A 115343-nucleotide genomic window follows, 5' to 3' on the forward strand; every position below is an offset into this window, starting at 1 on the left:
CGCTGGCACGGGCACGGGCACGGACACGCGTGCGGACACAGACGCGGGGGCGGCCGGCTCCGACGGCGGACCGTCGAGGAGCAGGCGGACCGGCTCACCGTCGCGGGCGACCGCGAGCCAGAGCCGCGCCGTGACCGGGCACCGCACGGCCCGCACGACGAGGCCCGCCAGCGCCGCGGCGCCCTCCACGGCAGGGCCGAGCGCCACACGGGCGGGCCGCAGGTGCCGCGTGGCGTACACCTGCGCGGACACGCCGTCGAGGACCGAGCGCTCCCAGCACGCGCAGGCGATGGCGTCGTCGTCGCCCGTGACGAGCGCGACGGCGTCCGGCGCCGGGACGCGGACGGCCCGCACGCGGCGCCGCAGCCGGCCGAGGACGCGCTCGTCGGCGTCGCCGCGCGGGGCGAGGGGCCCCAGCACGACGGTCCAGGGCAGGGCGGGCACCCAGCGCGCGACCACCGCGGCCCACGCCGCGCGGTCAGGGACCCGGCGGGCGCAGGCCGCCACCAGCAGGGCCGCACCCGCGGCGTCGTCCCGGCCGCCGAGCCGGGCCGCCGCGTCGGCGACCATCCGCACGCGCTCGCCCGTCGTCAGGTCCGTCTCGGCGACGACCTCCGCGGCGACGCGCGCCGACTCCGCGACGCCCGGAACGTCAGCCGCCGGCCGGCCGGACAGGACGGCGACGAGCAGCCGCACCAGGACGGGCGTCGACCGCACGCCGTGCTCCCGCACGAGGGCGCGCCACGCCTGGTCAGCCAGCTCGTGCTCGCGGCGCTGCTCGGCCGCCGCACCGACGAGCCACACCCACTCCCGCGCCGCCTGCCCGTGCAGGGCCGACCCTGCGGCCAGCAGCCGCGGCAGGGCGGAGGCGTCCGTGCCGAGCGCCGCGACCGCGGCGAGGTCCACGAGGCCCGCCCAGTCGACCGGCGCCTGCGCAGGCCCGTGGCCGGCCTCGCGCAAGGCCGCCCGCGCCGCCCCCGGCCGCCCGCCGAGCAGCTCCGCCCGCGCGCGCAGCACGGCCGCGTCGGCCTCCGCCGCCCGCAGCACGGCGACGAGCTCGTGGTCACCCGCGGTCACCGCGCCCGCCGACCAGGCGTCGAGCTGAGGCGCGCCGGCGACGAGGGCCGCCGAGACCGGTCCGCCCACCGAGCCGTCCACGGGCACGCCGTCGTGCGCAGCGGGCGCGGCAGCGGGGCCGGGGAGCAGCACGTCGGTCACGTGCCTGCTCATCGGCCCCGAGGCCGTCCGAGTGAGGTGCCAGCACCCAGACCACCCGCTCTGTGCAGACCGGGGCGACCGACCAGCCGGGCCGGTCTGGACGGTGGGCAGGGTCACGAGCCGGTCACGATCGGTGGTGATCGTGTGCAGACGCGTCGCCTGCCGGGCGGACCGGTCCCGCGGGCGCGGGGCGTTCCCTACACTCGGCCCGTGATCTTCAAGGCGGTGGGCGACGGACGCCCGTACCCGGACCACGGCCTGGAGACGGTCAAGCAGTGGGCGGCGGTCCCGCCGCGGCAGGTGCGGCTCGACGAGCTCGTCACCACCAAGCGCACGCTCGACCTCGACGCGCTGCTGTCGGAGGACTCGACCTTCTACGGGGACCTGTTCGCGCACGTCGTGCAGTACGAGGGCGTGCTGTACCTCGAGGACGGGCTGCACCGGGCCGTCCGGGCCGCCCTGCAGCAGCGGCCCGTGCTGCACGCCCGCGTCCTGGTGGTCGGGTGAGCACGCCGGAACGCGCGCGCCAGCTGCGCCGCCGCCACATGCACGAGCGGCAGGCCGTCGTCTTCGGCGTGCTGCTCGCGGCGCTGGCCGTCGCGGGGCTGGGGTCGGCCGCCGTCTACACCGGCACGCTCTCGCTGGGCTGGCTCGACCGGCCCTTCAGCACGCCCTCCCCGACGGCCACCTCCGCGGCTGCGGTCTACTGCCCGCCCGCCGGCGCGCTGCCGGTGCCCTACGGCCAGGTGACCGTCAACGTCTACAACGGCGCGGGCCGCACCGGCCTGGCCGCCACGACGGCGCAGGAGCTCACCGCCCGCGGCTTCGTCATCGCGACCACCGGCAACTCCGACACGGTCAGCAACGCCGCGCGCATCACCTACGGCGCCGCCGGCTCCGCCGCCGCGTACACGCTGGCCGCCCAGCTCGAGGGCGAGGCGATGGTCCTCGACGCCCGCGCCGACGGGACCGTGGACCTGGCGCTCGGGCGGGAGTTCGAGACGCTCGCCGACCCGGCGACGATCACGCTCGACCCGGCCGCCCCGCTCGTCGGGCCCGAGGGGTGCGTGCCGCTCGAGCAGGCGCTGGTCGGCACGACGCCCGCCGCGACCCCCTCCGCGCCCCCCGCCCCGACCGCCTGACGGGTGGCCGCGCTCCTCGCCTCCCGACGCGCCCTCTGGGCGGCCTTCGGCCTCGTGCACGGCTGGCTGCTCGTGCTCGGTGTCGTCCTCGTGCCCGAGCGGGCGTTCTGGGACCTGTCGCTCTACCGGTACTGGGTCGGGGTCGGGCTCGCGGGCGGCCCGTGGCCCGTGCTCGACGACCCCTGGGTCTACCCCGCCGGCGCGCTGGCGCCGATGCTGGTCGCCGCGCTCGGGGGGACCAGCGAGGGGCCGGGCTACGGCCTGGCGTGGGCCCTGATGATCACGGCGGCGGACGCCGTCGCGCTGCTCGCCCTGCTGCGGGTCGGTCGCGGGCCGGCCGGAGCCCGGGGCGCGTGGTGGTGGGTCGCGTTCCTGGCGCTGCTCGGACCCGTGGCGATGGGGCGGCTCGACGCCGTCGTCGCCCCGCTGACCGTGGTCGCGCTCGTCGGCGCCGGGCGGGCGCCCGGCCTCGCGTCGGTCCTGCTGACGGTCGGGGCGTGGGTCAAGGTGACCCCGGGCGCCCTGCTGCTGCCGCTCGTGCTGACCGTGCGGCGGCCCGTGCGGCAGGTGGTCCTGCCGGCGCTGGCGGTGTGCGCGGTCGTCGTTGGTGCCGTCGCCGCCGGTGGTGGACTGCCGCGGGTGGCCACGTTCCTGTCGGCGCAGGACGGCCGCGGCCTGCAGCTCGAGGCCGTCGGCGCGACCCCGTGGGTCCTCGCCGGGCTCGTCACCGACGCGGTCCACCGGTACATGGACCAGGGCCTCGTGACGTGGCAGCTCGAGGGGGCCGGGGCGGAGACCGCCGCGGCGGCGCTCGGCCTCGTCATGCTCGTGGCGGTCGTGGCCGCGGCCGCCCTCCTGCTGTGGGCCCGCCGGCGGACGGGAGCGGCCTTCGCGCACGCCCGGGTGCGGCTGGCCTTCGTCGTCCGCGGGTCGATGCTGCTCACGCTGCTGCTCATCGTCACGAACAAGGTGGGCTCGCCGCAGTACGTGGGCTGGCTCGCGGCGCCCGTCGCGGTGGCGCTGACCGTCGGCCTGCCGCGGTGGGGGCGGACCGCGGCGGTGCTGCTGGGCACCGCCGCGGCCACGCAGGTCGTCTTCCCGTGGGTCTACACGTCCATCACGCAGGGCGCGGTGGCCGGCACCGTCGTGCTCGCCGCGCGCAACGTCGCCCTCGTGTGGCTGACGGCGGAGACCGTCGTCGAGCTCGTCGCGGACGTGCACCGGGCGCGCACCGGCCCGGTCACCGCAGGTGCGGCGCCACCTCCGCGGCGACGAGCTCCAGGTGCTCCCGGTCCGTCAGGTCCAGCACCTGCAGGTACGCCCGGCTGATCCCCTGCTCGCGCAGGCCGGCCAGCCGGTCGACGACCTCCGCCGGCGTGCCGGCCAGGCCGTGCTCGCGCAGCTCGTCGGGCTCCCGGCCGATCGCGGCGGCCCGGCGCGTGAACTCGGCCTCGTCGGACCCGACGCACAGGACGAGCGCGATGGACTCCACGAGCGTGCCGGGGTCGCGGCCGATCTCCTCGCACGCGGCCCGGACCGTGCGCAGCTTCTCCTCGACGACGCCCAGCTCCGGGAAGGACAGGTTGAACTCGGCCGCGAACCGCGCCGCGAGCGCGGCGTCCGCCGCGGGCCCAGGCCGCCGACGATGACCGGCACGCCGGCGCGGGACGGGTCGAGCGGGGAGGTCTGCACCGGCTTGGGCAGCGCCGGGGAGTCCTCGAGCGTGTAGTGCGCGCCGCTGAACGAGTAGCGCTCGCCGATCGGCGTGCCCCACAGGCCGGTGACGAGCTCGAGCTGCTCCGTGAGCAGGCCGAAGCGCTTCTCGGGGAACGGGATGCCGTACGCCGCGTGCTCGGCGGCGAACCAGCCCGCACCGAGCCCCAGCTCGACGCGCCCGCCCGACATCTGGTCCACCTGCGCCACCTGGATGGCCAGCACCCCGGGGTGCCGGAACGTGGCGGAGGAGACGAGCGTGCCGAGGCGGATGCGGGAGGTGTCGCGCGCCAGGCCGGCGAGCGTCGTCCACGCGTCCGTCGGGCCGGGCAGGCCGTCGCCGCCCATCGTCAGGTAGTGGTCGGAGCGGAAGAACGCGTCGAAGCCGAGGTCCTCGGTGGCCCGGGCCACCGCGAGGAGGTCGTCGTACGTCGCGCCCTGCTGGGGCTCGGTGAAGATGCGCAGCTGCATGCGACCAGCCTGCCAGGTGCGGCTCGGCCGGCCGGCCGCGCTCCCGCTCGAGCGGCCGGATCACCAGGGCACGAAGGAGAAGCCGCTCGGGTCCCACTCCTCCTCGGGCAGCTGCAGCAGCGTCGCGCGGAAGTGGATCGAGCCCACGGCCGCGGACGCGCCGTCGCACTCGTCGGAGAAGAAGGTCAGGGACTTCTCGGGCACGCCGTCGTTGCTGCGCCGCTTCAGCGTGAGGCTCGCCGTGCCGCCGCTGCCGACGAAGGGCGTGCTGTCGATCGTCACGTCGACCGGCGCCGCGTGCAGGTCCTCGAAGGGCAGCTCGTCCTCGAGGTCCGTCATGACGAACTCCACGACCGGCGACTCGATGACCGCCGCCCCGAGCAGGCCCTCGTTCGACGCGGTGGTGTAGCCGCGCCACGTGCCGCCCGTGGGGCGCAGGAACACCTTGAACAGGGTGAAGGACAGGCCCAGGTCCGTCCCCGGGATCTTCGCGCCCTCGCCGCCGAACACGAACTTGCCGTCCATGACGTGCTCCTCGCCGCCACCTGCGTGGCCGTCGTGCCGGCGGCCCTGCGCCACCGGCTCACGACCCCCAGGAGCCGGCGGCGGCGATCCTGATACGTCCGGCGTCCGGATGCGTCTCGAGACGCCTCAGCGCAGGTGGGGCACCCGCAGGTCGCCGTGGGCGTCCTCAGCGGCGCGCAGCACGTCCGTGATCTCGCGCCCGACGAGCTCGTGCCGGTCCAGCAGGGCGTCGCGCAGCGCCTCGACGAGGTGGCGGTGCTCGGCCAGCAGCCGGCGCACGGCGGTGCGGGCGTCCTGGAGGACCGTCTCGAGCTGCTCGCGCGCCTGCGGGTCGGCGAGCACGGCCGGCACGAGGTCCTGCCCGGTCGCGGCGAAGGAGACGAGCGTGCCCGCCATCCCGGCGGCGCCGACCATCTCCGCGGCGGTCCGCGTGGCCGCCGCGAGGTCGGAGGCCGGCCCCGTCGTCGTCTCGCCGAAGAACAGCTCCTCGGCCACCCAGCCGCCCATCGCGATCTGCACGAGCGCGCGCAGGTCCGTCCGCGAGCGCGTCCACACCTCCTCGCAGTCGTCGTGCGCGAGCAAGCCGAGGGCGCGGCCGCGCTTGACGATGGTGAGGACCTCGAGCGTGCGGTTGGGGGCGACGAGCCAGGCGACCGCGGCGTGCCCGGCCTCGTGGGTGGCGATGAGCCGCTGCTCCGCGAGCGTGTAGCCGACGGGCTGGCCGAGGCCGACGAGCTCCGTCAGGCGGGCGGACTCCACGTCGGCCGCCGACATCGCGCGGGCGCCGCGGCGCAGGGCGGCGACGAGCGCCTCGTCGAGCAGGTGCTCGACCATGACCGGCGTCCAGCCGTTGGTGGCCGCCGCCACGCGGTCGCGCGCGCGGGGGTCGTCGAGCGTCGCGTCGTGCGCGCGCCGGGCCAGGAAGTGGTCGACGAGCGCGCGCCGCCCGGCCGCGTCCGGCGGGTCGAAGGTGAGGCGCCGGTCGAAGCGGCCGGGGCGCAGCAGCGCCGGGTCGAGGTGGTCGGCGCGGTTGGTCGCCGCGATGAGCAGGACCGGCACGCGCGGCGGGCGGCGCAGCGGGACGCGCCGGTGCGTTGGCAGGAACCGGTTGAGCACGCCGAGCCCGGCGTTGGCGACGCGGTCCGCGCCGGTGGGCTCGTCGAACGACTGGAGCTGCACGAGCAGCTCGTTGACCACGCCGCCCGTGCCCTCGCTGATGGCGCGCGCGACGACCGCCCCGCGGGAGGTGCCCGTCGCGGACGCGAGCAGGCCGCCGCGCGCCATGGCGATCGCGTCGATCTCCTCGATGAACCCGATGGCGCCGCCCTCGGCGCGCGCGGTGCGGCGCAGGGCGCGGAAGTACGCCCGGATCTTCTTCGCGGTGGCGCCGTAGTACATGGACTGGAACGACGTGGCGGACACGAACAGGAACGGCACCCCGGCCTCGGCGGCCATCGCCTTGGCCGTCAGCGTCTTGCCCGTGCCGGGCGGCCCCTCGAAGAGCAGCCCCCGCCGCGGCGTCCCGCCCATCTCCGCGGCGAACTGCCGGTGTGCGTGGAACAGGTCGAGCGAGCGCCGCACGTCCTCGACGACCGGGTCGATGCCGATGACGTCGTCGAGCCGGACGTCCACCTGGTCGGGGCGGTACACCACGTGCGGCGAGCGCGAGGTGCCGACCTGCGTGAGGACGAGGACGCCCAGCAGCGCGACGAAGAACAGGACCGGCACGGCCACCAGCGGGTCGACGGTCGGCAGCGCGGGCAGCACCGGCCGACCCGTGAGCTGGCGGCTGACCACCCACGCCTCGGCCGCGACGACGGCCAGCAGCAGGCGCACCACGCGGCGCCGGCGCAGCCGCTCGCGCTCGAGCGCGACGTCCTGCCCCCCGAGCAGCCCGACGAGGGCCGGCACCACGGGTGCCGCGAGGCTTTGCGCACGGGCGCCCGCGCCGCGCAGGGCGGTCACGGCGGGCGGGTCGGCGGGGGGCGGGCCGAGGTGCGGGTCGGTGGGCACCCGTCGATGCTCGTCGGCACCGGACGACCCGGACAACGCGGGAGGACCCGGACCACCCGTTCGGCCCTGGTCCGTCGGCGGCCTGCTCGCCGCGCAGCAGCCCGCGGCCGTAGGTCATCGCGTCGTCCATCGACCAGGGACCGGGGGGCGTGCTCACGCAGCGATCCTCGTCGTGCCGCGTCCCGCCCGCGCGTCGGAGGGGATGGCGGGGGGCCCAGCGCCCCGACCTCTACCTCGTCGACCTGGGCATGCCGCGGCTCGGGCTCATCCGGTCCCTGCGGGGGTGGACGCAGGCGCCGGTCCTCGTCGTGTCCGGGCGCGCCGGGTCGGACGACAAGGTGGAGGCCCTCGACGCCGGGGCCGACGACTACGTCACCAAGCCCTTCGACCTCGACGAGCTCCTGGCCCGCCTGCGCGCGCTGGCCCGCCGCTCGGCACCGGCCGAGGGCGACGCCCCCGTGGTGACGTTCGGCGACGTCGCGGTCGACCTGGCGCTGCGGCTCGTGACGCGGGCGGGCGTCGGCGCGGTGCACCTGACGCCGACGGAGTGGCAGGTCCTGGAGATCCTCGTCCGCAACCCCGGCCGGCTCGTCACCCGGCAGACGATCCTCACCGAGATCTGGGGCACCCAGCACCAGACGAGCTCGGGGTACCTGCGGCTGTACCTGTCGCAGCTGCGCAAGAAGCTCGAGCCCGAGCCGTCCGCGCCGCGCTACCTGCTGACGGAGCAGGGCACGGGCTACCGGTTCCGGCCCGACCCGGCCTGACGGCCACGCGGACGGCCACGCGGTCGGCGCGCGTCAGGGCACCGGCGGGGGCGCCGTGCTGCTGCCCGGACGCAGGTGAACCTCGACGTAGGTCCCGGCGGTCGCGTCCGGCAGACCCTCCACCGCGCGCAGGCAGGCGTCCACCGCGGTGCGGGCCATGAGGTCGTGGTCGACGGTGAGCGTGGTGAGGGCCGGGTCGAGCATCCACAGGAGCGGGTCGAACCCCGTCACCGACAGGTCGGGGCCGACCACCAGGCCGGCGCGCGCGCAGGCCCGGTAGACCGGCACGGCCGCCGCGTCGCCCGGCGTCACGACCGCGGTCGGCCGGTCCGGCCGTGCCAGCAGGTGCGTCGCGACCGCCTGCAGCTCGTCGTCGTCCCCGGAGGCCACCCAGCCCGGCGGGACGGGCAGGCCGTGGCGCGCCATCGCCGCGCGGAAGCCGTCGACGCGCTCCGCCCACCAGTAGTGCGACCGACCCGGCCCGAGGTAGGCGATGCGGCGGTGCCCCAGGGCGACGAGGTGATCGACGGCGAGGCCGATGGCCGCGGCGTTGTCGATGTCGACCCACCGCTGTGGGAGCGCTCCCGACGTGCGGCCGATGGAGGAGAAGGGCATGCCCACCGAGTCGAGGTAGCGCGCGCGGGGGTCGTCGACGGCGGAGTCCGTGAGCACGAAGCCGTCGACGGCGTGCGCCGCGACGAGGTCGGCGTAGCGGCCCACGGGGTCGGTGCCGCCCGTGAACGTGACGACCTGGCACCCCCGTTCCTCCGCCGCGTGCAGCAGCGGCTGGAGGTAGGCCAGCCCCACGGGGAAGTGCGCGTCGAGGTTCTCGTCGGGGACGTACAGGCCCAAGGAGCCCGTGCGCTGCAGCCGCAGGTTCCGGGCGAGGCGGTTGGGACGGTACCCCAGGGAGGCGGCCGCCTCGAGCACCCGCGCGCGCGTGCCCTCCGGGATGCCCGAGTTGGGGCGGTCGTTGAGCACGAAGGAGACCGTGGTGCGCGAGACGCCGGTGCTGCGCGCGACGTCGTCGAGCGTCGTGCGGCCTCTCGTGGCGCCCGCCCGAGGTGGCAGACCTGCTCCCATGGGGCGAGGGTACCGCCGGGCCTGCTGGCGTTACCAAAACGATATAGCGCCGGCTTGACGCGCTTGACCAGGCGCGCGAGGGTGGGACTAAATCGGTGTAGTCGCAGGCCGGCGCGCAGGGACGCGCGCCGCGGCGGGCAGCCCACCGAGCCGGCACCACCACGAGCACGGACCCGTCCCGCGCGACGCAGCGCCCGACGGGATCTCCTCAGCGACGATCGGAGATGCACGATGCGGTTCCGCACACCCTTCCTGGCCACGACGACGGTCCTGGCCGTCGCCGCCCTGACGACCGGATGCCTCGCGTCCGAGGGGGACGGCGGCGGCGGTGGCGGGGGGAACGCCGGCGGTGACGGCGGTGACAACACCGTCGAGATCATGCTCGGCTTCACCGGCGCCCAGCTCGAGAACTTCCAGGCGTCCGTGGACCCGTGGGCCGAGGAGAACGGCATCACCATCGAGTGGTCGCCCTCGGACAACTTCAACCAGCTCATCAACACGCGCGTGCAGGGCAACGACCTGCCCGACATCGCGATGTTCCCGCAGCCCGGCGTGCTGATGGACCTCGTCGACCGCGGCTCGGTGCTGCCGCTCGACGACGTCGTCGACGTGCCGGCGCTCGAGGAGGTCTACACAGCCGGCACGCTCGACGTGGGCACCCGCGACGGCAGCCTCTACGGCCTGCTGGTCTCCATGAACGTCAAGAGCCTCGTGTTCTACCCCAAGGGCCCGTTCGAGGAGGCCGGCTACACCGCGCCGGAGTCCATCGACGACCTGCTGGCTCTCACCGACACCATCCGCGAGTCCGGCACCGCCCCCTGGTGCCTGGGCATCGAGTCCGGCACGGCCACGGGCTGGCCCGCCACGGACTGGATGGAGGAGCTCGTGCTCAAGTACGGCGGGGTCGAGCAGTACAACCAGTGGCTGACGAACGAGATCAAGTTCGACTCCGACCTCGTCCGGCAGGCCGCCGCGACCTTCGAGCAGATCGCCTTCACCGAGGGCAACGTGCTCGGCGGGCGCCAGTCCATCGCCTCGAACAACTTCGGCACCGCCGGCAACCCCATGTTCGAGACGCCCCCCGGCTGCATGATGTACAAGCAGGGCAACTTCATCGCCGCCTCGGGCTTCTTCCCCGACGACGTGCTGGCCGACATCGACAACCGTGTCGGCGTCTTCGGCTTCCCGCCGGCCGAGGCCGGCGGCGACAACCCCGTCGAGGGTGGTGGCGACCTCGCCGCGATGCTCGTCGAGTCCGACGCGGCGAAGCAGGTCATCGAGTACATGAGCTCCGAGGGCTTCGGCGCCGAGGCGGCGCAGGCCGGGTCGTTCATCTCCCCCCGCACCGACTTCGACCCGAGCAACTACCCCTCGCAGACGGTCGCGGACATCGCGCAGGTCGCCTACGACGCGACGGCGTTCGCCTTCGACGGCTCCGACTCCATGCCGGGCGCGGTCGGGTCCGGCTCGTTCTGGCGGGACATGACGTCCTGGATCAGCGGGCAGCAGGACCTCGACACCACGCTGACCAACATCGACCAGAGCTGGCCCACCAGCTGACGGCACCCGCCGGGGCCCGGCGCGGCGCGCACGCAGACGCCGCCGCGCCGGGTCCCGGCGTCCGTCCGTCCCCACGTCCGAAGGGAGGCGCCCTGTGACCATCAAGATCATCAACGCCCTGCTCACCGTGATCTACGGCATCGGTGGCGCGCTGGTCCTGTACTACGTCCTCAACAAGATCGCGGAGCTGCTCCCCGGGAAGTGGGAGCACCGCGTCAAGCCGTACCTGTACATCCTGCCCGCGTTCGCCGCGATCGGGCTGTACCTCATCTACCCGACGGTCCAGACCATCGTGTACAGCTTCGCCAACGCGAGCTCGACGCAGTTCGTCGGGCTCGACAACTACACGAACCTGCTGAGCAGCAACGCGTTCCGCAGCACCCTGCTCAACACGCTGCTGTGGATCGCCTTCGCACCCGTCATCACGATCATCGCCGGCCTGCTCATCGCGGTGCTCACCGACCGGTTCCGACCGCGGGCCGAGAAGAGCGCCAAGACGATCTTCTTCCTGCCGATGGCCATCAGCGCCGTCGGCGCCGGCACCATCTGGCGGCTCATGTACGCCGCCAACCCGCCCACCCAGGACCAGGTCGGCCTGCTCAACGGCGTGGTGACCGCCTTCGGCGGCACGCCGGTGGCCTGGCTGCAGCTGTCCCAGGGCCGGCTCAACAGCTTCCTGCTCATGGTGATCTTCCTCTGGGCGCAGGTCGGCTTCTCCATGGTCCTGCTGTCGGCGGCCATCAAGGGGGTCCCGGGCGACACCCTGGAGGCGGCGCGCATCGACGGTGCGAGCGAGGTGCAGGTGTTCTTCCGCGTCGTGGTGCCGCAGATCTGGGGCACCGTCATCACCGTCTACATCACGGTCCTCATCGGCGTCATGAAGATCTTCGACATCGTCTACGTGATGACGAACGGCAACTACAACACGAACATCATCGGCACACAGTTCTTCAACGAGCTGTTCACGAACTTCAACAACGGTCATGCGGCGGCGATCGTCGTCATGCTGCTCGTGGCGATCCTGCCCGTGCTCGTGTTCCAGATCCGCCACGCCCGCAGCGAAGGAGCGACCCGATGAGCACGACCGTGCAGGTCCCCCCGCGGCTGCCCGACCAGGTCCGGCGCGGCGGCACCGCCCGCCGGCAGCGCCGCTCGAAGGGCGGGGACGAGCAGGGCCGCGCCAACCCGCTCGCCAAGCTCGCGGTGCTGGTGCTGGCCCTCGCGTGGTTCGTCCCCGTCCTCGGGCTGCTCATCACCTCGTTCCGCACGCGGGACGCGGCCAACAGCAGCGGCTGGTGGACGGTCTTCCTCGACCCGTCGACGTGGGGCGCGTTCACGCTCGACAACTACGCCCAGGTGCTCGACCAGGCGAACCTGGCGCGGGCGTTCACGAACAGCTTCGCCATCGCGCTGCCCGCGACGATCATCCCCATCCTCATCGCCGCGTTCGCCGCCTACGCCTTCGCGTTCATGGAGTTCCCGGGCCGGGACGTGCTGTTCTTCGTCATCATCAGCCTGCTGGTGGTGCCGAACTTCGTCGCCTTCGTGCCGCTGCTGCGCCTGTACGGGGAGCTCGGCATCAACGGCACGTTCCCCGCCGCGTGGCTCGCGCACATCGGGTTCGGCATGTCGTTGGCGGTCTACATCCTGCGCAACTACATGGCCACGCTGCCGCGGGAGGTCATCGAGTCGGCGAAGATCGACGGGGCCAGCCACTTCTCCACGTTCTGGCGGCTCATCCTGCCGATGTCGGTGCCGGCGCTGGCGTCCTTCGCGATCTTCCAGTTCCTCTGGGTCTGGAACGACCTGCTCGTCGCCCTCGTGTTCCTCGGCTCCGGGGAGAACGCGCCGATCACGATCGCGGTGAACAGCCTCATCGGGCAGCAGGGCCAGGGGTGGCAGCTCGTCACCGCGGGCGGCTTCCTGTCGATGATCGTGCCGATCCTCATCTTCCTCACGATGCAGCGGTTCTTCGTCCGCGGCCTCACCGCCGGCGCGGTCAAGGGCTGACGCCCCGGTCGCCGCCGCACCCACGACGGCGCCGGTCCCCGCGGGGGCCGGCGCCGTCGGCGCGTCGGGGGGTCAGCCGCGCAGGAGCGCCCGCAGCGCGGCGACCTCGTCGTCGGACAGCCCGAGCCCCTCGGTGAGGTACCCGTCCGCCGTGCCGTACTGCTCGGCGCGCACGGCACGCGCCGTGTCCAGGTACTCCTCGCGCACCTCGACCATGGGGGCGACGAGCGCCGGGTCGAGCCCGGCCGCCGCCACGCGCTCCAGCAGCGGCGCGAACATCGTCGCGACGGCGGGCCGCACCGCGAGGTACTCCTCGAGCACGCCGGCCTCGTCGACGCCCGCGAGCTCGAGCACGAGCGTCACCGCCCACCCCGTGCGGTCCTTGCCGGCGGTGCAGTGCACCAGCACCGGCCGCCCGTCCGCGCCGAGCAGCGTCCGCAGGAACGCCGCGTAGCCCCGGCGCGCCGAGCCGGACAGGACGAGGTCGCGGTAGGTCTCGCGCATGTGCGCGGCGGCGTCGAGCACGACCGGCTCGGCGGGTGCGGCGCCCGGGGCGCCCAGGAGGTGCGCGATCTGCGCGGCCGCGTCGCCCGGCTGGTCCGCCAGCACGTCGAGGTGCGTGCGGGCGACGCCGGCGGGCACGTGGTCCGGGCGCTGCGCCACCTCGGCGGCCGTCCGCAGGTCGACGACGGCCGCCAGCCGCAGCGCCGCGACGGCCTCGTCGGCGGCCACGCCGGGGTCCGCGAGGTCGCCCGACCGGAACAGCAGACCGGTCGGGACCGCGCCGCCCTCCGCCGTCGCGCGGCCGCCGACGTCGCGGAGGTTCGGCACGGTGGCGCTGGTGCGGACGTGCGGGTCGATCGGGGCGTCGGTCGTCATGCCGACCACACTCGCACGGCCCGCGCGTCCGTCACCGACGTCGCCGCGTGCTCACGGGTCCGGCTCACGGTCCGGGTCACGGTGACAGGGACCAAGGACTCAGGTGCGGGCGACGGCGGGCGATGGGCAGGTGGCCGAGCACCGGTCCCCGAGGCCGTGCGCCGACCGAGAGGGGACCACCGTGGGTCGCAGCCGCTCCGCCCTGCCCGTGCGGGCGCTCCAGGACCTGCCGCTGGGCCGCAAGCTCGCGGTCGTCGTGCTCATCGGGCTCGTGGCGATGGCGGTGCTCGGCACCGTCGGGCTGACCACCCTCGCCTCCACGCGGGCGGACCAGCGCGCCCTGCTCGCCGCCGACGCCGGCGTGCGCGCGGCCACGACGGCCGACATGTTCCACGACGCCATCCGCGCCGACGTCCTGCAGTCGTTCCTCGACGACCCCGCCCAGCGGTCCTCGGCGGCCGACGAGCTCGAGGGCCACGCGGCAGAGCTGCGGGGCACCCTCGCCGACGTGCTCGACCAGCACCTGACGCCCGAGGTCGACGCCGCGGTCGAGGCGGTGCTCCCCGAGGTCGACGCCTACGTCGCGGCCGCGACGGCCGTGGTCGACGCCGCGGTCGCCGACCCGGCAGGCGCGCAGGAGGGTCTGCCCGTCTTCGCCGCCGCGTTCGACTCGTTGGAGGCGGGACTGCCGTCGATCGGCGACCGGCTGACCGAGCACGCCGAGGCCGTCAACGAGCGCGCCGACCGCGCCCGGGCCGTGGCGGTGGCGCTCATCGCGCTCGGCACGGTCGCCGGCGTCGCGGCCCAGGTCGTCGCCGGCGTCCTCATCACCCGCTCGGTCACGGGGCGGCTGCGCCGGACCGTGGAGGTGCTGGACGGGCTGGCGGAGGGACGGCTCGACGCGCGGCTGCGCACCGAGGGTGGTGACGAGGTCGGGCGCATGGGGACAGCGCTCGACCGGGCGATGGACCGGCTGTCGGAGGCGATCGGCGCGATGGGTCGCAGCGCCGACCGCCTGGGCGACTCCTCGGCGCAGCTGTCCACGGTCTCCGCACAGATGCGCACGGCGGCGGAGTCGTCGGCCTCGCGCGCCGAGCACGTCGCCGCCACGGCGACGCAGGTGTCCGCGCACGTCGCCACCGTCGCCGGGGGGACCGACGAGATGAGCAGCTCCATCGCCGACATCGCGCGGAGCACCTCCTCCGCCGCCGCCGTGGCCGGGGAGGCCGTGCGCGTCGCCGAGCAGGCGCGGACGGCGGTCGCCCAGCTCGGCGACTCCTCGGCCGAGGTCGGCGAGGTGCTGCGGACGATCTCGCAGATCGCGGAGCAGACGAACCTGCTGGCGCTCAACGCCACCATCGAGGCGGCCCGCGCCGGGGAGGCCGGCAAGGGCTTCGCGGTCGTCGCCGGCGAGGTCAAGGCGCTCGCGGGCCAGACCGCGGCGGCGACGGACGACATCGCCCGGCGGATCGACGCCATCCGCTCGGACACGCGGTCCGCCGTGGAGGCCATCACGACCATCGCCGCGATCATCGAGCAGGTCGACGAGTCGCAGGCGACCATCGCGGCGGCCGCCGAGCAGCAGACCGCGACGACGGCCGCGATCGGCCGGTCCGTCACCGAGGCCGCCGACGGTTCCCGCGACATCGCCACCACGATCGGCGAGGTGGCGACCACGGCCGCCCTGACGACCGAGGTCGCGCAGCAGACGACGACGGCCGCCCGCGAGCTGGAGGACCTGTCGGGCGAGCTCTCCCGCCTGGTGGACCGCTTCGTGCTCTGACCGGTGGTCCCGTCACGGGTGGGGGCGGGTCGAGGCCAGCACCGGTCCGACGAGGCGAACGAGGACGGCGGCGGACACCGCCTCGGCCGCGAGCATCCCGACGAGGACGAGCACCTGCAGCTCCGCCGCCTGCCACGGGCTCGCGCCGCCGAGCAGCAGCCCGACGAACGCGCCCGGCAGGGTGACGAGGCCGGCGCTGCGGGTCTGGTCGACGGCGGGCACGAGCGCGCGCGCCGCGGCCCGGCGGGCGAGCGGGGCCACCGCCTGCCCGGTCTGCGCCCCCAGCGCCAGCCAGCCCTCGACCTCGTCCCACCGGTCACGGACGTCGTCGCGCAGCCGCTGCCCCGCCAGCGCCGCGGCGACCATCGCACCGCCGATCACCTGCGCCGCGTAGGGCAGCAGCGTCGGGGCGTCCAGCGGCACCTCGCCGGTGCCCACGGCGACGACCACCACCACCGCGGCTCCCGACGCCACCGCCGCCGCGACGTGCGGCGCCAGGGCGGGACCGTGCCCGATGCGCCGCGTGGCCGTGGCCGTCGCGACGACCACCATGACGAGCAGGTACGGCGCCACCGCACCCGGGTGGCGGAACACCCAGCCGATGACCGCCGCGACGAGTGCGAGCTGCGCCGCCCCTCGCACCACCGCCACGACGAGGTCGCGGACACCGCCCGTACGGGCCCAGGTCGCCGCGGCCACCGCCACGAGCAGCAGCAGTGCCGTCGTCCCGGCCAGCCGCAGGACCTCCGGAGCGGGCACACGCCCATCCTGCCGCGCCCGGGGTGGCGCCGGCTCGGCGGCCTCCTGTGCGCCGATCCCCCGAGGGCCTGACGCCCTGCCCGGTCTCGCGTGTCGGATCGCGTGCGCGGATCGCCCGATCGGGCGATCCCGGCACGCGGTCGTGGTGGCGCCCGCCCCTCCCCTCAAGTCCCGACGGCCCGGCGGTCGATAGGTGGTCGCAGGGGGTGCGACGGGTGCGCGGTACGGGACGGCGGTGGCGCCGGGGACCTGTGACGGGGGTGGCGGCTGCGGCCGTGGCCCTCGTCTGCCTGTGCCTGCTGCGCTGGCGCGTCGGCGCCGGGCCGGCCGGGCTCGCCCTCGACGCCGGCGCCGCCGTCGTCGCGGTGCTCGCCGCGCTCGTGGCGTCCCGCCGCGCCGGTGGGCCGCGCAGCCGCAGCGCCTGGCGCGCCAACGCGGTCGCGAGCGCGGCGTGGCTGCTCGTCCCGGTCGTGGCGGCCGCCGGGTGGCCGGCCGCCCTGGCCGCCGTCGGCGCGGTCGCCTTCCCCGTCGGTCACGCGGCGGCGTGGTGGCTCGCCTCGCACGCCAGCAGCACGCTCACGCGGGTGCGCCTGGCGGTCGACGGCGTCGTCGGGGCGGCCAGCGTGTTCGTCGTCGCCTGGGCCGCCGTGCTCGGCGGGGTGTGGCCGACGCCGGACCACGGGATCCCTGGTCTGCCGGCGCTCCTGGGGGCCGCCTTCGGGACCGTCGCCGCGGCGTCGATGTGCGCCGGCGTGGCGCTGAGCGAGATGCCGCCGGACCGGCGCCTCATGCCCGCCCTGACGGCCGCGGGCATCCTCCTCGTCGGGGCGGCCGGCGTCGCAGGGCTCGTCGGGGCCCCCGCGCTCGGGGCGGCGCCCGGGTTCGCCCTGCTGGCGCTGGCGACCGTCGTGTACGACGGCACGAGCACGCGCCACACCGTCGGCACGACCCGGTCGACCGTCCTCTACACGCCCTACGTCCTCATCGGGCCCGCCGCGGTGACGCTCGCGCTCCAGGAATGGCGCGGCGCGGTGGCCCTCCCCGAGGCCGTGACCGCCGGCGTCGTCGTCGTCCTCGTCCTGCTGCGGCAGAGCCTGACCCTCGCCGAGAACCGGGCGCTCGTCCGCCGCCTGGCCGCGACGGAGGCCCGGCTCCGGGAGCAGGCGTGGCACGACGCCCTGACCGGGCTGGCCAACCGCGAGCGCCTGCGCGAGCGCCTGGCGGCCGCCCTGGAGGCGCACGGGACCGACGGACGCGCCCTGGCCGTGGTCTTCCTCGACCTCGACGACTTCAAGGACGTCAACGACTCGCTGGGCCACGCCGCAGGCGACGAGGTGCTCGTCGACATCGCCGGACGCCTCCGCGCGGTGCTCGCCCCGCACCGGGGCGACGCGACCCCCGTGCGGCTGGGCGGCGACGAGTTCGCCGTCCTGCTCCTCGGGTCCGCCGCCCGCGACGCCGTCCGCACGGCCCAGCGCGTGCGCGAGTCCCTCGCCGCGCCGTTCTGCGTCGGCGGCCGGCGCCTCGCCCTCGGCGCCAGCGTGGGCGTCGCCCTGCTCACCGGCGACGAGGCCACGCCCACGACGACGGAGCTGCTGCGCGCGGCGGACGTCGCGATGTACGCGGTGAAGCAGCACGGCAAGAACGGCGTCGAGGTCTTCAGCCCGGCGCTCCGGCAGTCGACGTCGGCGGACCTCGAGCTCCGCGCGGCCCTCGTCGTGGCGCTCGACGAGGGCCAGGTCGAGCTGGCGTACCAGCCCATCGTGCGCGTCGCGGACGGTGCGCTCATGGCCTTCGAGGCGCTGGCGCGGTGGGACCGGCCGGGCGTCGGGCCGGTGCCGCCGTCGGTCTTCGTGCCCGCGGCCGAGGCGGCGGGGCTGTCGAGGCGCCTGACGGACGCGGTGCTGGAGCGCGCGTGCGCCGACCTGGCGGGTTGGGTCGCCGCGGGACCCGTGCCCGAGCGCATCCGGGTCGGCGTCAACGTCGCGGCCTCCGAGCTCGCGGACGAGGGCCTGGCGGGCCGGGTCGGGGCCGCCCTGCGCCGGCACGGCCTGCGCGGCGACCGCCTGGCGGTCGAGGTCACGGAGACCGCGCTGGCGCAGGACGAGGGGCCGGCGGCGCGGGAGGTGGGACGGCTGGGCGCGCTCGGCTGCCGGATCGCCGTCGACGACTTCGGGACGGGGTACTCCTCCCTGTCCCGGCTCGGCGCGCTGCCCGTCGACACGGTCAAGATCGACATGCTCTTCGTGCGCGCCGCGGTCACGCCCCAGGGCCGGGAGGTGCTGGACGCGGTCGTCGCCCTCGCCCGTGCCTTCGGGCTCGTCACCATCGCCGAGGGGGTGGAGACCGAGGCGGAGCTCGCCGCCGTCCGCGCCGCAGGGTGCGACTTCGCGCAGGGCTACGGCCTCGGCCGCCCGACCGACGGGGCCGGAGCGGTCCGTCGCCTGCGGGCCGAGGTGCTCGCAGACCTCCCCACGACCTGACGGACCGCTATCCTGGTGTGTCTCACCCGTGATACGTCCGGCTGGTGACGACGACAGCCAGCGTCTCCGTGCGTGACCTGCGCAACCGAGGCGGCCAGGTCCTGGAGGACGTGCTCCGCGGGCACTCCGTGACCGTCACGCGGGATGGCGAGCCGGTCGCGCTCCTGACGCCGCTCCCACGCCGGCGCGACTCGACGGACGAGCTCATCGCCCGTCGGCGCCACCTGCCCACCATGGACGCAGAGGCCCTCCGCGCCGACCTGGACAACGCCCTGGACCAGTCCTGGTGACGCGGCTGCGCGAGGGCATCATCGACACGAACGTGGTCATCAACCTCGCTCTCGCGGATTCGGACTCCCTGCCCGGCGCCGCGATGATCAGCGCGGTCACTCTCGCGGAACTCGCGGCCGGTCCGCTCGTCGCCGCCGACGAGCGCTCCCGGGCCGTACGGCAGGCGCATCTGCAGCAGGCCGAGTCGGACTTCGAGCCGTTGCCCTTCGACGCCGCCTGCGCGCGCGCGTTCGCACGGGTCGCCGCCGACCTCCGACGCGCGGGGCGCAAGCCGCGGGCCCGTACCCTCGATGCGCTCATCGCCGCCACCGCGGTCGCCCACGACCTGCCCCTCTGCACCGAGAACGTCGCCGATTTCGACGGGGTCGCCGACCTCCGGCTGCAGGCGGTCACGGTCCGTCGTCCTGCTCGGCGCCGGGACGACGACGCCCCGTCCGGATGAGCCGGACGGGGCGTCGGTGGCGGTAGCGGTGGGATTTGAACCCACGGTGGACTTTCACCCACACACGCTTTCGAGGCGTGCTCCTTAGGCCGCTCGGACACGCTACCTCGGCGCGCGATGCTACCCGCTCGTCGACGCCGGGCCGAATCGGACCTGTGGGCCAGGTGCGCGACCTGCCCGTCGACGTCGCTCCGACATCGTGCCGGGGTCCGTGAGCGTTGCTACGGTCCGTCCTGCGACGTACAGTCGCGAGCAGCGTGGCAACGATGCCACACGTCGGCGTCGACCGGGCCACCATCCCGGGCCCGCTGGACGCGGCGACCCGTGCGAGGAGGCCCGATGACCGAGCTGAAGGCCGACGCCACCACGACGTCGGCGACGGACCGAGGGCGGGGGGCGGCCGGCGCGACCCGGGCGGCACCGCTGCCGGAGCGCGGACGGCGCAAGGGGCGCTGGGGGCGCCACGGGCAGTACGACCGCCGCGAGGCGATGGCGGGCTACCTGTTCATCTCGCCCTGGATCGTCGGGTTCCTCGTCTTCACGGCCGGGGCGATGATCTACAGCCTCGTCATCTCCTTCAGCCGCTACAACCTCGCGACGAACGTCGCCACGCCGATCGGCACGCAGAACTACGAGAACCTGTTCACCGACCCGCGCATCGCGACGTCGCTGGCCAACACGTTGTTCTACGCGGTGCTGGCCGTGCCGCTGGAGATCGCCTTCGCGCTGTTCCTCGCGTCCCTGCTGAACCGGGCGACGAAGGGCGCGGGCTTCTTCCGGACCCTGTACTACCTGCCGAAGATGACCCCGGCGGTGGCCACCGCGGCGGTGTTCTTCCTGCTGCTCAACGGCAACACCGGCGCCATCAACCAGGGGCTGGGGCTCATCGGCATCCGCGGGCCGCAGTGGCTCGTGGACCCCGACTGGGTCAAGCCGTCCATCGTCCTCATGACGCTGTGGGGCGTGTCCGGCACGATGGTCATCTTCCTGGCGGCGCTGAAGAACGTGCCGCGCGAGCTCTACGAGGTGGCCGAGCTCGACGGCGCCGGCACGTGGCGCAAGTTCCGGTCGATCACGCTGCCGATGATCTCCTCCGCGATGTTCTTCAACGTCATCATCCTCACCATCGCGGCGTTCCAGATCTTCGACCAGGCCTACCTGCTGTTCTGGCGCGACCAGTCCAACGCCTCCCCCGAGGCGTCGCTGTTCTACGCCATCTACCTGTTCCAGCAGGCGTTCCGGCAGTTCAACTTCGGCTTCGCGGCGGCGATGGCCTGGCTGCTGTTCGTCATCATCATGATCATCACGTTCATCCAGATGAAGTTCGGCAACCGCTTCGTCTACTACGAGGGGGACAGGGACTGATGGCCGTCATCGGCAGCACCACCCCGCTCCAGCCCGTCCCGGGCACCACGAAGGACACGCGTGGCCGCACCGCGCGGGACCGCACCCGCGGCTCGGCCTCGCGTCGCCGCGCGGGCCAGGTCGTCGTCTACGTCCTGCTCGGCCTGTTCTCCCTGCTCTTCCTCTACCCGTTCGTCTGGCTGCTGGCCGCGAGCCTCAAGGGCCGCGGGCAGGTGTTCGACAACAGGCTGTGGCCGGAGACGTTCAACTGGAGCAACTACGTCCAGGTCTTCGACGAGCTGCCCGTCACGAGCTGGATGGTCAACAGCGTCCTCATCGCGGTGCTCGCGGCGGTGACGGTGGCGGTGTCGAGCTCGCTGGTCGCCTTCGGCTTCGCGTACTTCCGCTTCCCGGGGCGCAACATCCTGTTCGGCCTGGTGCTGGCGACGATGATGCTGCCCGGCGCGGTCACGATGATCCCGATCTACCTCATCTGGAAGGAGCTCGGGTTCCTCGGCACGTGGGTGCCGCTGTTCGGCGCGAACCTCTTCGGGTCGGCCTTCTACATCTTCCTGCAGCGGCAGTTCTTCCTCGGCCTGCCGCGCGAGCTGTTCGAGGCGGCGCGGATCGACGGCGCCTCCTACTGGCGGCTCTTCTGGAAGATCGCGATGCCGCTGTCGGTCCCCTCGTTCATCATCGTCCTGCTCTTCGAGTTCCAGGCGTCGTGGAACAACCTGCAGGCCGCGCTCATCTACCTCAACGCCGGTCAGCCGAGCGACTTCACCGCGCCGCTGGGCATCGCGTACGCGATGACGCGGTACAGCCCGACGGCCGGCGGGCAGGGCGACTACCAGTTCGTCATGGTGGCCTCCCTGCTGGTGACCCTGCCGATGCTGGCGCTGTTCGCCTTCGGGCAGCGCTACTTCATCGAGGGCGTCGCGACGCAGGGCCGCAAGGGCTGATCGGGTCGTGACGGCGACGCCCGGTCGTCGCCGTCACGACGCCGGTGGCGGCGCGGTGGACCCGCGCTCGGCCACCCGTGCGGCGAGCATGACGGTGCGCGCCGGCGCGTCGGCCTGGTCGATGCGCTCGAACAGCGCGGAGACGGCCGCCTCGCCCAGCGCCACGACGTCCTGCGCGACGGCCGTCACGCCCGGGCGGACCATGCTCATCCAGGCCGCGTCGTCGAACGAGACGAGGCTGAGGTCCTCGGGGATGCGCCGGCCGAGGTCCTGCGCGGCGCGCCACGCCCCCTCCGCCAGGACGTTGTTCGCGGCGAACAGCGCGGTGGGCGCCGACGGGCCCTCCAGCAGCGCGCGCACCCGCTCGCGCGCCTCCTCCACGTGCCAGCCCGCGCGCACCACGGAGGCCTCGACGGGCCGGCCGGCGTCGTCGACCGCGCCCGCGAAGCCGGCGGCGCGGTCGCGGCCCGTCGTCCAGTCGGCCTCGTCGATGAGCAGCGCGATCCGCACGTGCCCCTGGGCCAGGAGCCCCTCGGTCAGGCGGCGGGCCGCGCCGTGGTTGTCGACGAAGACCGCGTCGCAGCGGCCGGGGCAGAACTGGCGGTCCACCTCCACGACGGGCACGCGGTGCCGGTGCAGGTACTCCGACACCTCGGCCGACAGCGGGGTGAGGATGACGCCGGCCACGCGCAGCGCGACGAAGGCCTCGGCCGCCTCGAGCTCCCGCTCCGGCGACCCGTTGTCGTCGCTGAGCATCATCGCGTAGCCCCGGCGGCGGGACTGCTGCCCGACGCCCGCGGCGAGGTCCGCGTAGAAGGAGTTGCGCAGGTCGGAGACCAGCACGCCGACGGACCGGCTCACCTGCTGGCGCAGGTTCCGGGCGCCCGCGTCGGGCACGTACCCCAGCGCCTGCGCCGTCCGGCGGACACGCTCGCGTACGCCCGGCGCGACGTAGCCGCGACCGGTCAGCGCGCGCGAGGCGGTGGAGCGGGAGACGGCGGCGCCCTCGGCGACGTCCTTGATGGTGGCCCGACGGCCGGGCGGCAGGGCCGGCAGGTCGGGCGCGACGGTGAGGGGTTCCATGTCCGCGCCTCTCAGTTCCCGTCCTCGCCGGCGACGACGTCGACGAGGGCCTCCGCGTGCTGGCCGAGCCGCAGCGGCCCGACGGTGACGTCGACCGCGAGCCGCTGCCGACGGGCGGGCGGCCCCGCCGGGACGACCTCGAGGACGACGTCGCACCGCCCCCGGGCCGGGACGTCCACGACGACCTCCCCCCCGGGCGCGCGCCAGCCTAGCGGCAGCACGGGGACCACCCGCGCGGGGCTCACCTGGTCGAACGGGTTGTGCACGGCCGCGGTGAACCGGACGGGCGCACCGGCGCTCGCCCGGGAGAGGTAGGGCGTCAGCCGCACGAGCTGGGTGTCGGCCGGCAGGTCCAGCGCGTCCAGCGGCAGGAGCTCGCGGTGCAGCCGGGCGACCTCCTCGCCCGCGTCGGCGACCATGTCCAGCCACGCCTCGTCGACCCAGCGGGGCTCCCAGTGCCCGGTCACCACGACGCCCGGCGCGACGCGGCGGATCAGCGCGGCGCTCGCGCGGTAGTCGTCGACCCGGAAGAGGTTGCGGTACTGGTAGTTGAGCACCTCGCGCCGGACGCCGGGGATGCCCTTGCCGTCCTCGAGGTCGCCCGTGACCAGCACCGTCACACCGTCCACGTGCAGCTCGTACCCCGCGTGGTAGAGCGTGTGCCCCGGCAGGTCGTGCACCGTGATCTCGTGCTCGCGCCACCGGAACGACTCCCCCAGGGGCAGCACGCGGTCCACCGGGACGGGGTCGTACCACTGGCAGGGCAGGTCCTGGTCCATCGGCGCCTCGAGCACCGGCGCGACGTTCGCCGGCGCCCACACCTGCGTCCCCTCCACCTCCCGCAGCAGGTTCAGGCCGGCCACGTGGTCGTCGTGGTAGTGCGTCGGCAGGGCCACCTCGACGTCCGTGACGCCGAACTGCTCCCGCAGCGCCGGCAGCGACGCCAGCCACGGCCGCCGCGCCGCGCGCCCGCCGCCCGGGGGGACGCCCGTGGTCATGTCGTAGCCGTAGTCGATGACGAGGGCCGGGCCGTCGTCGCTCAGCAGCACGTAGCTCGTCGCCAGGCTGGAGAGGTTGATCAGGAGGTGATCCGTGATGCGGGCGTAGGGCTCGGTGAGGCGGGTGCGCAGGTCCCAGGGCTGCGGTCGGCGGGAGTCGACGTAGGCGCGCATGCGCGTGGCCAGCAGGCCCAGCGCGTGCTGCGGGTCGTCCATGGGCTCGCCGTGCGAGGGCAGCAGGAGGTCGAGGTGCTCGGCCATGAGCAGGTAGCAGGACAGGACCGTCATGGCCGGCCCCTCGTTCTCCGTGTAGCTCCACTGCGTGGCGGCCAGCGACCACACCTTGCCCGGCGAGTGGACGAGGTCGCCCGTGAACGCCAGGCGCCGCCCCTCCCGCTCGACGAGGTACGTCACCGACCCGACGGTGTGCCCGGGCGTGGGCAGCGTCCGCACGTCCACGCCGCCGTACGTGCGCGTGCGGTACTCGGCGACGACGTCGTCGACCGGCACGGGCTCCAGCAGGGAGAACCGGTCCTGGCGCAGGTCGTAGTCGTTGACGACCGTGCGGGTGCGCCACATCTCCCCCACGTCCTCGACGAGCTCGCGCTCCACCGGCGGCACGTGGACGCGCACGCCGGCGGCCACCGCGCGCGGCAGGCCCTGCGCCTGGTCGCGGTGGTGGTGGGTGAGCAGCACGTCGGTGAGGACGTCGACGCCCATCGCCGGCAGCGCGTCCAGCACGTCGCCGGAGCCGAAGTCGATGGCGACGCCCGTCCGGCGGCCCTCGTCGTCCGGGGCCTGGGCGCGCACCACGTAGACCGCGCACGTGTCGTCGACGCGGAAGACCCCGGGCGCGACCTCGACGACGGCGCTCACGCGGCCCGTCCCCGCCCGGCCAGCGTCGCCTGCAGGGCGACGACGTCCACGGCCTGCACGTCCCGGCCGTCGGCGGCCGCGAGCGCGGCCGCCACCCCCGCCGCCTCGCCGAGCATCTGGTACTGCGGCTCCATGCGGACCGAGGAGAACGCGACGTGCGAGGCGGACAGGCACACGGGCACGACGAGGTTGGTCGCGTCCTCCGCCCGGGGCGCGAGCGCCCGGTAGGGGATGGGGTACGGCGGGACGGCGACGCTGTAGTAGCCCTCGGTGACCACCTCGGCGACGGGGCGCGGGTGCTCGGGCAGCCAGCGCCAGGTGCGCTGCACCTCCCGGACGTCCAGGTGGTAGGAGCCGTGCGCGACCGTGTCGTGCTGGTGCGTGGGCGCGCGCAGGTCGTGCTCGGTGAGCACGTGCGCGCCCACCATGCGGCGCCCCTCGCGCACGTAGAGCTGGTGGGGCAGGTGCCCGGTGTCGGCGAACTCGTCGCGCGGCAGGCCCCAGCGCCGCAGGTCGCGGCGGACGGACGCGGGCACGAGCGGGTCCGTGGCCAGCCAGCGCAGGAACCCGGCCGCGTGGTGGCGGTGGTGGGCGCGCAGGGCCTCGCGCTCGTCGAGCCCGGCGCCCGGGAAGGCCCACGCGGACCCGTCGAGGACGCTGAGGGAGAAGGGGCCGAGGGAGTTCGCGTCGCACTTGCCGCCGGGCAGGTTCGGCTCGAGGCCGAGCAGCTCGCCGGCCGTGGGCGTGGTGCCGGTCCGGGCCCAGTGGTGCAGCAGGCGCCGGCCGAGCTCCCACGCGGGGCCGTCGCTCGCGTACGACGCCGGCACCTCGAGGTCGGCCAGGTCGGGGCGGTCGGCGGCGGTGGTGAGGCACACGCGGTAGCCGTAGGACATGACGCCGCCGTCCCCGGTGCCGACCTCGGCGAGCGGCACGTCGCGCACGCCTGCGAGCACCGGCCCGGGGACGAGGCCGGCGGGGTCGTCGACGAACGGGGAGAGGCCCGCGGGCATCGCGTGCCGCCCGGGCAGGACCTCGCGACGCCCGGCGAGGGTCTCGCCGTGCAGCGCGCGGTCCTCGCGGCCGGTGCGGGACGGCACCCCGGCGGCGGCCAGGAGGTCGCCCTCGTAGGTGGCGTCGACGACGACGGCCGCCTCGAGGGCGGAGGGTCCCGCGCCCGCGGCCGGCCCGACGCCCGGGACGGGTTCGGCTCCCGTGCCCGTGCGGCCCGCGGACGGCTCGACGAGCAGCGCCGTCACCCGACCGTCCTGCCGCCGCACGCCGACGAGGCGCTCGCCGAGGCGCACCTCGATGCGGGGGTGATCCAGCCACGAGCGCAGGATCTCCTCGGCCACGTGCGGCTCGGGGCCGGCCCACCGCCTGACGGCCACGCCGTACCGGTCGGCGACGGCCCGGCGGAAGCGGGCGGCCGCCCCGCGGACGACGCGCTCGTCGCCCAGGTCGGTGTACCCCAGCCCGCCGGACGTCATCCCGCCGACCTGACCGCCCGGCTCGACGAGGACGACGCGCGCGCCCGCCTCCGCCGCCGCGACGGCCGCGCAGACGCCGGCGGCGGTGGCGCCGAGGACGGCGACGTCGGCCGCGCCGCTCACCAGGCACCACCGGCGGGAGCCGCTGCTCGTGGTGGTCGTGCTGCTCGTCGCGACGCCCGGTACTCCGCCCAGGTCCGGGCGACGAGCGCGAGGTCGTCCGCCGTGAGCGGCTCGCCCGAGCGGTCGATGCGCTCGGCGTAGTAGAGCGCGGGCACACCGAGGCCCGCCTGCGCGGCGACGTACGCCCGCCACTGCGCGCGGTCGAGCATCGGCCACTGGTCGGTGTCGACGAGGTGGTGCGGCAGCACCGCGGCGACGACCGCGGCGCGCGCGCGGAGCTGGTCGGCCAGCGGCGCGACCGCCCCCGCGGGGTCCCGCTCGAGCACGTCGTTGAGCCGGACCATGTCGGTGACGTCGGCGAACGCCGGGTGCGGGGTGTGCGTGACGAGCAGGGCGTCGGGCTTGGCGGCCTTCGCCGCGTCGTGCAGGAGCGCCAGCAGCGCGTGCAGCCCGGCGACGCCCCACGGCGCACCGGGGCCGACCCCGGGCGCGCGGCGCAGCCCGTGCCCGGCCGGCGACCGCTGCGTGAAGTCGACCTTGAAGCCGTCGGCGTCGACGCCGTCGGGGCCGAGCAGCGCGGCGACGGTGGCGCGGACGCGCGCGGCGTAGGCCGGCGACGAGGGATCGGCGGCGACGGCCCGGCCGCGGGCGTCGGTGACGCACTCGTCGACGGGCAGCCCCTCGGGGTCCCATGCCTTCCACCACAGCAGCACCCGGCGGCCGGCGGCGTGCTGCCCGGCGACCCAGCCCCGCAGGTCGGGCCACCGGTCGGGGTCCGGCTCGGCGGTGCCGTAGGCGGCCTGCCACCGGTCGTCGACGACGACCGTGCCGGGGTCGACGTCGTGCGCGGCCAGGTGCCCGAGGAGCTCGTCGTACACGTCCTGGCGGGCCAGGTCCGGCGCGACGACAGCCCCGGGCGGGACCACCTCCGGGCCGAGGGCGTCGAGCGTCGTCGGGTGGAGGGCGGGCGCGCCGGGCAGCGGGGCCCGGGCGCACTGGGCGCCCCATCCGCAGAACAGCGGCTCGGACCACCAGTCCACCGGGGGCGACGAGGGTCCGGCGGGCGCCCATCCGCGCACCACGTGGTCCTCGCGGTGCTGCCGCAGCGCCGCGACGGGGTCGGGCACCGGCCGCAGGTGCAGCTCGGGGCTCGTCCACGTCCCGTCGACGTGCGTGTGCCCGTCGTGGTCGAGGACGAGGTGGAAGCCGTCGTCGAGCGGCTCGTAGCGCAGCTCCGTGAGGCGCAGGTCGACGACGGGGGCGACGAGGCCGACCGACAGCCACTCCTGCCCAGACGTGGCGACCGGCACCTGCGTCGGTCCGGCCGGCACCGCGCGCCCGAGGACGAGGCACAGCGGCGGCGGGGAGAACACGGCGTGCAGGCGCCCGGCGGTGGCGTCCCCGACGACCCCGAGGCTCGCGGCCGCGGTGGCAGCGCGCACCACCTGCACCGGTTCCGTCGGGGTCGGGACGTAGACGCAGCGGTGCTCCCCCAGAGACCGGAAGGACCCGCACGCACCGGTGTCGAGGACCGCCCGCCCGCCGAGCAGGCGGACGTCGGCGAGCGTGCCGCGTCCCTCGACGGTCACCGTGAGGACGAGGTGGTCCTCGTGGCAGCGCAGCCGCACGCGCGTGCGCTCCCAGGCGGTCGTCGCGACGACGAGCTCGACGTCGACGACGTCCTCGTCGCCCGGCCCGCCCGCGGCCGCCGCGACGGCGTGCTGCCGCACGGTCGGGGCGCCGACGGCGAGCGACTCGTCGACGAGGTCCGTCCGGTCGACCGACGCGAGCAGGCTCAGGTGCGCCCAGATGCGCCCGTCCGTGCCGGCCAGGACCGCGCGCGGCGGGTGCGCGCGCACCTCGAGGAGGTACGCGGCGGCGGTGACACGGTGGACGTCACGGTGGACGTCACGGTGGACGTCACGGTGGACGTCACGGTGGACGTCACGGTGGATGACACCGTGGGTGCCGGAGCCGGGCTGCACGTGCACGGGGGCCTCGTTCAGATGTCGGGCGGAGCGTCTGGCATCGATGCCACACGCTCACGCTGTCATCTTCTCCGGGTGCGCGTCCACCGATCAGCGGGGCGTCGGCCACGGGGCTGCACGGGCCCTCTCGCCGTCCGGCGCCGACGGGTCAGTCCGCGCCGCGTCCCACGGCCGCGACGAGATCGGCGACCCCGCCCGCCGGCGACGTCAGGACGGGCACGTCGCCCTCCACGCGAGCGGCCGCCCGCGCCATGGACGCCTGCGCGAGGACGACGACGTCCGCCTCCCGCGCGGCCTCCCCCAGGGCGCCGGCGACGAGCGCGTCGGCGCGGTCCTCGTCGCCCGCGGCCCGGGCCTGCGCCGCACCGGCGACGACCCGCGCGTCGACGACGACGGCCGCGCCGGCGGCCTCGCGTTCGACGAGGCGGCCCGTCGGCCCCAGCGTCGAGGCCAGTGTGGCGAGCACCGCCACCCGCCCGCGCGCGCCCGGCGCCGCCGCGAGCGCGACCGCCTCGCGCGCCATCGCCGCGTCGACGCGGACCACCGGGACGTCGACCGCCCCGGCCGCCTCCTCCGCGGCCTCGCCGATCGACGAGCAGGTGACCAGCACCGCCGCCGCTCCCCGCGCGACGAGGTGCGCCACGTGCGCCCGCACCGCCGACCGGACCGCCGGGGTGACGCCGCTCGCGACGGCGGTCGCCAGGAGGTCCGCGTCGACGACGTGCACGCGCGGGGTGCCGGGCAGCGCCCGCTCGAGGTCCGCGTCGAAGCGGGCCGCGAGCGCGGGCACGGTGTGGAGCAGACCGACGGTCACCCGGTCGATGGGCACCCTCACCGTCGTGCCCACGGCGTCGCCTCCGCGTCCACGACCTCGACGAGCCGCTCCAGCCGGGGCACGGACACCGCACGCAGCGCGCCCGGCACGTCGGGCCGCCCGACGACGTCCGACCACAGCGCGCGCCCGGCGAGGAAGCCGCTCGCCCCTCCGCGGCACGCCGCCCGGACCGCACCGAGGAAGTCCTCGTGCCGCACGCCCTGGGACAGCACGACCCACGGCCCGGTCACCGCCTCCCCCAGCGCAGCGCACGCGCGCTCGAGGTCCGCGACCTCCCCCCGGCCCTGGCTCGGCACCTGCGCCTTGTACAGGCTCGGCCGCAGCGGGGACAGCTCCCGCGCGGCCTCGCGGATCGCCGCGTCGAGGTCCCACGTGCCGGCGGCCGTCTCCTCGGGCGTCGCCCGGACGACCGGCTCGAGGACCGACAGCACGCCGCGCCGCGCCGCCACCTCGACGAACCGTCGCGCGAGCTCCACGCGGGCCTCGCGCCGGTCGTCGCGTCGCCACACGACGAGCAGCTTGAGCGCGACCGCCCCGGCCAGGTCCGCGTCGGGGGCGACGACGAGCTCGTCGAGCCCCGTGTCCTCCACCGGGCCGCCCGGCTCCTGCTCGAGCGCGTCCGCCGCGAGCACCAGCCCGCACGTCGCGGGCAGCAGGTCCCGGAACCGCCCCGGCTCGTGCTCGCGGTCGACGAGGAAGCCGCTGGCGAGCGGGCCCAGCGCGCGGGCGACCTCCGTCTTGAACGCCACCATCCCGGCGTGGTCGACGTCGGTCCCGGCCTCCACGAACATCGTGCGCAGGCTCTCGCGCTGGTCCATCGCGACCATCGCGAGGGTGCCGCCGGGGCGGGCCAGGGCGTCGAGGGTGGGAGCGGGAGCGGGCGCGGTGCCGGGCGCGGGCGTGGTCATCGGACCTCCATCGGTCGGTCGAGCACGGTCGTCGGGTCGTCGTCGGGCACGGGCGCCTGCGCCACGGCCACGAAGCGATCGAACGCCGCGTCCTGCACGGCGCGGGGCAGGGGCGGGCCCACCGGGCGCGTGGGCACCGCGGGGACGGGCCCGCCGACGCCGGCCCGGTGCAGCGCGAGCAGGGCGGCGCCGACGGCCACGGGCTCGGCGACGTCGGCGACGCGCAGCGCGGCGGGCGTCAGCCGCGCCTTCGCGTCGAGCCAGGCCGCGTTCGACGCACCCGCGCCGCCGAGGACGACGACCTCGGCGGCCGGCGCACCCGCGAGCCGCCCCTGCTCGCGCAGCATCCACGCGGCGTGCAGCGCGAGCCCCTCGAGGACGGCCCGCGGCAGGTCGGGTCCGGGGTCGCCGACGACCCGCACGCGCGCGGCGGGGTCGCCCGCCGGGCCCTGCCGCCCGGCGGGGTAGGGCAGGACGACGGCGTCCACCGGACGGGCCGGACCGCCGTCGGACGTGGCGGCGACGCCAGGCGTCGTGAGGTCCACGCCGCGCTCCTGCGCCCACCACCGCACGACGGCCCCGCCGGCCGCGCCGGCGACGAGGCCCGGGAGCCCCTCGACCGTGCGGACGGCGCTCATGCCCGCGGCCGCCGCGGCCAGCGGGTCGACGGGTGCCGCAAGGACCGCGCACACCGCCTCGGCGGTGCCGAGGGAGTCGGCCGTCGTCCCCGGCGTGCGCACGCCGGCACCCCACGCCCCGACCGGGTGGTCGTGCCCGGCGACGACGACGGGCGTGCCGGCCCGCAGCCGGGGCACGGGTCCGCCGGCGCGCACGGTGCCGGCGACCTGCCCGGGCCCGGCCACGCGTGGCAGCGCCTCCGGCCGCAGCCCCACCTCCGCCAGCAGCGCGACGTCGAAGCCGGCGGGCAGGACCCCCCCGGCGCCGGGCAGGAGGTACGCGCCGGTGCGTCCCGCGAGCGTGTGGTCGGTGACGAGGGTGCCGGTGAGGAGCAGGGCGACGAGGTCCGCCACCCCTGACCAGCGGTGCAGGGCGGCCCACCGCGCGGGGTCCTGCGCCCGCAGCCGCTCGAGGGCGACGAGGGGCACCTTCGCCGCGAGCCGCACACCGGTGGCGGCCGCGAGCGCCGGCGCGCCGACGCGCAGGGCGAGGCTGCCCACGGGCGCCGCCGCCCCGGCCCGGTGCCCGTCCCACCGCACCCACCCGCCGACGGGCCGGTCGTCCGCGTCCAGCGGCACGCCGGTCTCCGCCATGGAGGCCATGCCCACCACGTCCGGGTCCGCACGGCGGCCGCTGAGCGGCCCCTCCGGCACCTCGGCCGCGTCGAGCACACGGTCTACGAGGTCGCGCAGCGTCGCCGCGAGCCCGGCCGGGTCGGGCGTCGGCGCACCGGCGCCGGCGAGCACGACGACGCGCCGCCCCGCGCCCGGGGCGCCGGACGCCGTCGCGTCGAGAGGGGCGGCGCGGGGGGCGTGGTCGGGCGCGTCGTCGACGACCGCGACGAGCACCGCCTTCGTGTTCGTCGTCCCCACGTCCAGGCCCAGCGCGAGCGGGGTCCCCGGCGGCAGGGGCGGCGTCGTCGATGGCGGCGTCGTCGGTGGCGGCGTCGGATGCACCCCCCAACTGTGTGCGACGTCGCGCACTTTTTCTACGGACTGCGGCCCCTGTGTGCGACCCGGCACAGCCCTGGTTGACTACGGCCCGTGCGCTACTCCGCCGCCCCGGCCCGCCGCGAGGCCCTCTTGCGTCAGCTCGCGGAGAGCGGCTACGTCTCCTCCAGCGGCGCGGCGGCGGCCATGGGCGTGTCCGAGATGACCATCCGGCGGGACCTGTCGCAGCTCGCGGCGGAGGGCCGCGTCCGGCGCGTGGTCGGCGGCGCGAGCCTGGCGACCGGCCCCGAGGGCGGGCCTGGCGACGAGGCCGGCAGGGGCACGGGCGATGACGTCCCCGGCGTGCCCTTCGACGAGCGCCGCACACGGGCGACCGAGGAGAAGAGGGCGGTGGCCGCGGCGGCGGTGCCCCTCGTCGCCGGCGACGCGGTCCTCGCGCTCGACGCGGGGACGACGGTGGCCGCCCTCGCGCGCGCCCTGCCCGCCGGCGTCACCGTCGTCACGCACTCCCTGCCCGTCCTCACCGCCTGCGCGGCGCGCGAGGACCTCGACGTCATCGCCCTCGGCGGCGCCTACCACCGCCAGACCCGCTCGCTGACCGGGCCGCTCACGCGCGCCGCGCTCGGTGACCTGGCGGTCGAGGTGGCCGTGCTGTCCGCGACCGCCGCCGGACGCGCCGGGGTCTTCTCCGCCGACCCGTGGGACGCGGACACCAAGCGCGCGATGGCGGCGATCGCCGCGCGCGTCGTGCTGCTCCTGGACCACTCGAAGCTCGAGGCCCGTGCGCCGATGCGGGTGCTCGGGCTCGACGAGGTGCACACCGTCGTCGTCGACGACCGGGCCAGCGCCGAGCAGCTCGCCCTGCTGCACGACCTGGTGGCGCACGTCGTCGTCGCCCCCACGCCCGGCACGGCGACGAAGGCCGGGTAGCGGGAGGTTCGGTAGCGGCGCCGGCAGGGGTCAGCCTGGGGTGATGTCCGGGTCAGCCCGCGGCGACGGCTCGCAGCGTCGGGACCTGACCGGCGGCGCCGGCCCCGCCCTCCACCCCGGTGCGCGGCAGCACGAGCGAGCCGCCGAACTCGCGGCAGTGCCGGGCGACGGCGTCGAGCGCCGCGCGCCCCGCCTCGTCCGCCACCTCGAGCTCCGTGGCGTCGACGACCACGCCGCCGCCCGCCGCCACGACGAGCGAGCGCAGGGTCTCGCGCAGCGTCGGGCAGGAGTGCACGTCGAGCACCCCGCGGACGGCCACCGCGGTGGGCCGGTCGCCCCGCCCGAGCCCGATGACCACGTCCACGCCCCGCAGGAGGGGGTCGACAGCGGTGTCGCTCACCCCTCGCACGCTAGACCGCTTCTCCGGGGGTGCCCACCCGTGCCGGCCGCCCGTCACCGACCGCCGCGCCCCCTGGTGTTCGGCGACGAGCAGAAGTTAGCGTTCCGCAGCCGAGGACGTGCGGAGTCGAACACCGGCGGTGCGCCACGGCCCATCCCGAGGAGCCCCCGTGCACCGCACCCTGTCCGACGCGTCGGCCCGTACCACCCGCGTCCTGACGCAACGGATCGTCCCCGCCACCTGGTCGCACCGCACCCCGGTCGAGGTGACGGTCGCGCACCTGCCCGGCGAGCCCGAGCCCTTCGCCGAGGCCGTCCGGCACCCGTTCGCGCCCACCGCGGTCGGCGAGCCGTGGGGCCGCCCGTGGGGGACGTCGTGGTTCCGCCTGCGCGGCCGGGTACCGCAGGAGATGGCGGGGCGGCGTGTAGAGCTGCTCGTCGACCTCGGGTTCACCCACGGCGGGCCGGGGTTCCAGTGCGAGGGCCTCGTCTGGACGGCCGGCGGCGTCCCGGTCAAGGGCGTCGAGCCGCGCAACGCCTGGGTGCTCGTCGCCCGCGAGGCGCAGGGCGGCGAGGAGGTCGACCTCTACGTCGAGGCGGCGGCCAACCCGCACATCCCCGGGCCGGCGCCCACCGACCTCGGCGACCCCGCGACCCTCCCGACGGAGCCGCTGTACCGCCTCGCCCGCGCGGAGCTCGCGGTGCTCGAGGAGGACGTCCAGGGCCTCGCGCTCGACGTGCAGGTGCTGCACGGGCTCGCCGCGACCCTGCCCGAGCACGACCCGCGGCGCGCGGCGCTCGAGCGCGGTCTCGGGCACGCGATCGACGAGCTCGACGTCGCCGACGTCGTCGGCACGGCCGGCAAGGCCCGCGCGCACCTGGCCGACCTGCTCGCGCAGCCGGCCACCGCCAGCGCCCACCGCGTCTCCGCCGTCGGCCACGCGCACATCGACTCGGCGTGGATGTGGCCGGTGCGCGAGACCGTGCGCAAGTGCGCCCGCACGTTCTCCAACGTCGTGTCCCTCGCGCAGGACTACCCCGAGCTCGTCTTCGCGTGCTCGTCGGCGCAGCAGTACGCGTGGATGGCCGAGCACCATCCGGCCGTGATGGACGGGATCCGCCGCACGGTCGCGACCGGGCAGTGGGTCCCGGTCGGCGGCATGTGGGTGGAGTCGGACACGAACCTGCCCGGCGGGGAGTCGATGGTCCGCCAGCTCGTGCAGGGCACCCGGTGGTTCGAGCGCGAGCTCGGCGTGCGGCCGCGCGAGGTATGGCTGCCGGACTCCTTCGGGTACTCCGGCGCCCTGCCGCAGCTGTTCCGGCTCGCGGGGGCCGAGGCCTTCCTGTCGCAGAAGATGTCGTGGAACGCGACGAACCGGTTCCCGCACCACACCTTCTGGTGGGAGGGCATCGACGGGACGCGCGTCTTCACGCACTTCCCGCCGGCCGAGACCTAGTGGCGTCCCGCAGAGTGGTGTGCGAGCCCGGCCCTGGTGAGGGCGTCGTCGTAGACGTGTAGGCGGTCACCGCGTGATTCTTCGAGAGACCTACCAAGTCGACTCGAGAGAAGGACCCGCGATGACCGCTGGACCCAGTCTGGACCCTGCCCGCTTCTTGCACGAGCACCTGGCCACCGCCAGCCCCGATCTGCTGCGTGAGCTGCTCGGCGTCTTCATCGACACTCTGATGGGTGCTGAGGCGGACGCGATCTGCGGCGCCGAGTACGGTGCCCGCAGCACCGAGCGGGTCAACACCCGCAACGGCTACCGGCATCGGGACTTCGACACCCGGGTCGGCACGATCGACGTGGCGATCCCCAAGCTGCGCGCCGGGACCTACTTCCCGGACTGGCTGCTGGAGCGCCGACGCCGGGCCGAGGCGGCCCTGACCTCGGTGGTCGCGACCTGCTACCTCCTGGGCGTCTCGACCCGGCGGATGGACAAGTTGGTCGAGTCCCTCGGGATCACCCGGCTGAGCAAGTCGCAGGTCTCACGCATGGCCGCCGACCTCGACGAGCAGGTCGCCGCGTTCCGCACCCGCCCACTGGACGCCGGCCCCTACACGTTCGTTGCCGCCGACGCCCTGAGCGTGAAGGTCCGTGAGGGCGGACGCGTCGTCAACATCGCGGTCATGGTCGCCACCGGTGTCAACAACGACGGGCACCGGGAGATCCTCGGCATCGACGTCTCGACCGCCGAGGACGGCGCCGGGTGGCTGGCGTTCTTCCGGGACCTGACCGCCCGGGGCCTGACCGGCGTGAAGCTGGTGACCTCCGACGCGCACTCCGGGCTGGTCGCCGCGATCGGTGCGACCCTGCCCGGGGCGACCTGGCAGCGGTGCCGCACCCACTACGCCGCGAACCTCATGAGCACCTGCCCTAAGAGCTCCTGGCCGTGGGTCAAGACCATGCTGCACTCCGTCTACGACCAGCCCGACACCGACGCGGTACACGCCCAGTTCGACCGGCTCCTGGACGCCGTCGCCGACAAGCTCCCGGCCGTCGCGGACCACCTCGAGGCCGCCCGGGCCGACGTCCTGGCGTTCACGTCCTTCCCCAAGGAGGTCTGGCGCCAGATCTGGTCCAACAACCCCAACGAGAGGCTGAACAGGGAGATCCGCCGGCGCACCGACGTCGTGGGAATCTTCCCCGACCGCACCTCGATCATCCGCCTGCTCGGCGCCGTCCTGGCCGAGCAGCACGACGAATGGGCCGAGGGACGCCGCTACCTCGCACTGGACGTCCTTGGCCGCGCCCGCCTGACCGCCGTCCCCGACCCGCAGGAGGTCACCCCGCCCCAACTCCCGGCGCTCAGCGCCTAACCAATGAAGGTCACGCGGCAGCCGTCACACACCACGACCGGGGACTTGACCCGAGACCTACGGCTCGACGCTGTCCGCCGCGGAGCTGGCGCACGGGGTCCGCACCTTCGCCGACCACGGCGGCGCGACCCGCAGCCTTCTGCCGTTCGGCTACGGCGACGGCGGCGGCGGGCCGACGCGCGAGATGCTCGAGGTGGCCCGCCGCGTCGCGGACCTTGAGGGCTCTCCGCGCGTGCGGATCGAGAGCCCGGCCGCCTTCTTCGCCGCGGCGCGCGAGGAGTACGCCGACGCCCCCGTGTGGTCCGGGGAGCTGTACCTCGAGTTCCACCGCGGGACGTACACGAGCCAGCACGCGATGAAGGAGGGCAACCGCCGCACGGAGCACCTGCTGCGGGAGGCGGAGCTGTGGTGCGCCACCGCGGCCGTCCGCACCGGCGCGCCGTACCCGCACGCGGCGCTCGACCGGGCGTGGCAGGACGCCCTCCTGCTGCAGTTCCACGACATCCTGCCCGGCTCGTCCATCGCCTGGGTGCACGCCGAGGCCCGCGCCACGTACGCGCGCCTGGCCGCGGAGCTCGAGGCCCTGGTCGACGCCGCCCAGACCGCGCTCGCGGGGACCGGGGACCTGCCGCTCGCCTTCAACGCCGCCCCGCACGCGCTCGACGAGGTGCCGGCGCTCGGAGCCGCCCCCGCGCACCCCGTCACCGCCCCCGTGGCGGTCCGGGCGCTCGACGACGGCGGGTTCGAGCTCGACGACGGCCTGCTGCGAGTGCGCGTCGACGGCGACGGCACGATCGGCGCAGTGCGCGACCTCGTCGCCGGCAGGGAGGTCCTGCCCCCGGGCACGGCCGCCAACGTCCTGCAGCTGCACCCCGACCAGCCCGTGCGGTTCGACGCGTGGGACGTCGACGAGCACTACCGGCACCGGGTGCGCGAGCTGCGCGCCCTCGAGTAGGTCCGCCTCGACGCCGCCGACCCTGCCTGTCCGCGCGTCGTCGTCGAGCGGCGCGACGGCGCCTCCCGGTACGTGCAGACCGTGGCGCTGCCGGCCGGGCGGCGCCGCGTCGACCTCACCCTCGAGGTGGACTGGCACGAGCGCGAGCACCTGCTGAAGGCGGCGTTCCCGCTGGCCGTCCACGCCGACCGCTCGACGGCCGAGACCCAGTTCGGCCATGTCCACCGCGACGCGCGCACGAACACCTCGTGGGACGCCGCCCGCTTCGAGGTCTGCGCCCACCGGTGGCTGCACGTCGGCGAGCCGGGATACGGGGTCGCGCTCGTGAACGCCGCCACCTACGGCCACGAGGTCGTCCGGCCCGGGCCCGGCGACGCCCGCGGCCCCGGCGCGACGACGGTCCGGCTGTCGCTGCTGCGCGCGCCCCTGTTCCCCGACCCGGGCACGGACCAGGGCCGGCACGTGCTGCGCTACGCGCTCGTGCCCGGCGCCGGCATCGACGACGCCGTCGTCGAGGGCTACCGCGCGAACCTGCCGGTGCGGACCCGGCGCGGTGCCGCGCCGGTGGCGCCGCTCGTCGTCGTCGAGGGCGGCGGCGCGGTGGTGGAGGCCGTGAAGCTGGCCGACGACGGTTCGGGCGACGTCGTCGTGCGGCTGTACGAGTCCCTGGGCGGCCGCGGCCGGGTCGTGGTGCGTCCCGGCTTCCCGACGAGCGGCGCCCGCGTGGTGGACCTGCACGAGCGCGACGAGCCTGCCGTGGCGGCGCTGTCCCCGCTGGAGCCGGTGGACCCCGCAGACCCGGCCCGCCGGGCGGACGAGGGGGCGGTCGCGCTGACGATGCGGCCGTTCCAGGTCGTCACGCTGCGGCTGGCGCGCGCCTGAGGGCTGGGCTGGACGGGCGCCGAGGCGTCAGGCGGGGTCGACCCGCTCGCGCCGCTCGAGCCGGGTGGCCCCGGTACCCGGTGCGGCGGGCGACCACGTGCTCGGCGTCCCGCGCGCCGAGCGCAGCGTGACGACGGTCGTCGTCGCCAGCACCAGACCCGTCACGACGAGGATCGTGCCCGTCACCGGGCTCCACACGGTGTCGAGCGGGCCCTCGAGCAGGGGCCACGCGACGTCCTCGACGAGCACCATGAGCGTGCCGACGACGACCATGCCGAGCGCGAACACGAGGCTCGCCCCGGTGCGCACCGGCGAGGCGACCGCGGCCCGCTGGGCCTCCTCCGCCTTGTCCTTCGCGCGCACGAGCAGCCGCCGCGCCCACACGTACTCCGAGGCGAGCACCGCCAGACCGGCGACGATGCCGAGGATGCCCGGGCCGGGCAGCACCATCATGGCCAGCCCGAGGAGGAGGAGGGCGGCACCCACCAGGGTCACCGCGAGGCGTCGCACCATCTGCACGCACGGAGCGTAGGAGGCGCCGCGACCGGGCGCGCGCGCTGGGCCCCGGGGGTGGCGGAGCCCACGCGGCGGGTCTACCGCCGACGCCCGCCGGGGAGGACAGTGGCGGCGTGGACGCCACCGGGCCGGACCGCCGCAACGCCGAGGCGGTCGCGCTCTTCGACCGGGTCGCCGGCACCTACGACGCCGTCGGCGTGCCGTGGTTCACGCCCATCGCGCGGGCGCTGGTCGCTCTCGCGGCGCCGCGCCCCGGGCAGCACGCGGTCGACCTCGGCACGGGGCGCGGGGCGGCGCTCGGACCGCTCGCGGAGGCCGTCGGGCCGACGGGGACCGTGCTCGGGATCGAGCTGGCGGCCGGGATGGTGGCGGCGACCGCGCGGGACGTCGAGCGCCGGGGGGTGCACCACGTCCGGGTGGTGCAGGCCGACGCGACGGACCCGCCGGTGGCCCCCGGCACGGCGGACGTCGTCGTCGCCTCGCTCGTCCTGTTCTTCCTGCCGGACCCCGCCGCCGCCGTCCGGCGCTGGGCGGCGCTGCTGGGCCCCGGCGGCACGCTGGCGGTCTCGACGTTCGGTCCTCGCGACGCCGCGTGGGAGCGGCTCGACGACGTCTTCACGCCGTGGCTGCCGCAGGGGCTCCTCGACGCGCGCACGGCCGGGACGCGCGGTCCCTTCGCGACCGACGACGGCGTCGCCGGGCTCCTGGCGGACGCGGGCCTCGTCGACGTCCGCACGGAGCACCACGCGCAGGCGCTCGACCTGCCCGACCTGGCGACCTGGGAGCGCTGGACCCGCTCGCACGGGCAGCGGCGCATGTGGGACCTCGTACCCGCGGACGAGCGCGACGGCGTCCGCGCGGCGGCCGCCGCGCGCCTCGAGGACGCGCGCACCCCCGACGGCGGCTACCGGCTGGTGCAGGACGTGCGGCTCACGCGGGGTCGTCGGGCCGCGCGTCGGTCGCGTCCGGCGTCAGGGGCGGCGTCACGCCCGGCAGCGTGAACAGCGCCCACACCGTCTTCGACGACCTCTCGCGGTACCAGCCGACGTCGGCGGCGAGGCGCTGCGCCAGCAGCAGCCCGTAGCCGCCCTGCCCGGGTGCGCGCGTGTCGGGGATCGCCGGCGCCTCGTCGAGGTCGTGGTCGAGCACCTCGAGAACGAAGGTGGACCCGTCGGTCCGCAGCCGCACGAGCGTCGGCGGCAGGGCGTGCGCGAGCGCGTTCGTCGCCAGCTCCGTCGCGACGAGCGCGAGGTGCTCCGGCACGTCGTCGAGCGGGACCTCCTCGTCGCGCCCCGCGGCCTCGTTGATGGCCGACCGCAGCCCGGCCCGCAGACCGCTCAGCCCGCCGAGGGAGTCAAGCCGCCACTGCGCCGCGGTCGGCAGCTCCGCCGCCGGGGTCGAGGGCGCCGCGCCCTGCTCCAGCCCCGTGCCCATCCGCCGCCCCCGCCTGCCGTGCCCGCGTACCGGCGCCCTACCGCACCCGCATCCCTCCTGCCCGAGGGTGGCACCACCGTAGGCGGCGGTGCCCCCGGGCCGCGACCGATGGACAGGTTGTCCCCGGTCGCACAACCGTCGTGCTCGATGTGCAGGGACGGACATTCGGTGCCCGGCGGACTTGCGCTCTCCCGCACAACCTGGGAACGATTGCACCTGAGCGGACCGGTCCCGCGCGAGGGCGCACAGGGCGACGCACGAGGAGCGACATGGGCAGCGCAGCGGTGGCGTCGGCATGACCGGCCCCGACGACCGACCGGTGGGCGGCACCCGTCGTCCGAGGGATGGGACCCGGCGCGGGCCGGTCGGCGGCGCACCGCGGAGCGCGCCGGTGGCCAACGCGCCGGCGGGCCGCCAGCCGGCCGACCTCGGCGACGCGCCGCGCCCCGTCGCGACGCCGGACCGGACCATCCACATGATCGGCAACTCCCACATCGACCCCGTGTGGCTCTGGCCGTGGCAGGAGGGCTACCAGGAGGCCCGCGCGACCTTCTGGTCCGCCATCCAGCGGATGGACGAGTACCCGGACTTCGTCTTCACGTGCGACCAGGTGGTGCTGCTCGCGTGGGTCGAGGAGTCCGACCCCGACCTCTTCGCGCGCATCCGGCAGCGGGTGGCCGAGGGGCGCTGGGTGAACGTCGGCGGCTGGTGGGTCGAGCCGGACTGCAACATGCCCATGGGCGAGTCCTTCGTCCGGCAGGGGCTCGTCGGGCAGCGGTGGCTGCAGTCCCGCTTCGGCCGGCCCGCCACCGTCGGCATGAACGTCGACCCCTTCGGCCACAGCGCGTCGCTGCCGACCGTGCTGCGCGGCCAGGGCATGGACTCCTACCTGTTCCTGCGCCCGGGGCCGCACGAGTCCGACCTCGACGGGACGCTCTTCTGGTGGCAGGCGCCCGACGGCTCGCGCGTCCTGGCCTACCGCATCCCCTTCGAGTACGGCAGCGCGCCCGGACCGGTCGACTTCCAGGTCGACAAGTCGCTCGGCCAGCTCGACCGCTCGCTGGGCGACGTCATGGTGCTCTACGGCGTCGGCAACCACGGCGGCGGCCCCACCATCGCGAACATCGAGTCCATCCACCGGTTCGACCGGATGGGCTCCTTCGGCCGCCTGCGGATGTCGGACCCCCGCACCTACCTCGACACGGTCCTCGCGCGCGGCCCGGAGGCGCTCGACGCCCTGCCCGTGCGCGCCGACGACCTGCAGCACCACGCGCCGGGCTGCTATTCGGCGCACTCGGGCATCAAGGCCTGGCAGCGCCGCGCCCAGCACGCCCTGCTCACCGCCGAGCGCTGGGCGGCCGTCGTCGCGGTGCACGACGAGGTGCCCTACCCGCGCGCCGAGCTCGAGGGCGCGTGGAAGCAGGTCCTGTTCAACCAGTTCCACGACGTGCTGCCCGGCTCGGCGATCGAGTCGGCGTACGACGACGCCCGGGACCAGCTGGGCGCGGCGGTGGCGGTGGCCAAGCGCGTCGTCGTCCGCGCCCACAACGTGCTCGCCCGGCAGGTCGACGTGCCGTTCGAGGAGGCGTCGCAGCCCGTCCTCGTGCTCAACCCGCACCCCTGGCCCGTGTCCGCGGACGTGGAGCTGCACCACGGCTCCGTCACCGGCGCGGTGCACGTCGTCGACGACGAGGGCGCCGCCGTCGTCTCCCAGCCCGTGCAGTCGCGGGCGACGACGAACCAGACGGGCCGTGGCGCGCTCGTCTTCCGCGCCGAGGTGCCCGCGCTGGGCTACCGGCTGCACCGGGTCCGGTTCGCGCCGGAGCCGGCCGCCGGCCCGTGGAGCGCCGGTCCGCCGCAGCCCCTGCACGTCGACGAGGGCGTGCTGGAGAACGACCTCGTGCGCGTCGAGCTCGACCCCGTCACGGGCTGGCTGCGCTCGTACCTCGTCAAGGCGACGGGCCTGGACGTCGTGGCCGGCACGGCCGGCGCCCCGCACACCCAGGTCTGCGCCGACCCCACCGACACCTGGGGGCACCGGGTCGTGTCGTACGCCTGGCCCGGGGAGGACATGGCGACGACGCGCGTCGTCGTCCGCGAGCGCGGCCCCCTGCGGGCCCGGCTCCGCGTGGAGCGCGCCTGGGGCGGGTCCACGCTCGTCGAGGAGCTCGTGCTCGACCACGACTCCGCGGTGCTGCGCGTGGACGCCACCCTGGACTGGCACGAGCCCGCGCACCTGCTCAAGCTCCGCTTCCCCACCGCGCTGGCGTCCCCGCGGGCCCGGTTCGGCATCCCGTTCGCGGAGGTCGAGCGTCCCGTCGACGGCGCGGAGGAGCCCGCGCAGGGCTGGGTGGACCTGACGGGGACGCTCGACGGCCGACCCGCGGGGCTCACCGTCGTGATGCGGGACAAGCACGGCTGGGACGTCTCCCCCGGGGAGCAGCCGAGCATCGGCGTCACGGCCGTCCGCAGCCCCGTCTACGCCTGGCACGACCCCCGCCTCCTGCAGGGGGAGGACGTGTACACCTACCAGGACCAGGGCGTGCAGCGGTTCGCCTACGAGCTCGTCCCGCACGACGGGGACCGGCACGCGGGCGACCCCGCCCGCCGGGCCGAGGAGCTCGGCCAGTCCGTGCGCGCGCAGCTCGAGTCCTTCCACCCCGGTCCGCTGCCGCGGCGGCGCTCGTTCGCCTCCGACGGCGGCGGCGCCGTCATGGTGACGGCGCTCAAGGGCACCGAGGACGCCACGGACGGCCCCGGCGGCACGGACCTCGTCGTGCGCGCGCTGGAGACCCGCGGCACGACCGCGCACGCGCGGCTGGAGCTGCCCCTCGTCGGGCGGACGATCGAGGCGGACCTGACGCCGTACGCGGTGCGGACGTGGCTCGTGCCCGCCGACCGGTCGCGGGACGTCGTCGAGGTGGACCTCGTCGAGCGGCCGCTGGGCACGGCGCCGGGACCGGACGGCGACGACCCCGCCGGTGACCGCGCCGCCGCCCGGCGGGACGCGGCGCCGCCCGGGGAGGTCCCCGACGACGCGGGCGCGCTGAGCCTGTCCGAGCGGGTGCTCTCGGGCGGCGTCACGGACCCGGCGGACCGCCGCGACGGCGAGCCGGCCCCCGTGCCCGACGCGCCCCTCGCCTGAGGCGGGCGCGTCGGGCACGGCCGCCAGCCTCAGGGCGTGTACTGGCCGACGACCTGGACGACGACCCCGGCGCGCACGTCGACCCAGAACCACGACGACCCGAGGCGGCTGCTGCCGCCCTCGCCGCACCCGTCCGCGGCGTCGAGTCCGTCGGCCAGGGCGGGCAGGGAGGTCGCGACGAGCTCCATGCCGCCGCCCCCGGGCTCGCACACGCCGGTGACCACCACGTCGGGCGCGAGCGGCAGCGTCCGGACGCGCTCGACGTCGTTCACGATCTCGAGCCCGTTCGGCGCGTACACCTCGGCCGGGTCCGCGCCGGGCGACGCGGCGCGGGCCCGGTCGTCGGCGTCCTGCCCGGCGTACAGGATCGCGATGTCGACGTCGATCGTCCCGGCGGCCTCGTCGAAGGACCTCACCATGGCGAAGAAGTCGCCGTCCTCGAGCACGTCGCCGGACGCGGACGCGTCGGAGGTCAGCGCGGTCCTCCCGTCGGTGCGCATGACGAACGGGTCCTGCAGCGGCCGCGCGGCGATCGCCTCCTCGACGGTGGGCGGCGGCGGGGCCGCAGCCGTGGTGGCCGGCGCCGCGGGAGCCGCCGCCGTGAGCTCGACCGGCACCGGCGCGCTCACGAGCGTCCCGGCCGGGTCCGCCACCACGAGCACGAGGTCGTACCGACCGGCCGGCAGCGGGTCGGCCCCGGCCGGCGCCCCTGACGAGGCGCAGGCACCGAGCCGGACCTCCGACCCGGACCTCGCCGCCGTCCCCGAGCCGGCTGCCCCGAGCGCGCCCCGCGCGTCGCCGGTCCCGACCACGGCGCCCCCCTGCAGCGCCACGAGCGTGACCGACGACGGCGCGGGCACCCCGGTCCCGGACGCGGGCGTGCCCGCCACCCGGACGGGCTCCCCGGCGACCGCGGTGCCGGGTGCGTCGAGGACGAGCGCACCCCCGGGCGTGGCCGTCGGCGCGGCGTCACCGCACACCGGCGCCCCCGTGGCCGCGCTCGCCGTCGGGGTCGGGTCCGCCGGCGCGACGGTGCTGGGCCGCCCCGCGAACGCCAGACCCGTGACGACCATCGCGCCCACGGCGACGCCCGTCACGGCCGTCACGGCGGCGGCCCGCCCGGCCCGTCGCCGCCGGCGCCGCGCGAGGACCCGGTCGACCGGCAGGGGTGCTGCGGCCGCGGACGCGTCGTCGGCCAGCTCGCGCAGCGCCCGGCCCAGGTCGCGGCTCATGCGCGGCTCCTCTCGTCGTCGTCGTCCTGGGCCGTGGGCGCCAGGGCGCCGAGCTGCTCCTCCAGCCGCCGGGTCCCCGTGTGCAGGTACCGCTTCACCGCACCCTCGCTGACGCCCAGCTCCCCGGCGATCTCCGGCACGGACAGGTCCTCGTAGAACCGCAGGACGACGCACGCGCGCTCACGCCGCGGCAGCGTGGCCAGCGCGGCGCGGACCGCCACCTGGGCGGTGACGCGGTCCGCCGCGTCCGGGGCGGGCCGGTCGCTTTCGGCGCCGAGCCGCGGCAGGAGGTCCTGCCACCGCCGCCGGCGCCGGTGCCCGTCGACGAAGGTCGTGAGGATCGCGCGCCGGACGTACGCCTCGGCGAGGTCGAGGTCCACGCCGTCGCGCGCGCGGACCACCGTCTTGACGAGCGCGTCCTGCACCACGTCCTCCGCCTCGCCCATGCGGCCCGTGAGCAGGTAGGCGTACGCCACCAGCCCGCGGCCGCGCTCGCGCACGAGCGCGGCCACCACCTCGTCCCCCGCGTGCACCCGTCCCCCTGCTCCCGACCGCTCGCCCGTAAAACCACCCACGTGCGCGCCGCTCCGCGCGCGGACCCTACGACGCCGACGTGCTCAGCAGCCGCAGTAGCGGCCCTCCACCACGACGGAGGAGAAGTTCGCCGTGTCGTCGAACAGCACGAGCCAGCCGCCCCCCTCGAGCACGAGGAGCATCTCGTGACCCGAGGGCACCGAGGTCGCCGACTGCCACAGGGGCGTGCGCCCCGCGGCGTCGTAGACGACGACGTTGCCGTCGCGCTGCAGCACGGCGTAGGCGCCGGGGTGCCCGGCGGTACCGGACTGCCAGTACGGGCGTCCGTCGAGCGTGAGGACGAGGTTGCCGTCGCCCTGCATCGTCAGGGACGAGTCGTGCGCCTGGGGATCCGTCGCGTCCGCCACGTCGACGAGCGCCTGCCCCGGCAGGAGCGCCGGGTCGGTCGTCGTGAGCACCGTGCGGCCGAAGGACGTCCCCGACTGCCACCGCGCCGTCCCGCTCGTGTCGTAGACCACCACGTTGCCGTCCGTCTGCAGGACGAGGGCGGCACCGGGCCCCCCGGCGGTCCCCGACTGCCACAGGGCGTGCGTTCCCGCGGCGTCGTAGACCACGGCGTTGCCGTCACGCTGCACCGCGAGGTAGGCCCCCGGGCTGCCTGCCGTGCCCGACTGCCACACGGGCCACTCGTCGAAGGGCTCACCGGCCTTCGAGCCCGCGAAGGTCGCGTACGCGACGAGGTTCCCGTCCCTCTGCATCTCCAGGCGCAGGCCGGTGACCCCGAACCCGACGGTGCTCGTCACCGCCTGCGACAACCCCTGCCCGGCCGTCAGGGTCTCGCCGGCGACCAGGCCGGCGGTGCCCGCGGCGCCGGCCGCGGCGGGGGCGACGGCGGCGGCCAGGCCGGCGGCGAGGGCGAGGATGGTCAGGGCGGACAGGGTGCGGCGCAGGGCCATGGTGTCTCCGGGTCGGGCGGTGGGCCGGACCGTCCGACCTCGACGCCAGGACGACCACCGGACGCGGATCGTTGTACGGCCCGGCCCGCCGGCGCCGCGGTTCACCCGGTCGGCTCAGCGGGGTGGGGTCAGCACCACGTCCGCGAGGCCGTGACCCGGCACCTCCACCGCGTGGGCCGGGCCGTCGGCCCACCGCACCGTCGCCGCGACGGGCGCGTCGCCCGGCGCCCGCAGCCGCACGCGCACGGACCCGTCGGGCAGCGGGCGCAGCTCCGTGTGCACCTCGTCGGCGGGCGCCACGACGAGCCCCGTCGGCCCGACGAGGGCCGGCGCGGCGTCGACCGCCCGGGCCTGCAGCGGCAGCGCCAGGTCCCGTCCGTGGTCGGCCACGTCCACTGCCGTGAGCCCGTCCTCCGCGACGGTGAACCGGTAGCGGTAGGCGCGCGTGGCGTCCTGCGTCGCCTGGAAGTTCGTGAAGTGGAGGTTGTTCAGCAGCCAGGAGTACAGGTGGCCCGGGCCCCGGTCGAGGTCCGCCACCCATTCCCCCGTGCGGATCCGCCCCAGCTGCACGAGCGGCGCGTCGACCGTGCCCCACAGCACCGCCGGCCCGGCGCCCGCGCGGGGCACCACGCCCACCGCGTGCTGCACGGAGTACCAGTCGCGGCTCGTCGCCGGCAGCTGCTCGTCGCCCGCGGTGAACACGGCCCCGGCCGTCTCGCAGCGGAACGCGGCGTCGGGCACCGCGAACGGGAACGCGACGTGCAGGCTCTCCGGCCCGGTCACGGGCGGCTTGGTCAGGGCGACCTCGAGGTCGACGAGGTCCGTGCCCTCGTGCAGCACGAGGCGCACGCGGGTCGGCGGCAGCCCCGCCGGCAGCCCGGGCGCCACCGCCGCGAGGTCGAGCGCCCAGGCGATCGCGGCCCAGCCGTCGCCGCGCGTCACCTCGGGCTCGCCGGTGCAGGGGACGACCACGCGGTCGAAGGCCGGTCCGGGGTCCTCCGGGCGGAACCGCTTCGGCTCGCGTGGGAACGGGTGCGCGGACCCCACCGGCAGCCGCTCGACGACGAGCGCGCCGAGCGGGGCGGGCGCGGTGTCGTCGACGAGCTCCGTGCCCGTCGGCCCGTGCCGCAGCGACACGACCCCGCCGCGGCCGGGGTCGACCTGCGCGTGCCAGGAGCCCAGCGCGACCGCCCGCGCCGGCCCGACGACGACGGGGTCGGCGGGCACGGGCAGCGCCGCGACGCCGAACGCCGGGACCGTGACGACGGCCCGCACGCGCCGCGCGCCCGCCACCTCGACCTCCACGGGCGCGGTCCGCTCCCGCTCCACGGGGTTGACGACGACGAGCCGTGCGGCGTCGCCGGCGGCCTCGGGCGCGGCCGGGGTTCCGTCGACGTCCCCGGGCTCCGCGGGCGCGGCGGCCAGCAGCCGGCCCAGGCCCTCGACCGCCAGGTCGCGCGCCAGGTCCCACGCCTCGTAGACGAACGCCTGCTTCGCGGTCCACGCGGAGTGGCTCAGCGTCGAGGCGGGCTTCGAGAAGGACTCCCACGAGCCCCACGTGTGCTCGTCGAACAGGAGCAGGTCCTCCTCCACCAGCGCGAGGTCCCGCTCCACGTGCGCGGCGTCGCGCAGCCGCCACGGCAGCCGCCGGTAGCCGACGACCTCCGCCGGCACGGGCGCCGGGCCGCCCCGCAGCCTCGCCAGCCCGTGGCTCGCCCCCGCCGCGAGCGCGAAGGTGCGCGCCTCCCGGTGGACGCTCAGCTCCCGCGCGGTCGACCCGTGGCCGTGCGCCCACCAGTCCGACCACTCCCCGTGCAGCACGGGGACCGCGTCGCCCGCCGCCCGCGCCTGGGCCTCGAGCACGTCGAGCGCCTCGTCGACGGTCGCGGTGCGCATGGGCACGTCCGGGTGCCGCGCGTTCCAGTGCCGCACGACGTCCGTGAAGCGCGCGGTGGGCCACCGGTTGTCGTTGCCCGCGTGCACGAGCGCGGTGGTGAAGGGGTGGTCCCCGCGGGCCTCGAGCCCGGCGACGAAGGCCGTCACCGCCGCCTCCGCCTGCTCCACGCGCCCGTCGACGATCCCCCACTCCTCCCCGACGCCGTAGTGCGTCGACAGCCAGACGAGCACACGCGCGCCGGAGACGCCCTCCCACCAGAACGCGGACGGCTGCGGCAGCGGCGGCCGTCCGTGGTCGGGGTTGAGGGCCATGAGCAGACGGGTCAGCCCCGCCCGGCGCATGCCCTCGACCACGCCCCACGCGATGCCGTTGACGTCGCCGTGCTGCTCGGTGCGCACGTCGATCCCCGCGGCGCGCAGGGTGCCGAGGGCCTCGTAGCCGGCGTCGAGCTCGGCCGCCGACGGCAGCGTCGTGGCGTTGAGGTAGCCGCCGGTCACGCCGACGCGACCCGCCCGGACCAGGCGCCGCAGCCGCGCCACGTCGCGCTCGTCGGCACCGGCGACGAACCGCAGCACGGGCCGCGCCACCTCGAACGTCCAGCGGAACGCGTCGGGCGCGCCGGGTCGGGCGGGGAGGTCGTGCCCGGCAGGGAGGTCCGTCTCGGCGAGGTCGAGCACGACGCCGACCTGCTCGAGGTGCGCGGCGTCGACGAGACGAGGACTGTGGGTGTAGCCGACGTCGTGATGGGTGTGCGGGAGCAGCAGGACCTCGCGGACGCGCATGCGGTCGACCTCCGTCGGGACCGTCGTCGGGCATCCCAGCAGTGCGGGTGCAGCATCGGCGAGGAGCGCGGATGCGGCCGGGGTGTGGCATCGATGCCACACCCACGCTAGCCCCTGCTCGCCGCCCGCCGCAGGGGCGAAAGGCGACATGGCAGGCGTGACCGAGCCGTGACCGCTAGCGTCTTGTCGGGCCCGGGACCGGGCACTAGCGTCGAGCGATGTGGGATGGTTACCACCCTCCCGGCCTCGACGACGACCGCGGGGCCGGCCGGTGACGGCGACGACGCCGGCCGCCTGACCGTTCGAAGGAGAACGCTGATGAGGAAGAGCGCACGCGCCGCGATCGTGCTCCTGCCCGTGACCGCCCTCGTGCTGACCGCCTGCGGCGGCGGCGACGCGGGTGAGGGCGGCGGAGGCGGGGGCGGCGGCTCGGCCGAGTTCACCGACGCCGCGCCCAGCGGAGCGCTGAACGCCTGGGGCTTCGAGAACGCGGACGACGTGGGCCAGTCCCGCCTCGACCACGCCGAGGAGCAGCTCTCCGACGTGGACATCCAGCTCGACGCCACCGCCTTCGACGCGCAGAAGTTCACCACCCGCATCGCCAGCGGCGACGTGCCGGACGTGGTCCAGATGGACCGCCGCTACGTCACCACGTACGCCGCGCAGGACCTCATCGTCCCGCTGGACCAGTGCTACGAGGCGCGCGGCGTCGACCCGCGGGAGCAGTACTACCCCTCCGTCGTCGACGACGTGACCTTCGAGGACCAGGTCTGGGCGGTGCCGCAGTTCTACCAGCCGCCGGCGATCATCTTGAACAAGCGCGTCATGGACGCCGCGGGGGTCACCAACGAGGAGATCGACACCTCGCAGCCGGAGGTCCTGCTGGGCGCGATCGAGAAGATGTACGAGGAGTCGGGCGGGGTCCCCACGACGCTGGGCTTCGACCCCGTCGCCACCGGCCAGGGCGGCCTGTGGGTGCTGGGGCAGGGCGGGCGGCTGAACGACGAGGCGGGCGTGCCCACGCTGGACGACCCGGCGAACGTCGCGGCGCTGGAGTACCTCAAGCAGATCACCGACGCCCAGGGCGGGTTCGCCCAGGTGAAGAGCTTCACGGACTCCTTCGACACCTTCGGCGACAACAACCAGTTCGTCACCGACCAGGTGGGCGCCCAGGTGAACGCGCAGTGGTACCCGAACGTCCTCGGCCCGTACGCCGACCAGATCCAGATCGAGGCCGTGCCCTTCCGGGACAAGGACGGCAACCCGTTCTCCGTCGCCTCCGGCACCGCCTTCGTCATCCCCGCCGGCGCGCAGAACCCCGACGCCGCGTGCGCGTGGATGATCAACCTGACGTCCCAGGACGCCTGGCTGGCCGCCGGCGAGGCGCGCGCCGCGACGCTGGAGGAGAACGGCGGCATCAACACCGGCCTCTTCACCGGCTCCCCCGCCGCCGACCAGGCGATCCGCGAGCAGTACGTCGGCGAGAGCGGCAACGCGAACTTCGACCAGGTCATTGGCACCTACTACGAGGTCGTCGGCGACGGCAAGACGTTCGGGTCCTCCCCCGCCGGGCAGGACATCCAGAACGAGCTGAACAACGCCATCACCGCGACGCTGCTCGGTGACAAGACCGCCGAGGAGGCGCTGGCCGACGCGCAGGAGGCCGCGCAGCGCGCCTTCGACAACGTGGGCGGCGGGTCCTGACCGGAGCCTGACCCGTCGGGGCACCGGCCGCCCGGTGTTCCGCGCGACGACGAGGGGCGGAACCGTGCGCACGGCGCGCGGGTCCGCCCCTCGTCGCGTCCGGTCCCTCGTCGCGTCCGGTCCCTCGTCGCGTCCCGGCCCTCGTCGCGTCCGGGTCCGGCGGCCGACGTACGGTGGTCGGGTGCGACAGGTGCGGACGAGCGCGGGGCGGCCGGTGCCGGACGTGCCGTCGCCCGCCGCGGGTACGTTCGACGACGTCGTGGAGGTGCTGACGGGGCGGCGGATCGCGGTGCTCACGGGCGCCGGCGTCTCCACCGACTCGGGCATCCCCGACTACCGCGGCCCCGGGTCGCCGCCGCGCAACCCGATGACCTTCCAGGACTTCGTCGGGGACCCGGCCTACCGGCGGCACTACTGGGCGCGCAACCACGTGGGCTGGCAGCACGTGGGCCGCACCGCGCCGAACGCCGGGCACCGCGCCCTGGCCCGCCTCGAGGCGCGCGGCGTGGTCACGGGCATCGTCACGCAGAACGTCGACACGCTGCACGAGGTGGCCGGGTCGCGGCGGGTGATCGACCTGCACGGCCGCTACGACCAGGTGCTGTGCCTGCGCTGCGGCACCCGGTACGCGCGCAGCGAGGTCGCCGAGCGGCTCGAGGCGCTCAACCCCGGCTTCGCCGCCCGCGTCGCGCCGTCCGACCCGGAGATCGCCCCCGACGCCGACGCCGTCATCGAGCAGACGGAGGGCTTCCGCGTCCAGGACTGCTGGGCGGCGGACCCGGACGGCGGCCCGGGACCCTGCGGCGGCATGCTCAAGCCGGACATCGTCTACTTCGGCGAGACGGTCCCCCGCCCACGGGTGGACGCCGCCTACGCGCTCGTCGACGCCTCGGACGCGCTGCTCGTCGCCGGGTCGTCCCTCGCGGTGCAGTCGGGGCTGCGGTTCGTCCGGCACGCGGTGGCCGGAGGGCTGCCCGTCGTCGTCGTCAACCGCGGGGCGACGCGCGGCGACGCCCTGGCGACCGTGACGCTGCACGCCGGGACGAGCGAGACGCTGGCCGGGCTCGACGCGGTGCTGCCGACGCCGACCTGACGCCCGACGACCACCGGGGCCGCCGCTCCCGCCCGGGCCGGGAACACGTGCGGGCCCGGCCGGTGTTCGCCCGGGCATGAGCCTGCTGTTCGAGCCCCTGACCCTGCGCGGCACCACCCTGCGCAACCGCGTGCTGCTGCCCCCCATGTGCCAGTACTGCGCCACGGACGGCGTGCCCGGCGACTGGCACCTCGTGCATCTCGGCGCGCGCGCCGCGGGCGGCTTCGGCCTCGTCATCGCCGAGGCCACGGCCGTGGTCCCCGAGGGCCGCATCAGCCCGCAGGACACGGGCCTGTGGGACGAGCGGCAGGTCGAGGCGTGGGCGCGGATCACGCGGTTCGTCGCCGACCGCGGCGCTCGGTCCGGCGTCCAGCTCGCGCACGCCGGCCGCAAGGCCTCGACCTACCGCCCGTTCGGCGAGGGCGACGGCAGCGTTCCGGCGTCCGCCGGCGGCTGGCCGACGGTGGGCCCGTCGGAGGACCCGTTCCCCGGCTACGCGGCACCGGCCGCCATGACCGCCGACGAGGTGCGGGCCGTCCCCGCCGCGTTCGCCGCCGCGGCCCGGCGCGCCGACGCGGCCGGCTTCGACGTCGTCGAGCTGCACGCCGCGCACGGGTACCTGCTGCACGAGTTCCTCTCGCCCCTGTCCAACCACCGCACGGACGCGTGGGGCGGCAGCCTCGAGAACCGCGCCCGCCTCGTCGTCGAGACGGTGGACGCCGTGCGCGACGCGTGGCCCGACGCCAAGCCGCTGCTGCTGCGCGTGTCCGCGACGGACTGGGTGGAGGGCGGGCTGACGCTCGACGAGGTCGCCGAGACCGTGCGCGTGCTGGCCGACCACGGCGTCGACCTGGTCGACGTCTCGACCGGCGGCAACGCGCCGGCGAGCATCCCGGTCGGCCCGGGCTACCAGGTCGAGCACGCGCGGGTGATCCGCGAGCGGTCCGGCCTGTCCACCGCCGCCGTCGGCCTCATCACGACGGCGGAGCAGGCCGAGAAGGTGCTGGCGGAGGGCGCGGCGGACGCGGTCCTCGTCGGGCGGGCGGCGCTGCAGGATCCGTCGTGGGCGCTGCGGGCCGCGCACACGCTCGGCGTCCGCCTGGGCACACTGCCCCACACGGGCGACGCGGCCGTCGTGACCGACGGCAGCCGGACCGGGTGGCCCGTGCAGTACGAGCGCGCCGCCTGGCGCTGACGGGCGCCGCGGCCCCCGCGTGACCGGGCCGGGTGGCGCTACCCCGCGCTACCCGGTCTCCGGTCGCCCGGCCCCTCGTCGACCGGCACCTCGTCGACCGGCACCTCGTCGACCGGCACCTCGTCGACCGGCACCTCGTCGACCAGCACCTCGTCGACCGGCCGGTCCGGCTCCTCGGGCCCCGCACCGCGGTGCGCGTCGAAGAACGCGCGCAGCAGCTCCGCGGACGCCGCCTCGCGCACCCCGCCGACGACCTCCGGCCGGTGGTTGAGCCGCCGGTCCCGCACGACGTCCCACTGCGACCCGCACGCCCCGGCCTTCGGGTCCCACGCCCCCAGGACGACCCGGCCCACGCGCGCCAGGACCGCCGCGCCCGCGCACATGAGGCACGGCTCGAGCGTCACCACGAGCGAGCACCCCGCCAGCCGCCACTCACCGACCGCGGCGGCCGCCGCGCGCAGCGCCAGCACCTCGGCGTGGGCGGTCGGGTCGGCGTCGGCCTCCCGCCGGTTGCGCCCGCGGCCGAGGACCGTGCCGTCCGCCGCGACGACGACCGCGCCGACCGGCACGTCCCCGGTCTCCAGGGCGGCCCGGGCCTCGTCGAGGGCCAGCGCCATCGCGGCCTCGTCGGCAGCCGTGGCGAACGGCGGGCGCGCGACGGCTCCGGCGCCGGCGGGCACGGGCCCGGGGTCCGGCGCGGGCACGGGCACGGGCACTGTCACGGCGACGAGCATGCCACCGGGACCGCTCAGCACCGTCCCGCACAGCCGCCCCGCACCGGCCCGCCCCGCCTCGCCCCGACGGAGCCCTAGGGTGGGCGCATGCGCCTGCACGTCGCGGACCACCCGCTCGTCGCCCACAAGCTCACGGTCCTGCGGGACGCGTCGACGTCCTCGCCGACCTTCCGCCAGCTCGTCGACGAGCTGGTGACGCTCCTGGCCTACGAGGCCACGCGGGACGTCCGCGTCGAGCCGGTCGACATCGTGACGCCCGTGGCCCCGACCACCGGGGTCCGCATCGCCGACCCGAGCCCCATCGTCGTGCCGATCCTGCGCGCCGGGCTCGGGATGCTCGACGGGATGACGCGCCTGCTGCCCACGGCGGAGGTCGGGTTCCTCGGGCTGCGGCGCGACGAGGAGACGCTCGAGGCGATCACCTACGCCAACCGCCTGCCCGACGACCTCTCGGGCCGCCAGGTCTTCCTCCTCGACCCGATGCTGGCCACCGGCGGGACGCTCGTCGCCAGCATCGACTACATGCTCGACCGCGGCGCCCGCGAGGTGACGGTGGTCTGCCTGCTGGCCGCGCCGGAGGGGCTGGCGACGCTGGAGGCGGCCGTCGGCGACCGGGCCGAGGTGTCGGTCGTCGTGGCCGCCGTGGACGAGCGGCTGAACGAGAAGGCCTACATCGTGCCGGGCCTCGGCGACGCCGGCGACCGGCTGTACGGCATCGTCTGACGGCGGGGCTGCCGGGGTCCGCCGAGGGACGTCCGGCGGACCCGGGGCGCCCCGACCTGCCGCGTCCCTGCCGGGATCAGCCCCAGGTGGTGACGGTGACGACGCCGAGCAGCACGCCGTCGTCCCCGCCCTGCGCGACGAGCGTCGCGGTCGCGTCCCGGAGCGGGACGTCGGCGAAGGTCCGCACGTCGACGCCGAGGCTGTCGCGCTCCGGCCGCCCGAGCACCGTGCCGTCGAACACGTCCTGCGCGGAGCCCGGCCCGGCGGGGCCGAGCGGCACCAGCGGCGTCCCGGCCAGCGACAGCCCGTCGCCGCGCCCGCGGTCGCCCTCCCAGGCGACGACGCCGACCCGCGCCGCTCCGCCGCGGGTCCCCGCGAGGGCGAGCACCGGCTCGCTCGCGCCGCGCCCGACCCACGCGCCGCCGTCCTCGACCGTGACGGTGCCGCGCGCGTCGGGGTCCGCGTGCACGACGACGAGCGCCCAGCCGCCGTAGTAGGACGGCGAGGGGTCGGTGCGCATGCCGGACAGCGCCGCGTCGGCCAGCGACCACGTGCCGCCACCGCCCGCCCGGACGAGCTCCGTCACGTCGACGAAGCTCTGGTACAGCCGGCGGCCGTCCTCGTCCCGCACCGTCCGCAGGTCGGCCTCGTCGGCGGTCACGCGCGTCCAGTCGCCGGAGGGACCGCGCAGGGAGGCCGTCCGCAGGCTCCCGGAGAACTTGTCCTCCGGGCCGGCACCCGCCGACCAGTACAGGCCGGCGAAGGCGATCTCGCGGCCGGCGGGCACGTCGATCGTCGTGCTCGACGAGGGCGTCCGGCCCGCCTCGGCCAGCGGGACCAGGCCCAGGCCGTCGTTGGTGCGTCGGTCCCCGGAGGCGCCGGTCGCGCTGATCTCGCGGCACACGGCGTCGTCCGCAGCGCAGCCGAGCAGCGGCGCGCCCGCCTGCAGCACGGACCAGCCCGGCCCGGCGCTGAACCGCGGCGCCAGCCGGGAGGCGGAGACGGTGCCCGTCCCGCTCGCCACGGCCGGTGCGGCGCCCGCCGCCCGCAGCTGTGCGCGCACGGGGCCCGCGTCACCCGTGCGCACGACGTGCACGAGGGCCTCGACCCGGCCGCCGGCGGCCACGGTGCCCACCGCGCACGTCACGTCCTGCGTGCCGTCGGCGGGCGGCGTGCCCGCCGTGCAGCCCGGCGTGTCGGGACCGGCCCCCGGGGCGGCGCGCAGCCCGGCCGGGAGCGTCAGGACGGCGGTCGTGCCGGCGGCCGCGGACCCGCTGCCGACGCGGCCGGACACCGTCACGGTGCCGCGCCCGCGGTCGTCGAGCAGGACCGCCGGCGCCGAGGCGTCGAGGCCGAGGACGGGCGGGAGCACGGTCAGCGGCGCGGAGCGGGCGGCGCCGGCGGCACCGTCCGCACCGGCCCGGACGTCGAGGGCGGGCAGGTCGCCCACGACGCCGACCTCCGGCGTCAGGGAGGCCACCAGCACGGCCGCCTCCCCGGGCGCCAACGTGCCGCCGGTGGAGCAGGTCACGACCGTCCCGGCGGGACCGCCGGCCGAGCACGCCCACCCGTCGGGCACCCGCGCCCACGCGAGCGCGACGGGAGCGGTCAGCCGGACGGACGCCCCGGTGGCCGGCACGCTGCCGCTGTTGCGGACGGTGATCGCCACGTCGGTGGCGGCACCCGCGCGCAGCGCGTCCGCGGCGACGGCGACCGACACCTGCGGGGCGGGCTGCACCACGACGGGCACGGTCGTCGTCGTGCTGCGGGCGCCGGCCGAGGCGGTCACGGACAGCTGCGGCGGCACCCCGGTCGCGGCGTCGCGGGTGGCCGTGAGGCCCAGCACGAGCGGCGACGAGAAGCCCCCGGCGAGGACGTCCTGCGTGCACAGCAGCTCGCTCGCGCCCGAGCCGTCCCCCGCGGCCGCGGGCGGGCCGCAGGTCCACGCACCGGCGTCCGCCACGTCCACGACGAGCCCGTCGGGCACCCGGACGAGCACCGCCGCCGGCTCCGCCGCGGAGGTCGTCGACCGCCCCCGGTTGGCGGGCACGATCGTGACCGTCCCGCGCTGCCCGCTGACGAGCTGGACGGGACCGACGTCGGCGACGACGAGCCGCGGCGGCGAGAAGATGCCGAAGGCGACGCTCGGCCGCTGCGACGCCAGCCCGTCCCCGCGCACGTCGAAGTCGACGACGCCGGCGTCGACCTGCACCTCGTCGGAGACGGTCAGGCTCAGCACGAGGACCGCGGAGCCGCCCGCGACGAGCTCGTCGAGGGAGCAGCGCAGCCCGTCGGTCGCGCCCTCGCAGGTCCACGCCTGCCCGCCGGAGGGGGCGAACGTCCCGCTCACGACGGAGCCGGCGAACGCCGTGAAGTCGCCCAGCGTCACGCCGTCCGGCAGCGCCATCGTCACCACGACGTCCGTGGCGGACCGCGTCCCGACGTTGCGCACGACGAAGGTCGCGCTCTGCTCCGGCTCGCCCGCGGTGAGGACCCAGCCCTGCGACGGCCCCTCGACGACGATCTGGGGCGCCCCCGCGAGCGGTGAGGTAGCCGCTCCGGCGGGCGGCAGCGTCGGGTCCTCGACCGGCAGCGCCGCCGGGTCCGCGCCGAGCGGAGGCAGCGCGGAAGCGGGGTCGAACGAGCCGATGCCGCCGCCCCCGGTCTGGGACGGCACCTCCGGCTGCGTGATCTCCGTCGGGGGCGGCGCGGTCGCCGCCTCGGTCGGGGCCGTCGCCGCCAGGACGCCGGCGACCGTCACCGCGCCGACCACCACGGTCAGCGCCCCGGTCGCCACGGCGGCCACCGGCACGGCCGCCACGGCAGCCAGCGCCCCGGCGGCGGCCGTGCCCGCCGCCGCGGTCGCCCCGACGGCACCCGCCGTCGCCGCCGCCGTGCCCGCCGCGGCCGCCGCGCCGGCGGCGGTGGTCCCGGCCGCCGCGGCACCCACGGTGGTCGCCGCGGCGGTGGTGGCCGCGGTGGTGGCCGCGGTGGTCGCCGCCGTCGTTGCTGCCGTCGTCGCACCCGCCGTCATGCCGGCGGTCACGCCCGCCGCGGCCGCGCCCGTGCCACCCGCGGCTGCGGTGCCGGCTGCTGTCCCGGCTGCCGTGCCAGCCGCCGTGCCGGTCGCCGACCCGAGCAGACCCGTCCCGGCTCCGGCCTGCGCCGTCGCGCCGAGCGCCCCGGCAGCGCCCACGGCCTTCGCCGCACCCGCCGCGCCGGCCGCACCGGCGCCCACGGTCCCCATGCCGGCGCTCGACGCCCCGGCACCCGTCCCGACGAGGGCGCCGGCGCCCCCGGCACCGCCCGCACCTGCTCCGAGCCCGGCGCCCGTGGCCCCGGCCGCGCCCGCCGTCCCCGCGGCACCGGCGGTCGACGCACCCGCCACCCCCGCACCCGCGGTCCCTGCACCGGCCGCGCCCGCACCCGCCGTGCCGGCACCAGCGGCACCCGCGCCCGCCGTCCCGGCACCAGCCGCGCCCGCGCCCGCCGTCCCGGCACCAGCCGCGCCCGCCGTCCCGGCACCAGCCGCACCCGCCGTCCCCGCACCGGCACCAGCCGCACCTGCCGTGCCCGCACCGGCCGTCCCGGCACCGGCGCCAGCCGTCCCGGCACCAGCCGCGCCGGCGCCGCCAGCAGCCCCGGCCCCGCCCGCACCCGCCCCGGCGCCCGCACCTCCGGCGGCCCCGGCACCACTCGCGCCCGCCGAGCCGGCACCGGCAGCAACCGCGCCGCCTGCGCCGGCAGCACCTGCGGCGGACCCGGACAGGGCCGCGACGCCGGCTGCCAGACCACCGCCGAGCGGGAGCACGTGCGCGAGGGCCCCGACGCCGAGGGCACCCAGGACCAGCGGCGCCACGACGGCGCGCATGCCGTGGCTGACGTCCCCGAGCTCGAGGGCGAGCGCGCGGCAGCGGTCGCACGTCTCGAGGTGCGCCTCGATCGTCGCGTTCTCGCGCTTGCCCAGCCCGCCGCGCACGAAGGCGCCGAGCTTGCCCGCGATCCCCCGGCACGCCGCGTCCGTCTCCCCCTGCAGGTGCTCCTGCAGGTAGGCCTGCCGCAGCCCCTCCCGGGCCCGGTAGGCGAGGGCGGCCACACCGTTCGCGGACAGCCCGAGCACCGGCGCGACCTGCGCGGGGCTCATGCGCTCGACCTCGGTGTGCCACAGGACGGCCTGCCACCGCTCGGGCAGCGACCGGAAGGCGCGGGCGACCATGCCGCGCTCGGCGCCGGCCATCGCCCCCTCGTCGACGCCGGGCACGGACGGCGCCGCCGCCTCGAGCACCGCGGCGTCGTCGGTCGGCTGGGTGCGCAGCTGCGCCTTGCGCCGGGTGTTCGCCGTGTTCCGGACCGCCGTGAAGAGGTAGGCGCGGAAGGCGGCCTCGGGCCCGGCCCCGTTGGTCAGTGCGTTCCAGACCGCCGCGAAGGCGTCCGACACCAGGTCGTCGGCGTCGGCCTCGGACCGGCTGTACTGCCGCGCCACGACCCAGGCGGCGCCCGCGTGCCGCTCGTAGAGCGCGCCGAAGGCCGCCGCGTCCCCTGTTCGGGTCGCAGCGATGAGCTCGGCGTCACTCAGGACACCGTCGAGCTCCACCCCGTCCACGCACGTACCCCCCGTTCCGCTACAGCGTCCCATAGTGGGACGACACGGAGGATCGAACCGAAGCGGAACGGGTGAATTGTGTCAGGTGGCGTCACGATGCCGCGACGGAGCACTCTCTTCCCCGTGACGACCACCCGTGCCCGCGATGCAGCCGCCGTGCTGCTGCGCGAGCGGTGGCGTCAGGCGAGCCTCGGCACGGTGTGGCGCCGGGTCGCCGACTGGTCCGGTCCGGAGGTCGAGGAGCTGGCGGCGGCGGTCTCGTCGGGGGCGTGCCCGGTGGGGGCGGCGGAGGACCTGGGCCGCGCGCGGGGGTACGACGGCGTCGGCATCGGGGAGGCTCTCGACGATCTGACCTGCCTCTTCGTCGCCGCCGGGCAGGTCGCCACGCCCCCTGCGGTCGTCCGCGCGTTCTGCGTCGCCTGGTCCGACGCCCAGGCCGACGCCCTGGCGGTTGGCGCGAGCACCGACCCCGAGACGGGCCTGCCCCGCCAGGAGTACCTCGCGGTCCGCCTGGAGGAGACGTACCTGACGGCGGCACGTCGGGGCCGGTCGGTGACCGAGGAGCACTGCCTCGTGCTCGTCGACGTCGCGGCCGGGGACCTGCCGCCACTGGCCCGCGCGGCCCGGTCCGCGGTGGCCGGTGACGCCCTCGCCCGTGTCTACGGTCACGGTCATCCGATGGCCACCCTCGGCGGAGGGCTGTTCGCCGTCCTCGACGACCGCGACGGCGTCGAGGACCGCGTGCACCGCACCCACGACGCGGTCTCGGCGCTCTGCGCCGGGCTGGAGGCGGCCGTCGGCGTCCGCGTCCCGCCGCACGTGTGGTCGGTGCCGTTGCCCGCGACGCACGACGAGGCCGTCCGCCTGCTCGGCCGGCACGCCCGCCAGCCCTGACATGCCGACGGCCCCGCAGCGAGGGCTGCAGGGCCGTCCGAGGCGCGCTCACGCGTCGTGCGCGTGCGCGCTCAGCGCGGGGCGTACGTGAGGCAGTCCGCGGTGCTCATGCCGGCGCCGACGCGCACGGAGTCAGCGGTGCACTCAAGGCTCGCGTTGTGCGTGCACTCGGCACGCTGGCAGGCGCCGACGTGCGAGACGACCTTGTCGAGGCCGCCCTTGACCCCGAGGGGGATGAACGTGCCGCACGCCGACCCGGTGATGGTCACCGCGGCGGCATGGCAGTGGTCGTGGGTGTTGTACGAGCAGCCGGCCACGGAACAGGTGGCGACCTCGGGCAGATCCATCAGGGTGCTCATGACGCGTCCTTCCGCAGGCGGTCCCCGGCCGGCGGGACGACCCACCGGCTGGGCTCGACCGTTCCGACGGTAGCCCTGCCGCCGGTGCCGCGCCAGACCTGGCTCGGACGAAACCGCAGGTCAGCGGGGTGTTGAGGTAAGGCTGCCCTCACCAGGGCCCCGTCGCTCCCCGCCCTTGGACGGCACGAGGGCCCGGCCGTGGCGCACCACGACCGGGCCCTCGTCGAGCGGCACCGGGGTCAGAACTCCCAGTCCTCGTCCTCGGTCACGACGGCCTTGCCGATGACGTAGGACGAGCCCGAGCCGGAGAAGAAGTCGTGGTTCTCGTCGGCGTTCGGGGACAGCGCGGCGAGGATCGACGGGTTGACGTCGGTCTCGTCGCGCGGGAACAGCGCCTCGTACCCGAGGTTCATCAGCGCCTTGTTGGCGTTGTAGCGCAGGAACTTCTTGACGTCCTCGGTGAGACCGAGGTCGTCGTAGAGGTCCTGGGTGTACTCCACCTCGTTGTCGTACAGCTCGAAGAGCAGGTCGAAGGTGTAGTCCTTCAGCTCCTGCCGCTCGGCCGTCGTCAGCTGCTCGAGGCCCTTCTGGTACTTGTAGCCGATGTAGTACCCGTGCACGGCCTCGTCGCGGATGATGAGGCGGATGAGGTCGGCCGTGTTCGTGAGCTTGGCCCGGCTGGCCCAGTACATGGGCGCGTAGAAGCCCGAGTAGAAGAGGAACGACTCGAGCATGGTCGAGGCGACCTTGCGCTTGAGCGGCTCGTCGCCCCGGTAGTAGTCGAGGACGATCGCGGCCTTGCGCTGCAGGTTCGGGTTCTCCTCCGACCAGCGGAACGCGTCGTCGATCTCCCGCGTGCTGATGAGCGTGGAGAAGATCGAGGAGTACGACTTGGCGTGCACCGACTCCATGAACGCGATGTTCGTGTAGACGGCCTCCTCGTGCGGCGTGAGCGCGTCGGGGATGAGGCTGACCGCGCCGACCGTGCCCTGGATGGTGTCCAGCAGCGTCAGGCCCGTGAAGACCCGCGTCGTCATCGTCTTCTCGACGTCGGTCAACGTGGCCCACGACTGGATGTCGTTCGAGACCGGGACCTTCTCGGGCAGCCAGAAGTTGCCGGTCAGGCGGTCCCAGACCTCGGAGTCCTTCTCGTCCTCGACGCGGTTCCAGTTGATCGCCGAGACCCGGTCGATCAGCTTCAGCTTGGGCGACGGGCTCATGTCGTCTCCGTACCTCTCACGAATGGTGCAGCAGGTGGTGCAGCAGGGCGGTGCACGACTAGTTCACAGGCTCCTCACAGCATGCAGCTGACGCAGCCGTCCACCTCGGTGCCCTCGAGGGCCATCTGGCGCAGGCGGATGTAGTAGATCGTCTTGATGCCCTTGCGCCAGGCGTAGATCTGCGCCTTGTTGAGGTCGCGCGTGGTGGCGGTGTCCTTGAAGAACAGCGTCAGCGACAGGCCCTGGTCGACGTGCTGCGTCGCCTCGGCGTACGTGTCGATGATCTTCTCGTAGCCGATCTCGTACGCGTCCTGGTAGTACTCCAGGTTGTCGTTCGTCATGAAGGGCGCCGGGTAGTAGACCCGGCCGATCTTGCCCTCCTTGCGGATCTCGATCTTGCTCGCGATCGGGTGGATCGAGCTCGTCGAGTGGTTGATGTACGAGATGGAGCCCGTCGGCGGGACGGCCTGCAGGTTCTGGTTGTAGATGCCGTGCAGGCGCACGGACTCGGCCAGCGCGGCCCAGTCCTGCTGCGTCGGGACGACCACGCCCGCCTCGTCGAACAGCCGACGGACGCGCTCGGTGCGGGGCTCCCACGCCTTCTCGACGTACTTGCGGAAGTACTCCCCCGACGCGTACGTCGAGTCCTCGAAGCCGTCGAACGCCCGCCCGCGCTCCTGCGCCAGCAGGTTCGAGGCGCGGATCGCGTGGTACGCGACCGTCATGAAGTAGATGTTGGTGAAGTCCAGGCCCTCGTCGGACCCGTAGAAGATCCGCTCGCGCGCCAGGTAGCCGTGCAGGTTCATCTGGCCGAGGCCGATGGCGTGGCCGCCGGCGTTGGCCTTCTTCACCGAGGGCACCGACTCGATGCTTGTCTGGTCCGACACCGCCGTCAGGGCGCGGATGGCCGTCTCGACCGTGCGGCCGAGGTCCGGGGAGTCCATGGACAGCGCGATGTTCATCGAGCCGAGGTTGCAGGAGATGTCCCGGCCCACCGTGTCGTAGGACAGGTCCTCGTTGAAGGTCGACGGCGTGGAGACCTGGAGGATCTCCGAGCAGAGGTTCGAGTGCGTGATCTTGCCCTTGATGGGGTTGGCACGGTTGACCGTGTCCTCGAACATCACGTACGGGTACCCGGACTCGAACTGCAACTCCGCGAGCGTCTGGAAGAACTCGCGCGCGTTGATCTTGGTCTTGCGGATCCGCGGGTCGTCGACCATCTCGTGGTAGGTCTCCGACACGTTCACGTCCGCGAACGGCTTGCCGTACACGCGCTTCACGTCGTACGGGGAGAACAGGTACATCGGCTCGTTCTTGCGGGCCAGCTCGAACGTGATGTCCGGGATGACGACGCCGAGCGAGAGCGTCTTGATGCGGATCTTCTCGTCCGCGTTCTCGCGCTTCGTGTCGAGGAAGCGGTAGATGTCCGGGTGGTGCGCGTGCAGGTACACCGCACCGGCACCTTGGCGGGCGCCGAGCTGGTTGGCGTAGGAGAAGGAGTCCTCGAGCAGCTTCATCACGGGGATGACGCCGCTGGACTGGTTCTCGATGTGCTTGATGGGCGCGCCGTGCTCGCGGATGTTCGACAGCAGCAGGGCGACGCCTCCGCCGCGCTTGGACAGCTGCAGGGCGGAGTTGATGCCGCGCGCGATGGACTCCATGTTGTCCTCGATGCGCAGCAGGAAGCAGGACACGGGCTCGCCGCGCTGCGCCTTGCCGAGGTTGAGGAACGTCGGCGTGGCGGGCTGGAAGCGACCCGAGACGATCTCGTCGACGAGGCGGCGCGCGAACTCCTGGTCGCCCTCGGCCAGCGCGAGCGCCACCATCGTCACGCGGTCCTCGAACCGCTCGAGGTACCGCTTGCCGTCGAACGTCTTGAGCGTGTACGAGGTGTAGTACTTGAACGCGCCGAGGAACGTCTGGAACCGGAACTTCTTGGAGTACGCGTACTGGAACAGCTCGCGCAGGAACGCCCGGTCGTACTGCTCCAGCACCGCCGGGTCGTAGTACTTGTTCTCGACGAGGTAGTCGAGCTTCTCGTCGAGGTCGTGGAAGAAGACCGTGTTCTGGTTGACGTGCTGCAGGAAGTACTGGCGTGCCGCCTCGCGGTCCTTGTCGAACTGGATCTCGCCGGACGGCCCGTACAGGTTCAGCATCGCGTTGAGGGCGTGGTAGTCCAGGCCCGCCGTCGGCGTCTCGATCACGCCGGGGTCAGTGATGACCGTTGCCACAATCGTCCCAATCCGTCACGGACGCGGGTGACGTCCTCGCTGGTTCCCATGAGCTCGAACGCGTACAGGTAGGGCACGCCGCACTTGGCGGCCACGATGTCCCCGGCGATCCCGTACGCCGCTCCGAAGTTGGTGTTGCCAGCCGCGATCACCCCGCGGATGAGCGACCGGTTGTGCGGGTCGTTGAGGAACGCCACGACCTGGCGCGGCACCGCCCCGCCCTCGTTGCCCCCGCCGTACGTGGGCACGACGAGGACGTAGGGCTCCTCCACCTGCAGGGGCGGGTCGGTCCGGCGCAGCGGGATCCGGTGCGCCGGCAGGCCCAGCTTCTCGACGAAGCGGTGCGTGTTCTCGGACGCGGAGGAGAAGTACACGAGGGCGGCCACGACGCACCCCTCCCCGCGGTCCGGTCCGGTCGGAGCCGCCGTCAGGCGACGGCGGTGGCCAGGCGCTCGGCCAGCGCCTTGATGCGGTCGGGGCGGTAGCCCGACCAGTGGTCGCCGTCGACGACGACGACGGGCGCCTGGAGGTGCCCGAGCGACATGACGTAGTCACGCGCGTCGGCGTCCTCGCTGATGTCCACCACGGTGTACTCCGCGTCCAGCTTGTCCAGCGCGCGGTACGTCGCCGTGCACTGCACGCAGGACGGCTTGCTGTAGACCGTGATCGTCATCGTCGCTCCCATGACTGGTGTGCCGCTGCCGCGTGCGTGGTGGTGTCCCGAGGGGGCCGGACGGGGTCCGACCGGGGCTGGACGGGACCGGCGGGCGTCCGCCGAACTCGTCGAGTCGACACTACACCTAGTGGTGCTATCCGCAAGCAGCCACTAGGTCTGGTGTTACACGGATGTGCTTCGCGGTCACGAGGCCCGCCGCCGGCAGCGTAGACCTGTGCACCGACACGGCCCCTCACCTGGGCTCCCACGAGGCGGCCCACCGCCCGTCCACAGACGCCGGGGACGCCGTCGACAGCGCCGTGCGCGGCGTCAACATCGGCCGCGCGAGCCGTCCCCGGACCCGCACCCGACGTCCACAGCCGGAGGGCCGTCGGCCCCGTACGACGAACAGGGCTGTCCACACCTCTGTGGACAGCCCTGTTGACGACCGGCGACGACGTCGGCGCGAGAGGGTCTCAGCGGTCGCGCGCACCCGGGCGCCACAGCACGAGGGCGCCCTCCTCGGACCGGCCGACCGACAGGTCCGTCGCGGACCTCGTCCGCCGTGACCCCCGCCGCACCGCGACGACGTCACCCGTCGGGTGCGCGGTGAACACGCGCCGCCCGGGCTCGGTCAGGCCCCGCAGGAAGTCGACCTGCGCCTGCAGCCGCTCGACCTCACCCTGCAGCGCCAGGATGCGCTTGATGCCCGCGAGGTTGATGCCCTCCTCCTGGGAGAGCCGCTGCACCTCGCGCAGCGTGGCGATGTCCCGCAGCGAGTACCGCCGGCCGCGCCCGCGCGTGCGGCCGGGCTGCACGAGGCCGAGCCGGTCGTACTGACGCAGCGTCTGCGGGTGCATGCCGGCCAGCTCGGCCGCGACCGAGATGACGAAGACCCGCGCGTTCTCGTCCACGTGCCGTCCTCCCTCCGTCGCCCTCACCGCTCACGTCGTGCGGCGCGTCGGCTCAGGTGCGCGCCTGCGCCCGCAGGTCGGCTCGCGGGTCCTCCCCCGCCGTCGCCTCCGCGAACGCCTCCACGGCGTCGCGCGCCGCGCCCGACAGCCGCTGCGGCACGACGACCTGCACCTGCACGAGCAGGTCGCCCGTGCCCTGCGCGGTCGTGATGCCCCTGCCCTTGACCCGCAGCGTCCGGCCCGAGGGCGTGCCCTCGGGGACCTTCACCCGGACGGTCCCGCCGTCCAGCGTCGGCACCTCGACCTGGGCGCCGAGGGCGGCCTCGTCGAAGGACACCGGCACGGTCACGCGCACGTTCGTCCCGTCGAGGGCGAAGACCGGGTGCGCGCCGACCTTCACCGTGATGACGAGGTCGCCGGGCGGGCCGCCGTTCTCGCCCGGGCGGCCCTTGCCGCGCAGGCGGATCTTCTGGCCGTCGCGGACACCGGCCGGCACGCGGGCCGTGATCGTCCGCCCCTCGACGGTCAGCGTGACCGGCGCACCTTCGGCCGCCGCACGGAAGGGCAGCGTCGTCGTGGCCGCCAGGTCCTGGCCCTGCTGGGGCCCGCGCGCGCCGAAGCCCGCACCGCCCCCGCCGAACAGCCCGCCCAGCAGGTCCTCGAACCCGCCGGCGCCGCCCGCGTTCGTCGAGTAGCGCACCCGCCCGCCGCCGGGGCCGGGACCGCCCGCGCCGAACATGCCGCCGAAGACGTCCTCGAAGCCGGCGCTCCCGCCGGCACCCGGACGCCCGCCGGCGGTGAACCGCGGGCCGCCCGCCATGGCGCGCAGGCCGTCGTACTGCCGGCGCTGCTCGGGGTCGGACAGGACCGCGTAGGCCTCGCCGATGTCCTTGAACCGCGCCTCCGCCTGCGCGTCCCCGGGGTTCTGGTCGGGGTGCAGCTGGCGGGCCATCTTGCGGTACGCCTTCTTGATGGCGGCCGCGTCGGCGTCCTTGGGGACGCCGAGCGCGGCGTAGAAGTCCTTCTCGAGCCAGTCCTGGCCGGTCACGACGCCTCCTCCCGGTGCGCGTGGCGCCCCCGCGGCGCCGGGACGCCGCGGGGGCTGCCGCCCGGGGTGCGGGCGGCGGTGGATCGGTGGTCGGGCACCCGGGGCGTCAGGCCTCGGGGTCGGCCACGGCCACCCTGGCCGCGCGCAGGATGCGCTCGGCCGTGCGGTAGCCGGGCTGGAGCACCATCTGGACGGTGGGCTCGGTGACCTCCGTCGAGTGCTGGTGCATGAGCGCCTCGTGCACGGCGGGGTCGAAGACCTCCCCGACGGCGCCGTAGCGCTCGACGCCGAACCGTCCGAGCGTGGACTCGAGCTTCTCCGCGATGGAGGCGAACGGCCCCGACAGGTCGCCGTGCTGGCGGGCCAGCTCGACGTCGTCGAGCACGGGGACCAGGGCCTCGGCGACCGCCGCGACGCCACGGCCGTGGGCCGCCGACGCCTCGGTCCGCGAGCGCTTCACGAACGAGGAGTACTGCTGCTCGAGGTTGTACAGGTCGGCCTTGGCCCGGGCCAGCTCCTCGGTCAGGCGCTGGACCTGCTCGCTCTCGCGCCCCAGCTCCTCCTCGGCGCCGGAGGCGATGGCCTCGGCGTCGGCGAGGACCTGCTCCTCGGGCGTGCGGACCTCGTACGTCTCGGGGTCGATGCGTCGCTTGTCGGTGAAGCGCGGCGTCTCGTCCTCGCCGCGGCCCTCGGGCCGGCCGCCCTGGGGGCGGCCGGCGTCCTCGGACGTCACTTCTTCTCGCTCTCGTCGTCGACGATCTCGGCGTCGACGACGTCGTCGTCGGCCGCCTGGCCGCCGGCGGAGGCCGTCGGCTGCTCGCCCGTCGTCGGCGCCTCGGACTGGCCCGAGGCGTAGAGCGCCTCGCCGATGCGCTGGCTCACCGTGAGGAGCGCGGAGTGCTTGGCCTTGACGGCCTCGGCGTCCGTGCCCTCGAGGGCGGTGCGGAGCTCGGCGACCGCGGCGCGCACCTCGGTCGTGACGTCCTCCGGGAGCTTCTCCGCGTTGTCCGTGAGCAGCTTCTCCGTGGAGTAGACGAGCTGCTCAGCCGAGTTGCGCGTCTCGGCCTCCTCGCGGCGCTTCTTGTCCTCGGCGGCGTGCTCCTCGGCCTCGCGGACCATGCGCTCGATGTCGTCCTTCGGCAGCGACGAGCCGCCGGTGATCGTCATCGACTGCTCCTTGCCCGTGCCGCGGTCCTTGGCGGACACGTGCACGATGCCGTTCGCGTCGATGTCGAAGGTGACCTCGATCTGCGGCACGCCACGCGGCGCCGGCGCGATGCCGGTCAGCTCGAACGTGCCCAGCGGCTTGTTGTCCCGCGCGAACTCGCGCTCGCCCTGGAACACCTGGATGAGGACGGACGGCTGGTTGTCCTCGGCCGTGGAGAAGATCTCGCTGCGCTTCGTCGGGATGGCCGTGTTGCGCTCGATGAGCTTGGTCATCACGCCGCCCTTGGTCTCGATGCCGAGGGACAGCGGGGTCACGTCGATGAGCAGGACGTCCTTACGGTCGCCCTTCATGACGCCGGCCTGCAGCGCGGCACCGACGGCCACGACCTCGTCCGGGTTGACGCCCTTGTTGGGCTCCTTGCCGCCCGTGAGCTCCTTGACGACCTCGGTCACCGCGGGCATCCGGGTGGAGCCGCCGACGAGCACGATGTGGTCGATGTCGCCGACAGAGATGCCGGCGTCACGGATGACGGACTGGAACGGCGCCTTCGTCCGGTCGAGCAGGTCCTGCGTCATCTGCTGGAACTGCGCGCGCGTGAGCTTGGAGTCCAGGTGGACCGGGCCGTTCTCGCCCATGCTCAGGTACTGCATGGAGATGTTGGTGCTCGTCGCGGACGAGAGCTCCTTCTTGGCCTGCTCCGCCGCCTCGCGCAGGCGCTGCAGGGCGATCTTGTCCTTGCTCAGGTCGACACCCGTGGTGTTCTTCACCTCGGTCACCAGGTGCTCGACGATCCGGTTGTCCCAGTCGTCGCCCCCGAGGTGGTTGTCGCCGGAGGTCGCGCGGACCTCGATCGTCGAGAACCCGTCGTCGTCCTTGCCCACCTCGAGCAGGGAGACGTCGAACGTGCCGCCACCGAGGTCGAAGACGAGGATGAGCTCGTCCTCCTTGCCGCGCTCGAGCCCGTAGGCGAGGGCGGCCGCGGTGGGCTCGTTGATGATGCGCAGGACGTTGAGGCCGGCGATGGTGCCGGCGTCCTTCGTCGCCTGGCGCTGGGCGTCGTTGAAGTACGCGGGGACCGTGATGACGGCCTCGGTCACCGGCTCGCCCAGGTACGCCTCGGCGTCGCGCTTGAGCTTGCCGAGGATGCGGGCGCTGATCTCCTGCGCGGTGTACTTCTTGTCGTCGACGGACTGCGACCAGTTCGTGCCGATGTGCCGCTTGACCGACGAGATCGTCCGGTCGACGTTGGTGACGGCCTGGCGCTTGGCGATCTCGCCGACGAGCACCTCGCCCGTCTTGGAGAACGCGACGACCGACGGGGTCGTGCGGGCGCCCTCGGCGTTGGCGATGACGGTCGGCTCGCCGCCCTCGAGGGTGGCGACGACCGAGTTGGTGGTGCCGAGGTCGATGCCGACTGCTCGTGCCATGTCTGTTCCTCTTCTTCCCTGTGGTGCCTGAGCCTGCCCGGGCCGAGGTCTTGAGCCCGCTGCGCTCAAGTCTGCTGACCGGTTGCGGATCGCGCAACCCGGCGTCACCGTTCTTGAGCCTGCCACGCTCAACCTCTGCCTCGTACGGCTCATTCCCGGAAGCGGGAACGGCGGACGGCGGCCGCAGCGCTCACCCCACGGGCTGTGCCCCCACGACGGCGAGCAGCTGCAGCCGTTCGTGGCTCTCGCTGCCCGGGACGGCGGTGTAGACGAGCAGGCGGTGCGACTGCTCGGGGTCCAGGAGCGTCTGGTACCGCAGCTCGAGCGGGCCGACCTGCGGGTGCACGAAGTGCTTGACGTCGTCGGGCCGGACCCCGACCTCGTGCCGCTCCCACAGGGTGCGCAGCTCCTCGCTGCGGGCCAGGGCCAGGTCCGCCAGCTGCGCCGCCCGTGAGCCGGGGCCGCGCAGCGTGACCAGCTGGCGCAGGTGGGAGGCGTAGAGCCGCGACAGCGACGCGTGGTCCTGGGGGCGGTACAACGACCGGGCGGCGGGGTCGGTGAACCACCGGTAGCCCAGGCTGCGGTCGGGTCCCGTGAACCGGGACTGGTCGCCGGTGAGGGCGACGCCGAGCGGCGTCTGGCGCAGCGTCTCGCCCAGCTCGGTGACGACCTCGGGGGGCGTGTCGACGAGCCGGTCGAGGATCCGCAGCAGCCCCGGGCCGACGTGCTCGCCGAGCGACCCCCGGACGGGCGGCCGGTGCCCCGCGAGGCGGAAGAGGTGGTCGCGCTCGTCGAGCGTCAGGTGCAGACCCTGCGCGATCGAGGCCACCATCTGCTCCGACGGCTGCGGGCCGCGCTCGCGCTCGAGGCGCGCGTAGTAGTCGGTCGACAGGTGGCACAGCGCCGCCACCTCCTCGCGGCGCAGCCCCTCCGTCCGGCGTCGGGCGCCGCGCGGCAGCCCGACGTCCTGCGGCTGCAGCGCGTGCCTGCGGCTGCGCAGGAACCCCGCCAGCCCTGGTCGGTCGATCATCGCCTCGCGCCTCTGCCTCGTCGGGGCCGGTCCTCGTGCGGGGACGGGCCGTCGCGCCCTTTCGTACCGCGCCGCCGACGAGCGAGCCACGGCCTGACGATCCCCCGCTGCGGTGCGCCCGCCGCCAGGACCCGGGCGGGCGTCCGCGGCCCAGGGGCGGATCGGCAGGCCCTGGTTGCCCCTCCCGGGCCGCCGGAGGGTGGTGGCACCGCAGGCACCCCGACCGAGGAGGACGCATGAGCCACCCACCTGCCACCGCACACCGGCCCGCGAGCGCGCCGGGGGCGACCGCCGCTCCCGGGATTACCCCTGGCACCGGCGACGGCACCGGCGACGGCACCGGCAACAGCACCGGCAACAGCACCGGCACCACGCACGGCGCCGGCACCAGCGCGCTGGTCCGCCAGCTCCTCGGGCTGCCCGAGCCCGTCGTGCTGTCGACCGTCGGGCTCGCCCGCCGGCGGGCCCTCGAGCGCCTCGGCGGACCCGTCGGCCTCGTCGCCGGGACCGCCCCCACCGTCGCCTTCGTCGCGGCCGACGCCGCGGCCGGCCTCGGGCCGGCCCTCGCCGCCCTGGGGGTGACGGCCGTGCTCGCCGCCGGCCTGCGCCTGGCCCGCCGCGAGTCGCCGGGCGCGGCCGTGGCGGGGCTCCTCGTCGCCGGCGCGTGCGCGGGCGTCGCGGCGCTGGCGGGCGAGGCGCGGGCCTTCTTCCTGCCGACGATGGCGCTGCCCGTCGTGTTCGTCCTGGCGTACCTCGTCGCGTTCGCCGCCGGTCGGCCGCTGACCGGGCTCATGGTCGGGAGGCTGTCCGGCAGCCCGCGCGACTGGTACCGGCACCGCGCCTTGCGCCGGGTCCACACGGTCGCCTCGCTCGTCGGGCTGACGATGGCGGTCGGCAACCTCGTCGCCCGGGTCGCCCTGTACCTGGCCGACGAGCCCGCGGCCCTCGCGGCGCTGCAGGTCGTCGCGACCAGCGCGTTCGCCGTCCACTTCGCCGTGACCCTCGTCGCCGCCCGCCGCGTCGTCGGGACGCTGCCGGGCGCGCCCGTCGCCGTCCCCGTCCCCGCCCCCGTCCCCGTCCGTGCCTGACGCCGTCCCGACGAGGACGACACCCGCCACGCACGGCACCACCACCCGCCCCAGCACACCGAGAGGTACCGCCATGACCCGCACGTCCCGCCACACCCCGTTCACCGTCCCCGACCTGTCCGGCCGCCGCGCCGTCCTCACCGGCGGGAGCGACGGGATCGGCCTCGTCATCGCCCGACGCCTCGCCGCCGCGGGGGCCGAGCTGGTCCTGCCCGTCCGCAACCGCGCGAAGGGGGAGGCCGCAGCGGCCGCCATCCGCCGCGAGCACCCCGGCGCGCGGGTGACGCTGCACGACCTCGAGCTGTCGTCGCTGCGGTCGGTGGCCGCTCTTGGCGCGGCGCTGCGGGCGGACGGCCGCCCGGTCCACCTGCTCGTCAACAACGCCGGCGTCATGACCCCGCCGGAGCGCTCGACGACCGCCGACGGCTTCGAGCTGCAGCTCGGCACGAACCACCTGGGGCACGTCGCGCTCGTCGCGCACCTGCTGCCGCTGCTCGTCGCGGGGCGCGCCCGCGTGACCTCCCAGATCAGCGTCGCCGCGCACAGCGGGGCGATGGGCGGGGACGACCTCAACGAGGAGGGCACCTACGACGGCCGGCGCGCGTACGGGCGCTCCAAGGTCGCGATGGGCCTGTTCGGGCTGGAGCTCGACCGCCGCAGCCGGGCGGGGGGCTGGGGGATCACGAGCAACCTGTCGCACCCGGGCGTCGCGCCGACGAGCCTGCTCACCGCGCGGCCGGAGATCGGACGGGACCGGGACACGCCGCAGATCGCGGTCATCCGCCGGCTGTCCCGCGCCGGCATCCTGCTCGGCACCCCCGAGACCGCGGCGGAGCCCGCGCTGCTCGCCGCGACCTCGCCGCAGGCGCAGGGTGGCCGCCTCTACGGCCCGTCGGGTCCCGGTCACCTGGGTGGCCCCGCCGCCGAGCAGGCGCTGTACCGACCCCTGCGGGACCCGCAGGACGCCGAGCGTGTGTGGCGGGTGTCGGAGCGGCTCGTCGGGGTGCCGCTGTCGCCCGACGGGGCCGTCCTCGCGGCCTGACCTCCGGCGCCCCTCCGGCCGCGGCGGTCGCGCGGCGGGAGGGGCGTCGGCGTGCGTCCGGTCAGGCGTCCCGTGCACCGGCCGGCGCGGGGGCGGGCTCGTCGTCGGGCGTGGGCGCGCCCTCCTGCAGGAGGCGGCGCCCGGATGGCGCGGCCGTCGCCAGCCCGACGACGACGAGCAGCGCCAGACCCGCCGCGACGAGGAGCACCTCGACGCTCACGCGGTCGGCCAGGGGGCCGAACACGGCCATGCCGACCGGCATCGCGACCGCCATGACGATCCCGACGAAGCCGAAGACCCGTCCCTGCTTCTCGGGCGGGACCGTCTCCTGCAGCACGGTCATCGTCGGCGTGGAGAAGAACGGCACGCCGAGCCCGATGAGGAACATGAAGGCGAAGAACAGCCACAGGGTGGGCGACAGGCCCAGGCCGACGTTGAGGACGCCGAACACCGCCGTCGTGCCCATGACGAGGGCGACGCGGTCCCGCGGCCCCCGGTTCGCGAACCGGCCTCCACCGCCCTCGCTGCCGCCCCACCACGAGATGACGATCCCGCCGAGCAGCATGCCGATGCTGAAGGCGAGCTCGTTGACGGTCAGCTTCCACACCTCGTCGCCGAAGGTGCGGACGATCATCAGCGGCGTGAGGAACGACGGGGCCACGATGAGCAGGAAGACCACGCCCCAGAGCCCGAGCACCCAGCGCACGAACGGTGTCCGCGCGACGTAGCGCACGCCGCCGACGAGGTCGTCGACGTAGCCGCGCACGCCCGCGACCTGGTCGGTGCGCACGATCCGCGGCACGGGGACGAGCAGCAGCAGGCCGATCCCGACGAGGGCGGTGACGACGTCGACGAAGAAGATCGCCTCGATGGACGCGCTCGCGTAGATCCCGGCCGCCGCGGCGGGGGCGACGAGCATCATCGCGGACTGGATCGTGCCGTTGATGCCGTTGACGCGCAGCAGGTGGCGCGCCGGCGTGATCTGCGGCAGGAGGGCGCCGACCGCCGGCGTCTGGATCCCGGCGCCCGCCGAGCGGACCGCCGAGACGAGGTAGAGCAGCCACAGCTCGCGGTAGCCGGACAGCATGAGCAGCGCGAGGGCCAGCGTCGTCGCCGCGATGGTGGCGTCCGCGGCGACGATCAGCAGCTTGCGGTCCAGCCGGTCCGCCCAGACGCCGCCGAACACGGACACCACGGCCTGCGGCAGGAAGCCGACGACGGCGTACACCGCCATGACCGTGCCCGAGCGCGTCTCCAGCGTCAGGTGCCACATGATCGCGTACTGCACGAGCATCGAGCCGAGCAGCGACGCGGTCTGCCCGGACAGGAAGAGCGTGACGTCGCGCCTCCAGCCGGGCCGGTCGGCGGGGCCGGCAGGATCGGCGGGGTCGGCGGGGCCGGCGGGATCGGCCGGGCCGGCGAGGTCGGCAGGGCCGACGGCGGGGTCGCGCCCGTCGGCGGGCGGGTGGGCGTCGGTCATGCGGGGCCTCCTGGGTCGAGCGGCCGCGGCGGCCCCCTGCCGCCGCGCCCACACCTGCCGACCGGCGCAGGGGCCGGGACTCATCGGGCGAGCCCGGACGAGCCGGGCGCCCGTCGCTGAACACGTCGTGCCGTGTCGGCGGCGGCTGCCACCATGGCAGGACCGCTCCCCCGCTCGACGACAGAGGTCCCATGCGCCCCGCCCCCCACCCGTCCCCCTGGCGCCGGCTCGCCGGCCCGACGACGACGCTGGCCGTGCTGGCCGCGGCCGTCGCCGCGGCGGCCGAGACCGTCGGCACGGTGGTGGCCGGGCGGCTGGCGGAGAGACCGACCGCCGGGGCGTTGACCGTGCTGGCCGTGCTCGTCGGGAGCGCGGTCCTGCTGGACACGGCGGGGCGGACGGTCTTCGCGGGCGTCATCGCGCGGGCGGAGGGCGGGCTGCGCCGGGACCTGCTGGCCGCGGCGCTCCGGCAGCCGCTTCCCGTGCTCGACGAGCAGGCGGTCGGCGAGGTGCTCGACCGCGTCGACGACGACCCCCGCCAGCTCGGCGCCCTGGCCCGGCGGACGGGGTGGGAGGTCGGGCGGGCCTGCCTGCGGGCCGTGCTCGCCTGGGTCGTCGCGGGGCTGACGTGGGCACCGGCGTGGGTGGCCTTCCCGCTGGTCGCCGCGGCGGCGCTGGCGGTGGCCCGGCCGCTGACGCGGGTGGTCGCCGCGCGCAAGGTGGCCGAGGAGGTGGCGTGGTCCGCGCACTCGGCGCAGCTCGAGGAGGCCGTGGCCGCGCGGGACGACGTGCGGTCCTCGCTGGGGCAGCCGCACGTCGTGCGGCAGTACGCCCAGCGCGCGTCCGAGGTGCTGGCCCGGGTGCGGTCGGTGTCGTCGGCGTCGGCGCTCGTCGCCGGGCTGACGGGGACCGTGCTGCACGCGCTGGTCGCGGCGCTCGCGATCGGCGGCGTGGCGCTGGTGGCGCAGGGTCGCCTCGGCGTGGCCGAGCTCGTGACGCTGTGGTTGCTCGTGACCTCGTTCGTCGGGCAGCTCGGGCGCGTGGCGGACCAGCTCCCCGAGGTGCAGGCGGGGCTCGGCGCCCTGCAGCGCATCGACACGCTGCTGACCGCGGAGCCCGAGCCCACGGGCGGCGCGCCGGTCCCGGCCGGGCCCGTGGACCTCGAGCTGCGGGACCTCACGTTCACGTACCCCGGCGGTTTCGCGCTGCGCGGGGTGGACCTGCACGTGCCGGCGGGGACGAGCTGCGCGCTCGTCGGGCGGACGGGTGCGGGCAAGTCGACGCTCGTGCGCCTGCTCTCGCGCGCGGTGGAGCCGCCCGTCGGCACCGTCTTCGTCGGCGGGCAGGACGTCGCAGCCACCGACGTGGAGGACCTGCGGCGCGCCGTCGGCGTCGTCACCCAGCGCACGGAGATCCTGGCCGCCTCGCTGGCCAAGAACATCACGCTCCTGGCCGACGTGGCTCCCGGCGTGGTCGAGGGGGCGGTCGAGGCCCTCGGGCTGTCCGACTGGGTCACGTCGCTACCGGACGGGCTCGCGACGCCGCTGGGACCGGGTGGCACCACCCTCTCCGCCGGCGAGGAGCAGCTGGTCGCGTTCGCCCGGCTGCTGGTCCGCGACGTGCAGGTCGTCGTGCTCGACGAGGCGACGGCGCGCATGGACCCGCAGACCGAGGAGCTCGTCACCCGCGCGGCCGACCGGCTCCTGCACGGACGGACGGGTGTGGTCGTCGCGCACCGGCTGTCGACGACGCGGCGCTGCGACGCCGTCGCGGTGATGGACGCCGGCCGGGTGGTGCAGCACGGGCCGCGCGCAGACCTGGCCACCACGCCCGGGCCCTTCCGCGACCTCCTCGTCGCGGCCGGGGCGACGGGCCAGGCCCAGCCGCCGGCCCCGCTGACGGCCCGCGTGGAGCGTCGCGAGCCGCGTCCCGCGCCGGCCGTGCCGCGGCCGTCGCTGGCGCGGACCGTCCTGCGGATGATCGGCGCCTACAAGCGGTGGGGCGTGCTGGGGGACGTCGGGTTCCTCGGGATCATGCTGCTCGGCGTCTCGGGCGCGGTGACGGGCTGGCTCTGGGGGCGGCTCGCGGCGTCGCTGCAGGACGGCGGCGAGCCGTGGGGGGTCGCCTGGGCGCTGGCGGTCGGTGTCCTGCTGGCGCCGCTGGCGCTGGCCTTCGCCGTCAAGCGGTACTTCGTGTGGTGGCAGGCCGTCACGCTGCAGTCGCGGCTGTCGGTGCTGCTCGGCCAGACCCGCCAGCACCGCCTGCCGCGCGTGCCGCCGGGCGAGGCGGTGGCGCGCGTGCTCGACAGCGAGCGGATGGTCCTCTACGTCGACCGTTGGGTGGACGTCGTCAACGGCCTGCTCGTCGTGCTGGTCACGGGCCTGCTCAGCGGCAGCGTGCTCGCGGCGGCCGTCGTCGGCGGGGTGCTCGTGCTCTCCGCCGCGATCTCCGCGGCCGGTGCACCGGTGGCGGGGCGCACGGCGCGGCTGGCGGGCGACGAGCGCGCGCGCTTCGGGCACGCCCTGGCCTCCGTCCTGGACTGCGCGCGCACGCTCAAGCTCGCCGCCGCCGTCGGGCCGGCCGAGGCGCACCTGCACCGGGTCGACGCCCGCCGCGTCGCCGCGTCGGTGCGCGAGCTGCGGGTGCGCGCCGCGCTCGAGGGGATCCCGCCGCTCCTGGTGCAGACCGGGATCGTCGTGGGCTGGGGGCTGCACCTCGTCGGCACCTGGGACCTCGCCACGGCGCTGCTGGTCACCACTGCGGTGAGCGGCTCGGGCTGGTTCGGGACCGTCGCGGCCGCCGCGATCACGGAGGCCCCGGTCGCGCGTCGCTGGCTGGGCGCGACCGCCGAGCTCGCGGGTTCCGCAGACCTCATGCGCCTCCCGACGGGTGTCGACCTGGTGACCGGCACGGCGCCGGGGCCCGACGCGCCACCGCGCGTCCCGCTGCGGCGGCTCGAGCTCGAGGGCCTGACCGCCGTGCACGACGACGGCACCGTTGGGGTCACGGACGTCGACCTCACCGTCGACGCCGGGGAGCTCGTGCTGCTCGTCGGCCGGGTCGGCTCCGGCAAGTCGAGCCTGCTGGCGGCCCTGGCCGGGCTCGTCGACCACGAGGGGTCGATCCGGTGGAACGACCGGCCGGTCGAGGACCCGCAGACGTTCCTGCGTCCCGGTCAGGTCGCCTACGTCGGCCAGGTGCCGCGGGTCCTCTCGGGGTCCTTCGCCGCCAACGTCCACCTCGACCACGACCGGCCGTGGCGGGAGGCGCTCGACGACGCGCGGCTGGGCGGCGACGTCGCGGCGGCCGGCGGGCACGAGGCCCTCGTCGGGCACCGCGGCGTGCGGCTGTCGGGCGGGCAGGTGCAGCGCCTCGCGCTGGCCCGGGCGCGCGCGACGGGCGCCGAGCTGCTCGTCGCCGACGACGTGTCCTCGGCGCTGGACGCGCGCACGGAGCTCGAGCTGTGGGACGGGCTGCGGGCCCGTGGCCTGACGGTCGTGGGCGCCTCGACCAAGGGGGCGGCGCTGGCCCGCGCCGACCGGGTGGTCGTGCTCGACGAGGGCCGCGTGGCGGCCAGCGGCCCGTGGGACGAGCTGCGGGAGAGCTGGGGCCACCTGGCCGGCTGAGTCAGGCCGGCGCGGGCACCGTCGCCGGCTCGAGCCGGACCAGCACCGACTTCGACGTGGGCGTGCGCGAGACGGCGGCGTAGGACGACAGCGGCACCAGGACGTTCGTCTCCGGGTAGTAGGCCGCCGCGTTGCCGCGCGGCGTGTCGTAGGCGACCGCGCGGAAGCCGGCGGCCCGGCGCTCGCGGCCGTCGTCGTGCACGCCGACGAGGTCCACGAGGTCACCCGCCGCGAGGCCGAGGTCGGCCAGGTCCGCGGGGTGCACGAAGACCACCCGGCGCCCGCCCCGGATGCCCCGGTAGCGGTCGTCGGGGCCGTAGACCGTGGTGTTGAACTGGTCGTGCGAGCGGATCGTCTGCAGCAGCAGCGTCCCCGGCGGGATGCGCGGGTACGTCAGCGCGTTGACGGTGAACCGCGCGCGGCCGCTCGGGGTCGCGAAGGTCCGGGTGTCACGTGGCGGGTGCGGCAGGACGAAACCGCCGGGCTCGTCGAGGCGCGCCTCGTAGTCCTCGAACCCGGGCACGACGCGGCTGATCGCCGCCCGGATGCGCCGGTAGTCCTCCCGCCACCCGCGCCAGTCCACGCGCGGCGCGCCCGGGCGCCCGGCCAGCAGCCGCTCGGCCAGCTCGGTGATGATCGCGACCTCGCTGCGCAGCAGCGGCCCGGCGGGTTCGAGGCGCCCGGTCGAGGCGTGCACCGCGCTCATGGAGTCCTCGACGGACACCCGCTGACGGCCCGACGCCTGCACGTCGCGGTCTGTGCGGCCCAGCGTCGGCAGGATCAGGGCCCGCCGACCCGTGACCACGTGCGAGCGGTTGAGCTTCGTGGACACCTGCACCGTCAGCCGCGCCCGCTGCAGCGCCTCCTCGGTCACCGCCGTGTCCGGCGTGGCCCGGGCGAAGTTGCCGCCCATCCCGACGAACACCTGCGCACGTCCGTCGCGCAGCGCCTCGATGGCCGCCACGGTGTCCAGCCCGTGCGCGCGCGGCGAGGTGAAGCCGAACTCCCGGTCGATGGCGTCGTGGTACGCCGCGGGCATCCGCTCGAAGATGCCCATGGTCCGGTCGCCCTGCACGTTCGAGTGCCCGCGCACCGGGCACAGCCCGGCCCCGGGCCGGCCGATGTCCCCGCGCAGGAGCAGCAGGCTCACCACGTCCTTGAGCGTGGCCACCGCGTGCGGGTGCTGGGTGAGGCCCATCGCCCAGCAGACGATCGTCGCCCGGGAGGCGGCGAAGCGGTCGCCCAGCGCCCGGACGTCCGCCTCGGTCAGCCCCGTCGCCTCCTCGACCTGCGCCCAGGGCAGCGCCCGCAGAGCCGCGGCGTACTCCTCGACCCCCTCGGTGCTCGCGGCGAGGAACGCCGGGTCGAGGACCGTCCCCGGGCGGGCCGCCTCGAGCTCGAGCAGGTGCTTGGCCACGCCCTGGAACAGCCCCTGGTCCCCGCCGAGCCGCACCTGCAGGTAGTCGTCGGCCAGGTCGGTGCCGCGCCCGAGGACGCCGGACGGCCGCTGCGGGTCGTCGAAGTGCAGCAGCCCGACCTCGCGCAGCGGGTTGACGGCGACGATCGTCGCCCCCGCCGCCTTCGCGCGCTGCAGCGCGGTGAGCATCCGCGGGTGGTTGGTGCCGGGGTTCTGCCCGGCGACGACGACGAGGTCGGCGCGCTCGAGGTCGGCCAGGTGCACGCTGCCCTTGCCGATGCCGATCGTCTCCGTCAGCGCGGACCCGCTCGACTCGTGGCACATGTTCGAGCAGTCGGGCAGGTTGTTCGTGCCGAACCCCCGGACCATGAGCGCGTAGGCGAAGGCGGCCTCGTTGGACGTGCGGCCCGAGGTGTAGAAGACCGCCTCGTCGGGCGAGGCCAGGGACCGCAGCTCCCCGACGAGGACGTCGTAGGCCTCGTCCCACGTGACGGGCCGGTAGTGCGTCGCGCCCTCGTCGAGCAGGACGGGGTGCGTGAGGCGGCCCTGCTGGCCGAGGGAGTGGTCGTCCCAACCCGCCAGCTCGGCCACGGGGTGGTGGGCGAAGAAGGCCGGGCCCACCGTGCGGGTCGTCGCCTCCTCCGCCACGGCCTTGGCGCCGTTCTCGCAGAACTCCGCCGGCGAGCGGTGGGCGGCCTCCGGCCACGCGCAGCCGGGGCAGTCGAAGCCGTGGGTCTGGTTGACGCGGGTCAGGGTGCGGGCCGTGCGCACGGGTCCCATCTGCCGCAGCGCGACGTCGAGCGCGTGCGCCACACCGGGCAGGCCCGCGGCGTGCGTGGCGGGCGGGCCGACGCGCAGGCCGCTGAGCGTCGCGTCGTCGACGTCCTGGGCCCGGCGGAGCGCGCCGGCCGGCACCCGCTCCTCGTCGTGCTGCGCACCGGCGCGACCGCCCGTGGGGTCGCCCGTGATCCGTCCGGTCATCGTCGCTCCGTCCGCCAGGTCCGACGATCGTAGGCCCGACCCTCTCCCCGACCCCGCGCCCGGGCCCGCGACCTACGATGGCCGCGGTCGACGACGACGCCGGGAGGCCCGATGAGCGCACACGTGCCCGAGCACGCGAGCACCCCATGAGCCGGGTGGTCGCGCGGCGGAGGGCCGTCGTCGTGCGCCTGGCCGGTGACGGCACCGGTGCCGCCACCGCGCACGAGCGCGAGCAGGCCCTGGCGGGCGAGGAGCCGCTGGAGATCCGGGCGGCCGGGCGCCCGCACAGCGTCACCATGCGCACGCCCGGCGACGACTTCGACCTCGTCGCGGGGTTCCTGCTGTCCGAGGGCGTGCTGCGGGAGCGCGACGACCTCGTCGCCCTGCGGTACTGCACCGGCACGGACGCCGAGGGCCGGCAGACCTACAACGTCGTCGAGGCGTCCCTGGCCACCGACGCGGCGCTGCGCGCCCTGGGTCGCGAGCGCCGCACCTACACGACGAGCGCGTGCGGGGTGTGCGGGCTGACGGCGATCGACGACGTCGAGGTCACCTCCGCGTTCGACGTTCTGGCCGACGAGGTCGTCGTCGAGGCGGAGGTGCTGGCCGGGCTGCCCGAGGCGCTGCGCGCGGCGCAGCCGCTGTTCGCGCGCACGGGCGGCGTGCACGCGGCCGGGCTGTTCACGGCCGGCGGCGACGCGCTCGTCGTGCGGGAGGACGTGGGCCGCCACAACGCGGTGGACAAGGTGCTGGGCCGGGCGCTGCGCGACGGGCTGCTGCCGCTGCGCGAGACGGTGCTGCAGGTGTCGGGCCGGGCGTCCTTCGAGCTCGTGCAGAAGGCGGTGATGGCCGGGGTGCCGGTGCTGGCCGCGGTCGGGGCGCCGTCCGACCTGGCGGTCGCGCTGGCGGAGCGCGCGGGGCTGACCCTCGTCGGGTTCTCGCGCGGGGACCGGCTCACGCTCTACACCCGGCCGGGGCGGGTGCGCGTGGGTAGCGTGCCCGTGTGACCGTCACCCGGATCGCCGTCCTGTCCGACGTGCACGGCAACCTGACGGCGTACGACGCGGTGCTCGCGGACATCGACCGGCGCGGTATCACGACTGTGCTCAACCTCGGGGACGTGGCGGGCAAGGGCCCGCGGGGGTCGGCGGCGATCGCGCGGACGCGCGAGCGCTGCGCCGTGACCGTCCGCGGGAACTGGGACGACTTCCTGCCGACGGGCGCGCCGTTCGCGGACCCGGCGGTGCAGTGGTGGCACGACGAGCTGTCGGCCGACGACCGCGCCTGGCTGACGTCGCTGCCGCTCGTGCACCACCTGGACCTCAGCGGCCGGCGCATCCGGCTGGTGCACGCCTCCGCGACGAGCGTCTACACACGCGTGCACTTCCACCACACCGACGCGGAGTTCGACGCGATGTTCGCCACGACGGAGCTGACCAGGCCGGGACCGGAGCCTGCCGTCGTCGGCTACGGCGACGTGCACGACGCCTACGTCCGCACCGTCGACGGGCGCACCCTGTTCAACTGCGGCAGCGCCGGGAACCCGCTCGACGGGCCGGTGCCGTCGTACGCGGTCCTCGAGGGCGTGCCCGGCGGGACGCTCGACGACCCGTTCGTCCTCACGCTCGTGCGGGTGCCCTACGACGTCGAGGCGGAGCTCGACGTCGCGCGGGCGGTGGGCATGCCGGCCCTGCGCGAGTGGGAGATCGAGCTGCGCACGGGCATCTTCCGCGGGCGGCACGCGGGGCTCGGCCTGGTCTGACGCGCGCCGGGCGGCCGTGGGACGTCGTTGCCCGTGTCGGTGCTCGCCCCTACGGTCGTGCCAGGACGACCGTCCTCCCCACCGCACCCCTCCCACCCAGGAGCGCGCATGACCGCCGCAGCAGGACCCTCCGGACCGTCGGGTGCGACGGCCGCGAACCCCTCGGGCGGTGCGCTGCAGGTCGAGAGCCACGGCATCGACGTCATCGCCGACGCGGACCGCAAGGGCCGCCCGCGGGACCTGTTCTGGCCGTGGTTCGCCGCGAACGTCTCGGTCCTGGGGCTGTCGTACGGCGCGTGGGTGCTCGACTTCGGCATCTCCTTCGGCCAGGCCACCGCGGCGGCCGTCGTCGGGATCCTCTTCTCGTTCGTGCTGTGCGGGCTGGTCTCGCTGGCCGGCAAGCGCGGTTCCGCGCCGACGATGGTGCTCAGCCGGGCGGCGCTCGGCGTGCGCGGCAACCGCGTCGCCTCGGGGCTGTCGTGGTTGCTCACCGTCGGGTGGGAGACCGTGCTGGTCTCGTTGGCCACGTTGGCGACGGGCACCGTGCTCGGGCGGCTGGGCTGGGGCGGCGGGACGACGACGCAGGTCGTGGCGCTGCTGGTGGTGGCCGGGCTCGTCGTCGCCGGAGGCGTGTTCGGCTTCGACCTCATCATGCGGCTGCAGACGGTCATCACCGTGGTGACCGCGGTGCTCACGGTCGGCTACGTGCTGCTGGTGCTCGACGAGGTGGACCTCGACGCCGTGGCGGCGGTGCCGGCGGGCAGCGGGCAGGCCTTCGTCGGCGCGCTGGTGTTCATGATGACCGGCTTCGGGCTGGGCTGGGTGAACATGGCCGCCGACTACTCGCGCTACCTGCCGCGGACGAGCTCGTCGCGCGGGGTCGTGGGCTGGACGACGGTCGGCGCCTCGCTCGCGCCGCTGCTCCTGGTGGGCTTCGGCCTGCTGCTGGCGGCGTCCGACGACGAGCTGCGCGCCGCCATCTCGGCCGACCCGGTCGGGGCGCTCACCACGCTGCTGCCCCCCTGGTACCTCCTGCCGTTCGCGGTCGTCGCGGTGCTGGGCCTCGTCGGCGGGGCGGTGCTGGACCTGTACTCCTCCGGCCTCGCGCTCGTGGCGACCGGGCTGCCCGTGAAGCGACCCGTCGCGGCGGGCATCGACGGGGTCGTCATGGTCCTGGGCACGATCTACGTGGTGTTCGGCTCCGACGAGTTCTTCGGGGTGTTCCAGGGCTTCCTCATCACCCTCGGCGTGCCGATCGCCGCGTGGTGCGGGATCTTCCTGGCCGACATCGCGCTGCGCCGCCGCCCCTACGCCGAGCGCGACCTGTTCACCCCGGCCGGGCGCTACGGCGACGTCGTGGGCCCGACGCTGGCGGTCCTGGCCGTCGCCTCCTTCCTCGGATGGGGCCTCGTGGTCAACACCTACGCCGGCTGGCTGGCGTGGCAGGGCTACCTGCTCGGGCCGCTGGGTGGTCGCGAGGGCGCCTGGGCCTTCGCCAACCTCGGCGTGCTCGTCGCCCTGGCCGTCGGGTTCGTCGCCACGCTCGTGCTGCGCGCGGGTGCCGTGCGACGCCAGGAGAGCCTGCCGGCCGAGGCCGCCGTACCGACCCGCGAGGTGGAGGCGTCGCTGCAGCCGGACGGCCGGCTGTGACGCCCGTCGGGTCGCGGACCGCGCTCGTCGTCGTCGACGCGCAGCGCGTCTTCACCGAGCCCGGTCAGCCCTGGGCGGCCCCGGCCTTCGCCGCGACGGTGGAGCCCGTGCGCTCCCTCGCCGCCGCCCACCCCGGCCGGACGCTGTTCACCCGGTTCCTGGCCCCGGCCGAGCCGCGCGGCGCCTGGCAGGCGTACTACGACGAGTGGCCCTTCGCGCTGCAGCCGGCCGACGCCCCGCTGTGGGAGGTCGTGCCGGCGCTCGCGGACCTCGTCGAGCGGCCGACGGTCGACGCGACGACGTTCGGCAAGTGGGACGCCCTCGTCCCCCGGCTGGCCACGATGGCGGACGAGGGGGGTGAGGTGCCGGTCCCGGTGGAGCGCGTCGTGCTGTGCGGGGTGAGCACGGACTGCTGCGTGCTGTCGACGGCCCTGGCCGCCGCCGAGTCCGGCGTGGAGGTCGTGGTGGCCGCGGACGCGTGCGCCGGCGCGAGCGACGCCGACCACGAGCGCGCGCTGGACGCCATGCGCCTGTACGCGCCGCTGATCCGCGTGACCACGACGGCGGCGGTGCTCGACGGGGTGACCGCCGAGGCCGCGGCGGCCCGGGGCTGATCGTGGCCGCCCGCACGCCGCGCCCGGAGCAGCCCGAGCTCCTCGTCCCGGACGTGGCGGCCTGGCGCGCGTGGCTCGACGAGCACGAGGACACCTCCGACGGCGTGTGGCTGGTCCTGGCGAAGAAGGGCGCGGCCGCCCCGACGACCCTCGTCTACGCGACGGCGCTCGACGAGGCGCTGTGCAGCGGCTGGATCGACGGCCAGGCCCGCAGCGTCGACGACCGGATCTACCGGCAGCGCTTCACCCCGCGCCGGCAGCGCAGCCTGTGGTCGGCCCGGAACGTCACGTACGTCGCGCGGCTGACCACCGAGGGCCGCATGCGCCCGCGCGGGATCGCCGAGGTCGAGCGCGCCCAGGCCGACGGCCGGTGGGACGCCGCCTACGCCGGCCCCGCCACCGCGGTCGTCCCGCCGGACCTGGAGGCGGCCCTCGACGCGACCCCCGCCGCGCGCGCGGCCTTCGACGCCCTCGACGCGACGAACCGCTACGCGATCCTCCACCGCGTCGGCGTCCCCCGGACGGAGAAGGGCCGAGCAGCAGCCGTCGAGCGCCTCGTCGGCCGCCTGGCGGAGGGCTGGCTGCCCCACCCCAAGCCCTGACCCCGACGGCGTTACTCTCCCCCGATGGGAGACGACCTCGCGCATCGGACGCGGGATGGCGACAGCTCGCCCCTCGCCGCGACCGGTGACAGCGACGGCGGGAGCACGACCGTCACGGGAGAGACCGGCACGCCGCGCGACTCCGTCGGTAGGCAGCGGCGGTTCGTCGACGCGAACGCCCTCAGGGCGCTCTACGAGAGCTCGCCGCTCACGGAAGACCAGGCCGAGGCCTGGAAGCGGGACATCCGTGCCGCCTTTGACGACGAGCTCGAGGACCCCTACGAGCGGGAGCGACGGCGCCGGGGCTGATCACCGCAACGACTCCACGGGGGAAGCACACCCTGACCCGTGACGAGCGCACGACGTCGGCTTCTGGCCATCAGCCTGGATAGCAGGGCGCTACCCGCCCGCGAGGAGCACCAGCAGGGCGACGTTCAGCGCGCCGACGAGGGCCGTGACGACCACGAGCAGGGCGTGCACGACGCCGCGGGTCCGGTCCTCCCCCATGACCGACCGGCTGCGGGCCAGCAGCACGAGCGGGACCAGCACGAACGGCAGCCCGAAGCTCAGCACGACCTGGCTGAGCACGAGCGTCCACGTCGGATCCGCCCCGAGCGCGAGCAGCACGAGCGCCGGGAGGAGCGTCACCAGCCGGCGGACCAGCAGCGGGATCCGCCGGTGCAGCAGCCCGGCCATGATCGTCGCGCCGGCGTAGGCGCCCACCGACGTCGACGCGAGCCCGGAGGCCAGCAGTCCGATGCCGAAGGCGATCGCCACCACCGGTCCGAGGGCGGACTCGATCGCCGCGTGCGCACCCTCGATGGTGTCCGTGCCCTCGACACCCTGCAGGCCGGACGCCGCGAGGAGCAGCAGCGCGATGTTGACGATCCCGGCCACCGCGAGCGCGACGCCGACGTCCCACCGCGTCGCCCGCAGCAGCAGCCGACGCCCCTCCCCCGGCGCCGCCCGCCCGTGCCGGTCCCGCACGAGCGCGGAGTGCGCGTAGATCGCGTGCGGCATGACGGTGGCGCCCAGCATGCTCGCGGCCAGCAGCACCGCGTCCCCGTCGGGGAACCGCGGCACGATCCCGCCCAGCATCCCGCCGGCCGACGGCGGCGCCACCAGCAGCCCCAGGCAGAACCCCACGGTGATGACCACGAGCAGCGCGACGACGACCTGCTCGAACCGCCGCGCGCCGTACCGGTCCTGCGTCAGGAGCAGCACCAGCGACACGACCCCGACGAGCGCGCCGCCGAGCGGCAGGGGCAGCCCGAACAGCAGCTGCAGCGCGAGCGCTCCCCCGACGACCTCGGCGACGTCGGTGGCCGCCGCGACGAGCTCCGCCTGCAGCCAGTACGCCCGCCGGGGCCACGGCCGCAGCCGCGTCCCCAGCAGGTCCGGCAGGGACTGCCCGGTGACGAGGCCGACCTTCGCCGAGTGGTACTGCACGAGCACGGCCATGAGGTTCGCGGCCACGAGCACCCAGAGCAGCGCGTAGCCGTACCGGGCGCCGGCGGTGAGGTTGGCGGCGACGTTGCCGGGGTCGACGTAGGCCACGGCGGCGACGAAGGCCGGCCCGAGCAGCACCGGCACGCCCCCACCGACCGCCCGCCGGCCGGCTCCCGCGCGCTCCTGCACCGCTGTCACGACCCCTCCTCGTCCTCCGGGTTTCGGACGACCGAAACCTGCGCTCGGCAGCGTACGACCGCAGCAGCCGACCCGCGAGGGAGGACGGGGGCCGAAATGCCGGTGACAGCGGCACGCCCTCGGCGGCACGCTCACCGGGTGACCGACACCGACGTCCCGTTCCCGCTCACCGCCGTCGCGGCGGACGCCCCGGACGGCGTCCGCGTGGTGCCGGTGCCGACGCCGGCCTCCCTCGACGCGCCGGACGCCTGGCTGCTGCACGGCCTGACCGCGGCGATGAACGAGGTCGTCGAGCACGAGACGGGGCTGCGCGACCACGCCGTGTCCGCGCTCGAGGTCCTCGCCCGCCTGCAGCAGGTGGTGCACCACCGGCGGGTCCGGCTCGTCGCTCTCGCCGACGACCCGGCCGACCGCCCCGACCCGGCCCGCGTCCTCGGCTACGCCACCGCCGAGCTCCCGCTGACGGACAACACGACGGCCGCGGCGCTGGACCTCGGTGTCCGACCCGGTCACCGCGGGCGCGGCATCGGTGAGGCGCTGCACGTCGCGCTCCTCGAGGCGGTCGTCGCCGAGGGCCGGACGGTGCTCATGGTCTCCACCGACCACCGCGACGATCCCGGCGACGGCCCCGACGCCCTCGCCCCGCCGACCGGCAGCGGCCACGTCCGGCGCAGCAGCCCCGGCGTCCGGTTCGCGCTGGCGCACGGCTACGTGCTGGAGCAGGTCGCCCGCTACTCCGCGCTGGACCTGCCCGTGCCTGACGAGCTGCTCGCCCGCCTCCACGACGAGGCCCGCGCGGCGGCCGGTCCCGGCTACCGGGTGGTCGCCTGGGACGGGCCCTGTCCCGACCCGTGGCTGGACGACCTGGCGGTGCTCTACAGCCGGATGAGCACCGACGACCCCTCCGCCGGGCTGCAGATCGAGGAGGAGCGCTGGGACCGGGCTCGCATCCGCGTCGCGGAGGCGCAGTGGGAGCGGGCCGGGCGGCTCGCCCGCACGGTGGCGGCCGAGCACGTGCCGACCGGGCGGCTCGTCGCCTTCACGACCGTCATCACGCGCGGCGAGGAGCCGGTCGCCGAGCAGGAGGACACGCTGGTCCTGGCGGAGCACCGCGGGCGTCGGCTCGGGATGCTCGTCAAGACCGAGCAGCTCCTGGGGCTGGCCCGGGAGCGGCCGTCCGTCCGGCGGATCGGCACGTGGAACGCCGAGGAGAACCGGTTCATGCTCGGGATCAACGTCGCGCTCGGCTTCCGCCCGGCCGGCGGCAGCGGCGAGTGGCAGCGGATCCTGCCGTCCTGAACGAGCTGCCGAGTTGCGCCGTCGCGCGGTGCCGTCAGGCGCCGAGCGCGGCAGCGAGCCCGACGAGGGACGGCACGGTCGAGGTCGGCCGCCGGAACACATCCGGGTACGGGGTCCCGGTGCGGTCGATCCACGCCGTCCGCAGACCGGCGCGCGACGCCCCGTCGACGTCCCACGGGTGCACGGCCGCGAGCATCATCTGCTCCGGCTCGGTGCCGCACCGCCGCGCCGCGTACGCGTAGGCGTTGCGCGCGGGCTTCCAGGCGCCGGCGTCGTCGACCGAGAGCACGTCGTCGACGAGGTGCGCGACCCCGCCCCGGTCGAGCAGCCCCCGCGTGGAGGCCACCGAGCCGTTGCTCAGGGTCACGCACCGGACGCCGAGGCCGGCCAGCCCCTCGAGCCCCTCCCGGACGTCCGGGTGCAGGCCCAGGTCGGACAGCCCCGCCAGCACGTGGTCGACCGACTCGTCGAGCGGGCGCGTGAGCGGCTGCGCCGCGAGCTGGACCCGCAGCGCTGCCCCGGCCACGTCGGTGAAGGCCGCCGGAGCACCCGCGGCCGTCAGCGCGAAGCCGTCCCGCAGGACGGTCGCGAACCAGGTCGTCACCAGGTGCTCGGGTGCGCCGACCTCCACGAGCCGGCCGCCCAGCGGCGCCATGTCCGAGAGCGTCTCGTTGACGTCGAGGACGACGACGTCGGGCCGGTCGTGCGTGTCGCTGCCGGCGGTGCTCTCGTCCACGGTGCTCCTCAGCCTGTCGCGCTCCTGGCGCCGACGGGGACGACCCGGTCGGGGTCCACCACCAGCGGCACGCTCGAGCCGACGGAGCCCGTCCAGCCGACGGGCGCCGCGGCGGTCACCACCCCGAGGCCCTGCACCGAGACGAGGACCTCCGTCCGGCCCCGGCGGGCACGGACCCGCACGACGCGGCCGTCGGTGGTCCCCGCGCCGGACGACGCGACGACGAGGGCGCCGGGGGCCAGCGCCACGGTCGCGGCGTCGCCCGCCCCCAGCACGGCCCGGGGCACGACCGCCTCGAACCCCAGGAACGCCGCCACCTCCGGGCCCGCCGGGGACCGCCACAGCTCCGTCGGCGTCCCCACCTGCAGCAGCCGCCCGGCGGACATCACGGCGACCCGGTCCGCCACCGCCGCGGCCTCGTCCTGGTCGTGCGTGACGAGGACCGCCGCGGTGCCCGTCGCCGCCAGGGCCGCGCGCAGGTCCTCGGCGAGCCGCTCCCGCAGGCCCTGGTCCAGCGCGGACAGGGGCTCGTCGAGCAGCAGGAGCCGGGGACGCGGCGCCAGCGCCCGGGCCAGCGCGACCCGCTGACGCTCCCCGCCCGACAGGGTGGCCACGGACCGGTCCGCGAAGCCCGCGAGCCCGACCAGCTCCAGCAGCTCGGCCACCCGAGCGCGACGGGTCGCGCGGGACGGGCGCGCGTCGCCCGGCCCCTCCAGCCCGTACGCGACGTTGCCCCCGACGTCGCGGTGCGGGAAGAGCTGCCCGTCCTGGAACAGCAGGCCGAACCCCCGCCGGTGCACGGGGACCTCGACCACCGACGCGCCGTCCCAGCGCACGTCCCCGCCCGCCACGGGCTCGAGCCCCGCGACGGCCCGCAGCAGCGAGGACTTGCCGCAGCCCGACGGCCCGAGCAGCGCCAGCACGCCGTCGGCCACCGCGAGGCTCACGCCGTCGACCGCAGCCGGTCCCGTGGCCGCGTACCGCACGACGAGGTCCCGCACCTCGAGCCCGCGCGCGGCACCCGGCCCCGCCGACGCCGTCTCGCTCACCAGTCGCTCACCGTCCCCGGCGCCCGCAGCCGCTCGCACGCGGCGATGACCACCGCCGTCAGCACCGCCAGCAGCACCGACGCCGCCAGCGCCTGCCCGTAGCTCTCCGCCCCCGGCCGCCCGATCAGCCGGTAGACCATGACGGGCAGCGTCGGCGCGTCGGCCCGGGCGACGAACGACGTCGCCCCGAACTCCCCGAGGGAGGCCGCGAGCGCGAACCCGACCGCCAGCCCGCCGGCCCGCGCGGCCAGCGCGCCGTCCACGGTCCGCAGCACCCGTCCGGGACCGGCCCCCAGCGTCGCCGCGACCTGCGGCAGCCGCGGGTCCACCGACCGCAGCACCGGCAGCACCGTCCGCACGACGAGCGGCACCGCCACCACGGCCTGCGCGACCGGCACGAGCAGCGGGCTCGTCCGCAGGTCGAGGTCCAGCCCGAACGGCCGGTGGAGCGCCAGCAGGAACCCCAGCCCGACGGTCACCGCCGACACCCCCAGCGGCAGCATGACCACCGCGTCGAGCACGGACACCGCCCGCCGCCCCACCGCCGCGCGCGGCCGCCGCGACAGCACGAGCGCGACGAGCACCCCCACCACCAGCGCCAGCACGGTCGCGTCGAGCGCCGCCCGCACGGAGGTCACGGTCGCGTCGAGCACGCTCACCGGCATCCCGTCGGCGCGTCGTGCCAGCGCCCGGTAATGGGCGAGCCCCCAGCCCTCGCCCACCCGCAGGGACCGCACGACGAGGTTGACCAGCGGGACGGCCAGCGCCACGACGGTCAGCGCCGTCACGACGAAGGCCGCCAGGTCCCCCCCGCGTCCCTCGCCGCGCGGCGTCCCCGGCACCCGCCGCAGCCGCAGCACCCGCTCCGACGCCCGCCGCGTCCCCAGCGGCAGCGCCCGCTCCCGCCGCGCCCGCAGCCGCCCGGCGACGAGCAGCACCGACGCCACGAGCACGAGCTGCACCACCGACAGGACCGCCGCGGCCCGCAGGTCCAGCAGCTGCACGGTCTGGATCCAGATCTCGGTCTCCACCGTCCCGTGCCGCAGCCCCCCGAGCACCAGCACGGTCCCGAAGGACGTGGCGCAGAACAGGAACACGAGCGACGCCGCGGACGCGATCGCGGGCGCCAGCGCCGGCAGCGTCACCGTCCGCAGCACCCGCCCGGGCGAGGCGCCCAGCGAGCGCGCCGCCTGCGCGGGCCGCTCGTCGAGCTGCGCCCACGTCCCGCCCACGGTCCGCACGACCACCGCGTAGTTGAAGAACACGAGCGCCGCGACGATCCCCGCCAGCGACCCGTCCCACCCGAGGAACCCCAGCGGCCCGCCCTCGACGAGCAGCGACCGGAACGCCACGCCGACCACGACCGTGGGCAGCACGAACGGCACGGTCACCAGCGCCCGGACCAGGTCCCGCCCGGGGAACCGGCACCGGTGCAGCACGTACGCGCCCGGCACGCCGAGCCCCACGGCGACCACGGTGGCCAGCGACGCCTGCAGCAGCGTCTGCCCGACGACCCGCCAGGTGCGGGGCCGGGCGAAGACGTCGCCGAAGCCCGACAGGTCCAGGGCGCCGTCGGCGACGAACCCGCGGGTCACCGTCGCGACCACGGGCCACGCGAAGAACAGCCCGAGCACGACGAGCGGCACGAGCACCGCCACCGTCCAGCCGAGCACCTGCGCGGGGGACGGCCGCGGCCCGCGCCCCTGCGCCGACCTCCCGCGCGCGGCGCCCGCCGGCACGGGACGGAGCCCGGCCGGCGGGGTCGCCGAGGGGACGCCGGCCGGCAGCGGCGGGGCGGCGGTCTCCTCGCGCAGGGTCACCGGACGCGTCCGCTCAGCCGGTCACGACGTCGGTCCAGCGCTGCAGCCACTCCTCGCGGTGCGCCTCGACGTCCGCGGCGGGCACCTCGAACGGCTGCTCGGCCAGGGGCGCCCAGCGCGCCCACTCCTCCGGCAGCTCCACGGCGGTGCTCACCGGGTACACGTACATCGACGTGGGCACGTCGGCCTGCACCTCGTCGGAGAGCAGGAAGTCGAGGAGCTGCGCGGCGCCCTCGGGGTTCTCGGCCCCGGCCAGCACGCCGGCGTACTCGACCTGGCGGAAGCAGGTGTCCAGCAGGGCGGCGGTCGTCGGCTCGTCGCCGCCCTCGGGCACCGTGAAGGGGATGGACGAGGCGTACGAGAGCACGATCGGCCGCTCGCCCCCGCCGCCGCCCCCGCTGAAGTCGGTGTAGTACGCGTCGGACCAGCCGTCGACGACCCGCAGGCCGTTGTCGGTCAGGGCCTGCCAGTAGTCCGCCCAGCCGTCCTCTCCGAACGCCGCGACCGTCGTCAGCAGGAACGCCAGCCCGGGCGACGAGGAGACCGCGCTCGGGACCACGGTGAGGTCCCGGTACTCGGGCTTCGTGAGGTCCTCCAGGGTCGTCGGCTCAGCCAGGCTCTTCTCCGTGAACCAGGCGCGGTCGACGTTGAGGCACACGTCGCTGTAGTCGACCGCCGTCAGGGCGCCCTCGTCGTCGCCCTCCACCGCGTACTCCTGCGCGTCCGCGAGCGCCGCCGCGGACAGCTCCGCGGGCTCGACGACCCCCTCGTCCAGCGCGCGGGAGGCGAACGTGTTGTCGATGCCGAAGACGAGGTCGCCCAGCGGCGCGTCCTTGGTCAGCACCAGCTGGTTCGTCAGCGCACCGGCGTCGCCCTGCTGCAGGACCTCGACCTCCAGCCCGGTCTGCGCGGTGAAGTCCTCGAGCAACCCCTCGGACAGGGCGAAGGACTCGTGGGTGACGAGGGTGACGGTGCCGGTGGCCCCGCCGGACGCGTCAGCGGTGGCGGAACCCTCGTCGGACGACGAGGATCCGGCACCCACGGCCGAGCACGCGGCCAGGGCGGAGACGGACAGGGCGGCCGCCGACAGGCCGGCGACGACGCGCCGGCTGCCGCGCCTGCTGGTCCATGCGGTCAGGGTGGTGCTCACGTGGTGCTCCTCCTCGAGGGTGCAGGAGGGGGTCGCCGCGGCGCGCCGGCCGCGCACGTCCCGTGGACCACGGGCCGGACGACGCCGACGACCACGAGGACTGAGAAGCCCGACTCCCTACGCCGGTGCGAACCGGATCAGGTGCGAGGGTCTGCGGAGATCCGCACTCTCAGCGTCCCGCACACCGGCCGGAGGGCCGGGGGGCGGACGCTCCCCTGTCGTTCGGGGCGAGCATAGACCGCGCCCGACCCGGCCCGCGCACGCCGTCCTCGCACGGGCGGGCGGGCGCGCGCCCCGCTAGGTTGACCGGCGAGATCTCTCGACGAGCACCCGACGAGCACGAGGAGACGTGATGGCGGACGACGAGTCCGAGTCGACGACCGCGAAGGTCATCGGGATGGTGACGGCCCTCGGCACCGCCTGGGTCGCGCGCAAGGTGCTGGCCGCCGTCTGGACGAAGGCGACCGGCCACGCGCCGCCCGACCCGGCCACGAAGGACCCGGACATCAAGCTGTCGGAGGCGTTGCTCGCCGCCGCCGTCACGGGTGCGGTCGCCTACCTCTCGCGCGCTGTCGCGACGCGCGGCACCGCCCGCATCTCGGGCCGTGTGCGCGCCGCCCGCCCGCCACTGCCCAAGCGCTGAGGACCGGCCCGACGGCCCGGACCCCGACCGGGTGCGGGCCGTCGCCGTGCCCGCTCGGGCGCCACCACCCGGTCAGCGATCCGGTCGGCCGTCCGCCCAGAGCTCCGGCCGCGCCCGCAGGCGCAGGGACGAGCGCAGGAACAGCACGCCGAGGACGCCGTTCGTCGTGGCGGTCAGCAGGCGCACCGCGGCGCCGGTCCCGTCGGGTCCTGGCGCCGTGACGGCGAGCTGGACGGCCTGGGCGAGCAGCAGCGCCCCCCACACGAGGCCGGACAGCGGTCGGCCCGTCAGCCACCACGGTCGCGGCGGCGCGACCGCCTCCGCCGCCGGGTCCCGGAAGGTACGCACGGCCACCCCGACGACGAGGAGCTGCAGCGCGACGACGGCCGGAGCCGACGCACCCTGGCCGGACGTCGTCAGCAGCACCGCCAGGAGCAGCGCCGCCGCGAGGCCGGCCAGCAGGAAGTAGAAGAACTTCCCGGAGGGCGTGGTGATGCGCACGCGGGCACGCTAGCGGGCCGCCCCGCCTGCGACCCCGGACCTCGTGCCCGTGACGGCGTGCGGCGGTCAGAAGCAGTCGCGCACGAGGCCCGGCTACCCGCGCCGGGCAGCCGGGCGCGGGTCGTCGTGGGGGTCGTCGTCCTGGCGGTCGCGGGTGCGGCGGGCGTCGCCGCGCTCGTCCTGGTCGTCGAGGGCCTGCGCCTCGCGCTCGGCCTCGTCGAGGTCGGCCGTGAGCTCGTCGACGACGAGGGTGTCGTGGGGGACCTTGCCCGTGCGGTAGCCGGCGCGGCCGAGCAGGTGCGCGGCCACGGGGGCCGTGAGCATCTGGAAGACCGCGACCAGGACGAGGGCCCAGACGACGAGACCCGTCCGCAGCCGCAGGGCCAGGCCGAGCAGCACGAGGACCATGCCGAGCGTCTGCGGCTTGGTCGCGGCGTGCATGCGGGACAGCAGGTCGGGGAAGCGCACGGCGCCGACGCCCGCGACGAGCGCGAGCAGCGCGCCCGCGAGGAGCAGCACCGCCGAGGCGACGTCCGCCGTCGTCTCCCAGGCGCTCACCGGACCTCCCCCTCGGCGCCGCCGCCGTGCTCCTCCGGTGCGGCGTGCGCGCCGTGCTCGTCGGCGTGCTCGTCGGCGTGCTCGTCGGCGTGCTCGTCGGCGTGGCGGGTCTCGTCCGACGGGCCCTCGTCGGACGCGTCGCGGTCCTCGCGGCTCCTCGCGCCCGAGCGCTCGCGCTCGAGGGCCAGCGCCTCCTGGTGCTCCCGCTCCAGCGCCTCCGCGGCGATCTCCTCCTTCGTGCGCACACGCCCCTCGCCCTCGGGCTCGAGGTACGCGAAGCGCGCGATCGTCACCGAGCCGATGAACCCGACGAGGGACAGCGCGACGAGCACCGGCACGACGTCCGTCCGTCGCTCGACGGCGGCGAACACCGCGATCCCCGCGACCAGCACGGTGACGAGGATGTCGAGCGCGACGGTCCGGTCGAGCATCGAGGGACCGCGCTCGGCGCGGGTCAGCGCGAGCGCGGCGGCGACGACGAGCACCACCGCGCACACCACGGCGACCGCCGTCATGCGCGCACCTCCGCCCGGCCCGGCAGCAGGCCCGCCGCCCGCAGCTCCTCGTCGGAGGCGAAGGCGCGCAGCACGCGCTCCTCCTGGTCCAGCGCCTGCTGCCGCGCGCCCTCGACCCCGCCCGTGAGCCCGACGTCGAGGACGTGGATGTACAGCCGCCCCGTCAGCCGGTGCGCCTCCACGACGACCGACCCCGGCACGAGCGACAGCAGCTCGGCGGTCACCGTCATGTAGAGGTCGGAGTGCGAGCGCAGCTCCACCCGCACGACGGCGCTCCGCGGGCGCCGACCGGGCCGCAGCGCGACCCACGACACCTCGGCGCTGGCCCGGACCAGGTCGACGACGAACACCGCGACGAGGCGCACCAGCGCCAGCGGCCGCACCCGCCCGTGGAAGACCACCGGGGCCATCCGCAGCCCGCCGGTCACGAGGACCCCGAGCAGCGCGCCGGCCAGCACGTTCGCCACCGACAGGTCGCCCCAGAGCAGGACCCAGACGACCGTCAGCCACACGACGGTCAGCCACTGCGGCCGCCAGCGGCGGCGCGGGTGCAGGCTCATCCGCCACCCCCGCCCGTGGCGACCTCGTCCGACTCCCCGGTGCCGCGCAGCCCGTCGGGCAGGACGGCCTCGATGTACGGCGCGCGCTCGACGAGGGCCGTCGCCGCGCGCTCGGTGTACGCGTACAGCGGCCCGGCCGCGACCGTGAGCCCCAGGCCGACGACGACGAGCGCCGCGGCCGGCAGCACCATGCCCAGCGGCAGGTGGACCGGCCGGATCTCCTCCGGCGGCACCTGCCAGAACGCCTTGTTCCACGCCTTCACCAGCGCGTAGAGCGTGAGCAGCGACGTCACGACGGACCCGACGACGAGGACCATGGGCAGCCACGCGTCCTCCCGGACCCCGGCCTGCAGCAGCCCGAGCTTGCCCAGGAAGCCGGACAGCGGCGGGATGCCCGCGAGGTTCATCGCGGGCACGAAGAACAGGATCGCCAGCACGGGCGCGATGCGCGCCAGGCCGCCCAGCCGGTTCAGGGACGTCGTCCCACCGACGCGCTCGACGAGCCCCACGACGAGGAACAGCGCCGTCTGCACGGTGATGTGGTGCACGACGTAGTAGACCGCCGCGGTCCACCCCGCCGCCGACGACAGCGCGATGCCGAACACCATGTACCCGATGTGGCTGACGAGGGTGAACGACAGCAGCCGCTTCACGTCGTCCTGCGCGACGGCACCGAGGATCGCGATGACCATCGTCGCCAGCGCCGCCCACAGCAGGACGTCGTCGATGCGGCCCTCGGGGAACAGCAGCGACTGCGTGCGGATGATGGCGTAGACGCCGACCTTGGTCAGCAGGCCCGCGAACACGGCCGTCACGGGCGCGGGCGCCGTCGGGTAGGAGTCCGGCAGCCACGCCGACAGCGGGAAGATCGCCGCCTTGATGGCGAAGGCCGTCACGAGCATGACCTGCAGCACCAGCCGCACGCCGTCGTCGATCTCCGGCAGCCGCAGCGCGAGCTGGGCGAAGTTGAGGGTGCCCGTCGCGGCGTAGACGCCCGCGATGGCGACGAGGAACAGGACGGACGACAGCAGCGCCACGACCACGTAGATCGTCCCCGCGCGGATCCGCTCGGCCGAGCCGGACAGCGTGATGAGCACGTAGGACGCGACGAGCAGCACCTCGAACCCGACGTACAGGTTGAACAGGTCCCCGGACAGGAACGCGTTGTTCACGCCGGCCGCGAGCACGAGGAACGTCGGGTGGTAGATGGAGACGGGGGCCGACTCCTCCCCCTCGGTCTGGCCCTGGGCCAGCGAGTAGAGGAGGACGCAGAGGGTCACGGCGGCCGAGACGGTCAGCATGAGCGCTGCGAGGCGGTCCGCGACGAGCGAGATGCCGACGGGGGCGGCCCACCCGCCGACGTCCACCACCAGCGGGCCCCCGTCGGCGAGCACCGCGAGCGCGACGGCCACGACGAGGACGAGCGTGAGCACCACGACGCTGGTGAGCCGCTGCAGCCGTGGCCGCCGGTACAGCGCGAGCGCCAGGCCGGCGCCGGCCAGCGGCAGCACCACGGGGATGGGCACGAGCCAGGTGGCGTCGGTGGTGAGGGCCCAGCCGTCGAGCGGTCCCATCAGCGCGCACCTCCCCTGGTTCCCTCGTCCGTGTCGTCGTGCAGCTCGGCGGCCTCCTCGTCGAGCGACGAGCGGCCGCGCCCCGTGTCGGCCTCGGTGTCCGCATCGGTGAAGGCGCGTTCGTCGCGGGCGGCGAGGCGCGCGATGCGCCGGTCCTCCACGTCGTCCTGCACCTCGTCGTGGCGGTGCAGCTGCCAGGACCGGTACGCCATGGCCAGCAAGAACGCCGTCAGGCCCAGCGTGATGACGATGGCGGTGAGGGTCAGGGCCTGCGGCAGCGGGTCGCTGCTGGGACCCGGTCCCTCGTCGCCGGTCAGGGGCGGACGTCCGGCCGCACCGCCCGCGACGAGCAGCAGGAGGTTCACGCCGTTGCTCAGGAGCACGGCCCCGACGAGGACGCGGGTCAGGCTGCGCTCGAGCAGCAGGTAGACCCCGGTGCCGACGAGCACCGCGATGACCAGCACGAGGACGAGGCTGGGGCGCATGTCGATCACGGGCCCACCTCCGGACGGTCGCGCGGGGCGGGCGTCGCGACGGGCGTGGCGGCGGTCGGCACCGCGGCGCCCGCCCCGTCGTCGGAAACGTCGGCGAACGAGCCACGCAGCTCGCTGCCGGCCGCCCCGACGAACGACCCGACGGCACCGACGGCGTGCGACCCGTCGGCGACCTCGTCCTCGCCCGCCTCGGCGCGGCGGTCCAGCTCCGCGCCGAGGCTGCGCAGCACGTCCAGCACCACGCCGATCACCAGGAGGAACACGCCGACGTCGAACACGAGGCTCGTGACGACCTTGACGTGGCCGAGCAGCGGCACGTCCGTCTCGAGGATCCAGGACTGCAGCACGGTCCCCCCGGCCAGCAGCGCGGCCAGCCCCACACCGGCGGACAGGAACAGGCCGAGCCCGAGCAGCACACCGGGCTGCACGGGAGCCGTCTCGCCGAGCTCGTACCGCCCGCCCGCCAGGTAGCGCACGACCAGCGCCGTCCCGACGACGAGCCCGGCCGCGAACCCGCCCCCGGGCTGGTTGTGACCGCTGAACAGCAGGAACAGCCCGAAGACGACCATGGTGTGGAACAGCAGCCGCACGACGACCTCGAAGATCACCGAGCGCCGCTGCGGCGCGAGCGTCCGGGCCGACCGCAGCCACTCCGTCCGGCGCTCGAGGCCGGCGGCCGCGGCCGCGGCGCGCGGTCCGACCCGCCGCAGGGCCGCCGTCGGGTCGGGCGACCCGCCCCACACGGCCCGGTCGGCGGGCGCCTCGTCGGCACGGAAGATCTGGCCGGAGCGGCGCTGGAGGAACACCAGGGACGCGACGCCGGTGGCGGCCACGAGCAGCACCGCGATCTCGCCCACGGTGTCCCAGGCGCGGATGTCGACGAGCGTCACGTTGACGACGTTCCTGCCGCCGCCGAACTCGTAGGCCTCCTCGGCGAAGTTCTCCGAGACCGGCGCGTGCACGCGGGCGGACGGCGCGACGAGCGCGACGCCCGCCACCGTCACCCCGGCCGCGACGCCGAGCGCCACGCGCACCCACCGGCTGGCCGCCAGCGGTCGATCGGAGAAGTACGCGGGCAGGCGGCGCAGCACCAGGACGAACACCACCAGGGTCACCGTCTCGACCAGGACCTGCGTCAGCGCGAGGTCCGGCGCCCCCTGGACGACGAACAGGCCGGCGATCGCGTAGCCGCACACGCCCAGCAGCACGACCGCCTTCAGCCGCCGCCGGGCCCGGGCGACGAGCAGCGCCGACAGCCCGGCGGCGACGGCGAACGGCAGCTGTGCGGGGTGGTCCCACGGGCGGGTGGCCACGTCCAGCGAGGTCCCGGTCAGGAGGGCGACGCCCGTGCCGGCGACGAACACGACGAGCACCACGCCGAGGTACACGGGCAGGGACCCGCGCTGGGTGATGGCCGTGACGTCGGCGGCGAGGTCGTCGAGCCGACGCATGGTGCGGCGGTAGACGAGGTCGGCGTCGGGCCCGCGGGACACGCGCGCGCCGAACGCCTCGAACGGTCCGCGGGCGACGAAGAGCAGGACGCCGACGGTCAGCACGGCGGCGGTGATGCCGAGCGCGGGGGTCAGGCCGGCCCAGAGGACCAGGTGGCCCGCCTCCCCCGTCGGCAGCGTGTCCGCGTAGGGGCTGAGGAGGTGCTCGCCGAGCGCGGGCAGCAGCGCCGTGGCCAGGCCGAGGACGGCGAGCACGAGCGCGGGCCACAGCAGGGTCAGCGACGGCCGCGTGACCTCGGCGGCGGCGTGCCGGTGGTGCGAGGCGTCCGGGACCGGTGCGGCGTCGGGGGTCCGTGCCAGCGGCGAGGCCGGGGCGGTGGCGGCGTGGGCCGGCGTCCCCTCGGGCACGACGGGCTTGGACGCGAAGGCGCCCCACCAGAACCGCAGGCCGTAGGCGACCGTGAACGCCGAGCCCACCGCGACGGCGACGACGAGCAGCGGCCCCTCCCAGCCGCCCTCGAGGTGCAGCAGCGCCTCGAGCCCGGCCTCCTTGGCGACGAACCCGGCGAACGGCGGCAGCCCGATCATCGAGGCGGTCGCGAGCGCGCCGGCGGTCGCCGTCCACGGCAGGGCCCGGCCCACCCCGGACAGCCGGCGCAGGTCCCGCGTGCCGGTGGCCGCGTCGACGATGCCGGTGACGAGGAACAGGGAGGCCTTGAACATCGCGTGCGCCCCGAGCAGGGCGACCCCCGCGAGCGCGGCGGCGCGCGTCCCGAGCCCGACGAGCAGGACGAGCAGCCCGAGCTGGCTGACCGTGCCGAAGGCCAGCACGAGCTTCAGGTCGTGCTGCCGCATGGCCCGGTACCCGCCGACGAGCAGCGTCGCCGACCCGAGCACCGCGACCGACCAGCGCCAGACCGGGTCGGCCGCGAACGCCGGCGCGAACCGCGCGACGAGGTAGACGCCGGCCTTGACCATCGCCGCGGCGTGCAGGTACGCGGACACCGGCGTCGGCGCCGCCATCGCCGCGGGCAGCCAGAAGTGGAACGGCACGAGCGCGGACTTCGTCACCGCGCCGAACAGCAGGCACGCGATCGCCGCGGTGGTGAGCGCCCCCGGCGGCGGGGGGTCGGCGATCACCGCGCTCATCCGGTACGTCCCCGCGGCCTCGCCGAGCAGCACGACGCCGACGAGCAGCGCCAGCCCGCCGGCGGTCGTGATGACGATGGCCTGCATCGCCGCCCGCCGGCTGGCCTTCTTGTCCGCGTTGTGGCCGATGAGCAGGTACGACGTCACCGTCGTCAGCTCCCACATGACGAACAGCAGGATCATGTCGTCGGCCAGGACCAGCCCGAGCATCGACCCGGCGAAGGCGAGGAACACCCCGGCGAACCGCCCGAGCCCGGCGGCCGAGGACTTGAAGTACGCCGAGCAGTAGGCGAGCACCAGGGCGCCCACGCCGCCGACCACGACGGTCATCAGCCACGCCAGCGTGTCGAGCCGGAAGGTCAGCTCGAGCCCCAGCGCCGGCACGTACCGCACCTGCTCGAGCGGCAGCTCGCCGCCCTGCACGCGCTCGCTCCAGGTCAACGCCCACACCGCGGCGGAGGCGGGCACGAGGGCGAGCACGAGGAAGGCCCGCCGCCCCAGACGACCGACGAGTGCGGGCGCGACGAGGGCTGCGGCCAGGTGCAGGGCGAGCAGCATCAGCACGCGTCCGGCTCCGTCCTGTGGCTGGGCGGGTGGTCGGTCGTGGGTGGGACGTTGTGTTGTGGCGGACCGTATCGACGAAGCCCGGCGGGTCATGCCGGGGTCAAGGAGGTGCGGGCAGCCTACCAAGGGGCGCTCGGACGAGCCCGGCGAGAGGGTCCGGGTCCACGGGCCGCGCAGCGCCGGGGGCGGGCTGGGGACGGCTCGGTGGCGGGCCGGTGGACGAGCCGGTGGACGAGCCGGTGGACGAGCCGGTGGGGGCGTCGGCGGCCCGTCGTACCGTGTGCCCGTGAGCGTGCTGCAGGGGGTCTGCCTGGCGGTCGTCGCGGTGGCGACGGTGGTCGGCGTGGTGGTGTTCGCGCGGGGCGTCGCGACGATCGTGCGCACGGTCCGCGTCGGGGCGCCGCTGCCGGGACGGTGGCGTCCGGTCGGGCCGCGGCTGGCCGGGCTGGTCCGCGAGGTGCTGGGGCACGGGCGCTTCCAGCAGCGGCCGTTCGTCCGGTGGGCGCACTGGTGCGTGATGCTGTCGTTCCCCGTGCTGGTGCTGACGCTGGCGACCGGGTACGGCCAGCTCCTCGACCCCTCCTACGGGCTCCCGCTCGTCGGGCACCTGTGGCCGCTGGAGTGGGTGACCGAGGCGTTCGCCTGGGCGGGGCTCGTCTCGATCGTGTACCTCATGGCGCTACGGGCGCGGCTGCAGCCGAAGGCCGGGGACGACGAGGCGTCACGCCGCCGGTCCCGCTTCTTCGGCTCGAACGCCGCCGGTGCGTGGTTCGTCGAGGGCACGGTGCTCGTCGTCGTGCTGGCCGTGGTGGTGCTGCGCGGGCTGGAGTACGCGCTGGCGACGACGCAGGACCCCGAGATCGCCACCGCGCTGCACTTCCCGCTCACCGCGTGGCTGGGCGAGCTGTGGGCCGGTGCGTCCGTCGGGGCGCTCGGGACCGCGGTGCTGCTGGTCGCGACCGTGAAGATCCTCGTGTCGATGGCGTGGTTCGTCGTCGTCGGGCTGCAGCCGACGCTCGGGGTGGCGTGGCACCGGTTCCTGGCGATAGTGAACGTCTACGCACGGCGGGAGGTCGGCGGGGCGCCGGCACTCGGGCCGCTGCCGGCGCTGCGCGGCCCCGACGGGACGCCCCTGACCCTCGACGACCTGGCCGAGCTGCCCGACGACGTCCGGCTCGGCGCGGGCACGGTCGAGGACCTGCCCTGGAAGGGCCTGCTCGACGTCGCGACGTGCACGGAGTGCGGGCGCTGCCAGGACCAGTGCCCGGCGTGGGCGACGGGCAAGCCGCTCAGCCCGAAGCTGCTCGTCACGGCGCTGCGGGACCACGCCGCGGCGACGGCGCCCTACCTCGCGGCGTCGCGGGCGGCGGCGGGCGCGGCGGCCACCTCGTCCGGCACGGTGGACGGCGGGCCGGTGCCCGTGGAGGACCCGCACGCGCGCCTGGACCTGGTGCCCGACGTCATCGACCCCGACGTCCTGTGGGCCTGCACGACCTGCGGGGCCTGCGTGCAGCAGTGCCCGGTCGACATCGAGCACGTCGACACCATCGTCGACATCCGGCGGTACCAGGTCCTCATGGAGTCCGCGTTCCCCGCCGAGCTGGGCAAGACGTTCACGAAGCTCGAGCGGCAGGGCAACCCCTGGGGGCTGCCGGCCCGGCAGCGGCTGGCGTGGGCGAAGGACCTGCCGTTCGACGTGCCGGTGGTGGGCGTCGACGTGGAGTCCGCGGCGGAGGTCGAGTACCTGTTCTGGGTGGGCTGCGCGGGGGCCTACGAGGACCGCGCGAAGCGGACGACGAGGGCGGTGGCGGAGCTGCTCGACACGGCGGGCGTGTCCTTCGCGGTGCTGGGCGACGGCGAGACCTGCACGGGTGACCCGGCCCGGCGCTCGGGCAACGAGCTGCTGTTCCAGACGCTCGCGGCGCAGAACGTCGAGACCCTGACGGAGGCCGGAGCGCAGCGCATCGTCGTCACCTGCGCGCACTGCTTCAACACCATCGCGCGCGAGTACCCGCAGCTCGGCGGCCGGTTCGAGGTGCTGCACCACACGGAGCTCCTCGACCGGCTCGTGGCGGACGGCCGGCTGGTGCCCGCACCGCTCCCGGAGGACGACACGCAGAGCGTCACGTTCCACGACCCCTGCTACCTGGGCCGGCACAACGGCGTCTACACGCCGCCACGCGAGCTGCTCGCGGCGCTGCCCGGCGTGCAGCCGGTGGAGATGCCACGCTCGGGCTCCACCGCCTTCTGCTGCGGCGCCGGCGGGGCCCGCATGTGGATGGAGGAGTCCATCGGCACCCGCATCTCGACGACCCGCGCCGCCGAGGCGATGGCCACGGGCGCGGACGTCGTCGCGACGGCCTGCCCCTACTGCACGGTCATGCTGAGCGACGGCGTCGCCGCCAACGCGCGCGCGACCAGCTCCGCCACCGCGTCGGACGCGACCGGCACCACGGCCGGCGCGCCGACCGCCCGGGTCCCGGCGGGCGCGGTAGCCGGCAACCGCTCGGCCACCGGCACCGCGGCCCCCTCCGCCCCGGACCGCGCCGCGATCGGCGTCCCGGAGGTCACGGACATCTCCCTGCTCCTCCTCGACCGCGTCCGCGCCGGCCGCCCCGCCGACCGCTGAGCCGTCCGGGGCGCCGGGATCGTCACGTCGGGGGGCGACGTCAGCCGGCGTGGTCCGGCTTGACGAAGGTCTCGTGGACGGCGGCCTTGGCCCTGTCGGGCAGCACGGCGGCGATCGCGCTCTGCATCTTGGTGCGGAGGCTCTTCACCTCGACCTTGTCCTTGCCGGCCAGGGCTGCCTCGATGCCCTCGTGGGCGACCTTCGCCGGGTCGTCCTTGCCGCCGCGGCCCGCCGTGGAGTCCTCGAGCTCGCCCTCGGCGAAGAAGTCGGTGTCCGTCGGTCCGGGGAGCAGCGTCGTGATGGTGACGCCCGAGTCCTTGACCTCGCGCCGCAGGGCCTCGAAGAAGGACTGCACGAAGGACTTCGACGCCGCGTAGGTGGCGTCGTACGGCCCCGGTTGCAGCGCGGCGACGCTGCTCGTCGCCAGCACGCGGCCCGTGCCGCGCGCGACCATCGCCGGCAGGAGCGCGTGGGTCAGCCGCACGTTGGCGAGGACGTCCAGCGCGATGGTCTTGAGGTTGTCCTCGAGCGGCCGCTCGAGGAACGCCCCGCCGGCCGCGGCGCCCGCGTTGAGGCAGAGGACGTCGACGGGACGCTCGACCGCCTTCACCGCGGCGACGAGCTCGTCGACGCCCGCGGTCGTCGTCAGGTCCGCACGCGTGGACCGGACCGCCCCGCCACCCGCTGACAGCGCGTCGGCCGCGAGGGTGATCTCCGCGTCCTCCGCGGTGACCAGCAGGTCGAACCCGCGCTCGGCGAGCTCGCGGGCCAGCTCGAGCCCGATCCCGCTCGAGGCGCCGGTCACGACGGCGAAGGGACGGGCCGCGTTCTCGATCAGGGTCTCCATGCCCTCGACGCTACGGCCGGGTGCTGCGACCGGCACCTGGGGCCGGTCCTGACCGGCCGCCGTCACGATCGGGCAACGATCCCCGTCGCCGAGCACACCACGTCGTCCGCGCGCCGCCCGATCCGCGAGGCTTGCCCCTCGACCCGGTCGGCCTCGAGGCGCCGGGCAGCAGCAGGCGAGCAGCACGACAGCAGCAGGGGGAGCGATGACGGCGGGGACGGGCGACGGGCACGGCCGGGGCTCACGGCGGCGCGGGCCGGTGGCGGCCGTGCGGGCCGCGACGGCAGCGCTGCTGGGGATCACGCTGCTGGCCGGGTGCACCACCGGCACGGACGCGGACCCCGGCGCGGCGGGTCCGGCCCCGACGGCCACCCCGTCCGCCCGGCCGTCGTCGGCCCCGCCGGGCGACCGGCCCACCGGCGGCCCGTCCCCTGACGCCTCCGCCGCGCCGTCCGGATCACCGAGCACGTCACCGGTGCCGTCCCCGAGCGCGACGCCGAGCCTGACGCCCGCGCCGTCCCCGAGCGGGACGCCCACCCCGTCCGCGACGCCGTCCCCCGAGCCGACCGCACCCGCCGAGCCCGCCCCGCTGCGGCGCGGCGACGAGGGCGACGCCGTGCGGGTGCTGCAGGCACGCCTCGTCGAGCTCGGCTACGCGGTGGCCGAGCCCGACGGCCGGTTCGGGTCCGCGACGCAGCAGGCCGTGTGGGCGCTGCAGAAGGCGGCGGGGATCAGCCGCGACGGCCTCGTCGGGCCGCAGACGCAGGCTGCGCTCGACGCGGGGACCCGCCCCACGGCCCGCACCACGAGCGGTCGGGTCATCGAGGTCGACCTCGACCGGCAGCTCGTGCTGGCGGTGGACGGCGGTGTGGTGACCCGGGTCATCAACGCCTCGTCGGGCAACGGCGAGAGCTACGAGGCCGCGGGCCGGCCGCAGCGCGCGTACACACCGACGGGCGAGTACACGGTGGTCCGCGAGGTCGACGGGCTGCGCGAGTCCTCGCTCGAGCTGGGCACGCTGTACCGGCCGAAGTACTTCCGCGCGGGCTGGGCCGTGCACGGCTCGGACTCCGTGCCGCCGTGGCCGGCCTCCCACGGCTGCGTCCGCGTCGCCAACAGCGCGATGGACTGGATCTGGGACACCTGGGGCGCGCCGATCGGCACGCCGGTCGTCGTCTACTGAGGTCCTGTCTACTGGGCCCATGACGACGCCGTCCCCCGGCCGCACGCTCGCGGAGTTCTGGACCCACGACCCCTTCGTCCTCCCGCACGCGGCCAGCGGCACCTACCACCTGTACACGACCGACCCGGTGCTCGGCGCGGTCGTCACGTACACGAGCACCGACCTGCTCCTCTGGCACGGCCCGACCGAGGTGTTCCGTCTCCCGGAGGGTGCGTGGGCGTCGCCCGACGAGGCGCCCTGGGCGCCGGAGGTGCACGAGCACGCCGGCCGCTTCCACCTGTTCACGACGCTGCACGACTCGTCGACGCGGCTGCCGGACGCGGTCGTCGGCGGCACGCGGCTGCGGGCCTGGGGACCGGACGGCCGGGAGATGGTGCCGACGGCCCGCGGCACGGTCGTCGCGGTGGCCGACGACCCCGCGGGGCCGTTCCGGCTCGTGGACGCCGCCGCGTCCGTCGCCCCGGCGGCGTTCATGACGCTCGACGGCACGCTGTTCGTCGACGACGACGGCCGGCCCTGGATGGTCTACGCGCACGAGTGGGTGCAGACGGTCGACGGCACGATCGAGGCGGTGCCGCTGCGCCCCGACCTGTCGGGTGCCGACGGCGACCCCGTCCTGCTGCTGCGCGGCTCGTCGGCCTCCTGGCTCGACGAGGCCGTCCCCGGCCCGGCCGCCCTGCCGCCCTACGTCACGGACGGCCCACAGCTGCGCCGGTTGCCGGGCGGCGCGCTGCTCATGCTCTGGTCCTCCTACCAGCGCCGCCCCGCTGACGACCCCCGTGGTGCCGGCGACGACTACGTCCAGACCTGGGCCGTGTCGGACTCGGGTGCCCTGCGCGGGCCCTGGCGGCAGGGCGACGTCCTCGTCGGCGGCAACGCGGGTCACGGCATGACCTTCGACGCGTTCGACGGCACCTCGTTCCTCGTCCTGCACCGCGGCATGGGTACGCCGCACGTGCGCGCCGAGCTGCACGAGCTCGCGTTCACCCCGGACGGTGTCCGCGTGGTCGCCCACCGCACCGACCTGGACGGCAGCGCTCCGGGCTGACCTCCTCACCGGGTAGACGCACCCTGCCGCAGCGGTCGCCGCAGCCGCGGATGACGGGGCGTCAGCGGCGGCCCGCCGGCTCGCGGCGTTCGCTGCGCTCCCAGCCGGGGCGCGTGCCGCGCGAGCCGAGGCGGTCGCCACCGCCGCGCGAGCGGTAGACGACGTACGGCCGCCACAGGTACCCGACGGGTGCGCTGAACACGTGCACCAGGCGCGTGAACGGCCACAGCGCGAACAGCAGCATGGCGGTCATGCCGTGCAGCTGGAACCCCAGGGGCGCCGCCGCCATGAGCTCGGGGTGCAGGTCGAACCGGAAGATGCCGCGGAACCACACGGACACGCCCTCGCGGTAGTCGTAGTGCCCGCCCAGGTTGAGCACGGACCCGGCGACGGTGTTCCACAGCCCCAGGACGATGACCACGGTCAGGAACAGGTACATGACCTTGTCCATCCGGGTCGTCGCGCGGAACACCGGTCCGACGGTCCGCCGCCGGTAGATGAGCAGCGCGAGCCCCACGACCGTGCAGAACCCCGCAACCGCCCCGATCGACACCGCCAGGACGTGGTAGACCTCCTCGCTCATCCCCACCGCCTCGGTCCACGACTTCGGGATGCCCAGCCCCATGACGTGCCCCAGGAACACCGCGAGGATGCCGAAGTGGAACATCGGGCTGGCCCAGCGCAGCAACCGGCGCTCGTAGAGCTGCGAGGAGCGCGTGGTCCAGCCGAACCTGTCGTACCGGTAGCGCCACACGTGCCCGAGCACGAAGACGGCCAGGCAGACGTAGGGGACGACGACCCACAGGACGACGTCGGCGGTGCTGGTCATCGGCGTGCTCTCCTCTTGGTCGAGGGCTGGGTCGAGGGCTGCCTCGAGGGCTGGCTCGAGGGTCGCGGGAAGGGGTGCGACGTGCTGTCCGGCATGTACGACGGCGGCGCGAACGGCTGCAGCCCGACCTCCTCGCCCGGCGGCCCCTCGGCGGCCAGCCGCGCGACGGCCGCGCGCTCGTCGCCGTCCAGGGGCGGCAGGGTGGCGCACACGGCGACGAGTGGGCCGGCCCAGGGCGAGCCCGCCTCGAGCAGCCCGAGCCGCAGCAGCTCCAGCCCCGCGCGGTGGGCCAGCAGCAGTCGCAGGGCCGCCTCCTGCGCGCGCTCGTCCCCCGACGAGCCGAACTCGAGCACGACGCACAGGTGGTCGGGCAGCTCGCCGTCGGGCAGGTCCTCCGACGTCGCCATGGTGAAGCCGGCGGCCCGGTACGCCTGCTTGAACTCGACCAGCGCCACGCCGCGCTTCCGGGTGTCGCCGTAGGCGTAGTAGGTCAGGTACAGCGACCGCCGCCGGGCCAGGTCGAAGGTGGTGACGTAAGCGGCCTCGAGCTCGCCGAGGTCGTGGGTGCGCAGGTGGTCCAGGGTTCCCTCGAGGGGTACCCGCAGGTGCGCCGGCAGCCCCTCGGCGGCGGCCGTCATCGTCGGGAGCAGGTCCAGCAGGTCGCGGGTCGGGTACTCCAGGAGCAGGGCGGCCAGACGCTGGACCACCGCGCTCTCGCGGCTCGCGACCCGGCGGGCGGCCGCGGCGCGGGCGACGCGGTTCACCGGTGGTCCCCCGAGCGCTCGCCGTCGTGCGTGCCCGTGGACCCCGGCGGGATGAGCGCCGCGGAGTCGTCGCCCTCGGGCTCGCGCAGGTCAGCGCCGTCCGGGCCCGGCCTGGGGGGGAACAGGCCCGCCGGTGCCCCCTTGCCGTCCCAGCTCAGCAGGTTCACGCGGGCCTTGCGGGTCGCCGGATCGGCGACCGTGTCCGTGGTCTGCCGCTCCTTGAGCATGTGGAAGTTCTCCACCGCGACGGGGTCGTTGCGGAACGCGCCCCCCGAGCCCTCGCCGAACGGCCCCGAGCCGCCCATGCCCGGTCCGCCGTCGTAGTCGAGCGAGCACTCCGTGGCCAGCTCCTCCAGGCGGTGCGCCTGCTCCGCGTGCGCGGTGGGGATGACGTAGCGCTCGTCGTACTTGGCCAGGGCGAGCAGGCGGTACATCTCCTGCATCGTCGCCTCGTCCAGGCCGACGGCCTCGGGGATCGCCGCCTTCCCGGGGCGGCCCATGTTCAGGTCGCGCATGTATGAGCGCATGGCCGCGAGCCGCTTGAGGACGGCCGTCACGGGCGCGGTGTCCCCGGCCGTGAACAGCTCCGCGAGGTACTCCACCGGGATGCGCAGGGCCTCCACGGCGGCGAACAGGTTGCCCGCGTCCTCCCCGTCCTCGCCCGTCTCGGCGACGACGTCGACGACCGGCGACAGCGGCGGGATGTACCAGACCATCGGCATCGTGCGGTACTCGGGGTGCAGCGGCAGGGCCACCTCGTACCGGTTGATCAGCGCCCACACCGGCGACCGCTGCGCGGCCAGCACCCAGTCGCGCGCGATGCCCGCCCGCTCGGCCTCTGCCTGCACCACGGGGTCGTCGGGGTCGAGGAAGACGCGGCGCTGGGCCGCCAGCAGCTCGCGCTCGTCGGTCACCGAGGCCGCCTCCAGCACGCGATCGGCGTCGTAGAGGACCAGGCCGATGTAGCGCAGCCGCCCCACGCACGTCTCGGAGCACACGGTCGGCAGCCCGACCTCCACGCGCGGGAAGCAGAACGTGCACTTCTCGGCCTTGCCCGTGCGGTGGTTGAAGTAGACCTTCTTGTACGGGCAGCCCGTGACGCACTTGCGCCAGCCGCGGCACCGGTCCTGGTCCACCAGGACGATGCCGTCCTCCTCGCGCTTGTAGATCGCCCCCGACGGGCACGACGCCGCGCACGACGGGTTCAGGCAGTGCTCGCAGATCCGCGGCAGGTAGAACATGAACGTCTGCTCGAACTGGAGCTTGACCGTGTCGGAGACCTTCGCCAGTACGGGGTCGTCGGCCAGGAGTGCCGGCGCACCGCCCAGGTCGTCGTCCCAGTTGGCGCTCCACCGCACCTGCATGTCCTCGCCCGAGATGAGGGACTTCGGGCGGGCGACGGGGGTGTGCTCCTGCAGGGGCGCGTCGGTGAGGTTCTCGTAGTCGTACGTCCACGGCTCGTAGTACTCGTCGATGGACGGCATCTTCGGGCTCGCGAACACCGTGAGCAGGTTCTTCAGCCGGCCGCCGGCCTTGAGCTGCAGGCGGCCGCGGCGGTTGAGGGTCCAGCCGCCCTCCCACCTCTCCTGGTCCTCGTAGGTCCGCGGGTAGCCCTGCCCGGGCCGCGTCTCGACGTTGTTGAACCAGACGTACTCCGTGCCGGTGCGGTTGGTCCACGCCTGCTTGCAGGTGACCGAGCACGTGTGGCACCCGATGCACTTGTCGAGGTTCATCACCATCGCCATCTGGGCCATGACGCGCATCAGTACCGCACCTCCTGGGAGCGACGGCGCACGACCGTCACCTCGTCGCGCTGGTTGCCGGTCGGCCCCAGGTAGTTGAACGCGTAGGACAGCTGGGCGTACCCGCCGATGAGGTGGCTGGGCTTGACCAGCAGCCGCGTCAGGGAGTTGTGGATGCCGCCGCGCCGGCCCGTCGTCTCCGTCAGCGGCACGTCGATGAGCCGGTCCTGCGCGTGGTGCATGTAGACCGTCCCCTCCGGCATCCGGTGGGAGACGATCGCGCGGGCGACGACGACGCCGTTGCGGTTCACCGCCTCGATCCAGTCGTTGTCGGCGATGCCGACCTTGGCCGCGTCGACGTCGCTCATCCAGATGAGCGGCCCGCCGCGGGACAGCGACAGCATGAAGAGGTTGTCCTGGTACTCCGAGTGGATGGACCACTTGTTGTGCGGGGTCAGGTACCGCACGGTCACGCCGAGCCCCTCCAGGCCGTCCACCGGGCCGGTGTGCCCTACCGTCCGTTCGCCGAACAGCGCTCCCATGTCCAGCGGCGGCCGGAACACCGGCAGCCCCTCCCCCAGCTCGGCCATCCAGTCGTGGTCGAGGTAGAAGTGCTGGCGGCCGGTGAGGGTGTGCCAGGGCTTGAGCCGCTCGACGTTGACGGTGAACGGCGAGTACCGCCGGCCGCCGTGCTCGGTCCCGGACCACTCGGGTGAGGTGATGACGGTCGTCGGCGCCGCCTGCGTGTCCGCGAAGGTGATCCGCTTGCCCTCGTGCTCGGCCGCCAGGTCCGCCATGCGCGTGCCCGTGCGGCGCTCGAGGGTGTGGAAGCCCTGGGTCGCGAGCCGACCGTTCGTCGTGCCGGACAGGGTGAGGACCGCCTCGCAGACGTGCACGTCGCGGCTGAGCAGCGGCCGGCCGTCCGCGACCGCGCCCGGCGCCCCCGGCCGTACGCGGGCGACGCCGTTCACCCGCCGCAGCAGGTCGATCTCCGGCCCGACGTCGTAGGTCACGCCCTTCGTCGTCAGGCCCTGGGTGTCGGGGACGGGCCCGAGGGTGGCGAGCTTCGCGGCGACCGCCGCGTAGTCGCGCTCGATCACAACGAGCTTCGGCATCGTCCGCCCTGGGACGGGCGCGCAGTCGCCGGCCTTCCAGTCCTGCACGCGACCGTGCGGGTTGGCCATCTCGTCGGGGGTGTCGTGCAGCAGCGGGACCGCGACGACGTCCTTCCGCACCCCGAGGTGCCGCTCCGCGAGCCGGCTGAAGGCCTGCGCGATGGTGTGGAAGGCGTCGAAGTCCGTGCGCGTCTGCCACGGCGGCGCGATGGCCGGGGTGAAGGAGTTGACGAACGGGTGCATGTCCGTGGTGTTGAGGTCGTGCTTCTCGTACCACGTGGCTGCCGGCAGGACGACGTCGGAGTAGACCGTCGTGCTCGTCATGCGGAAGTCCAGGGACAGCAGCAGGTCGAGCTTGCCGCTGGGGGCCTCGTCGCGCCAGACCACGTCCCGCGGCCGCGAGCCGGGCGGCGCCTCCTGCGCGCGGAGGTTGGTGTCCGTGCCGAGCAGGTGGTGCAGGAAGTACTCGTTGCCCTTGCTCGACGAGCCCAGCAGGTTCGCGCGCCAGACGGTGAGCACGCGCGGGAAGTTCTCCGGGGCGTCGGGGTCCTCGGCCGCGAACCGCAGGCGGCCCGCCGCGAGCTCGGCCGGGACGTACTGCTCGACGGGCTGCCCCGCGGCGGCGGCGTCGTCGGCCACCTGCAGCGGGCTGCGGTCGAAGGTGGGGTAGGACGGCATCCAGCCCATGCGCGCGCTCTGGGCGATGACGTCGGCGGTCGCCTTCCCCGCGAGGCCGCCGGTGCCCGGCGTGGCGGCGGCGAGGGTGTCGGCGCCGAACGCGTCGTAGCGGAACTGGTCCGTGTGCAGGTACCAGTAGGCCGTCTGGATCATCGTGCGCGGCGGCCGGTGCCAGTCCGTGCCCATGGCGTACATCTGCTGGCCGGTGACCGGGCGGACCTTCTCCTGGCCGACGTAGTGCGCCCAGCCGCCGCCGTTGACGCCCTGGCATCCCGTCAGCGTGGTGAGCGTGAGGAACGCCCGGTAGATGGTGTCGGAGTGGAACCAGTGATTGGTGCCGGCGCCCATGAGGATCATCGACCGGCCGCGGGACTCCTCGGCGTTGGCGGCGAACTCCCGGCCGATCCGCTCGGCCTTCGCCGCCGGCACACCCGTGAACTGCTCCTGCCACGCCGGCGTGCAGGGCTGCGACGGGTCGTCGTACCCGGTGGGCCACTCCCCCGGCAGACCGGGCCGGCCCACGCCGTACTGCGCGAGCAGCAGGTCCATGACCGTCGTGACGAGGTGCCCGCCGACGCGCCGCACGGGCACGCCCCGGCGGACGACCGCCGCCGTCCCGTCGAGCGTGTCGAACCGCGGCAGGTCGACGAGCACGGCGCCCTCGACACCCTCGCCCCCGGCGGTGAGCTGCGGGTCGACCTCCCCCAGGTCGAGGTTCCACCGGCCCTCGCCCTCCGGGCCGAACCGGTGGCCCAGCGACCCGCCCGGCACCACCGGCCGACCCGTGGCCGCGTCCAGCAGGACGGTCTTGAAGGCCGCGTGCTCGCTGCGGGCCTCCGCGCCCGGCAGGTCCTCCGCGGTGAGGAACTTGCCCGGCACGTACGCGCCGTCGTGCTCGTCGAGCCGGACGAGGAACGGCAGGTCCGTGAACCGCTTGACGTAGTCGGTGAAGTACGGGACCTCCCGCTCGACGAAGAACTCGCGCAGCGTCACGTGCCCCATCGCCATGGCCAGCGCGCCGTCGGTGCCGGGCGCCACCGCGAGCCACTCGTCGGCGAACTTCACGTTGTCCGCGTAGTCCGGGGCCACCGCGACGACCTTCTGGCCGCGGTAGCGGGCCTCCGCCATCCAGTGGGCGTCGGGCGTGCGGGTCACGGGCAGGTTGGAGCCCCACATGATGAGGTACCCGGCGTCCCACCAGTCCCCCGACTCCGGGACGTCGGTCTGGTCGCCGAACACCTGCGGCGAGGCCACGGGTAGGTCGGCGTACCAGTCGTAGAACGAGAGCATCGGGGCGCCGATCAGCGCGTGGTACCGGGCGCCGACGCCATGGGACACGATGGACATGGCCGGGATCGGCGAGAAGCCGGCGATCCGGTCGGGGCCGTAGCGGCGGATGGTGTGCACCTGGGCGGCCGCGACCATCTCGGTGGCCTCGTCCCACGTGGCGCGCACGAGCCCGCCCTTCCCGCGCGCCCGCTTGTACTGCCGGGCCGTGGCCGGGTCCTCGACGATGCTCGCCCACGCCTCGACGGGGTCGCCGAGCCGGGCCTTCGCCGCGCGGTAGAGGTCGAGAAGGACGCCGCGCACGTAGGGGTAGCGGATCCGCGTGGGCGAGTACGTGTACCAGGAGAAGGCGGCGCCGCGGGGGCAGCCGCGGGGCTCGTACTCCGGGCTGTCCGGGCCGACCGACGGGTAGTCGGTCTGCTGGGTCTCCCAGGTGATGATCCCGTCCTTGACGTAGACCTTCCACGAGCAGGACCCCGTGCAGTTCACGCCGTGCGTGGAGCGGACCACCTTGTCGTGGCTCCAGCGGTCCCGGTAGAACGTGTCGGCGTCGCGTCCGCCGATCTGGTGCAGCGTCCGCAGGTCGTCCGAGGTCTCGCCGCGGCGCAGGTGGCGGCTCAGGCGCAGCAGCGTGTCCGTGACGCCGCCGTCCATGCCGGGGGCGGCGCCCGTCCTCGCGCGGGTCCGCGCGTCGTCCTGCAGGGTCACGGGAGGGTCCTCTCGGTCGACGGTGCGTCGGGGGCTGGGGGCGGGGCGGCCGGTCCCGCGGTCGTCGGGGGCGGCCGGTCAGCGGCCCCGCGCGGCGGAGCGGCGGACCACCGTGTGCGTGAAGACGGCCGTCAGCAGGCAGACGACCGCCAGCAGACCCAGGCCCAGGCCGTAGTCGCCGAGCGCGTCGTAGACCGCGCCCATGACGAGCGGCGGCACGAACCCGCCGAGCCCGCCGGCGGCCCCGACGAGGCCCGTGACCGCCCCGACCTTCTCCGCCGGGGCGAGCCGGGCGACGAGCGCGAACGTCGCCGCGGAGGACGCGCCCAGCAGCGCCGCGAGCCCGAGGAAGGCGACCGTCCCCGTGGGCCCGAGCGGCAGCTCCAGCGCCGCGAGGCCCGCGAGCACGGCCGCGCCGAGGAAGCACACGACGCACACACTCACGGGGTCCACCCGGTCGGACAGCCACCCCCCGACGGGCCGCATGACCACCGCGAGCACGACGAACCCGGCGGTGCGCAGCGCCGCGTCGCCGGGCGTGAGCTCGAACGCGTTCCGCAGGTAGGCCGGCAGGTAGACGCTGAAGGCCACGAAGCCGCCGAACCCGACGGCGTAGAGCACCGACAGCTGGGCCGTGGCCGGCAGCTTCGCCGTGGCCCAGGTCCGGCCGAGGAACGAGCCCGTCGGCACCGGGCGGCCCGGCGCGTCGCGGACCAGCGCCGCCGCCAGCAGCGCGTACACGGTGAGCACACCCGCGACGATGAGGAACGGCGCCGATCGGCCGAGGGCGTCGGCCAGCCGGACCGTGGTGAAGGCGGCCACCGCGGCCCCGCCCATCCCGACGCCGAAGACGCCCAGCGCCGTGCCCCGCCGCGTCGGCGGGTACCAGGAGCTGACGAGCGGCACCCCGGCGGCGAAGGCCGTGCCGCCGATACCGAGGAAGAACCCGCCGACGATGAGCTCGCCGAAGCTGTCGGCGACGAGCCCGATGTACAGCACGGGCAGCACCGTCAGCAGGCTGACCGCCGGGAACATGACGCGGGCGCCGACCCGGTCCGTCAGCGCGCCGACCGGGATGCGGCCCAGCGACCCGACGACCACGGGGACCGCGACGAGCACCGCCTGCTGGAGGGCGGTCAGCCCCAGGCTCTCCCGGTAGCCGGCGCCCAGCGGCCCGAGGAGCGCCCACGCCCAGAAGTTGACGAGGAACCGGCGGTCGCCAGCGCCAGGTTGCGCGGCGACCCCTGGGCGGCGGCGCCGGTGCCGGGCGCAGGGGGCCGTGCGGAGGGGTCCGTCGATCGCGTCGTCGCCATCGGTGCCTCGCGTGGGTCGTGCGACCGCGCCGGACGCCCGTGGGGCACGCCGGCGGCGGCGACGAGCACCCCCGGGTGGCTCCGGCGGGTGACGCCTGCGATCGACCGTAGTGCTTCACCCGTTCGGGGACCAGCCTCGTGGACGACCTGGTCAGAGGTGTGCGGCGATCGGCGTCACCCGCATCTACGGGGCGGGGGACACCGCCTGCGGGCGGGCTGCGGCGCCCGCGGGCCCATCGGCGTCGCCCGGGCCCGCGACCACCCGCAGGAGCCGCAGGAGCTCGGCACGATCGGCCTCCGGCAGGCGGGCGAGGCGCTCCTGCGCTCCCAGGTGCCGCCGGTGCGAGAGCCGCCGGAGGACCTCGCGCCCCGCCGGCGTCAGCTCGACGAGGGTCGCGCGGCGGTCGGTCGGGTCCGGCAGCCGGGCGACCAGCCCGTCGGCCTCGGCCTGGTCCACCTTCGACGTCATGGACCGCGGCGCGACGTCGAGCTCGGCCGCCAGCTCCCCCGGCCGCCGCGCGCAGCCGCAGCGCTCGAGGTGGCGCAGGAACCGCACCTGGCCCGGCGTCACGCCGTCGGGCTCACCGCTGGCTGAGGCCTCCCGGCGGAGCGCGTGCAGCAGCGTGTGCAGGAGCTCCAGGAACTCGGCACTCTCGTCAGGGCTCTCCGGCACGGGCCGAGCGTACCCTGGTGGTGCGCCTAGCACATAGTGAGTTAGACTCAGCACCGGCCCGGCTCCCCGCCGCGACGACACCCGCCGCCGGACGCCCCGGACCAGGGAGGAGGCATCCGTGTCGATGCCCCACATGCCCGGTGGCGGCGGACCCATGTCGCGCACCTTCGGCCAGGACCGCAGCGTCGCCCGACGCAAGCTCTCGCGCGCCACGCTGCGCCGCATCCTCGCCTTCGCCCGGCCCTACCGCGCCCGGCTGTCGGTCTTCCTCGTGCTCATCGCCGTCGAGGCCGGGCTGGGCGCGCTGACGCCGCTGCTGTTCCGGCACCTCATCGACGACGGCATCACGCCCGGCCGCACCGACGTCGTCGTCACCATCGCCGGGGTCGTCGCGCTCGTCGCCGTCGTCGGCGCCGCGCTGTCCGTCGCCGACCGGTGGGTCTCCGCCCAGGTCGGTGAGGGCCTCATCCAGGACCTGCGCACCGCCGTGTTCGACCACGTGCAGCGCATGCCGCTCGCCTTCTTCTCGCGCGCGAAGACCGGCGCGCTCGTCCAGCGCCTCAACGGCGACGTGCTGGGCGCGCAGCAGGCCTTCACCTCCACGCTGCAGAACGTCGTGTCCAACGCGCTGACCGTGGTGTTCGTCCTGGCGGCGATGCTGTCGATGTCGTGGCAGCTCACGCTCGTCTCGCTGGTGCTCGTGCCCGTCTTCGTGCTGCCCGCCCGCTGGTTCGGGCGCAAGATCGCCGCCATCACCCGCGAGAGCTACGAGCTCAACGCCGAGGCGGCGCAGACCATGACCGAGCGCTTCAACGTCGCCGGCGCACACCTCGTCAAGGTCTTCGGCGAGCCGGAGCGGGAGGCGGCCTCCTACGCCGGCCAGGTCGAGCGCGTGCGCGACATCGGCGTCAAGCGGGCCCTGTACTCCACGTGGTTCCGCGTCGGCCTGACGACGGTGGCGTCCGTCGCGGTCGCCATCGTCTACGGCCTCGGCGGTGTGCTCGCCATCCGCGGGGAGCTCACGGTCGGCGTCGTCGTCGCCCTCACCGCCTACCTCACGCGGCTCTACGGGCCGCTGACCGCGATGTCCAACGTCCAGGTCGACGTCATGACCGCGCTGGTGAGCTTCGAGCGCGTGCTCGAGGTGCTGGACCTGAAGCCGACGGTGACGGACCGCCCCGACGCCCGGGATCTCCGCGCGGCCGTGGCCCGGCGCGGCGCGGACGTCGAGCTCGTCGGCGTCGGCTTCCGCTACCCCGGCGGCGACGAGGTCTCGCTCGCCTCGCTGGAGTCCGTCGCGGTCCCGCAGCACGACGCGGCCGCGGACACCCTGCTCGACGTGTCGTTCCACGTACCGGCCGGGCGCATGGTGGCCCTCGTCGGGCCGTCCGGCGCCGGCAAGACCACCATCTCCGCGCTGGTCACGCGCATGTACGACCCCACCCGCGGCGCCGTCCGGGTGGCGGGCGAGGACCTGCGCGACGTGACGCAGGCGTCGCTGCGCGCCACGGTCGGCATCGTGAGCCAGGAGGCGCACCTCTTCCACGACACCATCGCCGGCAACCTGCGCTACGCCCGTCCCGACGCCACCGACGAGGAGCTGTGGGCCGCGCTGCGCCAGGCGCACGTCGCCGACCTCGTCGCGGGGCTGCCCGACGGGATCGGCACGGTCGTCGGCGACCGCGGGTACCGGCTCTCGGGCGG

General features: G+C 75.4%; 90 protein-coding genes, 1 tRNA gene, 3 pseudogenes and 1 riboswitch (2 of these 95 cut by a window edge). Of the genes and pseudogenes, 39 read left to right on the forward strand and 55 right to left on the reverse strand.

Features of this window, described 5'->3' with window-relative positions; all coding sequences use genetic code 11:
- A protein-coding gene (locus AC2TDM_RS15780; protein ID WP_484635249.1) for a hypothetical protein crosses the window boundary here: on the reverse strand, positions 1-1218 show its 5' portion. The gene continues 117 nt to the left of window position 1, outside the view; only the first 1218 of its 1335 coding nucleotides appear in the window; the start codon lies at positions 1216-1218; its stop codon lies off the left edge, out of view.
- Positions 1219-1428: 210 nt separating this feature from the next.
- Here AC2TDM_RS15780 and AC2TDM_RS15785 point away from each other — a divergent pair, with 210 nt between their 5' ends.
- From AC2TDM_RS15785 to AC2TDM_RS15795, 3 genes are read left to right on the forward strand one after another with little or no spacing between them, the layout of a single operon-like run.
- Positions 1429-1725: a type II toxin-antitoxin system VapB family antitoxin gene (locus tag AC2TDM_RS15785; RefSeq protein ID WP_484635250.1), complete on the forward strand. Its 297-nt coding sequence runs from the start codon at positions 1429-1431 to the stop codon at positions 1723-1725.
- A complete protein-coding gene (locus tag AC2TDM_RS15790; protein WP_484635251.1) occupies positions 1722-2360 on the forward strand; it encodes a LytR C-terminal domain-containing protein in 639 nt (212 codons plus the stop codon). The genes AC2TDM_RS15785 and AC2TDM_RS15790 overlap by 4 nt, the downstream gene beginning before the upstream one ends.
- Positions 2361-2363: 3 nt before the next feature.
- Complete coding sequence (locus AC2TDM_RS15795) at positions 2364-3689, forward strand: glycosyltransferase 87 family protein (RefSeq protein ID WP_484635252.1); 1326 nt, start codon at positions 2364-2366, stop codon at positions 3687-3689.
- Here AC2TDM_RS15795 and AC2TDM_RS15800 read toward each other — a convergent pair.
- The 3 genes and pseudogenes from AC2TDM_RS15800 to AC2TDM_RS15810 all read right to left on the reverse strand — a co-directional run bounded on the left by AC2TDM_RS15800 (position 3601) and on the right by AC2TDM_RS15810 (position 7082).
- Positions 3601-4544: pseudogene (locus AC2TDM_RS15800) on the reverse strand (LLM class F420-dependent oxidoreductase). The gene AC2TDM_RS15795 and the pseudogene AC2TDM_RS15800 sit on opposite strands and share 89 nt — an antisense overlap.
- A gap of 60 nt (positions 4545-4604) precedes the next feature.
- Complete coding sequence (locus AC2TDM_RS15805; protein ID WP_484635253.1) at positions 4605-5069, reverse strand: hypothetical protein; 465 nt, start codon at positions 5067-5069, stop codon at positions 4605-4607.
- Between the two features lie 126 nt (positions 5070-5195).
- Positions 5196-7082: an AAA family ATPase gene (locus tag AC2TDM_RS15810; protein ID WP_484635254.1), complete on the reverse strand. Its 1887-nt coding sequence runs from the start codon at positions 7080-7082 to the stop codon at positions 5196-5198.
- 149 nt (positions 7083-7231) lie between these two features.
- Here AC2TDM_RS15810 and AC2TDM_RS15815 point away from each other — a divergent pair, with 149 nt between their 5' ends.
- Complete coding sequence (locus AC2TDM_RS15815; RefSeq protein ID WP_484635255.1) at positions 7232-7849, forward strand: winged helix-turn-helix domain-containing protein; 618 nt, start codon at positions 7232-7234, stop codon at positions 7847-7849.
- Between the two features lie 33 nt (positions 7850-7882).
- Here AC2TDM_RS15815 and AC2TDM_RS15820 read toward each other — a convergent pair whose 3' ends face one another.
- Entirely contained in the window at positions 7883-8932 is a 1050-nt protein-coding gene (locus AC2TDM_RS15820) for a LacI family DNA-binding transcriptional regulator (protein ID WP_484635256.1), read from the reverse strand.
- A gap of 231 nt (positions 8933-9163) precedes the next feature.
- Here AC2TDM_RS15820 and AC2TDM_RS15825 point away from each other — a divergent pair, with 231 nt between their 5' ends.
- From AC2TDM_RS15825 to AC2TDM_RS15835, 3 genes are all read left to right on the forward strand, one after another.
- Positions 9164-10492, forward strand: a complete 1329-nt coding sequence (locus AC2TDM_RS15825) for an ABC transporter substrate-binding protein (protein ID WP_484635257.1) — start codon at positions 9164-9166, stop codon at positions 10490-10492.
- Positions 10493-10586: 94 nt separating this feature from the next.
- Complete coding sequence (locus AC2TDM_RS15830) at positions 10587-11570, forward strand: carbohydrate ABC transporter permease (protein ID WP_090034196.1); 984 nt, start codon at positions 10587-10589, stop codon at positions 11568-11570.
- Positions 11567-12502, forward strand: coding sequence for a carbohydrate ABC transporter permease (locus AC2TDM_RS15835; protein ID WP_090034195.1), 936 nt, complete (start codon positions 11567-11569; stop codon positions 12500-12502). The genes AC2TDM_RS15830 and AC2TDM_RS15835 overlap by 4 nt, the downstream gene beginning before the upstream one ends.
- A gap of 72 nt (positions 12503-12574) precedes the next feature.
- On the opposite strand, the gene AC2TDM_RS15840 is transcribed toward AC2TDM_RS15835, so the two are convergent.
- Positions 12575-13381: a tyrosine-protein phosphatase gene (locus AC2TDM_RS15840; RefSeq protein WP_484635258.1), complete on the reverse strand. Its 807-nt coding sequence runs from the start codon at positions 13379-13381 to the stop codon at positions 12575-12577.
- A 181-nt stretch (positions 13382-13562) separates the two neighbouring features.
- Between AC2TDM_RS15840 and AC2TDM_RS15845 the strand changes: the two genes are divergently transcribed.
- Positions 13563-15164 (forward strand): methyl-accepting chemotaxis protein, encoded by a 1602-nt coding sequence (locus tag AC2TDM_RS15845; RefSeq protein WP_484635259.1) that lies wholly within the window; start codon positions 13563-13565, stop codon positions 15162-15164.
- 12 nt (positions 15165-15176) lie between these two features.
- Here AC2TDM_RS15845 and AC2TDM_RS15850 read toward each other — a convergent pair whose 3' ends face one another.
- Positions 15177-15923 carry an ABC transporter permease gene (locus AC2TDM_RS15850; protein ID WP_484635260.1) on the reverse strand — a complete coding sequence of 249 codons (747 nt, stop codon included), beginning with the start codon at positions 15921-15923 and terminating at the stop codon, positions 15177-15179.
- A gap of 275 nt (positions 15924-16198) precedes the next feature.
- Here AC2TDM_RS15850 and AC2TDM_RS15855 point away from each other — a divergent pair, with 275 nt between their 5' ends.
- Genes AC2TDM_RS15855 through AC2TDM_RS15865 form a run of 3 tightly spaced genes read left to right on the forward strand, consistent with a single transcriptional unit; the run spans position 16199 to position 19139 of the window.
- Complete coding sequence (locus tag AC2TDM_RS15855) at positions 16199-18406, forward strand: putative bifunctional diguanylate cyclase/phosphodiesterase (protein ID WP_484635261.1); 2208 nt, start codon at positions 16199-16201, stop codon at positions 18404-18406.
- A 44-nt stretch (positions 18407-18450) separates the two neighbouring features.
- Positions 18451-18696 carry a type II toxin-antitoxin system Phd/YefM family antitoxin gene (locus AC2TDM_RS15860; protein WP_484635262.1) on the forward strand — a complete coding sequence of 82 codons (246 nt, stop codon included), beginning with the start codon at positions 18451-18453 and terminating at the stop codon, positions 18694-18696.
- Positions 18693-19139 carry a PIN domain-containing protein gene (locus AC2TDM_RS15865; protein WP_484635263.1) on the forward strand — a complete coding sequence of 149 codons (447 nt, stop codon included), beginning with the start codon at positions 18693-18695 and terminating at the stop codon, positions 19137-19139. Before AC2TDM_RS15860 ends, AC2TDM_RS15865 begins: the two co-directional genes overlap by 4 nt.
- A 17-nt stretch (positions 19140-19156) precedes the next feature.
- Here AC2TDM_RS15865 and AC2TDM_RS15870 read toward each other — a convergent pair.
- Positions 19157-19246: transfer RNA gene (locus AC2TDM_RS15870), tRNA-Ser, on the reverse strand.
- A 382-nt stretch (positions 19247-19628) separates the two neighbouring features.
- Between AC2TDM_RS15870 and AC2TDM_RS15875 the strand changes: the two genes are divergently transcribed.
- Both AC2TDM_RS15875 and AC2TDM_RS15880 read left to right on the forward strand, forming a co-directional pair.
- Positions 19629-20504 carry a carbohydrate ABC transporter permease gene (locus tag AC2TDM_RS15875; protein WP_484636483.1) on the forward strand — a complete coding sequence of 292 codons (876 nt, stop codon included), beginning with the start codon at positions 19629-19631 and terminating at the stop codon, positions 20502-20504.
- Positions 20504-21445: a carbohydrate ABC transporter permease gene (locus AC2TDM_RS15880; protein WP_484635264.1), complete on the forward strand. Its 942-nt coding sequence runs from the start codon at positions 20504-20506 to the stop codon at positions 21443-21445. Before AC2TDM_RS15875 ends, AC2TDM_RS15880 begins: the two co-directional genes overlap by 1 nt.
- A gap of 33 nt (positions 21446-21478) precedes the next feature.
- Here the strand turns inward: AC2TDM_RS15880 and AC2TDM_RS15885 are convergent, their stop codons facing one another.
- From AC2TDM_RS15885 to AC2TDM_RS15915, 7 genes are all read right to left on the reverse strand, one after another.
- Positions 21479-22528, reverse strand: a complete 1050-nt coding sequence (locus AC2TDM_RS15885; RefSeq protein WP_484635265.1) for a LacI family DNA-binding transcriptional regulator — start codon at positions 22526-22528, stop codon at positions 21479-21481.
- Positions 22529-22539: 11 nt separating this feature from the next.
- A complete protein-coding gene (locus tag AC2TDM_RS15890; RefSeq protein ID WP_484635266.1) occupies positions 22540-24402 on the reverse strand; it encodes an MBL fold metallo-hydrolase in 1863 nt (620 codons plus the stop codon).
- Positions 24399-26012 carry an FAD-dependent oxidoreductase gene (locus AC2TDM_RS15895; RefSeq protein ID WP_484635267.1) on the reverse strand — a complete coding sequence of 538 codons (1614 nt, stop codon included), beginning with the start codon at positions 26010-26012 and terminating at the stop codon, positions 24399-24401. Before AC2TDM_RS15895 ends, AC2TDM_RS15890 begins: the two co-directional genes overlap by 4 nt.
- Positions 26009-28003 carry a hypothetical protein gene (locus tag AC2TDM_RS15900; RefSeq protein WP_484635268.1) on the reverse strand — a complete coding sequence of 665 codons (1995 nt, stop codon included), beginning with the start codon at positions 28001-28003 and terminating at the stop codon, positions 26009-26011. Before AC2TDM_RS15900 ends, AC2TDM_RS15895 begins: the two co-directional genes overlap by 4 nt.
- Before the next feature lie 145 nt (positions 28004-28148).
- A complete protein-coding gene (locus AC2TDM_RS15905; RefSeq protein ID WP_484635269.1) occupies positions 28149-28847 on the reverse strand; it encodes an aspartate/glutamate racemase family protein in 699 nt (232 codons plus the stop codon).
- Positions 28832-29743: a hypothetical protein gene (locus tag AC2TDM_RS15910; RefSeq protein ID WP_484635270.1), complete on the reverse strand. Its 912-nt coding sequence runs from the start codon at positions 29741-29743 to the stop codon at positions 28832-28834. Before AC2TDM_RS15910 ends, AC2TDM_RS15905 begins: the two co-directional genes overlap by 16 nt.
- On the reverse strand, positions 29740-31377 hold the full coding sequence (locus tag AC2TDM_RS15915; RefSeq protein WP_484635271.1) for an FGGY family carbohydrate kinase: 1638 nt from the start codon (positions 31375-31377) through the stop codon (positions 29740-29742). Before AC2TDM_RS15915 ends, AC2TDM_RS15910 begins: the two co-directional genes overlap by 4 nt.
- Before the next feature lie 87 nt (positions 31378-31464).
- Between AC2TDM_RS15915 and AC2TDM_RS15920 the strand changes: the two genes are divergently transcribed.
- Positions 31465-32301 (forward strand): DeoR/GlpR family DNA-binding transcription regulator, encoded by an 837-nt coding sequence (locus AC2TDM_RS15920; RefSeq protein ID WP_484635272.1) that lies wholly within the window; start codon positions 31465-31467, stop codon positions 32299-32301.
- Positions 32302-32353: 52 nt separating this feature from the next.
- Here AC2TDM_RS15920 and AC2TDM_RS15925 read toward each other — a convergent pair whose 3' ends face one another.
- Positions 32354-32701 carry an STAS domain-containing protein gene (locus tag AC2TDM_RS15925; protein WP_484635273.1) on the reverse strand — a complete coding sequence of 116 codons (348 nt, stop codon included), beginning with the start codon at positions 32699-32701 and terminating at the stop codon, positions 32354-32356.
- A 169-nt stretch (positions 32702-32870) separates the two neighbouring features.
- On the opposite strand from AC2TDM_RS15925, the gene AC2TDM_RS15930 reads away from it, so the two are divergent.
- From AC2TDM_RS15930 to AC2TDM_RS15940, 3 genes and pseudogenes are all read left to right on the forward strand, one after another.
- Complete coding sequence (locus tag AC2TDM_RS15930) at positions 32871-34157, forward strand: glycoside hydrolase family 38 N-terminal domain-containing protein (protein WP_484635274.1); 1287 nt, start codon at positions 32871-32873, stop codon at positions 34155-34157.
- Positions 34158-34278: 121 nt separating this feature from the next.
- Complete coding sequence (locus AC2TDM_RS15935) at positions 34279-35520, forward strand: IS256 family transposase (protein WP_484635275.1); 1242 nt, start codon at positions 34279-34281, stop codon at positions 35518-35520.
- Positions 35521-35587: 67 nt separating this feature from the next.
- A pseudogene (locus tag AC2TDM_RS15940) lies at positions 35588-37357 on the forward strand (alpha-mannosidase); the annotation flags it as partial.
- 27 nt (positions 37358-37384) lie between these two features.
- Here the strand turns inward: AC2TDM_RS15940 and AC2TDM_RS15945 are convergent.
- Positions 37385-37870 (reverse strand): PGPGW domain-containing protein, encoded by a 486-nt coding sequence (locus AC2TDM_RS15945; RefSeq protein WP_090034161.1) that lies wholly within the window; start codon positions 37868-37870, stop codon positions 37385-37387.
- A 116-nt stretch (positions 37871-37986) separates the two neighbouring features.
- On the opposite strand from AC2TDM_RS15945, the gene AC2TDM_RS15950 reads away from it, so the two are divergent.
- On the forward strand, positions 37987-38874 hold the full coding sequence (locus AC2TDM_RS15950; RefSeq protein ID WP_484635276.1) for a class I SAM-dependent methyltransferase: 888 nt from the start codon (positions 37987-37989) through the stop codon (positions 38872-38874).
- Here the strand turns inward: AC2TDM_RS15950 and AC2TDM_RS15955 are convergent.
- Positions 38804-39307, reverse strand: a complete 504-nt coding sequence (locus AC2TDM_RS15955) for an ATP-binding protein (RefSeq protein WP_090034159.1) — start codon at positions 39305-39307, stop codon at positions 38804-38806. The two genes, AC2TDM_RS15950 and AC2TDM_RS15955, sit on opposite strands and share 71 nt — an antisense overlap.
- Before the next feature lie 391 nt (positions 39308-39698).
- Here AC2TDM_RS15955 and AC2TDM_RS15960 point away from each other — a divergent pair, with 391 nt between their 5' ends.
- Positions 39699-42452, forward strand: a complete 2754-nt coding sequence (locus AC2TDM_RS15960) for an alpha-mannosidase (RefSeq protein WP_484635277.1) — start codon at positions 39699-39701, stop codon at positions 42450-42452.
- A 29-nt stretch (positions 42453-42481) separates the two neighbouring features.
- On the opposite strand, the gene AC2TDM_RS15965 is transcribed toward AC2TDM_RS15960, so the two are convergent.
- From AC2TDM_RS15965 to AC2TDM_RS15980, 4 genes are all read right to left on the reverse strand, one after another.
- Positions 42482-43684, reverse strand: a complete 1203-nt coding sequence (locus AC2TDM_RS15965; protein ID WP_484635278.1) for a hypothetical protein — start codon at positions 43682-43684, stop codon at positions 42482-42484.
- On the reverse strand, positions 43681-44217 hold the full coding sequence (locus AC2TDM_RS15970; RefSeq protein WP_484635279.1) for a sigma-70 family RNA polymerase sigma factor: 537 nt from the start codon (positions 44215-44217) through the stop codon (positions 43681-43683). The genes AC2TDM_RS15965 and AC2TDM_RS15970 overlap by 4 nt, the downstream gene beginning before the upstream one ends.
- An 84-nt stretch (positions 44218-44301) precedes the next feature.
- Positions 44302-45174 (reverse strand): hypothetical protein, encoded by an 873-nt coding sequence (locus AC2TDM_RS15975; protein WP_484635280.1) that lies wholly within the window; start codon positions 45172-45174, stop codon positions 44302-44304.
- Positions 45175-45288: 114 nt separating this feature from the next.
- On the reverse strand, positions 45289-47853 hold the full coding sequence (locus tag AC2TDM_RS15980) for a hypothetical protein (protein ID WP_484635281.1): 2565 nt from the start codon (positions 47851-47853) through the stop codon (positions 45289-45291).
- 318 nt (positions 47854-48171) lie between these two features.
- On the opposite strand from AC2TDM_RS15980, the gene AC2TDM_RS15985 reads away from it, so the two are divergent.
- The 3 genes from AC2TDM_RS15985 (at position 48172) to AC2TDM_RS15995 (ending at position 51845) form a co-directional block, all read left to right on the forward strand.
- Positions 48172-49557: an ABC transporter substrate-binding protein gene (locus tag AC2TDM_RS15985; protein ID WP_090034149.1), complete on the forward strand. Its 1386-nt coding sequence runs from the start codon at positions 48172-48174 to the stop codon at positions 49555-49557.
- Between the two features lie 190 nt (positions 49558-49747).
- On the forward strand, positions 49748-50650 hold the full coding sequence (locus AC2TDM_RS15990; RefSeq protein ID WP_484636484.1) for a Sir2 family NAD-dependent protein deacetylase: 903 nt from the start codon (positions 49748-49750) through the stop codon (positions 50648-50650).
- 76 nt (positions 50651-50726) lie between these two features.
- Complete coding sequence (locus AC2TDM_RS15995) at positions 50727-51845, forward strand: NADH:flavin oxidoreductase/NADH oxidase (RefSeq protein ID WP_484635282.1); 1119 nt, start codon at positions 50727-50729, stop codon at positions 51843-51845.
- 185 nt (positions 51846-52030) lie between these two features.
- On the opposite strand, the pseudogene AC2TDM_RS16000 reads toward AC2TDM_RS15995, so the two are convergent.
- Positions 52031-52567 (reverse strand): annotated as a pseudogene (locus AC2TDM_RS16000) (nucleoside deaminase); the annotation flags it as partial.
- A 99-nt stretch (positions 52568-52666) separates the two neighbouring features.
- On the opposite strand from AC2TDM_RS16000, the gene upp reads away from it, so the two are divergent.
- Positions 52667-53302, forward strand: a complete 636-nt coding sequence (gene upp / locus AC2TDM_RS16005; RefSeq protein WP_484635283.1) for a uracil phosphoribosyltransferase — start codon at positions 52667-52669, stop codon at positions 53300-53302.
- 76 nt (positions 53303-53378) lie between these two features.
- Here upp and AC2TDM_RS16010 read toward each other — a convergent pair whose 3' ends face one another.
- Positions 53379-57905 carry a sigma-70 family RNA polymerase sigma factor gene (locus AC2TDM_RS16010; RefSeq protein WP_484635284.1) on the reverse strand — a complete coding sequence of 1509 codons (4527 nt, stop codon included), beginning with the start codon at positions 57903-57905 and terminating at the stop codon, positions 53379-53381.
- A 123-nt stretch (positions 57906-58028) separates the two neighbouring features.
- On the opposite strand from AC2TDM_RS16010, the gene AC2TDM_RS16015 reads away from it, so the two are divergent.
- Positions 58029-58799, forward strand: a complete 771-nt coding sequence (locus tag AC2TDM_RS16015) for a hypothetical protein (protein WP_484635285.1) — start codon at positions 58029-58031, stop codon at positions 58797-58799.
- 71 nt (positions 58800-58870) lie between these two features.
- On the opposite strand, the gene AC2TDM_RS16020 is transcribed toward AC2TDM_RS16015, so the two are convergent.
- From AC2TDM_RS16020 to AC2TDM_RS16065, 10 genes are all read right to left on the reverse strand, one after another.
- Positions 58871-59158, reverse strand: coding sequence for a DUF1540 domain-containing protein (locus AC2TDM_RS16020; protein ID WP_090034141.1), 288 nt, complete (start codon positions 59156-59158; stop codon positions 58871-58873).
- A 239-nt stretch (positions 59159-59397) separates the two neighbouring features.
- Positions 59398-60378, reverse strand: coding sequence for a class 1b ribonucleoside-diphosphate reductase subunit beta (gene nrdF, locus AC2TDM_RS16025; protein WP_484635286.1), 981 nt, complete (start codon positions 60376-60378; stop codon positions 59398-59400).
- Between the two features lie 74 nt (positions 60379-60452).
- Positions 60453-62582, reverse strand: coding sequence for a class 1b ribonucleoside-diphosphate reductase subunit alpha (nrdE, locus tag AC2TDM_RS16030; protein ID WP_484635287.1), 2130 nt, complete (start codon positions 62580-62582; stop codon positions 60453-60455).
- Positions 62579-62995, reverse strand: a complete 417-nt coding sequence (nrdI, locus tag AC2TDM_RS16035; RefSeq protein ID WP_090034137.1) for a class Ib ribonucleoside-diphosphate reductase assembly flavoprotein NrdI — start codon at positions 62993-62995, stop codon at positions 62579-62581. The genes nrdE and nrdI overlap by 4 nt, the downstream gene beginning before the upstream one ends.
- Positions 62996-63036: 41 nt before the next feature.
- A complete protein-coding gene (gene nrdH / locus AC2TDM_RS16040; RefSeq protein WP_090034221.1) occupies positions 63037-63282 on the reverse strand; it encodes a glutaredoxin-like protein NrdH in 246 nt (81 codons plus the stop codon).
- A 458-nt stretch (positions 63283-63740) separates the two neighbouring features.
- Positions 63741-64178, reverse strand: a complete 438-nt coding sequence (locus AC2TDM_RS16045; RefSeq protein ID WP_484635288.1) for a heat shock protein transcriptional repressor HspR — start codon at positions 64176-64178, stop codon at positions 63741-63743.
- A gap of 52 nt (positions 64179-64230) precedes the next feature.
- Entirely contained in the window at positions 64231-65226 is a 996-nt protein-coding gene (locus AC2TDM_RS16050; protein WP_484635289.1) for a DnaJ C-terminal domain-containing protein, read from the reverse strand.
- Positions 65227-65332: 106 nt separating this feature from the next.
- Complete coding sequence (locus AC2TDM_RS16055; protein ID WP_090034134.1) at positions 65333-65959, reverse strand: nucleotide exchange factor GrpE; 627 nt, start codon at positions 65957-65959, stop codon at positions 65333-65335.
- Positions 65956-67821, reverse strand: coding sequence for a molecular chaperone DnaK (dnaK, locus tag AC2TDM_RS16060; RefSeq protein WP_090034132.1), 1866 nt, complete (start codon positions 67819-67821; stop codon positions 65956-65958). Before dnaK ends, AC2TDM_RS16055 begins: the two co-directional genes overlap by 4 nt.
- Positions 67822-68011: 190 nt before the next feature.
- The gene (locus AC2TDM_RS16065; RefSeq protein ID WP_484635290.1) at positions 68012-68851 is read right to left on the reverse strand and encodes a helix-turn-helix transcriptional regulator; all 840 of its coding nucleotides are present in this window, start codon (positions 68849-68851) and stop codon (positions 68012-68014) included.
- A 236-nt stretch (positions 68852-69087) separates the two neighbouring features.
- Here AC2TDM_RS16065 and AC2TDM_RS16070 point away from each other — a divergent pair, with 236 nt between their 5' ends.
- Together AC2TDM_RS16070 and AC2TDM_RS16075 are read left to right on the forward strand one after the other, a co-directional pair.
- The gene (locus AC2TDM_RS16070) at positions 69088-69939 is read left to right on the forward strand and encodes a DUF3159 domain-containing protein (RefSeq protein ID WP_484635291.1); all 852 of its coding nucleotides are present in this window, start codon (positions 69088-69090) and stop codon (positions 69937-69939) included.
- 73 nt (positions 69940-70012) lie between these two features.
- Positions 70013-70981, forward strand: coding sequence for an SDR family oxidoreductase (locus AC2TDM_RS16075; RefSeq protein ID WP_484635292.1), 969 nt, complete (start codon positions 70013-70015; stop codon positions 70979-70981).
- Positions 70982-71042: 61 nt separating this feature from the next.
- On the opposite strand, the gene AC2TDM_RS16080 is transcribed toward AC2TDM_RS16075, so the two are convergent.
- A complete protein-coding gene (locus AC2TDM_RS16080; protein ID WP_484635293.1) occupies positions 71043-72461 on the reverse strand; it encodes an MFS transporter in 1419 nt (472 codons plus the stop codon).
- Between the two features lie 191 nt (positions 72462-72652).
- Here AC2TDM_RS16080 and AC2TDM_RS16085 point away from each other — a divergent pair, with 191 nt between their 5' ends.
- Positions 72653-76087, forward strand: a complete 3435-nt coding sequence (locus tag AC2TDM_RS16085) for an ATP-binding cassette domain-containing protein (RefSeq protein ID WP_484635294.1) — start codon at positions 72653-72655, stop codon at positions 76085-76087.
- A gap of 1 nt (position 76088) precedes the next feature.
- On the opposite strand, the gene AC2TDM_RS16090 is transcribed toward AC2TDM_RS16085, so the two are convergent.
- Entirely contained in the window at positions 76089-78485 is a 2397-nt protein-coding gene (locus AC2TDM_RS16090; RefSeq protein WP_484635295.1) for an FdhF/YdeP family oxidoreductase, read from the reverse strand.
- A gap of 146 nt (positions 78486-78631) precedes the next feature.
- On the opposite strand from AC2TDM_RS16090, the gene fdhD reads away from it, so the two are divergent.
- From fdhD to AC2TDM_RS16120, 6 genes are all read left to right on the forward strand, one after another.
- Entirely contained in the window at positions 78632-79492 is an 861-nt protein-coding gene (gene fdhD, locus AC2TDM_RS16095) for a formate dehydrogenase accessory sulfurtransferase FdhD (protein ID WP_484635296.1), read from the forward strand.
- Positions 79489-80247, forward strand: coding sequence for a metallophosphoesterase family protein (locus tag AC2TDM_RS16100; protein ID WP_484635297.1), 759 nt, complete (start codon positions 79489-79491; stop codon positions 80245-80247). The genes fdhD and AC2TDM_RS16100 overlap by 4 nt, the downstream gene beginning before the upstream one ends.
- Before the next feature lie 108 nt (positions 80248-80355).
- Positions 80356-81897, forward strand: a complete 1542-nt coding sequence (locus AC2TDM_RS16105; RefSeq protein WP_484635298.1) for a purine-cytosine permease family protein — start codon at positions 80356-80358, stop codon at positions 81895-81897.
- Positions 81894-82511, forward strand: a complete 618-nt coding sequence (locus AC2TDM_RS16110; protein WP_484635299.1) for a cysteine hydrolase family protein — start codon at positions 81894-81896, stop codon at positions 82509-82511. The genes AC2TDM_RS16105 and AC2TDM_RS16110 overlap by 4 nt, the downstream gene beginning before the upstream one ends.
- Positions 82512-82513: 2 nt before the next feature.
- A complete protein-coding gene (locus tag AC2TDM_RS16115) occupies positions 82514-83113 on the forward strand; it encodes a YdeI/OmpD-associated family protein (protein WP_484635300.1) in 600 nt (199 codons plus the stop codon).
- A gap of 24 nt (positions 83114-83137) precedes the next feature.
- Complete coding sequence (locus AC2TDM_RS16120) at positions 83138-83422, forward strand: hypothetical protein (RefSeq protein ID WP_090032529.1); 285 nt, start codon at positions 83138-83140, stop codon at positions 83420-83422.
- Between the two features lie 90 nt (positions 83423-83512).
- Here the strand turns inward: AC2TDM_RS16120 and AC2TDM_RS16125 are convergent, their stop codons facing one another.
- On the reverse strand, positions 83513-84751 hold the full coding sequence (locus tag AC2TDM_RS16125) for an Nramp family divalent metal transporter (protein ID WP_484636485.1): 1239 nt from the start codon (positions 84749-84751) through the stop codon (positions 83513-83515).
- A 147-nt stretch (positions 84752-84898) separates the two neighbouring features.
- Here AC2TDM_RS16125 and AC2TDM_RS16130 point away from each other — a divergent pair, with 147 nt between their 5' ends.
- Entirely contained in the window at positions 84899-86059 is a 1161-nt protein-coding gene (locus AC2TDM_RS16130) for a GNAT family N-acetyltransferase (protein WP_484635301.1), read from the forward strand.
- Between the two features lie 34 nt (positions 86060-86093).
- Here the strand turns inward: AC2TDM_RS16130 and AC2TDM_RS16135 are convergent, their stop codons facing one another.
- From AC2TDM_RS16135 to AC2TDM_RS16150, 4 genes are all read right to left on the reverse strand, one after another.
- Positions 86094-86795: a haloacid dehalogenase type II gene (locus AC2TDM_RS16135; RefSeq protein WP_203708902.1), complete on the reverse strand. Its 702-nt coding sequence runs from the start codon at positions 86793-86795 to the stop codon at positions 86094-86096.
- An 8-nt stretch (positions 86796-86803) separates the two neighbouring features.
- On the reverse strand, positions 86804-87847 hold the full coding sequence (locus tag AC2TDM_RS16140) for an ABC transporter ATP-binding protein (protein WP_373308442.1): 1044 nt from the start codon (positions 87845-87847) through the stop codon (positions 86804-86806).
- Positions 87841-89583 carry an ABC transporter permease gene (locus AC2TDM_RS16145; RefSeq protein WP_484636486.1) on the reverse strand — a complete coding sequence of 581 codons (1743 nt, stop codon included), beginning with the start codon at positions 89581-89583 and terminating at the stop codon, positions 87841-87843. Before AC2TDM_RS16145 ends, AC2TDM_RS16140 begins: the two co-directional genes overlap by 7 nt.
- Positions 89584-89677: 94 nt before the next feature.
- Entirely contained in the window at positions 89678-90814 is a 1137-nt protein-coding gene (locus tag AC2TDM_RS16150; protein WP_484635302.1) for a thiamine ABC transporter substrate-binding protein, read from the reverse strand.
- Positions 90815-90911: 97 nt separating this feature from the next.
- Positions 90912-91041, reverse strand: a riboswitch (TPP riboswitch).
- 125 nt (positions 91042-91166) lie between these two features.
- Here AC2TDM_RS16150 and AC2TDM_RS16155 point away from each other — a divergent pair.
- A complete protein-coding gene (locus tag AC2TDM_RS16155) occupies positions 91167-91457 on the forward strand; it encodes a DUF4235 domain-containing protein (protein ID WP_090032534.1) in 291 nt (96 codons plus the stop codon).
- A 72-nt stretch (positions 91458-91529) separates the two neighbouring features.
- Here AC2TDM_RS16155 and AC2TDM_RS16160 read toward each other — a convergent pair whose 3' ends face one another.
- From AC2TDM_RS16160 to AC2TDM_RS16190, 7 genes are all read right to left on the reverse strand, one after another.
- Positions 91530-91958: a hypothetical protein gene (locus AC2TDM_RS16160; RefSeq protein WP_484635303.1), complete on the reverse strand. Its 429-nt coding sequence runs from the start codon at positions 91956-91958 to the stop codon at positions 91530-91532.
- 93 nt (positions 91959-92051) lie between these two features.
- Complete coding sequence (gene mnhG / locus AC2TDM_RS16165; RefSeq protein WP_484635304.1) at positions 92052-92516, reverse strand: monovalent cation/H(+) antiporter subunit G; 465 nt, start codon at positions 92514-92516, stop codon at positions 92052-92054.
- Positions 92513-93031 carry an MrpF/PhaF family protein gene (locus tag AC2TDM_RS16170; RefSeq protein WP_484635305.1) on the reverse strand — a complete coding sequence of 173 codons (519 nt, stop codon included), beginning with the start codon at positions 93029-93031 and terminating at the stop codon, positions 92513-92515. Before AC2TDM_RS16170 ends, mnhG begins: the two co-directional genes overlap by 4 nt.
- On the reverse strand, positions 93028-93591 hold the full coding sequence (locus tag AC2TDM_RS16175; RefSeq protein ID WP_484635306.1) for a Na+/H+ antiporter subunit E: 564 nt from the start codon (positions 93589-93591) through the stop codon (positions 93028-93030). The genes AC2TDM_RS16170 and AC2TDM_RS16175 overlap by 4 nt, the downstream gene beginning before the upstream one ends.
- Entirely contained in the window at positions 93588-95165 is a 1578-nt protein-coding gene (locus AC2TDM_RS16180) for a Na+/H+ antiporter subunit D (protein WP_484635307.1), read from the reverse strand. Before AC2TDM_RS16180 ends, AC2TDM_RS16175 begins: the two co-directional genes overlap by 4 nt.
- Entirely contained in the window at positions 95165-95650 is a 486-nt protein-coding gene (locus AC2TDM_RS16185) for a Na(+)/H(+) antiporter subunit C (protein ID WP_090032730.1), read from the reverse strand. Before AC2TDM_RS16185 ends, AC2TDM_RS16180 begins: the two co-directional genes overlap by 1 nt.
- 5 nt (positions 95651-95655) lie before the next feature.
- Positions 95656-98823, reverse strand: coding sequence for a Na+/H+ antiporter subunit A (locus AC2TDM_RS16190; RefSeq protein ID WP_484635308.1), 3168 nt, complete (start codon positions 98821-98823; stop codon positions 95656-95658).
- A gap of 286 nt (positions 98824-99109) precedes the next feature.
- Here AC2TDM_RS16190 and AC2TDM_RS16195 point away from each other — a divergent pair, with 286 nt between their 5' ends.
- Positions 99110-101452: a (Fe-S)-binding protein gene (locus AC2TDM_RS16195; RefSeq protein ID WP_484635309.1), complete on the forward strand. Its 2343-nt coding sequence runs from the start codon at positions 99110-99112 to the stop codon at positions 101450-101452.
- 40 nt (positions 101453-101492) lie between these two features.
- On the opposite strand, the gene AC2TDM_RS16200 is transcribed toward AC2TDM_RS16195, so the two are convergent.
- On the reverse strand, positions 101493-102299 hold the full coding sequence (locus tag AC2TDM_RS16200) for an SDR family NAD(P)-dependent oxidoreductase (protein ID WP_484635310.1): 807 nt from the start codon (positions 102297-102299) through the stop codon (positions 101493-101495).
- Positions 102300-102504: 205 nt separating this feature from the next.
- Here AC2TDM_RS16200 and AC2TDM_RS16205 point away from each other — a divergent pair, with 205 nt between their 5' ends.
- A complete protein-coding gene (locus AC2TDM_RS16205) occupies positions 102505-103482 on the forward strand; it encodes a L,D-transpeptidase family protein (RefSeq protein ID WP_484635311.1) in 978 nt (325 codons plus the stop codon).
- Between the two features lie 19 nt (positions 103483-103501).
- On the forward strand, positions 103502-104530 hold the full coding sequence (locus AC2TDM_RS16210; protein ID WP_484635312.1) for a glycoside hydrolase family 43 protein: 1029 nt from the start codon (positions 103502-103504) through the stop codon (positions 104528-104530).
- Between the two features lie 61 nt (positions 104531-104591).
- Here the strand turns inward: AC2TDM_RS16210 and narI are convergent, their stop codons facing one another.
- The 6 genes from narI to AC2TDM_RS16240 all read right to left on the reverse strand — a co-directional run bounded on the left by narI (position 104592) and on the right by AC2TDM_RS16240 (position 113639).
- Positions 104592-105359 carry a respiratory nitrate reductase subunit gamma gene (narI, locus tag AC2TDM_RS16215; RefSeq protein ID WP_090032546.1) on the reverse strand — a complete coding sequence of 256 codons (768 nt, stop codon included), beginning with the start codon at positions 105357-105359 and terminating at the stop codon, positions 104592-104594.
- Positions 105356-106123 (reverse strand): nitrate reductase molybdenum cofactor assembly chaperone, encoded by a 768-nt coding sequence (narJ, locus tag AC2TDM_RS16220; protein ID WP_090032548.1) that lies wholly within the window; start codon positions 106121-106123, stop codon positions 105356-105358. The genes narI and narJ overlap by 4 nt, the downstream gene beginning before the upstream one ends.
- Positions 106120-107886 carry a nitrate reductase subunit beta gene (gene narH / locus AC2TDM_RS16225; protein WP_090032549.1) on the reverse strand — a complete coding sequence of 589 codons (1767 nt, stop codon included), beginning with the start codon at positions 107884-107886 and terminating at the stop codon, positions 106120-106122. Before narH ends, narJ begins: the two co-directional genes overlap by 4 nt.
- Positions 107886-111599 (reverse strand): nitrate reductase subunit alpha, encoded by a 3714-nt coding sequence (locus tag AC2TDM_RS16230; protein ID WP_484636487.1) that lies wholly within the window; start codon positions 111597-111599, stop codon positions 107886-107888. The genes narH and AC2TDM_RS16230 overlap by 1 nt, the downstream gene beginning before the upstream one ends.
- Before the next feature lie 132 nt (positions 111600-111731).
- Complete coding sequence (locus AC2TDM_RS16235; protein ID WP_484636488.1) at positions 111732-112823, reverse strand: MFS transporter; 1092 nt, start codon at positions 112821-112823, stop codon at positions 111732-111734.
- Positions 112824-113150: 327 nt separating this feature from the next.
- Positions 113151-113639 (reverse strand): MarR family winged helix-turn-helix transcriptional regulator, encoded by a 489-nt coding sequence (locus AC2TDM_RS16240; protein WP_484635313.1) that lies wholly within the window; start codon positions 113637-113639, stop codon positions 113151-113153.
- Positions 113640-113763: 124 nt separating this feature from the next.
- On the opposite strand from AC2TDM_RS16240, the gene AC2TDM_RS16245 reads away from it, so the two are divergent.
- Positions 113764-115343 carry the 5' portion of an ABC transporter ATP-binding protein gene (locus tag AC2TDM_RS16245; protein WP_090032738.1) on the forward strand. 310 nt of this gene lie beyond the right edge of the window, so only the first 1580 of its 1890 coding nucleotides appear in the window; it begins with the start codon at positions 113764-113766; the stop codon falls past the right edge of the window.

The sequence above is a fragment of the Cellulomonas sp. plas2 genome, assembly GCF_057221735.1.

Coding starts and splice junctions, on each gene's coding strand:
- AC2TDM_RS16065 (WP_484635290.1), bottom strand. CDS start 68,851: ATGATCGACCGACCAGGGCTGGCGGGGTTCCTGCGCAGCCGCAGGCAC.
- fdhD (WP_484635296.1), top strand. CDS start 78,632: ATGAGCCGGGTGGTCGCGCGGCGGAGGGCCGTCGTCGTGCGCCTGGCC.
- AC2TDM_RS15910 (WP_484635270.1), bottom strand. CDS start 29,743: ATGACCACGCCCGCGCCCGGCACCGCGCCCGCTCCCGCTCCCACCCTC.
- AC2TDM_RS15975 (WP_484635280.1), bottom strand. CDS start 45,174: ATGGCCCTGCGCCGCACCCTGTCCGCCCTGACCATCCTCGCCCTCGCC.
- AC2TDM_RS15825 (WP_484635257.1), top strand. CDS start 9,164: ATGCGGTTCCGCACACCCTTCCTGGCCACGACGACGGTCCTGGCCGTC.
- AC2TDM_RS15935 (WP_484635275.1), top strand. CDS start 34,279: ATGACCGCTGGACCCAGTCTGGACCCTGCCCGCTTCTTGCACGAGCAC.
- AC2TDM_RS15875 (WP_484636483.1), top strand. CDS start 19,629: ATGGCGGGCTACCTGTTCATCTCGCCCTGGATCGTCGGGTTCCTCGTC.
- AC2TDM_RS16120 (WP_090032529.1), top strand. CDS start 83,138: ATGGGAGACGACCTCGCGCATCGGACGCGGGATGGCGACAGCTCGCCC.
- AC2TDM_RS16155 (WP_090032534.1), top strand. CDS start 91,167: ATGGCGGACGACGAGTCCGAGTCGACGACCGCGAAGGTCATCGGGATG.
- AC2TDM_RS15880 (WP_484635264.1), top strand. CDS start 20,504: ATGGCCGTCATCGGCAGCACCACCCCGCTCCAGCCCGTCCCGGGCACC.
- AC2TDM_RS16185 (WP_090032730.1), bottom strand. CDS start 95,650: ATGCGCCCCAGCCTCGTCCTCGTGCTGGTCATCGCGGTGCTCGTCGGC.
- nrdH (WP_090034221.1), bottom strand. CDS start 63,282: ATGACGATCACGGTCTACAGCAAGCCGTCCTGCGTGCAGTGCACGGCG.
- narI (WP_090032546.1), bottom strand. CDS start 105,359: ATGACCAGCACCGCCGACGTCGTCCTGTGGGTCGTCGTCCCCTACGTC.
- upp (WP_484635283.1), top strand. CDS start 52,667: ATGCGCCTGCACGTCGCGGACCACCCGCTCGTCGCCCACAAGCTCACG.
- AC2TDM_RS15995 (WP_484635282.1), top strand. CDS start 50,727: ATGAGCCTGCTGTTCGAGCCCCTGACCCTGCGCGGCACCACCCTGCGC.
- AC2TDM_RS16175 (WP_484635306.1), bottom strand. CDS start 93,591: ATGAGCCTGCACCCGCGCCGCCGCTGGCGGCCGCAGTGGCTGACCGTC.
- AC2TDM_RS16020 (WP_090034141.1), bottom strand. CDS start 59,158: ATGAGCACCCTGATGGATCTGCCCGAGGTCGCCACCTGTTCCGTGGCC.
- AC2TDM_RS16230 (WP_484636487.1), bottom strand. CDS start 111,599: ATGGACGGCGGCGTCACGGACACGCTGCTGCGCCTGAGCCGCCACCTG.
- AC2TDM_RS15945 (WP_090034161.1), bottom strand. CDS start 37,870: ATGGTGCGACGCCTCGCGGTGACCCTGGTGGGTGCCGCCCTCCTCCTC.
- AC2TDM_RS15955 (WP_090034159.1), bottom strand. CDS start 39,307: ATGGGCACGGGGCTGGAGCAGGGCGCGGCGCCCTCGACCCCGGCGGCG.
- AC2TDM_RS15820 (WP_484635256.1), bottom strand. CDS start 8,932: ATGGGAGCAGGTCTGCCACCTCGGGCGGGCGCCACGAGAGGCCGCACG.
- AC2TDM_RS16070 (WP_484635291.1), top strand. CDS start 69,088: ATGAGCCACCCACCTGCCACCGCACACCGGCCCGCGAGCGCGCCGGGG.
- AC2TDM_RS16075 (WP_484635292.1), top strand. CDS start 70,013: ATGACCCGCACGTCCCGCCACACCCCGTTCACCGTCCCCGACCTGTCC.
- AC2TDM_RS16080 (WP_484635293.1), bottom strand. CDS start 72,461: ATGACCGACGCCCACCCGCCCGCCGACGGGCGCGACCCCGCCGTCGGC.
- AC2TDM_RS15805 (WP_484635253.1), bottom strand. CDS start 5,069: ATGGACGGCAAGTTCGTGTTCGGCGGCGAGGGCGCGAAGATCCCGGGG.
- AC2TDM_RS16180 (WP_484635307.1), bottom strand. CDS start 95,165: ATGGGACCGCTCGACGGCTGGGCCCTCACCACCGACGCCACCTGGCTC.
- AC2TDM_RS16205 (WP_484635311.1), top strand. CDS start 102,505: ATGACGGCGGGGACGGGCGACGGGCACGGCCGGGGCTCACGGCGGCGC.
- AC2TDM_RS16105 (WP_484635298.1), top strand. CDS start 80,356: ATGACCGCCGCAGCAGGACCCTCCGGACCGTCGGGTGCGACGGCCGCG.
- AC2TDM_RS16200 (WP_484635310.1), bottom strand. CDS start 102,299: ATGGAGACCCTGATCGAGAACGCGGCCCGTCCCTTCGCCGTCGTGACC.
- narH (WP_090032549.1), bottom strand. CDS start 107,886: ATGCGCGTCATGGCCCAGATGGCGATGGTGATGAACCTCGACAAGTGC.
- AC2TDM_RS16085 (WP_484635294.1), top strand. CDS start 72,653: ATGCGCCCCGCCCCCCACCCGTCCCCCTGGCGCCGGCTCGCCGGCCCG.
- AC2TDM_RS15835 (WP_090034195.1), top strand. CDS start 11,567: ATGAGCACGACCGTGCAGGTCCCCCCGCGGCTGCCCGACCAGGTCCGG.
- AC2TDM_RS15965 (WP_484635278.1), bottom strand. CDS start 43,684: ATGAGCCGCGACCTGGGCCGGGCGCTGCGCGAGCTGGCCGACGACGCG.
- AC2TDM_RS15885 (WP_484635265.1), bottom strand. CDS start 22,528: ATGGAACCCCTCACCGTCGCGCCCGACCTGCCGGCCCTGCCGCCCGGC.
- AC2TDM_RS15985 (WP_090034149.1), top strand. CDS start 48,172: ATGAGGAAGAGCGCACGCGCCGCGATCGTGCTCCTGCCCGTGACCGCC.
- AC2TDM_RS15840 (WP_484635258.1), bottom strand. CDS start 13,381: ATGACGACCGACGCCCCGATCGACCCGCACGTCCGCACCAGCGCCACC.
- AC2TDM_RS16210 (WP_484635312.1), top strand. CDS start 103,502: ATGACGACGCCGTCCCCCGGCCGCACGCTCGCGGAGTTCTGGACCCAC.
- AC2TDM_RS16090 (WP_484635295.1), bottom strand. CDS start 78,485: ATGACCGGACGGATCACGGGCGACCCCACGGGCGGTCGCGCCGGTGCG.
- AC2TDM_RS15980 (WP_484635281.1), bottom strand. CDS start 47,853: ATGCGCGTCCGCGAGGTCCTGCTGCTCCCGCACACCCATCACGACGTC.
- nrdF (WP_484635286.1), bottom strand. CDS start 60,378: ATGAGCCCGTCGCCCAAGCTGAAGCTGATCGACCGGGTCTCGGCGATC.
- dnaK (WP_090034132.1), bottom strand. CDS start 67,821: ATGGCACGAGCAGTCGGCATCGACCTCGGCACCACCAACTCGGTCGTC.
- AC2TDM_RS16170 (WP_484635305.1), bottom strand. CDS start 93,031: ATGACGGCGGTCGCCGTGGTGTGCGCGGTGGTGCTCGTCGTCGCCGCC.